Genomic DNA, 115343 nt, shown 5'->3' with positions numbered 1-115343 from the left:
GTCCATGAGAACGTTTGACCTGATCCGCGATGCTGTACTGCCGGATTTCCGTGACCGGGTGAGCGACTACCTGGTCCAGTACGAAACGATCCTGCTGGACAAAGAGCCGGCCGACCCGGAGCTGGTGCGCGCCACCGCCCATCAGTTGCGCGGTTATCTGCGCGGCTTGAACACCACGCGGGTATTGGGCATGGCCGATTGGGAGGAGCTGGATCGGCGGGTGGTGAACACGTGGTTATAGCGCCCGCCGCCGGTGTTCAGGTTTCGCCAGGAACCGAAGACGGCGTCGCGGCAACACTGTCCTGCGCTTTCTTCACCAGACGCTGCACCCACCCGGCCTCCTCGGCATCGACCACGCCGTAGCGGTTCGGCGGGAAAAAAAGCCAATGATGGGCGGCGTCAGCCAGGCGCTTGAGCTCATCGGCAGACAGCCAATACGCCGTGTCCAGCAACGGCAGCGGCGCGCCACTGAATCGTCGCCCCAGGCACAGCTGGGTGCCGGGCGCAAAAGCGATCGCTACTTGCTGGCAAGGGTGCATCTGCCGGTCAGGCGCCGGTTTTGTGCCGACCCTTGCATAGCTGAAGTTGCCCGGGTACTGCTCCTTGAGAACCAGCCAGTGACCGGCCTCGGTCCGGGCCACGACCCATTGCACGACACCGCTGTCGTGCACGCATTCGAGCTTGCCGTGGGTCCATTGCATCAGCGTGTTGCAGTCGGGATCATAGTCGTTGGACCACAGGCTGATGCCAGAAACCAGCGTGTGGTGCTCAAGCTCGACCACGCCTCGATCCGGCATGGTCTGCCAGTAGCGCCGCGTGGGATCGCGGCTGTCGCGCCAAAAGTTGTGCAATACCCAGGCAGCCATGAACAGTCCTGCTGCGAGCGCAAGCCAGCCATGCCAGTCACCGATGGCCCGGTCGATATCCAGTTCAGGCGCCAGCAGTGACTGATAGAGCCACAGCCCGAGCAACACCCCCAACCCCGCCACAAACGGCCCCAGGCACAGCGGCGCCATCAACACCTCGATCCAGCTGAAGCGATGCCCAGAGGCATGCACACGCGACCACGCCTGCTCCTGGGCAAGCATCGGCGCCTGCTCCCGTGGGCCAAGCGCCGGATCGGGGGTCTGGAAGCGTTTGTACAGGGTGTAAGGGTTATCCGCCATGGACCAGGTCGCGCTCCGGGAAATCATTGCCAGCCAACTGACGGGCCGATCCTCATGGCGAAGGCGCTTGCTCTCGCCGGGTGTACAGCCGCGAACCCTATCACGTCGCGGGATCTGGCGGATGGCTTTCAGGGTGGCTTCACAACCCGGCGCGAGCAAGCGCCCTCGCCACGGCGAGACGCAGGATCAACAGTGAGGCGATCCAAGTCGCCGGACACCTGTCTCTCCCGTCACCTCATCCAATGCCTTGTCGACGGCCGCCAGCGCACCCTCCATGTAGCCGCCCTGCTCGCCACCGGCCTCGCTGCCGATCCAGCGCAGAGCCTCGCTCCACGGTGCGTCGGGGGCACATTGCAGCTCGTGTCGACCGTGCCAGCCCGGCGAAACCTGATCGTCCGGCGTGGCGGTGAATGGATCGGCTGCCCAATCATGGAAGAAGTCCTCGAGCGGGTCGGCCGCCTCTTCGCCAAACAGGCGTACCAGTTGCTCTCGGCATAGCGCTTTCAATGCCGACGCGCCCACACCGTTACGCCGCGCTGCGTCCATGCCCAAAAAACCGAACAGCGCAGCGCCCTGGTCGGTGCCGGCATCGTGGATTTCAGCCAGCGGCCCCACCCCGCTGAATGCATCACCGGACAGCCCTTGCTCCCGCCAAAACGGTTTTGGCGTAGCGCGCAACGTACTTGGCGTGGGAAGCCATCCAGGTCGGGACATTGGCCATCTGCTGCATTTCCTGCCCGGACAGGGCGGGCACCATGCGCAGGTTTTTTCCCAGGCGAGGCGGCAGCGCCAGCCAGAGATGGGTGTAATCGGCGGTATGGATACGCTTGTCGGAGAATGACAGGTGCACGCGTTCATCAACCCTTGCTACACCCGTCACCACAGCCGCCAGATGGACGCGTGTCTTGGGCAATGAAGCGGCAAGCGCCTGCACCAGGCGAGCCGTTCCGCCCTGGATGCGCATGGACACGTTGCCTGAGCGGTAGCCTTCGCGGCGGACTCGCTCGGTGGCCCAGCGCTCTATCAATGCATCGCCTTGCTCGTATTGCTGGAACACGGGCAATCCCAGCTCGGCCACCAGAGCGTGCATGCGCGGCTGGCAGTCCGGCCAGAACCAGGTCGGACCGAGGTCGAAGCCGCCAGTGGCGGTCGAGAGAATTCTTCCGCCCAGCCGATCGCGGGCTTCGAACAGCTCGAATTCCAGGCCAAGGCCATGCAGACGGTAGGCGGCGTAGACACCCGCCAGACCGGCGCCAACGATGGCAATCTTTTGTGTCGTCATGGGTGATCCTCGGAATGCGATGAAGGGCGCCATTGGCGCCCATCGCCGCTTCAGTGTTTCTCGAACGCCGACACCGCGTCGAACACCCGTGCGGTGTAGGTCAGTGCCGCGCCGGCGTTGAGCGAGATGGCAACGCCCAAGGCCTCGGCAATTTCTTCACGGGTTGCCCCATGCTTGAGTGCTGCTTGCACGTGAGAGGCGATGCAACCGTCGCAGCGGGTAGTGATCGCCACCGACAGCGCGATCAACTCATGGATCTTCGGGTCCAGGTGTCGGGCCGGTGCACTGCCCAGTGCGCTCATGCTCCGCATGGTTTCCGGGGCAAGCCTGGCAAACTCACCGACGTTGTTCATCAACCCGGCGAAATACTCGTTCCAGTTCATCATTCCTAACGACTCCTGTTTCAGTTGCGGCCGGCAGTCACGCCGCCATCGACCGGCAGCACGGTGCCGGTAATCCACGAAGCTTCCTGCGAGGCGAGGAACAGGATCGCCTCGGCCACATCGGCTGGCTGGCCATTACGGCCCAGCGGATGGAAAGCATTGAAGGTCGGCAGTGCCGCCTTGACCTGATCAGCGTCCATGAAGGTGCCGTAGACCGGCGTCTCGACCACTGCGGGGGCCACGGTATTGATGCGGATGTTGGCGCTCGCCAGTTCCAGGGCCAGGTTGCGAGTCAGCGCGTGGACACCCGCGTTAGCGGCGGAATAGGCCGCCGACGGGGTAGCCCCGATGGCCTGGATGGCCCACAGCGAGCCGGTCTGGACAATCGCCCCGCCACCGCGCTTGAGCATGGCCCTGGCGGCCGCCTGGGCCATGAAAAATTTGCCCTTGAGGATGATGTCCAGGAAGGCGTCGTACTCGTGGGGTTCCACTTCAAGGAAGGGCTTGGGGCTGAAGATGCCGGCGTTGTTGATCAGAATATCCACCCCGCCGAACTCATTCACCGCGAGATCCACCAGCGCCTGGCCCGTGGCCGGCTGGGCGATATCGCCCGCGAGGGTGCGCACATTCTGGCCGGTCGCATCGATGTCCCGGGCAACCCGGGCGAGCTTGGCGGCGTCACGACCACCGATCACCACACGGGCACCGGCGTCGACCAGACGCTGGGCGACCTCCTTGCCAATGCCCGAACCACCACCGGTCACAATCGCGACCTTGTTAGAAAAACTTTTCATGCCTGGATTTCCTCATTGACTGGACGCAAGGGATAAAAATATCGAAGACCTTGGATCAATCCCCGTTTCTGCTATATTTCAGGGATCTATCTGAGGACTTGGTGTGCATTCTTCGCCAAAGCCCGCAACGTCACAACGCAGAAGATTTTGTTTTCCGGAATAGAAAAACTATCAATGACCAGCCCCGCTTACCTTAACGCGCTCCGTGCATTCGAGACCGCAGCGCGACACCAGAGTTTCTCGGCCGCCGCGGCCGAGCTCAATGTCACTCCCGCAGCCGTTGGGCAACAGGTGCGTAATCTCGAGTCGTGGCTGGGCATCGCCCTGTTCATGCGTTCGAGCAGCGGCTCGGCGCGCCTGATGCTCACTGACGCCGCTCGCGCGGCCCTGCCGGATATCAGGGAAGGGTTCGATCGTTTGTCCATAGGCCTTGCGCGGTTGAAGGACGCCAGCGTGCATGCCGGGCTGACCGTCACCGTAAGCCCGGCCTTCGCCTCGAAATGGCTACTGCCGCGGATCGAGCGCTTTCAACACGCCTACCCGACGCTGGACGTGCTGCTGGATACGAACGCCCGGTCCGTGGATTTCCAGGTCGAGCAGATTGACGTGGGGGTTCGCTACGGCGCGGGGAAATGGCCGGGGCTCACCGCCGTGCACTTGATGGACGAAGTGATCTTCCCGGTCTGCTCGCCGGATTTCCCGTTGCTTGAGGGTGGCCGTCTTGCAGCCGATGCCTTGGCGCAGTGCACGCTGATCCACGACCTGTCCATGGCCAACGACCATGACTATCCCACCTGGCGCATGTGGCTGGACGCTTCCGGTTTCAACCAGATCAAGTCCGACCACGGCCTGCGGATCAACAATTCGGCTTCGGTACTGCAAGCGGCCATCGACGGCCAGGGCCTGGCACTCGCTCGCAGCGTCATGGTGCGCGACGACCTGGCGGCGGGTCGGCTGATCCGGCCGTTTGCGGACAAGGGCCTCGACTGCCCGCTGACCCAGGCTTACTACGTGGTGTACCGTCCCGAATGCAGTGAACTGCCCAAGGTCCAGGCCTTCAGGGACTGGCTGCTCGCCGAGGCCGGGCGCGCGGCCTCAGAGGCCTAGATCAGGCGAAGCGTCCTTGAGCCAGACCCGGGCACCTTGCGCGCCCGCCCTGGCTTCGAGAGGCTCGCCCGGCGGCAAGCGCATCCAGCCCAGGGGCTGCAAAGTGAAGTCCTCGCCCTGCAGTTCGCCTTCCAGCACCAGGAGTTCCAAGCCCCGCGGGTTGGCGTGCACATGAAGGCTGTCTGCCGGATAGCGTTGCACGCAAACACGTTCGTACTCGCTCTCGAACAGCAGTTGATCGTCGCGTGCATCAAGCAGCACAACAAGTGGCTGCCGGTCCTGGCGATGAAACTGGCGCAAGCGCACGAAGATCATGCAGCCAGCGCTTGCTCCGGGAGCATGCCGGCTACCTGGAGGGTTGCGCACGTACGTGCCCGCCGGGTATCGACCATGCTCATCCTCGAAGACGCCCTCCAGCACCAGGAACTCTTCCCCGCCGCAATGGGTGTGCGCACTGAATGCACTGCCGGGTGCATACCGCACCAAGGAGGTGGCCCTTGCCTGTTCACCACCGACCCGATACAGCGGCCGCCGGTACACCCCTGCCAGTGGACTGCGGACCCATGGCTGCGTGGCACCCTGCACGATGGACCTGAGAGAGTGGTCTGCGTTGATCAACGGCTTCATCACAATTGCGCCCGCCCCCCGTCGACGACCATCTCGGCACCCAGCATGTAGCTGGACGCATCACTGGCCAGGAACAGCACTGCCGCGGCAATCTCCTCGGCCCGCCCCATGCGACCGATGGGCGCTTGCGCACCGACACGCTCGGCATAGGCGCGATACGCTTCGACGCTTTGATTGGGCTGATGATGAATGGGGGTCTCAATGGCGCCAGGGCTGACGGCGTTGACGCGGATGCGTCGTTCCAGCAACTCGGCCGAAAGCGTGCGCGCGAAGCTGCGCACGGCAGCCTTGGAGGCAGACAACAACGCCCGGCCTGGCGCACCGACCTGGTTCAGCCAGGACGTAGACAGGATGATCGCCCCCCCGGACGCATGATCGGCTCAACGGCCTGCACCGAGAAAAAGACCCCTTTCACATTGATGTCCATGAGTTCGTCGTAGCGCTCCTCGGTGGTGCTCGACAACGGTGTGCCAAAGGCCACCCCGGCATTGGCGAAAAAGATGTCCAGGCCGCCGAACGCTTGCTCGACGGTCGCTGCCATCTGCCGCAGTTGCTCGCGTGATCGCACATCCGCCACCACCGTGATGACGCCGGGACCCAGCGCTCTGCGCGCCTGTTCCAATTTCTCCGCATCGCGGCCGGTGATCGCCACGCGCGCGCCCTGCTCCAGCAACTTCTGCGCCGTTGCCAGGCCGATGCCTGAATTGCCGCCCGTGATCAGGGCTGTTTTTCCGGTGAGCATAGGACACTCCTGCAGCGAGCCGGGTGGTCGGGAACGTGGAGTGCATCGGCTCGCAAGTTCGCAGGATGGAACAAAGCCGGGCCATGGGACGACTGATTAAATCTATGCATGCGCCGTAGAAAATCTTTGTTGCGAGCATTCCACTACAAGGAAAAACATGTGGCCATCAGCGACCAAAGAGCCGGCCATCAAAGCCATCTCGGCGGCAATGCGAAAGTTTTTCTATCAAACGGAGCCTTCTGCCGATGACAACGATCACCCCCATCGGCCGACGCGAACGTCGTTTTCCCGGCTGGGTCTTCCAAGCGATGGTGTGCCTGGTGGCCTTTGCGGCCAATTCCATTTTTTGCCGGCAAGCGCTGATGCAGGATCAAATCGACCCTGCGTCATTCACCGCGATCCGCCTGCTCAGCGGTGCTGTGTTCCTGCTGTGCCTGATTCGGTCGCGCCAGCCTCGGCCTGCCATGGGCGGCAGTTGGCGGGCCGGTCTGGCGCTGTTTCTCTATGCTTACTTATTCTCCATTGCCTACGTCCGACTCGGTGCGGGCGTAGGCGCCTTGATCCTGTTCGGAGCCGTGCAGGTGACGATGTTCGCCTGCGCCTGGAAACAGGGCGAGCCGGTTCAGAAAAAAGCGCTGATCGGCATGTCCTTGGCCTTCTGCGGCCTGCTGGTCCTTTTACTACCGGGCGCCGACACCCCACCCATGGGCAGCGCCCTGCTCATGGCGGTCTCGGGAATGGCCTGGGGAGCCTACTCACTGCTCGGCAAAGGCTGCGCCAACCCACTCGCAGACACCGCCGGCAACTTTGCCAGAACCCTGGCAATGCTGTGTGTGCTCGGCCCGATCATGCTCCTTGGCAGCCACCCGCGCCTGAGCGTGCCCGGCGTGCTTTATGCGCTGGCTTCCGGCATCCTGGCCTCTGGCTGCGGCTACGCGCTCTGGTATGGCACGGTCAAGAAAATCAGCGCACAACACGCCGCAACGCTGCAGCTCGGCGTGCCCATCCTCGCCTCGCTGGGCGGCGTATGGCTGCTGGATGAACCCATGTCGATCCGCTTGTTGACGGTCTCCATCGTTGTGTTGGGCGGCATTGCACTATCACTTAGGGCGCGAATCGCGTGAAGACCCAATCATGGTTCTGGACCCGGGCCTGGTGGCAGGCGAAGCAGGTCTGGTGCTGTGCCTCATCGGCGGGCTTGCCGTTGATAAAGCGACCGAATCCCCAGCCGCCGGTCGACGCGTATCTCTGCGAGTCCTTGACCATCACCTGGACGGTAGTGGCCGCACCGGGGATCGAGGCCGGCTCGAACTCCGGCGACTGGACGTGCTTCCAGGCCAGCTTCACCAGCACCGTGCCGTCGGGGAACGGCAGGGTTGAATCCTGATAGGCCTTCATCGCCAGACCATTGCCCACCACGGCTCGAAGTTCGTTCAGCGGCGTGGCTTCCTGGGCCGGGGCGATCAGGGCCCATTGGCGATAGCCCTCGGGAAGTTTCACCCCATAGATCGGCGAAACCTCGCCGCCCCCGTCATCGCCCAGGACCAGGCCAGCCGTGCCCCATGTCGCGGCGGCCACGGCGGCGGACATCGCCAGATGCTTGAGTTTCATCGTTGCTCTCCTGTGTGCCGAACGGTTACTTCGTCGCGGCACGTAACGGCCGGAACGCTTCGCGCAACTCTTCGCTGAACAATTGCGGCTGCTCCCAGGCAGCGAAGTGCCCCCCCTTGCCGACCTCGCTGAAGTAGGACAGCGATGGATAGGCACGCTGGGCCCAGGTCTTCGGCGCGCGGTAGATCTCCTGCGGGAACACGCTGATCGCCACCGGGACCTTGATGTCCGTGGTTTTCTGCGCGGCGGCGCTGAAGTTATTGTTGTTGTTCTCCCAATAGAAACGGGAGGACGAGGCACCGGAGTCGGTCAGCCAGTACAAGCTGATGTCGTCGAGCATTTCATCGCGGCTGAGTACGCGCTCAGGCTGGCCGTCGCTGTCGGTCCAGGCCGCGAATTTCTCGTACATCCAGGCCGCCGTACCGGTGGGCGAATCGGCCAGCAGGTAACCGATAGTCTGCGGCCGGGTTACCATCATTGCGCCGTAGGCGGCATTGCGGCCGAAGAACGTGCTCAGCGAGCGGTAGGCCGTGCGTTCCGGTTCGGTGAGCCCGGCCGGGGCCGGATCGCCGCTGTTGATCGGTTTCACCAGCTCCGGCGGCACGGTCGCTGGCATGTTCAAGTGGATCCCCAGCAGTCCGGGTGGCGCCAGGCGCCCCAGGGCATCGGAGATCACAGAACCGTGATCGCCGCCCTGGGACACGTAATGGCTGTAGCCCAACCGCTTCATCAACACGTCCCAGGCTTTCGCCACTCGGTCGGGGCCCCAGCCCAGTTCGGTCGGCTTGCCGGAAAAACCATGGCCGGGAATCGAAGGGATCACCACGTCGAAGGCATCCTCGGCGCGACCACCGTAGGCAGTCGGGTCGGTCAACGGGCCGATCGTCTTGAGGAATTCGAATTGCGAACCCGGCCAGCCGTGGGTGAGGATCAGCGGCATCGCGTTGGGGTGGCGCGAACGCACGTGGATGAACTGAATGTCGACACCATCGATGGTGGTGACGAACTCCGGCAAGGCGTTGAGTCGGGCCTCTGCCTTGCGCCAGTCGTAGCCGTCGCCCCAATACTTGACCAACGCCTGCACCTGGGCCAGCTGCACACCCTGGGAGGTGTCGCTGACGGTTTCCTTGTCCGGCCAGCGCGTGGCGGCGATGCGCTGGCGCAGCTCGGCCAACTTGGCGTCATCGACGTGAATGCGGTACGGGCGAATGGCTTGCGACCCGGCCTGCGCGGCGCTGGCGGTGGGGTCCTGTGCGGCCGAGGCCTCGGCGCTGGCGGCGAGCACGGCAAGACCGAGCGCACTGGCCGCGCTGGCTGAAACCAGGTAACGCTGCCAGGTAAAAACGAGCGGGGCTGCAAGCATGGTGAATCTCCTTTTGATGCCCAGAGGGACGGCAACGGCCGTCCCGACGCAGGCCATTTAAGGCCCCATGGGTATCGCGGATGTGTCACCAACGGACGCTAAAGCAACAGTCCGTATCGCAGTGGGGGCTGGATACACAGGGATACAGAGGTGGCGAGAAGGCGGCGCTACAGTCACTCCACCGCTTGTGCCTGCTGATACTCCCGAGGCGTACAGCCGAACTCACGCCGGAACACGGTGTGCAGGTACTGCGCCGATTTGAAGCCGCAACGCTGGGCGATGTCGGCAATCGGCGAGTCGGAGTTGCCGAGCCCGCTGGCGGCAGCGGCCAGCTTGAAGCGCAGGATCTCGTCGTGAACGCTGCACCCGCGCACCTTGCGAAAGTGCGACTCCAGGGATGAACGCGACACACCGACATACGCCGCCACCTGGGCGGTCTTGATGCCCTGGCAGGCGTATTGGCGGATGAACAGCAGCGCCTGCATGACGTAGGGATTGCCCAGCGGCTGGTGCAGGCTGGAAACCTGCACATTGATCGCATCCGGCGGAACCAGGATCTGCGTGCCCGTGGACGGCATGCCGTGGAGCATCTGGTGCAGCAGGCGCGCCGCGGTCCGGCCCATGGTTTCGGTGCCCTGGATCACCGAACTCAGTGGCACCCGCGTCAGGCTGCGGGTCAGCGGATCGTTGTCGATGCCGATCAACGCCACCTGCTCCGGGACGGCGATCCCGGCGGTCAGGCAGGCTTGCAACAGTTGGCGGGCGCGGGCATCGCTGACGGCAATGATGCCGATGGGTTTGGGCAGGCTTTGCAGCCAGGCGATCTGCTGTTCGACGGCGCTGTCCCAGAGCGGCGCGCTGGTGCCCATGCCGCGGTAGATCTCGGCGGGCAGGCCGTCGCGCTGCACCAGGCGGCGAAAGGCTTTTTCCCGCTCCTGGGCCCAACGATTGGCCTGTGCCTCGGGCAGGCTGAAACAGGCGAAGCGCGTCAGGCCGGCCTCGATCAAGTGCTCATAGGCCAGCGTCATCAACGCGTCGTTGTCGGTGGCGACGTAAGGGATGCCCTTCGGGTAGGCCCGCGCATCCTGGTAGGAACCGCCCACTGCCACCACGGGCAGCTTGATCCCCGCCAGCGCCTCGCCGATCAGCGGGTCGTCGAAATCGGCAATGATGCCGTCGCCCTGCCAGCGCTCGATGCCCTTGAGGCGACAGAGGAAATCCTCTTCGAGGAACAGGTCCCACGAAGCGCGGGTGCTGCTCAGGTAATTGCCGATGCCGCTGATGATCCCACGGTCGTAGATCTTGCTGCCGTTGAACAACAGGGCGATGCGGTGAACGGGCGGGACAGTTTTCATTGTTTGAACCCTTGGCCGATGGACACAGACCAGTCTCTGTCTGAAAAGCCTTGATACTCGTTCATGCTGCGTTGAAAACCGGCTCGGAATGCTCATTTACTCCAGTAAAGTCGAGCGCGACCCCGACCGTTCCTCGCCGGTTTTCGCCTTGCCTGACCTTCGTCTCAAGACTTTTCAAACAGAGACTAGGCTTGCTCGCGCTCAAGCTCAATACAAAATCGAACGGCCCGTTGGTGATTTTCATAATCAGCAGCCTCAGGTCCGGCGCTAGTATCGAGACACCGCCAAGAATAAAAAGGACACAGCCATGCCGTACTTCCCCGGTGTCGACAAGATTCGCTTCGAGGGTGCCGCCAGCGGCGCACCCCTCGCCTTCCGCCACTACGACGCCGACAAGCTCATCCTCGGCAAGCCCATGCGCGAACACCTGCGCATGGCGGTCTGCTACTGGCATTCGTTCGTCTGGCCGGGGTCCGACGTGTTCGGTGCCGGCACGTTCAAGCGCCCCTGGCAGCACGCCGGCGACCCCATGGAACTGGCCATCGGCAAGGCTGAAGCGGCCTTCGAGTTCTTCAGCAAACTGGGCATCGATTACTACTGCTTCCACGACACCGATGTCGCCCCCGAGGGCAGCTCGCTGCGCGAGTATCGCAACCATTTCGCGCAGATGGTCGATCACCTGGAACGCCATCAGGAACAGACCGGCATCCGATTGCTGTGGGGCACCGCCAACTGCTTCAGCAACCCGCGCTTTGCCGCCGGCGCGGCAAGCAACCCGGACCCGGAAGTCTTCGCCTGCGCCGCCGCCCAGGTGTTCAGTGCCATGAACGCGACCCTGCGGCTCAAAGGCGCCAACTACGTGTTGTGGGGTGGCCGCGAGGGCTACGAAACCCTGCTCAATACCGACCTCAAGCGCGAGCGCGAGCAACTGGGCCGGTTCATGCGCATGGTGGTCGAGCACAAGCACAAGATCGGCTTCAAGGGCGACCTGCTCATCGAACCCAAGCCCCAGGAGCCGACCAAGCACCAATACGATTACGACACCGCCACAGTGTTCGGCTTCCTCCAGCAGTTCGGCCTGGAGCGCGAGATCAAGGTCAACATCGAGGCCAACCACGCGACCCTGGCCGGGCACAGCTTCCACCACGAGATCGCCACCGCGACGTCGCTGGGGATCTTCGGCAGCATCGACGCCAACCGGGGCGATCCGCAAAACGGCTGGGACACCGACCAGTTCCCCAACAGCGTCGAGGAAATGACCCTGGCCACTTATGAAATCCTCAAGGCCGGAGGGTTCACCCACGGTGGATTCAACTTCGACTCCAAGGTTCGTCGCCAGAGCGTCGACGATGTCGATCTGTTCCACGGCCATGTCGCCGCCATGGATGTCCTGGCCCTGGCCCTGGAGCGCGCGGCCGCCATGGTCCAGGACGATCAGTTGCAACGGTTCAAGGACCAACGCTACGCCGGCTGGCAGCAGCCGTTCGGCCAGGCAGTGCTGGCGGGCGACTACAGCCTCGCGGCGCTGGCTGAACATGCCTTCGACAACGCGTTGAACCCCCAAGCGGTCAGTGGCCGACAGGAGATGCTCGAGAACGTGGTCAACCGGTTCATCTACCCCTGACCCAGGACTGCACCGGGAGCCTGCGAGCCTGTGACATTCGCGCGACAAATCTGTGCCCACACCGCCGTGCAACGCTCTACAGTCTTACCGGCATCCCGCTCATCGTCAGGACGTGTCTTTCAAACAACAATAAAAGGACGCACTACCATGAAAACATTCAAACGCACGTTGCTCGCCGGCGCCCTCGCCCTGCTCTCGCTCCCGGTCATGGCCGACGCCGCGCACCCGAAAATCGGCTTCTCCATCGATGACCTGCGCCTGGAACGTTGGTCGCGGGACCGCGACTACTTCGTCGCGGCAGCGGAAAAACTCGAGGCCAAGGTCTTCGTCCAGTCGGCCGACGCCAACGAGCAGAAGCAGATCTCGCAGATCGAGAACCTCATCTCCCGGGGCGTCGACGTGATTGTCATCGTGCCATTCAACGCTACCGTGCTGACCAACGCCGTCGCCGAAGCCAAGAAGGCCGGAATCAAGGTGGTGTCCTACGACCGGCTGATCCTCAACGCCGACATCGACGCCTACATTTCCTTCGATAACGAAAAGGTCGGCGAAATGCAGGCCAGCGGCGTGTTGCAAGCGGCGCCCAAGGGTAATTACTTCCTGCTCGGCGGCGCCCCGACGGACAACAACGCCAAGGTGCTGCGCGAAGGCCAGATGAAAGTGCTGCAACCGGCCATCGACAAGGGCGACATCAAGATCGTCGGCCAGCAATGGGTGAAGGAGTGGAACCCCACCGAAGCCCTGAGCATCGTCGAGAACGCCCTGACCCGCAACAGCAACAAGATCGACGCCATCGTCGCCTCCAACGACGCCACTGCAGGCGGTGCGATCCAGGCCCTCGCGGCCCAGAAAATGGCCGGCAAGGTGCCGATCTCGGGCCAGGACGCCGACCTGGCGGCGGTCAAGCGGGTGATCGACGGCACCCAGACCATGACCGTCTACAAGCCACTCAAGCTGATCGCCACCGAAGCCGCCAAGCTCTCGGTGCAACTGGCACGCAACGAGAAACCCACCTACAGCTCGCAGTACGACAACGGCAGCAAGAAGGTCGACACCATCCTGCTCACCCCGACCCCGCTGACCAAGGACAACATCGACCTGCTGGAAAAGGACGGCTTCTACACCAAGGCGCAGATCGCCGGGCAATGAGTTGAGCACCACCTTGTAGAGACCTGTGGGAGCGGGCTTGCCCGCGAAAGCGATATATGACGCACCGTCATTATCAACTGCTCGACCGCCTTCGCGAGCAAGCCCGCTCCCACAAGGTCTGGCATGAGGGTGAGTGTGGCCCTCGGCGGCGCCCGCTTATGCGTAAGTCCTTCTCCACGAGTCCTTGCCATGTCCGATTACCTGCTGCAAATGAACGGCATCGTCAAGACCTTTGACGGTGTCAAGGCCCTGAACGGCATCGATATCAAGGTCCGGCCCGGTGAGTGCGTCGGCCTGTGCGGCGAGAACGGCGCGGGCAAATCCACGCTGATGAAAGTCCTGTCGGCGGTCTACCCCCATGGCACCTGGGAGGGCGAAATCCTCTGGGACGGCCAGCCGCTCAAGGCGCAATCGATCAGCGACACCGAAGCCGCCGGGATCGTCATCATCCACCAGGAGCTGACCCTGGTCCCCGACCTGTCGGTGGCCGAAAACATCTTCATGGGCCACGAGCTGACCCTGCCCGGCGGGCGCATGAATTACCCGGCCATGATCCATCGCGCCGAAGCCCTGATGCGTGAGCTCAAGGTGCCGGACATGAACGTCTCGCTGCCGGTGTCCCAGTACGGCGGCGGCTACCAGCAACTGGTGGAAATCGCCAAGGCCCTGAACAAGCAGGCGCGCCTGCTGATCCTCGACGAGCCCTCCTCGGCCCTGACCCGCTCGGAAATCGAGGTGCTGCTGGACATCATCCGCGACCTCAAGGCCAAGGGCGTCGCCTGCGTGTACATCTCCCACAAGCTCGACGAAGTGGCCGCCGTGTGCGACACGATTTCGGTGATCCGCGACGGCAAGCACATCGCCACGACCGCCATGGCCGACATGGACATCCCGAAGATCATCACCCAGATGGTCGGGCGAGAAATGAGCAACCTCTACCCCACCGAACCCCATGAGGTGGGCGAGGTGATCTTCGAGGCGCGCCACATCACCTGCTACGACATCGACAACCCCAGGCGCAAACGGGTCGACGACATCTCGTTCGTGCTCAAGCGTGGGGAAATCCTCGGCATCGCCGGGCTGGTCGGCGCCGGCCGCACGGAGCTGGTGTCGGCGCTGTTCGGCGCCTACCCCGGCCGCCACGAAGGCGAAGTCTGGCTCGACGGCCAGCCGATCGATACGCGCACCCCGCTCAAGGCGATCCGCGCCGGCCTGTGCATGGTCCCCGAAGACCGCAAGCGCCAGGGCATCATCCCGGACCTGGGCGTGGGCCAGAACATCACCCTGGCCGTGCTGGACACTTATTCACGCCTGACCCGCATCGATGCAGAGGCCGAGCTGGGCAGCATCGACAAGGAAATCGCGCGCATGCACCTCAAGACCGCGAGCCCGTTCCTGCCGATCACCAGCCTGTCGGGCGGCAACCAGCAAAAAGCCGTGCTGGCGAAAATGCTCCTGGCCCAGCCCCGGGTGTTGATCCTCGATGAACCGACCCGCGGCGTGGACGTCGGCGCCAAGTATGAGATCTACAAGCTGATGGGCGCGCTGGCAGCCGACGGCGTGTCGATCATCATGGTCTCCTCGGAACTGGCCGAGGTGCTGGGGGTGTCCGACCGGGTGCTGGTGATCGGCGAAGGCCAGTTGCGCGGCGACTTCATCAACCACGAACTGACCCAGGAACAGGTGCTCGCCGCCGCGCTCAGCCACCCCGATGGCCATCACAATAATGATCGGAAGTCCGCGTAGATGAATCAGGTCAAACAACTGTTCTCCCGCTACAAAATGCTCGCGCTGGTGATCGCCGTGGCGATGATCTGGCTGTTCTTCAGCTGGCAGACCGAGGGCGGCTTCCTGACCCCGCGCAACCTTTCCAACCTGCTGCGGCAAATGTCCATCACCGGGATCCTGGCCTGCGGCATGGTGCTGGTGATCATCAGCGGCGAGATCGACCTGTCGGTGGGGTCCTTGCTGGGGCTGCTGGGTGGGCTCGCGGCGATCCTTGATGTGGTCTATCACATCCCGCTGCTGGCGAACCTGAGCCTGGTCGCCCTGTGTGGCCTGGTGATCGGCCTGGGCAACGGCTACATGACCGCCTACCTGCGCATCCCCTCGTTCATCGTCGGCCTGGGCGGCATGCTTGCCTTTCGCGGGATCCTGCTGGGGGTCACCGGCGGGACCACCATCGCCCCGGTGTCGCCGGAGCTGGTCTACGTCGGCCAGGGCTATCTGCCGCACGCCGTGGGCACCGGGCTGGGCGTGGTGCTGTTCGCCCTGACCCTGTTCCTGACCTGGAAACAGCGGCGCAATCGAGCTTTGCATGGCCTGGCGGCGCACTCGTTGGTACGCGACGTGCTGCGGGTGGTGCTGATCGGCGCGGTGCTGGCCGGCTTCGTCTACACCCTCAACAGCTACGACGGCATCCCGGTTCCGGTGCTGCTTTTGCTGGTGCTGCTCGGCGTGTTCAGCTACGTCACCAGCCAGACCGTGTTTGGCCGGCGGGTGTATTCGGTGGGCAGCAACATGGAAGCCACGCGCCTGTCGGGTATCAACGTGCAAGCGGTGAAACTGTGGATCTTCGGCATCATGGGGGTGATGTGCGCCCTGGCCGGCGTGGTCAACACCGCGCGCCTGGCAGCGGGTTCGCCCTCGGCCGGCAACATGGGCGAGCTCGATGCCATCGCCGCCTGCTTCATCGGTGGCACTTCGATGCGCGGCGGCTCCGGCACGGTCTACGGCGCCCTCCTCGGCGCGCTGGTCATCACCAGCCTGGACAACGGCATGTCGATGCTCGACGTCGACAGTTACTGGCAGATGATCGTCAAGGGCAGCATCCTGGTGCTGGCGGTGTGGGTCGACGTGAGCACCCGCACCGGACGACGCTGAGCCGGGACTGGCGATGGCCCCGACGCCGTCGCCACCACGTGGCACGGCACAGGCCAAGGGCATTTTTTGGTCTATAGTTTCCAGCGAACCCGTTGATACACCTTTTCGCATGGACGCAATCGGGAGCTTCGGCCATCCGTCTCTTCCCCGGCGGATGTCCGCTAACCTGGAATGCCGGTACAACGCACGGAGCACATCATGTCGATCCAACGGACGAGTGGACTGAGGCAGGCTCGTGGTGTCGCCACCGATGCATCGCCCCGCCCCCCAGCCCGGCTCTTTCGACATGGCCTCGACCGCATAAGGGAAGCTTACGTCCTGCTGCCGCTGCTGGCGCTGCTCCTGCTGATCGCCCTCTGGTCCGCCACCCTCTATCTCATCCAGGTCGAACAAACCCGCGCCCAGCGCAACGCCGCGACATTGAGCCTGGAGATCAGCGCCACCTATGAGGCCCAGATGCTGCGCGCGGTGCGTGAAATCGATCAGACCCTCAAGCTCGTCAAGTACGCCTACGAGGCGCAAGGCGAGCACAACCCACTCACCGGGCTCAGGGAGCGAGCGCTGTTGCCGCCGGCCCTGTTGTTCGACGTGAGCGTGGTCGACGCCGACGCCCAACTGGTCGCCAGCACCCGCGCCAACGACACCAGCCATGGCAATGACCCGCAAGAACTGCGCACGCTACGGCACAACGACACGCTGCTGGTCAGCCGTCCCTGGAAAGACCCGCGCACCGGAGAATGGCGATTGCGCTTCAGCCGGCGCCTCGATGGACCGCAGGGCACGCTCTCGGGGATGGCCCGCGTCGAGGTGGACGCGGCCTACTTCGTCAGCAGCTATGACCCCTCGAAACTTGGCGTCCAAGGGGTACTCGGGCTGCTGGGCACCGACGGGGTGTTCCGGGTCCGGCGCACCGGCGATACCCTGCTGGCGGGCGATACGGTCGACTACGCAGCCCTGGTGCCAGACACCGAGGACACCCAGGCGTTGCTGCTGGTCAACCATTGGGACGGCGTGCGCCGCTACACCAGTGCCCGCCAGCTCTACGACGTTCCCCTGGCGGTGATCGTCGGGCTGTCCGAAGAGGAACAACTGCTTGCCGTGACCCGCCAGGCCCAGGTCTATTTGCATCGAGCCACCGCAGCCAGCCTGCTGCTGATCTGCCTGGCGGGTCTGCTCAGCCGGATGAGCTGGCAATTGGCGCAAAGCCGTCTGCAGGCTGCCGAAGCCAAGGTCGCCTACGCCGAACGCGTCGAATACCTGGCCTACCACGACGGCCTCACCGCGCTGCCGAACCGCAGCCTGTTCAGCAAACTGCTGGTGCAGAACATTCGCGAAGCCAGCCGTTATCGACGCCAGATGGCCGTACTGTTCCTCGACCTCGACCGCTTCAAACTGATCAACGACACCCTCGGCCACGATGCCGGCGACCAGTTGCTGCAAGAAGTCGCCCACCGTCTCAAGACCTGTCTGCGCGAAAGCGACATCGTCGCCCGCCTGGGCGGCGACGAATTCGTGATTCTGCTGCCGCAGCTGTCGGATGAACAGTACGTAGGGGCCACCGCCCAGAAAATCCTCGGGGCGATTGCCAGGCCCTTCAACCTGCAAGGGCAAGAGTTTCGCGTGACCGCCAGCATTGGCATCAGCCTGTACGACCGCGACGGCCAGGACGAACAGACCCTGAAGAAAAACGCCGACATCGCCATGTACCAGGCCAAGCAGCAGGGCAAGAACACCTTCCAGTTCTACTCCGAGCGCTTGAACGCCGAATCACTGGAGCGGCAAACCCTCGAACTGGGCTTGCGCCATGCCTTGGAACGGGATGAGTTCAGGCTTCACTACCAGGCCAAGCGCGACATCCGCAGCGGGCAGATCACCGGCATGGAAGCGCTGTTGCGCTGGGAACACCCCGACCTTGGCCTGGTGGCGCCCATGCAGTTCATTCCGGTGGCCGAAGAGACGGGCCTGATCGTGTCCATCGGCCAATGGGTGCTGCGGACGGCTTGCCTGCAAAACGTCGCCTGGCAACAACAGGGACTGGCGCGGTTGTGCGTGGCCGTGAACCTGACGGCCCGGCAGTTCTTCGACGACGCGCTGCTGAGCGACCTTGCCACTGTCCTGGCCGAGACCGGCATGGACGCCAACCTGCTGGAACTGGAGATCGCCGAGAGCCTGCTGATGCAGGACGTCAAGGCTGCCCTCCAGGTCCTGACCGGGCTCAAGCAACTGAACGTGCGCATCGCCATCGACGATTTCGGCGTCGGCTACTCATCGCTCTCGGCCCTGCAGCAGTTCCCGCTCGACGCCATCAAGATCGACCGCTCGTTCATTCGGGACGTGGCCCGGGTGTCGGAGGACCGGGCCTTGACCGAGGCCATCATCACCATGGGCCGCAGCCTCAGCCTGACGGTGGTGGCCCAGGGCGTGGAAACCAAGGAGCAAGCCGACTTCCTGCGGGACAACGCTTGCGATGAATTCCAGGGGTTCTACTTCAACAAGCCGATGCCCGCCGACCAGTTCCAGGCCTTGCTGCAAGCGCAAGCGCCTCACCCCTAGTCCTCACGGCGGATCCGCCGGCAGCACCCGGACACTGTCGTCCACGTCTCGCGCATCGATGTAGCCGACACTGTCGGGGTGGCCGGCCAGGTACTTCTTCACCTCCGCGCTGCTGCCAAGGGTTTCCGGCGGTTGGCCCCGGCCGGTAAAAATGATCTTCGACCAGTGCGCCTTGAGCTGGGCGGCGGACTTGCCGGTGAAGCGGGTGTAAAACTCGTCGCGAATCGCCGAGCCCTCGGGCAAATCAATGGGAACGGCCTGCCCGCCATCGGGAAAACGATTGGTCTTGCCCAGGAAGATATTCGCCACCTGGCTGCCCGCCAGCGTCTTCACCGGGCTGGCACTGGCAACGACCACCACCACCTCGGCCATCGCCAGCGTGCTGCCAGCGGACAATACGACGCCTGCCATCGCACACCCCGTGTGCTTGAGAAAGCGCATGATCGGGCCCATCAGAACACGAAATCCACGGCGACGCTGAGCAGGCTGAACGAGCCACCGGGCTCGAAGTCCGGCTGGAAATTGGTCAACGGTCCAGTGGCGGTGCTGCCAAGGCGCGTGTGGTCGTACTGCAGCTTGGCGTCCATGTTCTTGGTGAAATCCCAGCGCACGCCCAGGGACAGGGTCTGCTGGCGGCTGCCTGAGCCGAGGATGCCGTTGAGCGCGCCGTTGAGCTCACCCGCCGGCCCCACGAGCTCAGGCGGCAGGTTCGAGGTGTCCAGCCCCTCAGTGGACGTTTCGCTCAGGGTCTTGGAACGTGCATAGGTGACATAGGGTGTGAACGCATTGATCCTGTAGCCGCTGCTGACGTACCAGGCGCTCATCTCGCCAAACGCCGCGTGGCTTTTGAAATGCCCCCATTCGCCCATGACGAACCAGTCGCCTGGATCGTAGATGGCGCCCACGCCGACGAAGTTGAAATGCTTGCCTTTGGTGTCATAGCGGTCGGCAATGTCGTCGCCCTGCGCGCCGAACTGCCGGAAATCATCGAACAGCGGGTTGAAGGGCTCGTAGGTCAAATGCGTCTGCTGGAAGGTGATGCGCGTGGTCAAGGCGCCGTATTCGGTCAGGTTGGAAACGCCCCACGATTCCCGGGCGCGGGTTTCACCCGTGCCGTGGGGCATCTTCACCGTGCTCTGGCCCACGTTGCCCTGCACCGTGTTGGCAACATCGCCCACGTGCAGCCGGTAGCTGAGGTCCATGCCGTCGGTGCTGGTCACAGGGATCATGCTGTACACCTCGCCCGGCGGCCGTACCCAGGGAAGCGTGTAGCCGACCTTGCGAGTGTCGGAAAACAGGAAGGCCGGCTGCACCGTGCGACCGATGCGCAGGCTGAAATCCGGCGTGACCTGGTACTTGAAGTTCGCCCACTCCAGGGAGGGCCGGTAACTGTTGTCGTAACGTTGCTCCGAAATGACCTGCACCACCGCAGAAAGCTGCGGGTTGAAACGGGCGGTCAGCTGGGCCCCGATCAGGCTGTCGACATCGGCGCTCCAGTCGCGGGTGTGCCCGGCACCATTGGGCTTGTAGATGCTGGAGGTGTAGTCGGCGTTTTTCTCGTTGGAGTGAACCATCCCCACCGTGCCGAAGCTGCTCACTGAAAACGTCGGGCCCTGGGCGTCGGCGGCGTGCGCGGTGCAGGCGCACAGGGCCATCACGGCCAACGCCAGGGGGTTGAGTCGTGGCGTCATGGGTCAGTGCAGCCCTATGGCAAGGGAGATTTCAGCCAGGCTCGCTGGCGCCCTGGAACGTGTAACGACATTGATTGCGCAATTGCCCGGGGAGACTGCCACCATGCGTTCTAATCCTTGTAACGTTGGCTCAGTAGGCATTCGGTGATGCCACGAACGACATTGTAGTCGACAAACCGCCACCCGCCCGGCTCATGCCCGGCCGGTCGGGCCCGAAGGCCGGGTGGGCAGTTCCAGGGTGAAGGTGGCGCCCTGCCCCGGCCCGGCACTCTGGACCTTCAATGCCCCGCCCATCTCCATGGCGGCCAGCACGCAACTGTGCAGGCCGAAACCGTGGCCATCCTTGCGGGTGGTGAAGCCGTGGGCAAAGATGCGCGTCAGGTTGTCCTCGGCGATCCCCTCGCCATTGTCGATCACCCGGATGATCAAGGTCTGTTCCGTGTTCAGCTCGCCCTGCAAGGTGATCACCGGGGGCCGATCCGCCATGTCGACCATCGCGTTGCCGGCGTTCTTGATCAGGTTGACCAGGATCATCAGCACCCGGTGCTTGTCCAACTCAACCGCCGGCAAGCCTGTGAACGCCTTCTGCACCGTGACGTGGCGGGTCGTGAGCACGCCGGCGTTCATGCGTAACGCATCCTCGATCAGTTGCTGGACCTGCACGGTCTCGCGCAGGCTGGAAGCGCCTGAATACGATTGTTGGGCCGCCACGACTTCCTTGATGTGATCGATGCTCTTGGTCAACTGCTCAAGCTCTTCGGCCATGCTCTTCTGCTCGACCGCCAAGGCCTCCACCACCTGGTTCAGGTAGCCGGGCAGCAACCTGCCTTTCTCGTCCTGCGAGATGAAGTGGCCGAGGTCCTCGGTGTGCTGGTTCATCAACTGCATCGCCTTGCCCAGGCCCAAGGCTTTACTGGTGCGCAGTTTTTGCGTCAGCACCTCGGCGCAAACGTTGACGCTGTTGAGGACGTTGCCCACGTTGTGCAGCACGTTGGTGGCGATCTCGGCCATGCCGGCCTGGCGGGCGACGGCCACCAACTGAGTCTGGGCTTCAGCGGTGCGCAGGCGACTCTGTGCCAGCTGCCAGCTCATGCGGCTCAGCAACACCACCAGGAACATCAACACCAGACTGCCGGCCGCGGCCCGCCACACATAGGTTTGGGCTTGCTGGGTGACGGCCGCCAGCTGCTCCTGTTCGGACAACCCGACGATCACCGCCAGCGGCAGGTCATAGAGCTGCCGAGCGCTGGTGTAGCGGCGTACGCCGTCCCAATCGTTGGTCAGCAGCAGCGCCTGGGTGTCCTCGGTGTCCGGCACCAGCGCCGCGTAATCCACCGTGTCACCGGCCTGCACCGTCTCCCCGGTGCGCCGCACCCGGAACACGCCGTCGGTGCCCAGCAACCCGAAGACGCCCTGCTCGCCGAGCTTCGAGGCATCGTAGCTGCTGACGAAATAGTTCGCGTCAACCTCGACCCTGGCGACCCCCGCGAACCCGCCATCGGCCGAACTGAGGCGCCGGCTGAAGCGCAACCGCCATTCGCCGTTGAGCGGGTTTCTCCAGGGGCGGCTGATCAACAGCGTGTCGTCGCGCCGCAACGTGCGCAGGTCGTCCGCGTCGTCGACCACTTCCGTTTCGTTGGCCCGGGTGCTGGCCACCAACCTGGCATCGGCGTCGATCACGCTCACGTCAAACAACAGCGACGGCGGCAACAATGCCCGCTCCTTCAGCCTGGGCAGCGGGTTGCGCTGGCCTTCGGCCTCGTAGGTGTACTTGACGAGCTTGAGGGTCTGGTCGATTTCATGGACCGCCCGCAGCATCTGGGCTTCATAGGTCGCGCTGACTTCCAGGCTGACTGCCGCCGCGTTATGCCGCGCCCGGGTCAGTTCGCTGGTGATGAGGTACAGCGTCGTCAGCCAGATGGCCAACAACAGGAAAACCGCCAGCAGCGGAAACAGGACATACGCCTCCTTGGCATGACCGAGCCCACGCCGCAAGACGCGGCCCATGGCCTGGGAAACCGTCTCCGCGGACCTGGCGATACCGGAGGCCAACCTCAGTCCATCTGGCCGTTGAAACGACATGATGCGCTCCCTGCGTTGAACCGGCGTGTTCCTTGCGGCGTTCGGGCAAAACGATTGACTGGAGAAACTATAGATCACAAAACCGGTGCGGGCGTCGGGTGCTCAACAGCGAATGAGCGAACGAAACGCGCCCGAAAATCTCGCTGAAACCCACCTTGCCCGCTCCCACAGGGGATTGGGGGTGTACGCAGCCTTCGCATACACCACCGAGACCTGTGGGAGCGGGCTTGCCCGCGAAGACGGCGGCACATTCAGCATCTTCATGACAGACACTCCGCTTTCGCGGGCAAGCCCGCTCCCACCCAGGATTGAGGGTGTACGCAGCCTTTGCATGCACCAGCAAGACCTGTGGGAGCGGGCTTGCCCGCGAAGACGGCGGCACATTCAGCATCTTCATGGCAGGCACTCCGCTTTCGCGGGCAAGCCCGCTCCCACCCAGGATTGAGGGTGTACGCAGCCTTTGCATGCACCAGCAAGACCTGTGGGAGCGGGCTTGCCCGCGAAGACGGCGGCACATTCAGCATCTTCATGACAGACACTCCGCTTTCGCGGGCAAGCCCGCTCCCACCCAGGATTGGGGGTGTACGCAGCCTTTGCATACACCAGCAAGACCTGTGGGAGCGGGCTTGCCCGCGAAGATGGTGGCTCATTCAGCATCTTCATGGCAGACACTCCGCTTTCGCGGGCAAGCCCGCTCCCACCCAGGATTGAGGGTGTACGCAGCCTTTGCATGCACCAGCAAGACCTGTGGGAGCGGGCTTGCCCGCGAAGGCGGTGGCACTGTCAACGGGCCTCCAGAAAACACCCCAATGCGCCAGCCTCTGCCAGTACCCGCTGTCCGCCTTTTCCTACTGCTCCCGCCAGATAAATACCCAGCAACTCATAGGAAATTGCCAATAACCCAACCAGATCAGAAAAGTACCCTAGTCGCGTTCCGCTGCGTTTCGCTAACGTCAAAAAAACGAAGTTTGACTCTATAAGGCCATCACCTATCGTTCCTCCCCGAGACCACACCCAGGGACCGGGTGGCCCGGACGCCCTTTGAGGGTGAGGTCGTCAATGCTGTTCGATCAAGGAGCGATAAACATGTCTGGAGCAACCCAAACCATTGATGTGCTCGTCAACGTTGATGCCGATTACCTGCTCGCCCACCCCGGCGACGTAGGCGGCGCAATTGCCATGCTGGTAACCCGCAGTGCCGTCGACAGCCATGCCAACATCACCAGCGGCGAAGGCGAAGGCGGTAACGAGTTGTGGTTCGATGTAAATCCCGGTGACATCATTCGCTGGCGAGCCACCACGCTGTCGCGCAATTTCGACCGCATCGCGTTGATCAAGGACGTCGAGATCGGCAACCCGCACCAGGGCGGTGATTACAAGGGCACGATTTCGAAACCGACACCCTTCAATATCCCCGGCATCCCCGTGCCTTATCTGGACAACGGTGCCCCTGGTGGTATCTCCAAGACCGATGTGACCTATACCTTCTGGCAGTCCACTGCATTGAGCCCGGGAAAGCTCTGGTACCAAATCTACTTCGTGCTGCTGGACCGCAACCTGAACCAGATTGGCCCGACCAACACGTGGGACCCCTACGTCACCGTCAATAACCAATAACCGAAAGGCAAAAAGCCCCGTGGGAGCACAGTCAGCTGTGCGCCCACGGGGCTTTGTGGACTGACGGGGCTGGCTTTCTAGGCCGCTTTTTCAAACTCCAGCAATGCCGCCAATACCAACGGGTGCAGGACCGCCTCGGGATGTTTCGTTTGCCAGGCCGTCAAGTCGCGACACATGGCTGGCGTCCAGAAGCTCTTGATGTGTTGGTACACGCCACGCACCGCCACCGCAGGGTCCGGTTCACTGGCGAAGTACTGACCAATCTGGTTGGCCATCTTGATCAAGCTGTCAGAACTCATCGGCGCACCTCGGCTTTCTCGGCATGACGGCGTTCCCTCAGCAGGCGGCCTTGTTCATCACTGAACGCCTGGTAGCGTTTCTGCCATTCCGAAGGCTGGCTGACCCGCACGATCTCCACCGCCGTCACTTTGTATTCCGGGCAGTTGGTGGCCCAGTCGGAGTTGTCGGTGGTGATCACGTTAGCGCCCGACTCCGGGAAATGGAACGTGGTGTAAACCACGCCCGGCGCCACGCGCTCGGTCACCTTCGCCCGCAGCACGGTCTGCCCGGCACGGCTGCCGATGCCGACCCAATCGCCATCGACGATGCCACGGTTCTCGGCGTCGGTCGGGTGGATTTCGAGGCGGTCCTCCTCGTGCCAGGCGACGTTGTCGGTGCGCCGGGTCTGGGCACCGACGTTGTACTGGCTGAGGATACGGCCGGTGGTCAGCAGCAGTGGATAACGGTTGTTGACCTTTTCCTCGGTGGGCACATACCCGGTGAGCATGAATCGACCCTTGCCGCGCACGAATTGCTCGATATGCATGGTCGGCGTCCCGTCCGGCGCGGCATCGTTGCACGGCCATTGCAGGCTGCCGTGACGATCCAGCTCGGCGTAGCTGACGCGGGTGAAAGTCGGTGTCAGGCGGGCGATCTCATCCATGATCTGCGAAGGATGGCTGTAGTCCATCTTGTAGCCCAAGGCATTGGCCAGGGCGATCGTGGCCTCCCAGTCAGCCTTGCCGGCCAGCGGGTCCATGACCTTGCGCACCCGGGAGATGCGTCGCTCGGCGTTGGTGAAGGTACCGTCCTTCTCGAGGAACGAACTGCCCGGCAGGAACACGTGGGCGAACTTGGCCGTTTCGTTGAGGAAGATATCCTGGACGATCACGCATTCCAGGGCACTCAGCGCCGCGGTCACGTGCTGGGTGTTGGGGTCGCTCTGGGCAATGTCCTCGCCCTGGCAGTAAAGCGCCTTGAAGGTGCCATCCAACGCGGCCTCGAACATGTTCGGGATGCGCAGGCCCGGATCGGGTTGCAGGGTCACGTTCCAGGCCTGCTCGAACTCGGCGCGGACCGTTTCGTTGGAAATGTGCCGATAGCCCGGCAACTCGTGGGGGAACGAGCCCATGTCGCAGGAACCCTGGACGTTGTTCTGCCCACGCAGCGGGTTCACCCCGACGCCCTCGCGGCCGATGTTGCCGGTGGCCATGGCCAGGTTGGCGATGCCCATCACCGAGGTGCTGCCCTGGCTGTGCTCGGTCACGCCGAGGCCATAGTAGATGGCAGCGTTGCCACCGGTGGCGTAGAGCCGTGCGGCGGCGCGGATCTGTTCGGCCGGGACGCCGCAGACCGCTTCCAAGACCTCGGGCGCGTTCTCTGGCAGGCTGACGAAATCGCTCCAGCGGGCAAAATCGGCCGCCTCGCAGCGCTGTGCGACAAACGGCTGGTCAACCAGACCTTCAGTGACGATCACATGGGCCAGCGCGTTGAGCATGGCCACGTTGGTCCCTGGACGCAGTTGCAGGTGCAGCTCGGCACGGGCGTGGGGCGAATCCACCAGGTCGATGCGACGTGGGTCGATGACGATCAGCCGAGCGCCCTGGCGCAGACGACGCTTGAGCTGGGAACCGAAGACCGGGTGCGCATCGGTGGGGTTGGCGCCCATCACCAGGATGACGTCAGCCTTCATCACCGAGTCGAAATTCTGCGTGCCGGCCGATTCGCCCAGGGTTTGCTTGAGGCCATAACCGGTGGGCGAATGGCAAACACGGGCGCAGGTGTCGACGTTGTTGTTGCCGAATGCGGTACGCACCAGCTTCTGCACCAGGTAGGTTTCTTCGTTGGTGCAACGGCTGGAGGTGATGCCACCGATGGAGTCACGCCCGTACTTGAGCTGGATACGGCGCAATTCGCTGGCGGCATACGTCACCGCCTCGTCCCAGCTGACTTCCTGCCACGGGTCGTTGATGTGCTTGCGGATCATCGGCTTGGTGATGCGGTCCGGGTGAGTCGCGTAGCCCCAGGCGAAACGGCCCTTGACGCAGGAGTGGCCGTGGTTGGCCTGGCCGTTCTTGTCCGGGACCATGCGCACCAGTTGCTCGCCTTTCATCTCGGCACGGAAGGAACAGCCTACGCCACAATAGGCGCAGGTGGTGATGACGCTGCGCTCCGGCTGGCCGATCTCCACCACGCTCTTGTCGATCAGGGTGGCTGTCGGGCAGGCCTGCACGCACGCACCGCACGACACGCATTCGGAATCGAGGAAATTCTCACCGCCGGCCGCTTCGACCCGGGAGTCGAAACCACGCCCGCTGATCGTCAGCGCGAAAGTGCCCTGGATCTCTTCGCAAGCCCGAACGCAGCGGCTGCACACGATGCATTTGCTCGGGTCGTAGTCGAAATAGGGGTTGGAAACATCCTTGGCATCGCTCAGATGGTTGGCGCCCTCGTAGCCATAGCGCACTTCGCGCAGGCCCACCTGCCCCGCCACCGTCTGCAACTCGCAATTGCCATTGGCCGGACATGTCAGGCAGTCCAGCGGGTGGTCGGAGATGTACAGTTCCATGACGTTGCGGCGCAACGTGGCGAGCTTGGACGTCTGGGTGCTGACCACCATGCCCTCGGTCACCGGCGTGGTACAGGACGCCGGATAGCCGCGCATGCCCTCGATCTCCACCAGGCACATGCGGCAGGAGCCAAAGGCTTCCAGGCTGTCGGTGGCACAGAGTTTGGGAATGGTGGTGCCGAGCAAGGCCGCCGCGCGCATCACCGACGTACCGGAAGGTACGCTGATTTCACGTCCGTCGATGGTCAGGCTGACCTGCACCTCGCTTTCGCGCGCCGGGGTACCCAGGTCGATATCGCTGCTGGGATCGAAGATGTTGATCATTGGTCGGCCTCCGTGGTCGCCAGACCGAAGTCGGCGGGGAAGTACTTGAGGGCGCTGGCCACGGGGTAGGACGTCATCCCGCCAAGGGCGCAGAGCGAGCCGTATTGCAGGGTGTCGCAGAGGTCTTGCAGCAACAGCACCTGTTCCTGGCGAACAGCGGTATCGGTACTGGCGATCAAGCGATCGACCACCTCCACCCCACGGGTGGAGCCGATCCGGCAAGGCGTGCATTTACCGCAGGACTCTTCGGCACAGAATTGCAGGGCGAACCGGGCCATCTGGGCCATGTCGAGGCTGTCGTCAGCCACCACCACGCCGCCGTGGCCAAGCATCGCGCCCATGGCGGCGAAGGCTTCGTAGTCCAGCGGGGTATCGAATTGCGAAGGTGGCACCCAAGCCCCCAGTGGTCCGCCCACCTGGGCGGCTTTCAACGGTCGACCGCTGGCAGTCCCGCCACCGTAGCCTTCCACCAATTCCCGCAGGGTCAGGCCGAACGCGCGCTCGACCAAACCACCCTGGCGGACGTTGCCGGCCAGTTGGAACGGCATCGTGCCCAGGGAACGGCCCATGCCAAAATCGCGATAGAACTGCGCACCCTTCTCCAGGATCACCGGTATCGAAGCCAGGGTCACCACGTTGTGGACCAGCGTCGGCAGGCCGAAGAGGCCTTGCAGCGCGGGCAACGGCGGTTTCGCTCGCACTTCGCCGCGCTTGCCTTCGAGCGACTGCAGCAGCGACGTTTCTTCACCGCAGATGTAGGCCCCTGCCCCCACCCGGACTTCCAGTTCGAAGGTGCGACCGCTGCCGGCCACGTCCTTGCCCAGGTAGCCAGCGGCGCGAGCGATGCCCAGGGCGTCGTTCAGCGTACTGACCGCGTCCGGGTATTCCGAACGCACATAGATGTAGCCCAGGGTGGCGCCGACAGAGATGCCGGCAATGATCATGCCTTCGATCAGCAGGAACGGATCGCCCTCCATCAACATGCGGTCGGCAAACGTTCCGGAGTCGCCTTCGTCGGCGTTGCACACCACGTATTTCTGCGGCCCCACGGCCTCGCGCACGGTGCGCCACTTGATGCCCGCCGGGAACGCCGCCCCGCCCCGACCGCGCAAGCCGGAATCGAGGACACTGGCGACCACGTCCCCGCCATCCATCTGGACGGCGCGGGCCAGCCCGAGGAAGCCGCCCTGGGCACGGTAATCGTCCAGGGACAAGGGCTGGGTGATGCCGGCACGGGCGAACAGCAGGCGCTGCTGGCTCTTGAGATAAGGTATGTCTTCCACCGGCCCCAGGGCCAGCGGGTGGCTGCTCGGGTCGCCGGCCAGCGCATCCAGCAGGCTCGGCACGTCCTGCGGCGTGACCGGGCCGAAGCCCAGCCGGACGCCATCGCGTTCCAGCTCCACCAGCGGTTCCAGCCAATAGAGGCCACGGGAACTGGTACGTCGCAACGCCAGCGGCTGTTGTCGGCGCTCGGCCTCCGCCGCCAGCGCTGTGGCCACCTTGTCCGCGCCCACGGCACGGGCTACCGAGTCACGAGCAATGCAGAGCGTCAGCATGCGCCATCCTCCAGGCAACCATTGACCAGTTGGCGCAGGCGTTCCGGGGTCAGGCGTGCATGCAGCTCACCGTCCAGTTCCAGGGCCGGCGAACAGACGCAGGCGCCCAGACAATAGACCGGCCGCAGGCTGATGCGGCCATCGGCACTGGTGCCGTGGTCGTCCAGGGACAGGTGTTCGCGCAATTGCGCGGCCAGGCCCTCGGCGCCCATGCTCTTGCAGGACTCCGCGCGGCACAGGCGCAAGGTATGGCGGGCCGGTGGCGTGGTACGAAAATCGTGGTAGAAGCTGATCACCCCACGCACTTCAGCCTGGCTGAGGTTGAGGGCATGGGCGATTTCGGGGACGGCGATGTCGGGCACATACCCGCAGCCTTCCTGGATGGCGTGCAGGATGGGCAGCAAGGCACCGGGGGTGTCCTTTTCAAGCGCCAACACACTCTGAATCAAAGGCAGGTGAAGCGTCTCATCAGGCATAAACGTACCTCGGCATCTCGAACGACACTGCCGCCTGGCGGCAGCTGTCCGGAGTCTTGGCTGCGGCGTCCGGCCCACGTCACGGTAGCGTGGCAAATCCGGTCGCCATTCTCGCTCACCGGCCAAGTGTCTTTGGCGCACTCGGTCCGGGGCATCATCACAGCTTGCCATTCCCGCCGCTGGGCGGTAGCACACAGGCGACTAAACGTGTTCTGAAAGCGACTTGGGTTGGGAAGTCGTCCTGTGCCTACAGGAAAGTCAGATAACCCTTTCAGTGTAGGCGAACCCCAGCGAAGGGTTGGACTGACGGGCTGACGGTCGTCCGCTGGGATGGCAGGGAAAACAGGCGCGCCGGAGCATCCCAACATCAGGTTACAAATAAGCGACAAGCGTCGTAGCGATATTCAACCACCACAACACCATGCCATCCCCGTCTGGATCGAGGTGACAACACAGGCTTGGCTGCAACAATATCGCCAGCAACCGCCAGACAGGACGCCCGCCATGCCCAGCATTCATTTCAACCGAATCGTCAACCTCAGCCACCCGATCCACCCCGACATCGCGCTGTGGCCCAATGACCCACCGGTGGTGTTCAAGACCGAGGCTTCGCTGGAAAAGGACGGTTACCACCTGCGCAGTTTCAGCATGGGCGAGCACAGCGCCACCCACATGAATGCGCCGAACAGTTTCGACGCCGGCGCCATGGGCATCGACGGCTACACCGCCGAATCCCTGGTACGGCCCGCCGTGGTGGTGGACCTGGCGAGCCGTGTGGGGGATGAATCCGACTACATCATCGGCATTCAGGACATCGAGCGCTGGGAGCAGGCACATGGCCGGATCCCGGAGGGTTGCGTGGTGCTGTTCCACACCGGTTGGCAGTCGCGCTGGGCGGATCCGCAACGCTTCATCCAGGTTGATGCGCACGGCCCGCACTTCCCGGGCGTCGGCGCCGCCACCAGCCGATTCCTACTGGAGCAACGCGCCATCGCCGGCATCGGCATCGACACCCATGGGGTGGACCCAGGCCAGGAAACCACGTTCACCAGCAACCGAGGGGTGCTGCAACGCGGCGGCATCATCCTCGAATGCCTCGCCCAGCTCGACCAGCTACCGGCCACCGGCTGCACGCTGGTGATTGGCGTGCTGCGCCTGGAGGCCGGGTCTGGCTCGCCGGCCAGTGTGTTGGCGTTTGCGCCCTAGGGGATGGTGAACGTTCGGTACTCAGCCCAATCTGACACCTGCCCACCCGATGTCTGCCTTGCTGTCATCCTGTAAGATCCCGGCGCCAACCCGGCCCCTTCAATGATCCAGTCTCCGCGCCCATCGGCGATTGGTTTGCCAAAACAGTAGCCCGCCCCCTCAAGGCACACATCCACCATCGCGCCCGCAGCGCTTTTTCCCGAAATGGTAAAGGGTGGAGTTACGTGACTGGTCTGCGTCGGGCTCAAAATCAGTGGGGGCGCTGGGTACACCGGTATCGCTCCGCTCCCAGTGCCCACACCATTATTACAGCCATTTTGGATTGAAACCTCATGTGACACATCGGGCCTATAGGGTTCCAGATTCCACGGTGTTTTACTTCGAGCAATCGCCAAGTGACACACCAACTGACGACGCATGCCTCCCCCATCGTGATATTTCCACTGCCAATCGTTACCGAATTTTTGAACCAACTCGGCGTACTCCGCATTGGTCTGGTTGGACTGTATCGCCCGGCCACATTCGGTGGGTATCACAGACAAACTCCATTCGTTTCTTTGCGTTCCCGGATCGTAACGCTCTGACCAGGCCGCTGACTCAATGTATTGTGCACACGCGCCGCCCGCTCCTTGATCAGCACCATAAGCGACCTGGACAACTAACAATAATAAAAGCACATTAACTTTCATCGCCGCGCCCCTGCTTATCCGCTGAGTGCTCTTCTTTTTTCATCGACATCCGGCAGAACAAATTTCCAATTTTTTAAACTAATCAGGGGACCTTTATCGTTCGGTTATTTGCCCACGCCGACACCTGACCATTCGCTGTCTGTCTTGCCGTAAACCTATAGTCCCCAGGGCTTAATTGCGCGCCGTCGATAAACCAATAACCATTTGCGTCAGCGACCACGGGAGCGCCAAAACAATACCCACCGCCCTCCAAACATACGTCGACGGTTGCGCCAGGTGCACTTTTACCGGAAATTCTGAAGGGTGGCGTTACGGTAGCTCCCTCCATCGGGCTCACTATCCAGGGCTGCTCCGAATAGGACGGTGTTGTCCCGTCTCCTGCCATCACTTCCTGATCATTAGGAGCGAAATTGAAAAGCACGTCCTGATCCGCCGTCATGGGTAAACGGACGCTTATGATAGGAACAACGATGCCTCCGCTATCGCTATAGAATTCTTTTTGATTGGTTCGCGCATCCGCCAGGCCGGCAGGATCCGAATAAAAGAAGGCTTGGATGGGTAGCGTGCGAGCGCTGCCCTGGGGCCAGGTAGTGATCTGTAATTCGTTCCACTCATAAAAGCCATTGACTTTCTGCTTGGCTTTGACTGACTCATAGAAAAAAACTGCGCCGTTAGCCGTACCGCTCGCGACATCGAAGCCACACTGTTCCAAGTGGGGATTGCCGCTCACCGATTGGTTCCAGTGATTGGCCCACTGATCTGAATTGGTGATGCCTTGCGATTGGCAGGGTCGACTGACTTCGTAGTATTTGTTTCCCTCTAACGTTATTCGTCCGCACAAGGAATCGCGATGCCAATCCCACGAATCCATCGGGAATGAGCAAACAACGCCAAGCGAAAGCTTATTGGCCGGTGCCAGAAACTTGGGATAAAGAACATAGCCGTTATTGAACCCCCAGGCAAACGTCTGAAACTTGGCATCCGCTCTCAAATAGGAAAACGCCACCCCTCCTCTTTGTTGCGAAGCAGGACTGGGATCCCAAACCCTGTAGTTATTAGACTTTTTGGTCACCCTCAAGACAACGCCACTGCAGAGAAATGCCGGGCGATTATTTGTGCCACAATTCTCAGCCGCATTAGCGTATTGATTACGAATGGCAGCCAATGTCGCCTGCCCCTCGACCCAGGAGTTGCCCGTATTACCCGCAACCCATTGCGCATTCACCTGATAACAAACAGCGAGCAAGCCAAGTCCGGAAAAACAAAGTATCGTTTTCATAAGCGGGCCTCGTTAATGACTCAACGGTGAAGTGCTCACCACCTTGCAAACCAAGCGCCTCATAAACGGTACGAAATTCAATGACTCAACCCCTGCTTATCAGCCCCGACATCAGGCAACAGCTCCATCTAAGCCATATAACGCGATCAGTCTTGAACAGTCATGACACGCCCTGCACTTTGGTAAGCAGCCTATGACAAGCCCAGTAGCCACTCTACTGTCAGATATGACAGCGCTGACGAGCGGAACGATGGTTAGTCGCCATGCTGGCCAGGCAGATCGATTTCGACGCACGGGACCGCTGCCGTCATCTGCGTTTCAAGGCGTTGCTGCTGCCGTGAGAGACGCAACCTTTCCTACGGCAGCCAACTCTATTTGAGCACCTCCTACACGCTACACGCCGGCCGCCTCAAAACTTGAAGAGCGCCTGGGGCGCCTGGACCATCAACGCCTGCATCAACGACGCCGAACATTCCAACCCACGCAACTGTGCGATGACCGTCTCGAAGCCGACGTGTTCTTCATGCTGCGTGTGCGGCCAGTCACTGCCCCACACCAGTCGTTGGGGACCGAAACGCTGCTCAAGGACAGCCAATGCCGCCTGGGCGAACTCGAGGTTCTGGCGATCCGTTCCAGCCAATCGATAAATACCGGACACCTTCATCCACACCTGCCCGCTCGCACCCAGCGCCATCAGCTCGGCGAAGCCCGGTTGACCAAGGCCCTGGCGCGCATCCGGACGGCCGAAATGATCGACCACCAGCCGGATGCCGAGGGGCAACAATTGGCGAATCAATTCCGGCAGGTCTTCGACATGGCGGTGCAACTCGACATGCCAGTCCAGCTCGGCGATGTGAGCGAAAAAGGCCTTCCAGGCAGCCTCGCGAAAATCCGGCAAGGCCTGGCCCATCAGGTTCAGGCGCACGCCGACCACGCCTGCCCGGGCCATGTCTTGCAACTCGGCGCGGCTCACGCCCCGCTCCAGCACCACCACCCCGCGCAATTGCTCCGGCGCCTGGCGCAACGCGGCCAGCAGGTAGCGGTTGTCGGTGCCGAGAAAGCTCGGCTGCACCAGGACGCCATGGCTCAGGCCATGAGCGTGCAGGTGGTCGAGGTACTGCGCCAGCGTCGCATCATAGTCGGGTGTGTAGCGCCGCGCGGCGACCAGCGCCAGCTCGCGGCTGAACACATGCGCGTGGGAGTCGATGCCGGTGATCGGCGAACGCGTATCAGGCATGGGCGCTCTCGCTGGGGGTAACGGGATGTTCTGGTTGCTTCGACGCTTCCAGGCTACGGCCACGGGTCTCCGGCAGGCACAGCGCCGCGATCACCGCTACGCCATAGGCGATGCCGGCGTCGATGCCAATGGCCGATCCCAGCGACATCGAATCACTCATGTGCCCGACCAGGAACGGGAACACCGCCGACAGCACGCGGCCGAAGTTGTAGCAGAAGCCGACGCCGGCGCCCCGCACATCCGCCGGGTACAACTCGTTGAACAGCGCCCCGAGGCTCGCCGGGATGCCGGCCGCGAAGAAGCCCAGGGGGAAACCCAGGAACAGCATCTGGGTGTTGGTCAGCGGCAAGAATACGTAGCACTGCACGGTGACCACGCAGCACAGCGCGAACAACACGATGTTCTTGCGGCGGCCGATGCGATCGATCAACAGGCCGCTGACCACGCAACCGCACCAGAAGGCGAAGATGATCACCGCCAGGTAGCCGCCGGAGTTGAGTACCGACAGGTTGCGCTCGGTCTTGAGGAAGGTCGGCAACCAGGTCATCACCGCGTGATAGCCGCCGTGGGCACCCAAGCCCAGCAGGCCGCCAAACAATGTCACGCGGATCAGTTCAGGCCGGAAGATGCCGCCCAGGGACTTGAAGAAGTTCTGCGGAATGGCCTTTTCCTTTTGCAGGCGCTGGAAGCTGTCGGGTTCCTCGACGTTGCGCCGCACCCAGATGATCAGGAACGACGGCAGCAGGCCAACGATGAACATCACTCGCCAGGCCATGTCCTGGGGCACGAACGAGTAGATCAGCGTGAAGACCCCGACGGCTAGGCCCCAACCCACTGCCCAGGCACTCTGTACCGTGCCCATGACCTTGCCGCGATACTTGGGGTTGATGGTCTCGGCCATCAGCACCGCACCGGCGGCCCATTCGCCACCAATGCCGAAACCTTGCAGCGCCTTGACCACCAGCAGTTGATGGAAGCCGGTCACAAACGCCGACAGGAAGGTGAAGAAAGAAAACCACAGGATCATCCATTGCAGCGTACGCACCCGGCCGTAGCGGTCCGACAGCGTGCCGCCGACCCAGCCGCCGAGCGCCGAGGTGACCAGGGTCACGCCGCTGATCAGCCCCGCATCCCCCTTGGACAAGGCAAACGCGGCGATCAGCGCCGGTATCGCCAGGCCAAACATTTGCACTTCCAGCGCGTCGAGCGACCAGCCGCCGAAGCAGGCCCAGAACGTTTTGCGCTCCCGCGCAGTGACTTGGCGATACCAACTGAACATGTTTTTTATCCTTATAGTCGAATCAAAGGCAGCCGAGAGCGAACCGCGCCGCTGCAGGGCCAGTGATGGCAAAAAAACGGAACCGGCGCCGAGGTTCGCCGCCGGGGCTGTATCAACCCGTCATGGGTCAGCGAATATCCACGCTGTAGCGGAAATGCTCGGCATGCCCGCGCGAGCGCCGCCATTCCAGCGGCGTGCCGGCGTAGTCACGCGCCAGCCGCTCGATCACCACCACCGGGCTGTTGACCGGCACTTGCAGCAATCGCGCGTGCACGTCGTTCACCGACTCGGCGGTGAGGGTTTCCTGGGCGTAGGCAACCACCTGGCCGCAGGTTTCTTCGTAGATGGGGTACAGCAACGGGCCCTTCTGACTCAGGTCGATTTCGAGCAGCGATTGGAACCGGTCGCGCGGCAACCAGATTTCTTCGGCGAGCACCGGCTCGATATCGAGCAGACGCAGGCGGACGATGCGAATCACCGGGGCATCGGCGGGCAGCCCCAGCGCCTGGGCCACCGCCGACGGCGCGGCCACCGGCTCGATGGACAGGATGCGGCTCTCGGGAATCCGACGTTCGCCCGAGGCGCTCTGGAAACGGAAGAAACGAAACAAGGAAGATTGAAACTGTGGCCGGCGAATGAAGGTGCCTCGTCCTTGCTGGCGCTCCAGGATGCCCTCGCTGACCAGGGCATCGATGGCTTTGCGCACGGTGCCGGTGGACAGTTGATACTCCGCCGAGAGCGCGGCCTCCGTGGGGATCGCCTCCCCGGGCGCCAGCGGTTGTTGGCAATCTGCTCGGCCAACTGGTCGCGCAGGCGTTGATAGAGCGGCAGGCGCACATCACTGGAAAGAGGGTTCATTGACCTTATTCACCTTGTTATCTAGTCATATATATGAATATTGCGGCGAGTATTTCCCTTGCCCGTCCGGCTGTCAAGCCAGGCTTGACGGTGAGACGGACGAATGGCGAGCCAATCCGTGCATAACGACAAGCCCGCTCAATAGACCCGCCGAACGCCACGTAGTACAGTGCGTGAAAACCGATAAATATCCATCTTGAGGAGACTGAAGTGACCCGATTCCAACGTGACGCGACCGGCCTCGCCCGGTCAGTTGGGGTGAGCACCCCATGATCGAAATCACCGAAGTCTCCATTGCCCAACTGCGCGCTGCGCTTGAATCCGGCCAGACGACGGCGGTCGAGTTGGTGCAGGCCTACCTGGCCAGGATCGATGCTTATGATGGTCCGCACACGTCCACGGCCCTCAACGCCGTGGTGGTGCGCAACCCCGAGGCCCTCAAGGAAGCGCAGGCGTCCGATGCGCGCCGGGCCAGCGGCCAGACCCTTGGCCCGCTCGATGGCATCCCTTATACGGCCAAGGACAGTTACCTGGTCAAGGGGCTCACGGCAGCGTCCGGCAGCCCGGCCTTCAAGGACCTGGTTGCCTATCGCGATGCGTTCACCATCGAACGGCTGCGCGCCGCCGGTGCCATCTGCCTGGGCAAGACCAACATGCCCCCCATGGCGAATGGCGGCATGCAGCGTGGCGTGTATGGTCGGGCAGAAAGCCCCTACAACGGCGACTACCTCACCGCGCCTTTTGCCTCGGGCTCCTCCAACGGCGCCGGCACGGCCACTGCGGCCAGCTTCGCGGCCTTCGGCCTGGCGGAGGAAACCTGGTCCAGCGGCCGCGGCCCGGCGTCGAACAACGGCCTGTGCGCCTACACGCCCTCGCGTGGGGTGATCTCGGTTCGCGGCAACTGGCCGCTGACGCCGACCATGGACGTGGTCGTGCCCTTCGCCCGCACGATGGCCGACTTGCTGGAAGTGCTGGACGTGGTGGTGGCAAGCGATCCGGATACCCGTGGCGACCTGTGGCGCCTGCAACCCTGGGTGCCGATTCCGAGTGTCGAGGCGGTTCGCCCCGCCTCTTACCCAAGCCTGGCCAGCCAACCGGGCGCACTCGCCGGCAAGCGTTTCGGCGTACCGCGCATGTACATCAATGCCGATCCCGAAGCGGGTACGGCGGATGCACCGGGTATTGGCGGCCCGACGGGCCAGCGCATCCACACCCGCGCCTCGGTGATCGAGCTCTGGGAAGCGGCGCGCAAGGCCATCCAGGCCCATGGCGGCGAAGTGATCGAGGTGGATTTCCCATTGGTGTCCAACTGCGAGGGCGATCGCCCCGGCGCACCGACCGTGTTCACCCGGGGCCTGGTGTCCAAGGCGTTCCTGCACCATGAGCTGTGGGACTTGTCGGCCTGGGCCTTCGATGATTTCCTGCGGGCCAACGGGGATCCGACACTCAACCGTCTGGCCGACGTCGACGGGCCGAAGATCTTCCCTCACGATCCGGGCACCTTGCCCAACCGCGAGGATGATCTTGCCGCCGGGATGGACGAGTACGTGAAAATGGCCGAGCGCGGCATCACCCCCTGGGACCAGATCCCGACCCTGCCCGACGGCCTGCGCGGCCTCGAAGAAACGCGCCGGATCGACCTCGAAGACTGGATGGACCGGCTGGGCCTGGACGCGGTGATCTTCCCCACCGTTGCCGACGTTGGGCCGGCGGATGCGGATATCAATCCGGTATCTGCCGACATCGCCTGGAGCAACGGCGTCTGGGTTGCCAACGGCAACCTCGCCATCCGCCACCTGGGTGTGCCCACCGTCACCGTGCCGATGGGCGTCATGGCGGACATCGGCATGCCGGTCGGGCTGACGTTTGCCGGTCGAGCCTATGACGATTCGAAGCTGCTGCAACTGGCTTCGGCGTTTGAATCGATCGAGTCCAAACGCCTGATTCCGCCGCGCACACCGCCGTTGTCGACAAACGCCTGAGGCTGTGGGAGCTTGCTCGCGATCGCATTTGCACAGCCGACATCTCGGCAAGCTGATGGGTCGCTTTCGCGAGCAAGCTCGCTCCCACAAGGATCTGCGGTTGTTCATTGCATTTGCGCACGCACCAAATCCTGTGGGAGCGAGCTTGCTCGCGAAGGCGTCGGCACGGCCAACCTCGATTCAATCCTCAGCCGTCTCCTAATTAACAACGTTTAACTCGCCCCTCCCCGCCTCGCCACGAAGAATGACTCCCGCCGTTCGGCCCGGCCTTCCCACCGGAATCAGCCAAGCCGAGGCAAGTCATTTTTCACGCGGGGCATCACCCATGTTGCTTGCATCAAAAAATATCACCGGGCTCAAGCCGGTCTGGCTCCTGGCCTGGTTGGCCGGCGGGGCTGCGCCGGTGATGGCGGCGGGGTCGGGGCAAGAATCGACCGGCGTTCTCGACGGCGCCAAGCTGGACGTGCTCAGCCGCAACTTCTACCTCAATAACGACTATCGCTCCGCCAGCCCCTCAGGCAAAAGCTACAAGGCGGAATGGGCCCAGGGATTCATCACGTCTTTCGAGTCTGGATTTACCGCCGGCACGGTCGGCGTGGGCCTCGATGCCCACGGTTTCCTGGGTCTGAAGCTGGACGGCGGCAAGGGGTATTCCGGCACGGGATTGCTGCCGCTGGATGATGACGGCCGTAGCGAGGACCAGTATTCCAGCGCCGGCGGCGCGCTGAAGTTCAAAACCTCACGCACCACCCTGGCAGTGGGTGAAATGACCGTGGAAACCCCGGTATTCGACACCGCAGACAAACGCCTGCAACCGGAATACGCCACAGGCACGCTACTCACCAGCCACGAGCTCGACGGCATCGACCTGCAAGCGGGCCATTTCAACGCATTCAAGAACCAGGACGCCTCCACCGGCAGGGGCGACTTTTCCGGTTACGGCGCCACGACCCGTCACAGCACCATCGACTTCATCGGCGCCGACCTGCTGGCCGGACAGCCCCTGGGCGGCGCCCTCTATGCGTCCGAGCTGAGCGATACCTGGCGCCAGTACTACGCCAACCTGCACACCACCTTCGGCGCGCTGTTTGTCGACGGCAACCTGTACCACACCCGCGATGAAGGCCGGGCTGCCGCCGGCGAGATCGACACCACGGCCTATAGCCTGTCCGGTCGGTATCGACTCAACGCCCAGGCCTTCACCCTGGCCTATCAGAAGATCAATGGCGACACGCCCTTCGATTTCGTCGGCGGCGATTCGATCTACCTGGCCAACTCGATCAAGTACGCCGACTTCAACGGCCCGGGGGAACGCTCCTGGCAAGCACGGTACGACCTCGATCTCGGCGCCCTGGGCATTCCCGGCCTGAGCTTCATGGCCCGCTATGTAACCGGAAGCGGGATAGACGGCAGCCACGCGCCGCAAGGCGGTGCCTACAACCCGTTCGATGCGGACAGCGGCACCTACCGTCCACAACAAGGCGATGGCGGACGCCACTGGGAGCGCGACCTGGACCTGCACTACACCGTGCAATCAGGCCCGGCGAAAGACCTGTCACTGCAACTGTCCCATGTCACCCACCGGGCCAACAGCGCCCAGGCCGGGGATGACATCGACAGGCTGTATGTCGTCATCCAGTACCCGCTCAAGCTGGGGCCGTTTTGAACCACCGCGCCGGGTTCACAGCCGGAAATGCTGCTGCAGGGCCCGGCCGAGCAGGTCAACCGCTTCGTCGGCGTATGAGGCCTGAGACCTGACGAACACCACCTCATGGTCGGCAATGGCAGGCAGGTCGTCGAGGATTCGCATGCTCGGCGTCACCCGCGCGCGGTCTATCAGGCTGATCGCCAGGCCCGCTTCCACACACGCCTTGACGGCCTGGTTGGAGGGGCTTTCGAGGACGATGCGCGTCTTGCGGCCGCGTTGCCTGAGGGACTCGATCATCGCCTGGCGATAAGGGCATTGCGCCGCATGCACGGCCAGCGGCAACGGCTCCATCGAGGCGATCGCCGTCTGGGCCGGACCCACCCAGACCGGCGTGGTGGACACCAGCACCTGCGCCTGGGCATCCGGCTCGCCCTTCGGCTGGGTCACGACCGCGGCTTGAAGCTTGTCGCGCTGCACCAGGTCGCGCAGTGCATAGCTGGGCGCGGTCTTGAGCTCCAGCACTACATTGGGCCAGGCCGAGGCGAAGGTCGGGAGGATGTCGCGAATCACATGGTCGGCGTATTCGTCCGGCACCCCCAGGGTAATGCGGCCCGCCAGTCGCGTCCCCTGCAGGTCGGCCAGCACTCGGTCATGGGTGCGCAGCAGCTCCGTCGTCGCCAGCAGCAGCCGCTTGCCCAGCGTCGTCAGGGAAACGGCCTGATTGTCACGATTGAATAAACGGCCACCGGCAACCGCCTCCAGCCGTTGGATGTGCACGCTCACCGCTGCCGGGCTCTTGTGAAGCAGTTGCGCCGCTGCGTTGAACTTGCCGATCCGCGCCACCGCATGGAACGTGCGGACCAGGTCGATATCGAGTGTGGCTGTCATGGTTCAACCCTTTTGAACAACTGATGCACGATATTTTGATTTATTAGATTACGCCGGTTTCGTAGCCTGGGGCCATGAACTTGCCAAAATCGATGACCTGCCCTTCTCTCTCACGGCCCGACTGGTGCCAGGCCATTCCGTTGCCCCTACTGGAGGCGGCGTTGCTGCTGACCTGGAGTTCCGGCTTCATCGGCGCACGGTTCTCCCTCGACTACGCACCGGCGTTGCTGGTGGTGTTCTGGCGCTGCGTGGTGGTCACTGTCATTCTGTTTCCGTTCGTCATCAGTCAGTTGCGGCGCGCCTCCCCCGGCGTGCTTCTGAAAAATGCCGGCATCGGCCTCCTGGCCATGGCCGGCTACCTGGCCGGTATCGTCCAAGGCATTGCCCTGGGTGTACCCGCAGGCCTGGCCGCCCTGGTGGCCGATCTGTTGCCCATCGGCATGGCCCTGCTGGCGGCCGGCGTGTTGGGGCAACGACTGGCCTGGCCAGTCTGGGCAGGCCTGGTCATCGGGCTGCTAGGCGTGTCCGTGGTCACCCACGGCGCGCTGGCGTGGGGCAACGCGCCGTGGTGGGCCTATAGCCTGCCGCTGCTGGGCATGTTGTCGCTGGCCGTCGCCACCCTGTGGCAGAAGCGCCTTCCCGCGTCCGATTCACTGGGCCTGCTGCCTAACCTGTGGCTGCAATGTTGCGTCTCAGGCGTGGCCTTCGCCGGCCTTGCGGGCGCCCAGGGCAGCCTGGCCCCGATTCCCAGCGCAGGGTTTGCCATGAGCGTGCTGTGGACCGCCGGGTTGTCCACCCTGGGCGGCTATGGGTTGTATTGGCTGTGCCTGCGCCGCGCGACCGCCACTCGGGTCGCCAGCGTGCTTTACCTCAGCCCACCCATCACCCTGCTGTGGGCCTGGGCCATGTTCGGCGAGCCGCTTTCCTGGCAAATGGTGTCTGGCCTGGCTGTGTCCGCCTTGGGACTCTGGCTGGTGGTGCGCACGGAAGCGCGGCAGGCCCGGCGCCGATAGCGACCGCTCTCAGGCGCCCGAAGTTGTCACCGCAGGGTAATGCAGTGTCGTGCCGCAGACCTTCGCGGCTGGGTTCAAGACGGCTTTGTTTGCCTTGTCCTTGTCCAGGATATGGATGACTTCAACTCCGCGCAGCAGCAGATAATCCGCGATGATCCGCCGATGGCAGCGCCACCAGACAGCCTCCGCGCACATGATGACGCAACGTTGGTGCTGGCTCAGGTCCAGGAGGCGAACCAGCCCGCGCTCGAACTCGTCCGAGAGCGCGTAATCGGCATAGTTGTGGAAGCTGCGATTGTCCCAGAACCCATTGACCTCATCGGCAACGCTCCTGGACTTCTTGCGCAAGCCACCCAACTGCTCGATCTGCTCGTGACCCAGGCCCACTTCGGCCAGCCGTTGGGCAAAGGTATCCAGGTTGTATTGCGGGTTGGTGCGTGAGCGTGGAACCGTCCTGACGTCGACCACGGTCTCGATTGCAAACCCTTTGACGATGTCCACGAACTGGTCGAAGGTCCGGGTGGAATGACCGATCGTGTAGATGCTTGAATGCTCCATCAGTGAAAACCCGACGCTGATCCTGGTATTCGCATTAGGTCCGCCGTTCCGGCAAAGGTTTCTTGATCGTTTCACCGTGGCGAGGGCGCCGGCGCTCGCTGGACTGCGTGGCCTTCGCCACGGTGAAGGTGGGGCCAGTGATCACGCCGGGGCTTTGAGCGTGTCGTAGGCTTCCAGCGTGCGCAGCGAATAGATGTACGCAGCGCCGGCGTTCAACGAGATCGCCGTGGCCAGGGCTGCGCTGACCTCTTCGCGGTTTGCGCCGGCCTTGATCGCCGCGTCGGTGTGGGCGGCGATACATCCGTCGCAACGGGTGGTGACGGCGACCGCGATGGCGATCAGCTCGCGGGTCTTGGCATCGAGTACGTTGTTTTCACTGGCGGCCTCCCCCAAGGCCATGTAGGCCTTGACCATTTTCGGGTTGCTGCGGCCCAGCGCGCCGAAGGCTTTTTGAAGGGTGGGCAATAATTCGGACCAGTTATGGAACATGGCATTAACTCCTGAGTGGGTTGGGTGTACTGTTTCAACGCCTTCAGTTTTCCATCCCTGCGCCGGTCGGGTTTGTCCAATGCTCTCAGCGTTTTTCGCGAAAATCTCAAATGCATGCCATCGATAAACTCATCAGCCTGGCCAACGTACGCGGCAGCCTGGACCTGCGCTGCCAGTTCGACGGTGACTGGGCCCTGGATCACGCGCAGCAAGCGTTGGGCAAGGCGCCCTATCACATCGTGCTGGCCGGTGAATGTCGGGTGGAGTTTCCGGATGGGCAGCGCTTGCCCATGCGCGCCGGCGATATCCTGCTGCTGCCGCGCGGTGCCCGGCACGTCATGCACAGCCCCGGTAAAACCGTGGCGCCGGTCACGCCCACTCAAGTGATGGGCGGCACCTTGCCGATTCATCGCATCGGCGGTGCCAGCGTTGAGCTGGACATGCTCTGCGGCGACTTCCACTTCAACCGCGCCTCGCTGCTGTTCGCCGCCTTGCCCGACTACCTGGTGATTCCCAGCGGCGCACTGCCCGCCGGCGGCCCGCTGCCGGCGCTGGTCGAAGTGATGCGAGGGGAAGCGGACGGCAACCAGGTCGGCGCGGGGTTTCTGCTCGACGCCCTGTCCCAGGCGCTGTTCACCCTGATCCTTCGAGCACACCTGGCCAGCCAGGGGCAGGACAGCGGCTCGTTGGCCTTGCTGGGCGACAAGCGTCTGGGCCGGGCCTGGCAGGCGATGCTGGATGATCTCGCGCACCCGTGGACCATCGAAAGCCTGGCGCAGATCGCGAACATGTCCCGGGCGAACTTCATGCGCGCGTTCGTCAGAGTCGCCGGCGTCTCGCCCTGGGTGCTGCTGACGCACATGCGCATGGAGCAGGCGTTCAATCTCCTGCACCAGTCACACCTGGGGTTGAGTGACATCGCGTTACAGGTCGGCTACCAATCCCAGGCCGCGTTCAGCAAGAAATTCAAGGAGCTCCATGGCCAAGCCCCCGGCAAAGTGCGACGCGGGCTCTAGCTGAGCGGGCGCCGGTTCAGATCTCCAGCACCAGGGGTTCACTGCCTTGGGCCGGCACCGCGCAACAGATCAGCACTTCGCCTTCGCCAACCGGTTCGGCCGGCGGAGTCAGGTAGTGCACCTGGCCCTGGCTCAGGCGAGTCTTGCAGGTGCCACAGGAACCGCCACGGCAGCTGAATTCCGGCTCCAGTCCTCGCGCCTCGGCCAGTTCGAGCAAGGTCCCGCTGCCCGGTTCCCAACGCCCTTCCTTGGCCGAACCGGCGAACAGGATCTTCACCGGCTCGGTCGCCGCCGGCACTTGCTGCGCCGCCGGGAGACGGACCTCGACGTCCCGCACCAGGGTGGACGGGCCGAAGGTTTCGGCATGGATGCGATCGTCCGGAATGCGCAGGCCGCGCAGGCCATCGTACAGCGCCTGGGTAAAGCTGCCTGGCCCGCACAGGTAGTAGTCGTAGTCATTCAACGGCAGCCACTTCTTGAGCAGCTCGATATCGATCCGACCCGGCAGGTCGTAGGCTTCGTTCGCGCCCGCCTCCACAGGCGGCTGGCTGACCATGCGCAGCACTTGCACCTTGTCGCCGGCACGCGCCACCAGTGCATCGATCTCATCACGAAACGCCAGTTCAGCCACCGTCCGCGCGCTTTGCACCAACCAGACCGGGCGCAGGCGGTTGATGCGCAGCCCTTGGTAAACCACTTCGCGCAACATCGACAACAGCGGCGTGATGCCAACGCCGGCCGCCAGCAACACCATGGGGCGCCGTTCGGTCGGTTGCACAGTGAAATGCCCCTGGGGGGCGCGCGCCTCGATCGTGTGCAGTGGCAGGACCTGATCATGCAGGTGGGACGACACCGAGCCATCGCGCTTGACGCTGATGCGCAGAAAATCATCCGACGGCGCACTGGACACGCTGTAGGTTCGAATCGACGGGGCTTTGTGCCCAGGCAACGAGACCCGCACCGGCAGATGTTGCCCGGCTTCGAACCGCGGCATACCGACCCCGTCGCTCGCTTGCAGGTAGAACGAGCGAATGCCGGGGCTCTCCTCCACCACCCGCGTGACCTGCAGCGAACGCCAGTGAGTCCGCAAGGCCTCGGCCTGCAAACGCTCGGTGGCATGCTCCCAACTGCCGGTCATCCGCGAATTGGGCGATTCCCCTTCGGCTTTATCTTTCCAGCGCAATGGGAGTGCGGCCGGCCGGTGGACGATGCGCTGGGGCGTAAAGCGCAACAAGCGCTCGGCGCCCTGGAACGCGGCGATCTCGGGATCGTCCAGCACCACCTGCGCCGTGCCGCTCATCTGCAGCAGGTCGCCCGTCTGGACATCGACGAACACCAGCCCGGCCCGAGGGTTGAGCAGGATATTGCCCAAGGTATTGAAGAACAGGTTTCCGGAAAAGTCAGGCACCGTCAGTGTCCCGTCCTCATCCATGCGCACGAACCCCGGTTTACCGCCGCGGTGGGAGGCATCGACCTGCCGCTCGCCATCGCGCACCACGTAGGAGGCGATGTAGAACGAATCGGCGGTCGTCACCAGGCGCCGCACCAGGGGGTCCGCCACGGTCAACTCGCGGGGTGCGCCGGCCTGCTCCTCGACAAAGGCATACTCGCGCAGGTTGATGTAACGCGGGCAGTTGCCATAGGCCTGGCGCACCGAAATTTCGAGCCCCTGCTCAAGCTGGCGCCGCACGACCCCATTCATGCGGTTACGCCGCCGGGTGTGCAATTCGATGCCCAGCATGCCGATGGCGTCCCCTTCGCCCAGGCCTTCCTGGGCCGGGTCATCGGCTTGCGGTTGGACATTGATGTGCAGGGTTTGCGGATCGGGCGAGTTCATGAAACCGGGCCGCCCCGCACGCAGGGTCGCCCAGACATCGCCCTGGCGATCCACCGCTCCGAGCACCACGAACGGCAACTGGGCGTAGAACTCACGATGCTGATCCGGCATCCAGGTCCGCGCCAACTGACGCTGGCCAACACCGGCCATCATGTCCACCGCGCCCACCGAGCGCTGCAAAGTCAGCTCTCCTTCGTGCCAGGGCGAGGGTTGTACGGTCGTGGCTTCGTCCATCATCAGCTCCTCGCGCCCGCAGCGTAAAGCCGCGCCATGGCGCCTTGGTCAGGGATACTCCGCCACACCTGTGGCCAGGCGTGCAGGTCAGTGGCGTCATCTTCTGCCCAAAGCGCCGGTACAGGAATACGCACACGCTGCAATCCACTCTTTCACACAGTGCAAGGGTGATGGGGCCGTGCCGGTCCACGGCGTCATACCCTGAGGCTGGCGAAATGCTTGGTCAGCTCCATCAAGGTCGCCCGCAGCTCCGGGGGGCGCACGGGCTTGGCCAGGATCGAGATGTTCATGTGATGCAACGCATGGCGGATCCGTTCGATGTCGTGGCCGGTCATGATCATCGCCGGGACCTCCCAGCCACGTTGCTCGCGGATCGCCGCGATGCACTCGGAACCCGAGACCTTCGTCCCGAGGTCGAAGTCGGCAATGATGATGTCGCAGTCGCTGGTCACGCCCACCCCGTCGCTGTGGGTCTCGACTTCGCAACCCCACTTTTCCAGCAGCGCCGAGGTCGCCATCAGCACGTTGGCGTCATCCTCCACCAGGCACACCCGCAAGCCCTGCAAGCGGCTCTGCGTGGGCGGCGTACGCGCAAGCGCCGCCCGGGGCGCGACCTTTTCCAGGCCTTCGATGGCGGCGCAGGTTCCCCTGCCGACCCTGGAATCGAGCCGGATCTGCAGGTTGATCAGATGGCTGATGCGCTTGACGATCGACAACCCCAGGCCCAGCCCCTCGACGTCCTTGTCGCGGACGTGACGCACCCGGTAGAACTCCTTGAACACTTCGGGCAGATGTTCGGCGGCAATGCCGCGCCCCTTGTCGTAGATGACGATGGCCAGGCCATTGCCCCTGGGCCGCACGCCAATCAGCACCGGTTTGCCGGGGGCGTACTTCAGTGTATTGGAAATCAGGTTCTGCACCATGGTCGCCAACAGGCCGGCATTGACGTTGACCCACTGGTGGCAGGGCCGCAGGCGCAACTCGACACCGGCCCAGCGCGCCGCCTCGGTGTTCTGCTTGACCACGTCCTGCAGCAGCGCGCCCAGGTGCACGGGCTCCGATTGCGGCTCCAGTTGCCCGTTGTCGAGGGTGTAGATGTCCAGGATCGAGCGAAACAGTTGCGACACGATGTGCAATGAGCGGTCGATGTTATCGACCAGCCGCAGTTCTTCCTGGCCCAGCCGGGCGTCGCGCAGGCATGCGGTGAACAGCCCGATGGAGTGGATCGGCTGGCGCAGGTCATGGCTGGCCTGGGCCAGGAAGCGCGACTTTTCCTGGTTGGCGGCAATCGCTTCTTCCGAGGCGATGCGGGTACGGGTCAACAGGATGTGCGCATAGGCCGGCACGACGACAGTGGTGACGATCAGCATCAGGAACATGTAAGGCTGACCCCGCCAGAACGGCGTGAGCAGGAAGATCATGACCAGCGTCGCCAAGGCAATCAGCGTCGCGGCAGCCAGGTAACGTGACCCGAAGCGCATGCCATTACCCAACGTGACCCAGAGCAACGCGGCATAGACCGGCAATGCGGCCTCCCCGCCCACTATCATGGCGAAGGCGACGCTCGCGTAGTCAAGCGCCATGGCAAAGATACGACGCAGGAAAAAATGCCCGGGCCAGCGTTTGATCGCCATGCGCAGCGGCGCCGCGACACTGAAGAAAAACACCATGTACCACATGATCGGGACATAAGTGCCGAATTCCGAATAGGAAAGACACGCGACCACGATGATATAGATTGAAGCGCAGGCCCCGACTGTCAATCTCAATGTCGCCTGGTCCAGCTCGCTATTCTTTTCTGTCATGGTCACAGGATTATTCCAACATGAAAGGTTGTTTCAAACTTGAAACCCAAGGGGGCCGTTTAGGTTACGATGCGCTGACTTGAAGGTCAGGAGGATCTGGAGCATGACGTGCAGAGTAATTGTGGCCGATGACCATCCTTTGTTTCGCGAGGGCATGCTGCGGACCATCGAGCGATTGATACCGACGGCCACCATCGAACAGGCCGGCAATCTGGACGAAGTATTGGCCCTGGCGCGCGCCGGGCTGGAAGTGGACACCCTGATACTCGACCTGCGCTTTCCCGGTATCACGTCGCTGCAAGTCATCGGCCAATTGCGCAGTGAATTCAAGCGCACCTCGATCATTGTGGTTTCAATGGTGGATGACGTGGATGTCATTACCCAGGTCATGTCGCTGGGGGCTGACGGTTTCATCGGCAAGAACATCGACCCCGCCGGCATCGCCGACGCCATCATGGCCATCCGCGAAGGCGAAGTGGTGGTGAAATACCAGGCTGAAAACTCGGTGCTGGACGATGCACTGGCCCAACTGACCGCACGCCAGCGGGAAGTGCTTGGCTTGATCGCGGCCGGCAAGACCAACAAGGAAATCGCCCGAGACCTGGGCATCTCGCCCTTCACTGTACGCATCCATGTCTCCAGCCTGCTCAAATCCTTGGGCGTGCCTACCCGTGCGGCGGCAGCGGCACAATTCTCCAGTTTCCCCGTCAACGGCGGATGGCCAGTCAACTCACAGAGTTGAACCCGACACCGGTAGACCGACGGTGGGATTTATCCTCCCTGCCAGCGCGCCATGCCATAGAACACTTGTACTATAGCCGCGTCCTACCCTCCCCTCCTAAGCTGTGAACGCCCCTGAAAGGTGGCTGGAACAGCCAAGCCTGCAACCACCAACACTCCCGACTGCGCGCCGAAACACCAGGGTGCATGGATCGTATCGAACAGAGACATCCAATGGCCTGTTCGAACTCCGGGCATCGCCTCAACCGAGGGCGCTCCAATAGCCGGCCTCGCTCACTCCTTCCAGGTACCGCCACTCACGGTACACCCCTTGCGGGTGCTCTCCAGCAGCTCAGCCGTGCGCTTGTAGTAATAGAAATCCACCCCCTGTCCGTTGACGTTCAGGCAGGTGGCCTGGGGGTTTGGCGGGCAGGTTTGCGAATAGGTGATCCGGCCCGCCTCTCCGCCCAGGGCGACCGGCATGTTGGCATAGGCTTCACAGCTTGAACGGAACTTGGCCACCGGCTGCTCATCACTGGCCTGCACGCAGTCCTTGGCCTCGATATGCTGGCCCATGACCGTCATCTCACCTTCCATCGTGCAGGCCTGGCTACCGGCATGGGCCACTGAAACACACAGCAGCGTGGCACTGATCACACTGCAAAAACGAACGATTCCGTTCATGTACTCTCCCGAGATCCTGGATGGTCACAAGCGCCAAAGTATCCAGGCTCGGGGGTTCATTCTGAATAGCACAGATGGGCTAGTGGCCTGTGTGGCTCAACCCACCCAGCCGATGGCCGTCTTGGGAATGACCTCGGACTCGTCGAGCTTGGAGGCGAACATGCTCACCGCCTCAAGCGCATCGGTGGTGCCGGCCCGGATCTGGACGATGACCGAGCCGGCCTGGTCCGCCAGCGTAACCCCGCGCAAGGCCCCCTCGTGGGTCTCGTTCATGCTGGTCACCGCGTCACGGGTTTCGGACAGTATCTTGCCGATCATCTCGGCGATCTCCGACGTCGAGCGGCTGGTACGCCCGGCCAGTTGCCGGACTTCGTCGGCCACTACCGCGAACCCCCGCCCCTGGTCACCGGCCCGTGCAGCCTCGATGGCGGCATTGAGGGCCAGCAGGTTGGTCTGGTCGGCAATGCCGCGGATGGTGTTGACGATCGCCGTGATTTCTTCCGAACGCGCGCCCAATTGACCGACCAGGCGCGCGGAAGCGCCGATGTTGTCGGCGATCTCGCGCATTTCCTTGGCTGTCTGATGGATGACCTGGGCCCCCTGCTCCGCGACGCGCTCGGTCTCGGCAGAGATGTGATAGGCACGGGAGGCGCCGCGCGAGTCCTCTTCGAACTTCTCCACCCGCTCGCTGATATTGCTGGCGAACTTGACGATCTTGCTCAACTTGCCTTCGGCGTCATACACCGGGTTATAGCTGGCTTCCAGCCAGACCACCTTGCCGTGCTTGCCCAGGCGCTTGAACTGGCCGCTGAAGAATTCACCGGCGTTCAGGCGTCGCCAGAAATCACTGTATTCGGCGCTGTTGACCAGGTCCGAGTCGCAAAACATCCGATGGTGCTTACCTTTCAGCTCGCCCAGTGAGTAATTCATGACGTGCAAAAAGTTGTCGTTGGCGGTCAGGATATTGCCGCCCAGGTCGAACTCGATCACCGCCATGGCTCGGTCGAGCGCGGCCAGCCGGCCACGGGTTTCCGCCTCGCTCGCGACCTTGGCCGTGACATCGAGTGCATACTTGACCACTTTGACGACGCGGCCCTGTTCGTCGACGACCGGGTTGTAGCTGGCTTCCAGCCAGATGTTCTGGCCCTGCCCACCGCGACGTTGGAACGTACCGGAAACAAACTGACCAGAGCGCAGCTGGTTCCAGAATTCGCGGTACTCGGCACTACCGGCCAGCGCCGGGGTACAGAAATCGCGGTGCGAGAGCCCTGCCAGTTGGTCGGCACGGTAGCCCATCGTCTTCAGGAAATTCTCGTTCGCACGAAGGACTTTGCCATCGGGACTGAACTCGATCACGGCCATCGACCGTTCAAGCGCGCCGACTAATCCCTTGTATGTTGCCAGTTCGGCCGTCCTGGCCGACAGTTCACTTTTCAGTGCTGTGTTAAACATGGCATACCCTCTGCGAACCCGAAAATTTTATTGGACTTCAAAAGGGCTATCGACTCGCGGATCAGGGGCTTTATACACCGCAACACAATTATGTTTTGACGTCAGAAAAACACTGGCCGTGTCACCCGCCCAAATCACTGAATGCAGGTCTGTCGGGGCCTCTGACCTGCTCCAGCAGCCAGGTCCTGAACGCCTGCACCGTTTGGGTCCCGGCCGTTTCATGGGGGCTCACGAGATAGAAACCGAAATCGGATTTTAACTTCAGGTCAAAGGGCACTACCAAGCGCCCGGCCTTGAGGTCGTCCTTGACGTACGTCGAGCGCCCGATGCACACCCCCAAGCCATCCACCGCAGCTTGCACCGCCATCATCGCCAGGTCGAATGTCAGGCGTGAGCCCTCGGCAAGCCGCGCCGGCTGGGCGGCGGCCTCCAGCCAGGCGTTCCAGTCGCCCTGGGTCTGCCCACTGACCTGCAACAAGGTATGGCTGGCCAGATCGCCCGGGTTGCGCAAGGCGCCGGAGCCCTCCAGCAACCGCGGGCTGCACACCGGGAAGATCTCGTCGCACATCAGCCAGTCGGCCCGCAGTCCCTGCCAGTCACCGGCCCCGTAGCGGATAGCAGCATCAATGCCCGTTTTGCGAAAGTCCACCAACTCGGTGGACGCAGTGATACGCACATCGATGCCGGGAAACGCCTGCTGGAACGACGCCAATCGCGGCAACAGCCACTTGGAAGCAAATGAAACCAGGGTGCTGATCGTCAGCACGCTGTGATTGCGCGTCTCCAGCAGGGCCTCGGTGCAATGGCGCAGCTCGTGGAACGCCGAACGAATGCCGGGAAAGTAAGCCTGGCCCTCACGGCTCAGGGCCAGCCCGTCCTTGAGCCGCAGGAACAAACGCACGCCCAACTCCTCTTCGAGCCGCCGGATCTGATGGCTGACGGCGGTCTGTGTCACATTCAGCTCTTCGGCAGCCTTGGTAAAGCTCATGTGCCTGGCGGCCGATTCGAACGCCTTCAGGCCATTGAGGGAGGGAATTCTGCTGATCATGGGGCGACACGATGCTCATGAGGTTTTGTCATACGCTAGCACCGCAAATGTCCTTTGAACATGTTGCCGTTGCCAGGGATTCTAGGGACGCACGCCAAGGCAATCGCCCCAGCGAACCTCCACCGTCCCTTAGGAACACCATGAAACTGTACTTTGCCCCCATGACCTGTTCATTGTCCCCGCACATCGTCCTGCGGGAACTGGGCCTGCCATTCGAGTTGGTCCGGGTCGACAACCAGACCAAGCGCACCGCCGACGGGCTGGACTTCCTGAGCATCAATCCCAAGGGCTATGTCGCGGCCCTGGCGCTGGATGACGGCAACGTGTTGACCGAAGGACCGGCCATCGTCCAGTACCTGGCCGACCAAGTCCCGGGCAACTCCCTTGCGCCGGCCAATGGCACCTGGGAACGGGTGCGCTTGCAGGAGTGGCTGAATTTCATTGCCACCGAGATCCACAGCGGTTGCGCGCCACTGTTCAACGCCGGCATGGCCGCCTCGGCCAAGGTCATCTTCCGGGAAAAACTGTCCAGGCGTTTCGACTACCTGAACCGGGCTCTCGAACAACAGGCGTACCTGATGGGCCGCTTCGGCTTGGCCGACAGCTATCTGTTCAGCGTACTCAAATGGTTGCCACGGCTCGGCATCGAGATCAGCAACTGGCCGGCGCTGATGGCGTTCATGGAGCGTATCGAAGCACGCCCCTGCGTCCAGGCGGCCATGGCCGCCGAAGCAGCCTGACCTACGTCACATCGAAACGGCAGGTGGGCAGGCGCCCTATTTCCGGCCGCGCGTACAGGTAGCCTTGCATCAGCTCGATGCCCAGCCCCACCAGCGCAGCGCTTTCCCCTGGGGTCTCGACCCCTTCGGCAATGACCAGGATCCCCAGGCGCCTGGCCACCAGGAGAATCCCTTCGACAATGGCCTGTTTCACCGAATCCTGGTCGATACCACGGGTCAGCGCCATATCGATCTTCAGCACCTGCGGCTGGAACATCGCCAACAGGTTGAGACCCGAATAGCCGGAGCCGAAATCATCGATCGCGGTGGTGAACCCCTGGCGCTCGTATTCGGTGAAGATCGACTTGAGGTGGTCAGGGTCGTCGACTTTCTCGCCCTCGGTGACTTCGAACATCAACCGATCCAATGGAAAATTGGCCAGGCGCGCCGCCTCCAGCGTAGCCCGGATGCAGGTCTCGGCCCGGTAAACGGCGTTGGGCAGGAAGTTGATGCTCAGCAGGCATCGAGGGAGGTCCAGAAGGCCCAACCGGGTAGCCTCTTCGATCGCCTTTACGCGACATGCCTGGTCGAACCGGTAGCGGTTGCCGTCATTCACCTGCCCCAGGATGTCGCTCGCCGATTCACCGTTGATCCCTCTGACCAGTGCTTCATAGGCAAACGCAGCGCCGGTTCGCAGATTGAAGATCGGCTGGAACGCCATGGTGAAATCGAACCCGAGCGCCTCATGGTCGCGGCACTCGGCACAGCCAAGGGACTTGAAGGTTTGACGGGGGAGTGTTCGGTCATGATCGATATTCCGTTGCGTTGACGGTACGTCCCTGCCGGTGCAAAGACTCTAGTCAGCCCTCCCTGAATCGGCAAAGGCCTGGCTTTCTGGAGCGCCGTCGATCACCGGCGTCGGTTTGCAACCAAACACCTAGCCGGGTTTTACGGCCACAGGCATTGCCATTCGCGTGCACAGATACAGCAGACCTCCCACACCGACCAGGGCGCCGCCGCGCAACCAGGTTTCCAGGCTTTGCTGGCTGAGCAAGACCAGGCACGAGACGATCGCAAGGAGGGGCACCCAAGTGGGCACCCGAAAATGCGCTTGCGCCACCGGATCGCGGCGCAGCACCAACACCGCCAGGTTGGTGCTGAGGAAAACAAAAAGCAGCAAGAGCACGACGGTCTCGGCCAATGTGGCGAGAGAGCCTGTCAGCGTCAACGCGATGGAGACCAGGGTGGTGGCGATGATCGCGACCCACGGTGTGCGCCTTTTGCGCAGGACTCGCGCCAAGCCCCCCGGCAGTAAGCCCTGGCAGGCCATCCCATAGGCCAGTCGGCTGGCCATGATCATGGTCAGCAGCGCGCCATTGGCCACGGCGACCAGGGCGATGAAGGCAAAGACCCGCGGCGAAACGCTCAACCCCGAGGCGCGGACGACTTCCAGCAAAGGCGCCGAAGTAGCGACCAATTCTTCCATGGGCAGCACCGAGGCAGCCGCGACGCCCACGGCCATGTAAACCACGCCGGCGGTGAGCAACGCGGCAAACAAAGCGCGCGGATAGACCTTACGCACGTCGCGTATTTCTTCGGCGAGATTGGCCGAGGTTTCGAATCCGACGAACGAATAGAACGCCAGTAATGCCGCGCTCAACACCGCCAGCCATGGGCTGACGCCCGGTTTGAATTGCAGCGCACTGTGCAGATGGGCATCGCCGGAACGGAAAAACCAGGCCGCGGCGACGATGACCAGTATCAGGCCCGACAGCTCGATGAGGGTCATGACCAGGTTTGCCCCCAGGGACTCCTTGATTCCCCGGGCATTCAACAAGGCGATCATCACCAGGAACACCAGGGCAGCGATGTGGGGCGGGACGTGAGTGAAGGTCGCCAGGTAATCGCCCGCGAACGCCAACGAAAGGCCGGCTGCACTGGTCACCGCCGCGGCCAGCATGCAAAAGCCGACCAGAAAGGAAAGAAACGGCGAGCGGAACGCCTTTTCGGCGAACACCGACGCCGCGCCGGCCTGCGGGTACTTCGTAACCAGCTCCGCATACGAGCCGGCAGTAAGCATGGCGAAGAACAGCGCCACCAATAAAGGCACCCAGATCGCTCCCCCCACCTGTCCAGCGATGGTCCCGGCCAGCGCGTAGACACCGGCACCCAGCACATCGCCAAGGATGAAGAGAAACAACAAAGGTCCGGTCACGGCTCGCCGCAATGGGGTTCTGGAGGGTTTGGAGGTCACATTCACTCTCGGCTCTGGCGATCGTTCGAAGCCTGCTGGCATGCGCCAGGCGGCTGCATCGTGGTGCTTAAGCAATGGAAATATCGGCCAGGGGAAAGTTCAGAAATGTTCCGGGGATGGCGCTTGAAGCCGGCTGAAGCCTTTTTTTCGCGAGCAAGCCCGCTCCCGCACAGGGAATCTGTGACGGACACACATCTTGTGCCCACCCCATAACACTGTGGTAGCGGGCTTGCCCGCGAAGAGGCCAACCTCCCAATCACCGGCACCGACAGCGCACTTACACGAACACTTCACCGTTAACCTTGCGCCTGCTCCCCCAGAACCCTCGCATACACTGGCCGGTCAACGTTGCCGCCCGACAGAATCACCCCCACACGTTTCCCCGCCATCGCGTCACGCTCCTGCATGAGCGCCGCCAACGCCGCGGCGCCGGCACCTTCGGCGAGGTTGTGTGTGTCGGTGTAGTAGACCCGCATGGCCTCGGCAATTTCACGATCGTCGACCGCCACGATCCGTGCCGCCGCGGCCCCATAGAGGGCGAACGCCTCGGGTATGGGCTTGCGCACGGCGAGGCCGTCGGCGAAGGTGTTCGCCGAAGGGGTCTCGCACAGGGTCCCGGTCTCGAACGACTGCTTCGCCGCCGCAGCCTCAGTGGACACCACACCGACCACTTCGGTGTTCAAGCCCAAGGCATCACGGGCGGCGATGACGGCGCAGATCCCCGACCCGCAGCCGATCGGCACGTAGACCGTGTCCAGGTCCGGCACCGCCTTGAACAACTCCCACCCATAGGTCGCCACGCCCTTGACCAGCTCGGCGTGAAACGGTGGCACCAGAAACAAGCCCTGCCGCTGCGCCAAGCGTGCGGCCTCCTCGCGGGCCTCATCGAAATCGCGACCGAACTCCACCACCTCGCCACCGAAGCCGCGCATGGCTTGGTTCTTCTCCAGCGAATTGCCCTGTGGCACGACGATCAACGCCCGCAAGCCCAACGCTGTTGCCGCCAATGCCAGGCTCTGACCATGATTGCCACGGGTCGCCGTGACCACGCCCTTCACCTCGGGGTGCTCGCGCCTGAGCCAGTGCATGAACGTCAGACCACCGCGGACCTTGAATGCCCCGGTGGGCGTGTGGTTCTCGTGCTTGACCCACACCGTGCAACCCAGCCGTTCAGCCAGCAAGGGCCAAGCGTACTGGGCCGTGGCCGGCATGGTTGGGTATATGTTGCGCGCCGCTTGTTCGATATCGTCGAGCGTCAGTTTGTGCATAGGGTCGCCTCCAGGTTTTGCCCAGTCTAGTCATGGGCGCCACCGGCGGGCTTCCAGAAAACTGACCTGACTTTCAGCCCTTTTCTTCACTACTATGTCGCTCATGCACCGCCGCAATCGCCTGCCGCCGCCCCAACCCGAACCGATCAGGCGTATCGAGGCAGGCCCCTGGGCGATTGAATTGCTGCCGGGCTGCGCCTACGCGACCCGCTATGTCGCAACCCAAGCCTCGATCGGCTTCGCCTTCGACAGTCAGTGCGGCCTGCACGCCATCGGCAGCGACCGGGTGCATCCGTTCGAGGCCATGCCCAACGGCCTGGCCTTCGTCCCAGTGGGGTGTGATGTGTTCTCCGAATCGCCCCAGGGCGGTGAATACCTGCGCATCCAGCGCACCGACGGCGTTGCGCTGGAGGGTGAGCGGGCCTTCAACAATCGCATCGACCCGCCGGCCATTGCCCTCGCCCACCGCATGCGCAACGCGCTGTTGCAGGCATCGGCGCAGGACGACTGGGAATCCTGGGCGTTGGGGCTGGCTGAACGGGTGACGGGCCACGAACGGTTGCCGGCGCCCCCTCCCGGCTCGATCACCGGCCGACGCATGCGCCTGCTCGACGAGTTCATTGACGCAGGGCTCGCCGGCCCACTCGGCGTACCGGCGATGGCAGCGCTGCTGGGGTTGTCCGAAGGCTATTTCATCCGGGCATTCAAGCTCGCGACGGGAAAAAGCCCCCACAGCTACCTGATCGACCGACGCCTGGCCAAGGCCCGGACCTTGATGTGCGACACAAGCGCTAGGCTGACCGAGATCGCCCTCGCCTGCGGCTTCAATTCCCAGGCGCACATGACGACGCTCTTCAGGCAGCGCCTGGGCGTCAGCCCGGCACAGCTACGCGGGCACTCCAGAAGTTGACGAGGCAACCCAGGCCCCGGGTGTGCGACCCGCCCAGGGCAACGCTCGTTCCAACTGCGCTGCCAGGCGCAGCAACGGGGCCTCACGACCGAACCCCGCGCTAAACTGCAAGCCGATCGGCAGGCCGCTGTGCCGATCGACCGCCAGCGGCATGGACATCGAGGGCGAACCGGTCACATTCGCCAAGGCGGTAAAGGGCGAATGGCTGAAGACTCGATCCATCCAGCCCCGCCCGTCCAGCAGCGCCTGGCCTTCGTTGTAGTGACCTATCAACGGGGGCAGCGCTGGTAGGGTCGGGTTCAGCAGGATGTCGTACTGGCTAAAGAAGTGCCCCATGCGACGGGTCACGAGGTTGCGCAGGTGCATGGCCTCGATCAGATCCAGGGCGGTGAGTTGGCTGCCCAGCCGGTGCAACGCCAGCGTGGATGGCTCCAGTGTGCTGGCATCGACCGGACGCCCGGTGGCCGCCGCGAGGGCGTTGACCCAGGCGGCGGTATTGGCGGACCAGAAGCGCGCGTTCAGTTCCACGAACCCTTCCCAACCCAGGCCGATGTCGAGATCGACTTCCTCGACACGGTGCCCCATGCCCTCCAGTTGCACCGCCACCTCCCGCGTGGCCTGGGCGACCGGCTCGACGCAACGGGTTCCGTTGAGTGGGTGCAGCAACAAGCCGATGCGCAGCGCCCCCGGTTCGCGCGTCGTTTGTGAAAGCCAGGAATGCGCTGGCCGAGCGATCTCGAACGGATCCCCCACGGCCGCCCCTTCCATGGCATCCAGCAAGGCGGCGCTGTCGCGCACGGTTCGACTGACAACACCATGGACGGCAAGCCCGGCCCATACCTCGTCCACTGCCGGGCCCATGGAGATTCGGCCTCGGCTGGGCTTGAGTCCGAACAACCCGGTGGCGGCGGCCGGAACGCGAATCGAGCCACCGCCATCGGTGGCATGGGCAGCGGGCACCATGCCGGCGGCAACGGCAGCGGCCGAACCCCCACTGGAGCCTCCGGCGCTGCGGCTCAAATCCCAAGGGTTGCGGGTTGGGCCCGAATACGCGGCTTCGGTGGTGGTGCTGGCCGCCAACTCCGGCGTGCTGGTGCGGCCCAGGGTCACCAGGCCGGCCTGGCGCAGGCGAATCATCAGGTTGGAGTCTTCAGCGGCGACGCATCCGGCGGCCAGGCGACTGCCCAACTCGTTCAGGCGACCTTGGGCGGTCAGGCCCAAGTCCTTTACCAAGAACGGCACGCCCTTGAACGGGCCTGCGGTGGCCAGGGGTTCATCCTTCCACACCTCGACCACCGCGTTGATCCTGGGGTTGAGCTGTTCGATGGCGCCCAATGCCGCCTCTCTTACCTCGGTCTGGGTGACTTGGCCGTTGGCAATCAGATCGGCCAGGCCAAGGGCGTCATATCCTGCATATTCAGAGGGTTTCATCACATTCTTCCTGGTAAAGACGCTATGATTTGTACTTACCAGTATCGAGCGATACTGTTCGGTATAGTTAGATACCAAACAGTATCGCTGTCAAGCGGAGAACGCCATGCGCCCCGAACGAGTTCCACAACTAGCGCCCCGGGAACGGATCCTGGATGCCGCCGAAGCTCTGTTCTTCACCGAAGGGATCAGTCGGGTAACGGTGGATGCCATCGCGGCCAAGGCCAAATCGACCAAGATGACGGTCTACCGGCATTTCGAGTCGAAAGACGCGCTGGTGCTGGCGTGGATTCGCTTGCTCGTCGACCAGTACGCCGAGGTCTTCGAAGGGTTGGCGGCGCGGCACGCCGACGATCCCAAGGCGCAGATCCTCGGTTTCGCCGAATTCATCGCGCAGGATCTGTCCACGGCGTCTTACCGGGGCTGCCCCTTCACCCACTCGCTGGCGGAGCTCCCGGACCCGCAAAACCCTGCCCGCCAGCTCATCGAGGCGCACAAGAAGCGCCAGTTCCAGCGCCTGGTCGCCCTGTGTGAAGAAGCCGGTCTAGCTGAACCGAATGAAACGGCCATGGCGCTCACCTACCTGATGGAGGGCGCGCAAGTTGTCTCGCAGAACAAAAGTGTCGAGCAGGTCGGTGAAAACCTGATCCGGATGATCCGGAAGATACTCGGCGAATGAGCGCCTAGAGCGGTTCGGCTGTTTGAATCAGCGAATTCAACACCAACTTGATTTCCGCTGCCGGATCTTTATGCCCTTGCAATATCAAACCTTCCGACAAGGCAGTGAAGGTCTTTGCAAGCGTGGCATTTTCCATCGGCGGTTTCTTGCCCGCATGATTGAAGATGATGGTAATCAGCTTGCCCAAGGCAATGCTGTTTTCTTCATGCAGGTCATTGTAGAGCGGTGAAAACTCGGCATCGCGCAGTGCAATCAATTGCAACTCGACGTCAAGGATCGCGCAATTGGCGTTATCTTTCAGGGTGTCGATGTAGGCATTCAGGCCCTGCGTCAACTGCTCGGACGAATAGCCGGCCGCCAGGGTCGAGCCCAACCGATCGATTTCCACCCGCTTGAACCGCTGCGCCAATTGCAACAACAGGTCGGCCTTACTTGAAAAGTTGGAGAAAAATGCCCCTTTCGAATAACCAGCCTCCTCGGAAATGGTGTTCACGCTGGCCGCGTGAAAGCCTTTCTTGATCATCAGATCAATGGCCGTATCGAATAATCTGTCTCTGGTTACTTGCTGGCTTTCCTCTCGACCTAGTCTCTTTTTAATCACGCCCTCGGCTCCTTTAGCCAACGAAAATATCTATTTGTAACTGAATGCAAGCATTGGCTCCTGCCGGCAAAAAAACCCGTGACGGCCATCATATCTTATACACGCTCGTATTAATCACCCGCATCTAAACTTTTAAGCAGGTGCCATGTAATCGCCATGTATTGGGGCAGCCGAAGACGAATGCAAGATGAGTCGCCGGCAGCGACTTACTGTGCCATTAGAACAGCGTCGCCTGGCCTCGACGCCCATTGGAGAATGCCCCGCGATCACGTGCGGCCACCGATGGAACCTTGGGTAAAGCCCGGTTTTTCTCAGCCCCGCGGGCGCTTTTGCGGTGGACCACAAAAGCTTCACATAAATACCGCTTGATTTTCAGATACCGAATGGTTTTTACTTGCGCCGTTGGTGAAGCCCAACGCCTGGTTCGCGCATCGCGTCAGCGACAGCGATCCCGATGCAACGCCAGGGTCACCCCAAAGGAGCTGGATCTTAATGGAATATGCCTTCGTTACAGGCGCTACGGGCCTGCTTGGGAACAACGTCGTCCATGCGCTGCTACAGCGCAAAATCAAGGTGAAAGCGCTGGTTCGCTCCCTTGAAAAGGGCCGCAAGCAGTTCGGCGACCTGCCCGTTGAACTGGTGGAAGGCGACATGCTCGATGTCGACGCTTTCAGCCATGCCCTGCAAGGTTGCGACGCCCTGTTCCATACGGCCGCCTATTTCCGCGACAGCTACAAAGGCGGAAAGCACTGGCAAAAACTCTACGACACCAACGTCACCGGCACCGAACGTCTGCTGCAAGTCGCTTATGCCGCCGGCATCCGTCGTGCCGTGCACACCTCTTCCATTGCCGTGCTCAAGGGCAACCGGGATCAAGTCATCGACGAAACCATGTCTCGCAGTGAGCAGGAAGCGGACGATTACTACTTGAGCAAGATATTGTCCGAGCAGAAGGTCCAAGCGTTTCTAGTGCAGCACCCCGACATGTTCATCGCCATGGTATTGCCGGGCTGGATGTTTGGTCCCGGTGATATTGGCCCGACCTCCTCGGGACAGTTCCTGCTCGATTTTGTAGGACAAAAACTCCCTGGTGTTCTTCCTGGAAGTTTTTCCGTGGTCGACGCCCGTGACGTGGCTGAGCACCAGATCGCAGCCATCACCCGCGGTCGTTCCGGCGAACGTTATCTGGCCGCCGGTAACCACATGGACATGAAAAGTATTTTCCAGGCGCTCGCCAGTGTCAGTGGAATCAAGGCACCGGAACGCAAAGTGCCTTTGCTCATGTTGCGCATCATCGCCCTGGTCTACGAAGGTTATTACCGTCTTACCAAGAAACCGGTGTTGATCAGCACTTCCACGGTCAAACTCATGGAACAAGAGCAAGGCCGCACACACTTCAGCCATCAAAAGAGTTCAAGGGAGCTGGACTGCAAGTTCCGCCCTGTCAGTGAAACCCTGACCGATACGCTGAACTGGTATCGAAACAATAACTACCTAGATGCTTGATTGACATAAAACAACTATAGCCTGCCTCTGTAGCACTTTTCAGACACGCCATACATCCAAGGATTGAAAGAGGTTGGTATATGAAAAGCCTTTCCAGTAAAGAAGGTTTTCTGCATCGTTTTGTCGGTTTTTCGGAATCTTTCCCCGATCAGATAGCCATCAAGTATCTGGACGCGGAAGAACAGACCGTCACTTACCGTCAATTGCGAAACATGGCACAGGGCTGTAACGGTGTGCTTAAAGCGCTCGATGTTGTCCACGGCGATAAAGTTGCGTTAGTGCTGCCCAATAGCGTGGCGTTCATCGCTTATTACCTGGCGATCATCGGCCGCGGCGCGGTGCCAGTCATCCTCAACCACAAGCTGACGCCGTTCGAGATGTCCAACGTCATCGGCCTGGCCGGGCCCACGCTGGTGGTCACGACTGCCGCGCTGGCGGCGCAGCACAGCGAGCTGTTCCACCCGGACTCCGGCATCCGCCATACCTTGGTGCTGGAGGTGGGGGACGAGCCGGCGGCGGCGCTGCCAGCCCATGCGACTGCCGTCGCTCAGGTGCCGCACGAGGCCGAACCCCTGATGTTGCCCGAGGACAACCCGGTGGTCTCGGTGCAGTTCACTTATCGGGGGCTGGGCAAGCCTCTGGCCGTGGCCCACCGCTATCTCGACCTGACGCAATCGAGCGACGGGCTGCACGAGCAGTTCCATCTGCAAGGCGTCGGGTCGGTCCATCTGGTGACGCTGCCGCTCTACGCCATCTTCGGGTTGTCCGTGATGATGGTGTTTCCGTTGAGCATCGGCGCCACCCTGCTGATGACCAACACGCTGCTTAACCGCGACCTGGCTGAAGTCCTGTCCGAACATCAGGTCAGCTTCGCCTGCCTGGTGCCCGACGTCATCCGCTACTTCAACACGCGCCTGGCCAAGCGCAAGGGCGCGCTGTTGCCGATGCACCCGAAATTGATGGTCTATTCCGGCGGCAGCCACCTGCCGGCCGACGAAGCCGAGAAGCTGGGCAAGTTGCTCGGCTGCAACGCAGTGCTGCAAGGCTATGGCTTGACCGAAAGCATGCCGGTGATCGTCCAGAGCTCGATTGGCCAGGTCCACCGCGGTGCCATGGGACGCGCGATCAGCGGTGTGGACCTGCGAGTCGTCGACGCCGAGGGCCGTGACGTTGCCCGCGGACGCATCGGGGAACTGCTGATCCGCGGTTCGATGGTGATCGACGGTTACCTGGATGCCGATGACGCCAACGCCCGGTTCTGGCGTGATGGCTGGTTCCACACCGGAGACCTGGTGTGGCAGGACGAAGACAGCCATGTGTTCTTCTATTGCCAGCGCCTGCGGATCTCGAAGATCAAGGCGCAAATGGTCGACCTGACGGAAATCGAATCCATCGCCCTGAAACACCCTGGCGTAACGCGCGCCAAGGCCTACATCGTCCCGGACAACAAGGAAGTGAACGTCTTGCATCTGTGCGTGGAAGGCAGTGCCGACCTGACCCAGAACGCGATCGCCACCCTGCTTTCGCGCTACCTGTCGGGCTTCAAGCTGCCCAGGACCATCGAAATCATCGCGCTCAAGGAAGTGGCTCATGCAAGCTGATAACACCCAACCGGTACTGGCCGTCTTCGATTTCGACGGCACGTTGACCGACCGGCACACGTTCTGGCGCTACATGCGCTACATCGCCGGCACCCGGTCGTTCTGGCTCAGGATCATTCCCCTGTTGCCGAAAATGCTCAGCGTGGTCGTCGGGATCACCCCATTGATGCAAGCCCGGCTGGCCTTCATCGCCTGTTATCTGGGCGGCCTGTCCGTGGACGATGAGCGCGAGCACGCCAAGTACTTCATCACCGAACTGTTGCCACTGTGGCTGCGGCCCGAGGCCCTGCGCCGGTTGCAATGGCATCAGTCCATGGGCCACGTCACCGCGCTGGTCAGTAACTCGCCCGAGAATTACCTGATCCCCTGGGGCCAGGCGGTGGGTTTCGACTACGTCTGCGGCACTCGCCTGGCCACAGCGAAAAACAAACTGACGGGCGGCATTTGCGGCACCAATTGCGTTGAGAGAGAGAAAGTCACACGGCTCAAGGGCTGCTTGAGCAACCTCGATGACTTCTACATTTATGCCTACGGCGACTCATCTGGCGACGATGCCCTGCTCGGCATCGCTCACTCTCCCTTCTACAGAAATTGGTACTGACCGATGAACACTCTGAGCACGTTGGCCCCCACGTATTTCAAGCGCCCTGGCAGCGCCCCCACCGTCATGATCGTAGGCGCCGGCCCGATTGGCCTGTCCCTGGCGATCATGCTGAAAAAGTGGGGGGTTGGCTTTCGCATCATCGAAAAGAACGCCGGCCCTTCCACCGCGACCAAGGCCATGGCGATCCATTCGCGCACCCTGGAAATCTTCCGCGACCTGGGCATCGCCGATCAAGCCGTCAGGGATGGGTTCACCATCAACCAGTTTTCGGTGCAGTCGAACGCCAAGCGGGTGTTGAACTACAACTTCTCCTACCTGGATGCGACGTACCCGTTGCTGCTGAGCCTGCCGCAGCCGCAGACCGAGAAGCTGCTGCTGGAGCGGCTCAATGAACTGGGCGCGCAGGTCGAGTGGAACACCGAGCTGGTGGACCTGCAAAACCAGCCCGACGCCGTGAACATGACCCTGCGGCACGCCGACGGCCACGAAGAAACGCTGACCACCCGCTGGGTGGCCGCCTGCGACGGTGCACGCAGCAACATCCGCAAACGCCTGGACATGACGTTCGAAGGTTCGTCCTACGACCGCTTCTTCATGCTGGCCGACGCCGACATCGAGTGGTCCGGCAGCAAGGACGAAGGCGCCTTCTTCCTCGGCGCGCAGGACGGCTACGTGGCGGTCGCGCCGATCAGTGCCCAGTCTCGCTATCGCCTGTTCATCGAGATGCCCTACAACCTGCCGCCGGAAGGCGAGCGCCCTTCCCTGAGCCTGGAAAACTTCCAGCGGTTGTGCGAAGGACGCGGGCAGAAGATGACGCTGTCCAACATCTCGTCGACCACTATCGCCTCGTTCCAGCATCGCCGCGTGCAGACCATGCAGCAGGGTTCGGTATTCCTGGTGGGCGACTCCGCGCACATCGGCAGCCCGATCGGCGGGCAATGGATGAACCTGGGGGTTTCCGAGGCCTATAACCTGGCGTGGAAAATGGCCTACGTCGACCAGGGGCTGGCGGAGCCCACCCTGCTCGACAGCTACAACGACGAGCGCTACCCGGTCGCCCTCGAAGTCGAGAACACCGCCCACCGCCTGACCGGCCTGATCACCGTCCGCCAACGCGCGCTGGTCTGGCTGCGGGACAATGTCCTGCCGCTGTTGAGCAACCGCAAGAAGGTCCAGCGCAAGCTGCCGTCGATGATTTCCGGTCACCAATACCACTACGCTAAAAGCGATTACATCCAGGAGTCGCTGACGAAGAAACAGCGCAAGAACTGGTACCGCAAAGGCCAGAAGCCCGAGTTCCAGAGCGCGGCGCCGCGCGCGGGGCAATTGGCGCCGGATGTCGAGCTGTGGCAACTGCAAGGGCTGCCGGCAAAACGCTTGATCGACCTGTTCCACGGCACTTTCACGCTGCTGGTGTTCACCGGGGCCGATCAGTTTTCACCGCTGCTGCCGGGCTATTACACCCTGGCCCAGACCGTGGAAAAAGACTACCCGGGCATCAAGGCCTATTGCGTGATCGACGCCCTCAGCAGCGCCGGATTGCCCGCCTGGCATTCGACGTTGCTCGACCCTGACTGGCGGCTGCACAAGCGCTACCACGCCAGCGAGGGCACGCTGATGCTGATTCGTCCTGATGGCTACATTGCCTTCCAGGGCGCCGACGCCATGACCCTGGTGGCGTATCTGAACCTGAGGTCCGGGTTACTCAAGGGTGCCACAAGAACAACACCGTCCGAGGTTGACGCAGTAGAACTCCAACTTTAAGTCGCCCTGTCGACTACTGCCCGTTTGATGGGTGGATTCACCCAAGGCCCGGCCCTGGGCCATGACTTTTTGATTTTTCTTATTGATAGAAACGTCTACCGACTTCGGTTAGGAGAACCTCATGCGCTTGCAACTTAACGATGTTGTGCAGGAATTCATCGTGTCCAATGGAAAAATAGCCCACAGCTATTTTTCCCTTTCGGAAAAGATCATCGATTCATTGTGCGAATCCAATGTCGCCAAGGAATCGATCCTGATGCGCCTGCTGGAGCAGGCCGAGTCCGTCACCGCGCATTACTTCAGCGCACACAAGCAAGTCATCGAAGGGGTCTATGCCCAAGGCATCGACGCCCCGGTGAACAAGCCGGTTGCGGTGCTCGAAACGGTCCACGCCACGGCGCCGATCCTGGCCGCGGCACCCGTCGTCGAAGCACCTGCGGCACTCGACTACGCCCAATGGCTGCGCGCCGAGATTGCCTCGGCCACCGGCTTCAAGCAGGAGCAGATCGACTTCGATCAAAGTTTCGAGAGCCTGGGCATCGACTCCCTGGGGCTGGTGGACATCTTCGAATCCCTCGCCCAGCACTTCCCGGAAAAGCAGGCGCAAACCTCGCAGTTGTTCGATGCGCCCACCCCGACGGCCCTGCTGGCTCGCCTTGAAGCCGACCCACAAGCGCCCGCGGTGGATGTGCAAGCCTGGGTACTGGCGCAACTGGCGACCATCACCGGTTTTTCGGCCGAGCAGATCGACATGAACCAAAGCTACGAAGGCCTGGGCCTCGACTCGCTGGTGCAACTGGACTTCCTCGAATCCGTGGTCGCCACGTGGCCACAGCTCAAGGCCAACAGCTCCGAGTTGGCCAACGCCAAGTACCCGCAGGCGACCATCGCCCTGATCGATGCCGCCCTTGCCGGCCCAGGGCCCGAGGCCTGTGAACCCGCCCCGGCGGCGGTCACGGCCGAGACGCCGGCGCCGGCCCACAACCTGCTGCTCGACACACTGTCGCCGCTGGTCGCGGACACCGCGCAGTCGATCGATGTCCAGACACCTTTCGCCCAATTGGGCCTCAATGGCTTCAGCCGCGAAACGCTCTGCCAATCCATGGCCCAACACTGCTCGGCCAGTGAGTTTGCCGGCGAAGCGCTGATGTCCCGTCGCACGCCCCAGGACGCCCTGTCACTGCTGGCAAGGCTGGGCTGAAACACGCTGCGCAATACAGGAATGGAATCCGGGTGATCGAGCCGATCACCCAGCATTTTGGCGATCAGGAGACAAGGTATGAGTGGCGCAGTGACCACAGCAGGCGATTTCTGCTTCAGTGCGATGGCCGGTGAATTTCCCGGGGCGTCGTCCATCGACGCGCTCTGGCACCTGCTGTCCCAGGGGCAGATAGCGCCCATCGAATCGATGCCGGCCCGTTGGGAACTGGACAAGGCGTCGATCTATTCGGCAAAACCGGGGGAACGCAATCGCGTCTACCTGGACAGCGCCTTTTGCCTGACCGATGCCCCCGAAACCCCTTCGCGACATGAAGGGCGACAAGTCGCTATCGGTCAGAAAGTCCTCCAGACACTGCTCGGCCAACTCGCCGCTCAAGGTTCGACCCTGGCCCGCGAGCGCACGGCCCTGGTGGTGGCGACGTCCTGGAGCGACGAGAGCTTCTTCGTCAGCGGCATGGCCGCCAAAGCCGCTGCAGAGCAAGGCTATACGCCGGGCGAACAGGTGGCGGAACTCGCCGCGGCGGTTGGCCTGGGCGGCCCGGCGCTGTCAGTCGACACCGCTTGCAGTTCGTTTCCCTACGCCATCGACATGGCCCAGGCGCTGGTCAACAGTGGACAGGCCGACAACGCCATCGTCATGGCACTCAACACGGTATTGCCGCCGGCATTGTTCCTCGGCTTCTCTCAACTGACGGCCTTCTCTGCCCGCGCCCAAATGGAAGCCTTCGGCCAGGATGCCGACGGCATCGTGCCGGGCGAGTGCGCGGTAGCCTTTCTGGTCGAGCCCGTCGCCCAGGCCTTGCTTGCCCAGCGCCAACCGTTGGGGGTCCTGCGGGCCCTGGGATTGTCCGCCGACGGCGCCGAAGGCTCAGTGTTCGCGCCCGGAAAACAGGCGCAGTTCACCGCTTACCAGCGCGCCTACGCGGACCTCGACCCGAGCGACGTCGACTACATCGAAACCCACGGCACCGGCACCCCGCTGGGTGATGCCACCGAGCTGGCTTCGCTGAACAGTTTCTTCGCAGGCCACCGCCCCGACGACCGGAAAATCACCATCGGCTCGATCAAGTCGGTCATTGGCCACCCGCTGGCGGCCGCCGGGGGTCCTTCGCTGGCCAAGGCCTTGATGATCCTGCGCCACAAAGGCATTCCTCCCCAACCTGGCTACCGCCCCAGTGCCAAGGTCGACGAGACGTGCCTGCGGCTTGCCACCGGGCAGGTGCAGCCGCTGGCGGAGCGCTCCTCGGCGATCCGCGTCGGCATTTCCAGCTTCGGCTTTGGCGGGGCCAACGCTCACCTGGTGGTGGATGAGTACGTGCCCGGCCACGCGCTCGCCGCCCCTCGGGTTGCTCCCGGCGTGCTGATGCTGGACCTTGCGATTGTCGAAGCCGAAGCCGCGCTGGGCAGCCACAGTTCCTTGCACGCCTTCCAGCAACAGTTCGACCAGCCGGCGGCCCCTTCGGTGGTGTTCCCCTACGGGCGTTTCGTGGATTACACCGTGACGCCCGAGCAACCGTTGCTGCAGGGGAAATTCCTTGCCCGAGACCAGCTCATCGACATCGACGGTTTCGGCATGGGCCCCAAGCCATTGGCCCATGTCGATCCGTTCAAGTTGTTGATCACCGACCGCGTCAATCACCTGCTGCGCCGCCTGCCAGGTGTCGCCGGCTCGCCCGACACGGCGATGGTCATGTGCTGCAACATGGGCGGCGAGCGTTTCAGCAACGCGTACAGCAGCGCCCATCATTTCTACGGCCATGCCGAAAGGACGCCACCGGGTGTCGAGGTCACGGACGTGGCAACCATGCTGCCGAACATGCTGTCCGGGTACCCGGCGCAGATCTTTGACTTCAGGGGTTTCCATCAGACCCTGGTGGGCACCACGGGCCTGTTCTGGCAAACCCTGCTGGCTTCCCCGCAATGGTTCAACGACGGCATCACCACGCTGCTGCTCGGGGCCGGACGCTTTATCAGCGGCGAGATCGAGGTCGAACGGGCCCAGCGCTCCCCGGTCTTGCAAGGTGAAGGGCTGGGTGTATTTGCCCTGCGCCGTCATCAGGCAGGCGCCCGCGAAAAACCCTTGCTGGTGATTCGCGCGGCCGTGCTGGCCCACGCTGCCCGTTCGCTGGACGAAGCCTGCCGCCTGGCCGGCAAGCCGCGCGATCAATACCCCCATGTCGAGGTCTGCGAACTGCAACCTGATCCAGCGCCTGCACAGGATTCGCTGCGGGACATGACCGGTTTCCTGGCTGAAGCCACGGGCATCGAAACCCTGTTGGCGGTGATGTTGCGCAAGGCGAGCCACACCGTGATCGAGGTGCGCGACGCCGGCAAGACAGTGATGTGGTTGTTCACCGAAAAACTTCGCGAATGGCACCAGGGCGCAGACGCCACGACCGCCCCCATCAAATTGCCGTTCATGCTGCGGTTCGCCCATTCAGCGTCCCACGAACTGCAGCAACTCATCCCACCCGTGCGGCCGGTCAACCTGGTGCGCGAGCCGCAGCACGACGGTGTCGATGTGTTGCAGCTCAGCGACATGCTCACCAGCACGCTGCTGACCGGGCTACGGGTCCGGGTCCGCGCCATGGAAGGCCTCTTCGCCCTGCACCGGGGGGCTGACGCCCAGCGTCCGGCGCTGCGGCCGCGTCGCGAGGAAAATATCGTGATCGCCGACGTCCGGCGAGGTCCGCATGCCTTGCAGGCGCAGCTGGTGGTCAACGAGGCCCACCCTTACTTCTTCGATCACCCGCTGGACCACGTCCCCGGCATCCTGTTGATCGAAGGCGTGCTGCAATTGCTCGAACTCGCCACGCCGCCGGGTGGCCGCGCCGCCTACATCAAACGCCTGAGCATCAAGTTCCAGCAGTACGTGCAAAAAGAAACGCCGATTCAATTGCACCTGGAACAGGGCCAGGATGCGCAGGCGTTCACCGCCAAAGTCATGCAGGGCGGCCAGTTGATGTGCACCTGCGTGCTCGAAATGGCCCACAGCTCGGCGTTCGAGACCTCGCCGGCCGTGGCGTTCACCGCCGCGCCCTGCCGCGACAAGGCGCTGCTGCACAAGGCTCGCGCAGAAAACGTCATCGTCAGTGAGATGAGCGGGATCGCCCAGGGCTTGAGCGTGGACACGGTGGAACTGCCGGACCGGCACTTCTTCCATGAGGGCGATCCGCACCACCATTCGATGGTGTATTTCCTCGAAGTGGCCCGCCAATGCTACATGCAGATTGCCCACAGTCACCTGCATATCCCGCTCAAGACCCCCATGAACCTGCTGGCCTTGAGCTTCACCCTGGAGCGGCCCATTGCGCGCAACAGTCCGCTGTCGCTGGCGCCACAACCCGGGTTCGATGCGCAGTTGCGGTCGTTCAAGACCAACCGCATCTACATCGGCCTGTTCAACCGTGGCGAAAAAATCGGTCAGGCCAGCATCACCGCCCAGGTGCTGAGCCAGTCCGCGCCCGCCGCCTGAGAACGTTGAATGACCGCTTCCCTGAACCTCATCGAGCCCCCAACCAAGGTGACGCCGTGAACGATGTAAACGTGCAAATCGTAGTCAAATCGCCGCCTTCCGAGATCTGGAAGATCTGGAGCGATTTCTCCCAAGCGCCGCTGTGGGACACCGACGTTCGCCACTGCGAACTCGAGGGTCCATTCCAGGCCGGGACGCACGGCAAATGTGTTCTCAAGAACGGGTTGAACATGCCCCTGAAACTGGAGGCTGTGAGCCTGCACGAGAGCTACCGCAACACCGCGAAGCTGCTGTGGATCGACCTTGAGTTCGATCATCGGATGCGCAGGCTTTGCGCCGAAGAGACCCATGTCATCCATAGCGCGAGGATCTCCGGTCCATTGAGCTTTCTCTACCGGGGGCTGCTACGCAAAGCACTGACGGCGGCGATGACCAAGGCGCTGGACAACCTCTGCTCCCTGGCTGAACAGCGGACGAACGCCTCCCAAAGCCCGGCCGAGAAAACCGCAGCGCACCTGCACCTCGTATGAGTACGCCGGGGCCGTGCGCCGGTCCCCGGACACGCTTCGTTGACTTTTCAATCACAGAACACTTCGGATCGAGCATGAACCTAAAGCAAACCACTCACTCTTTCGTCATGGGCATCATCGGCCTGGGCCTGATCGCCCCCGCGTCCAGTTTCGCTGATACGCTTGGCCCTTATGTCAGTGCCATGGGTGGCCTGAACTGGGTCGCCGACCAGGACCTCAACCAGAACGACCTCGATTTCGTCGAGATGCAATACAACCAACCGCTGCATTCCGGCTACGCCACCGGGTTGGCGCTGGGCTGGGGCTTGCCGATCGGGCTGCGACCCGAACTGGAACTGAGCTACCGCAAGAACACCCTGACCCAGTTCAATCACCGGGTCTATGAAGGCGGCGGCAGCATCGACGGCGAAGGGAAAGAGGAAGCCAGCAGCCTGATGGCCAACCTCTGGTACGACGTCTCGAACCTGCCAGCGCCGTTGAACCGGGTCACGCCTTACGTCGGCGGCGGCCTGGGCTATGCGGTGTTGACCATCAGCGGCCTGGAAGCCGGCGGCGTCCAGTTCGGCAACAGCCACCGCGACACGGTCCCGGCCTACCAACTCGGTGCCGGGGTCGGTTTCGAACTCGCCGAGCACTGGTCCATGTCCCTGGACTACCGCTACTTCAAGACGCGTGAAGCCCATTTCGGCGACATCCAGAACCTGCCCCAGGGTGATGTGAAAACCGAGTACAAGGCCCAGTCCCTGATGCTCGGCCTGCGTTACTGGTTGTAAGCCGACACCGAACACCAAAGTCCCCTTGGTGGGCGTGAGCCTGCTCGCGAAGGCGTTGGTTCAGCTGGCTGGTTTGCTGGCTGATCGACCGCTTTCGCGAGCAGGTTTACTCCCACCGTTTTTTGGGCCAGGTATCGAAATTGCGGGCGGCTCCACAGCCTTCTGACCGCTGGTCGGATAATACCGACCCAATAAACCACACAAACATCATGGGCTAGTATCAATCCAGGTCGGCTGGAGATTGCCCATGTCATTGGCTGAAGATCGCAAACCCGAACGCCGCAAGGAAACTCGGCTGTTCCTGTTCCTTGTTGTCTGTCTTTTTCCGTTGTTATCGGTCGCCATCGTCGGCGGCTACGGGTTTCTCGTCTGGTTTTTCCAGATGCTCTACGGCCCGCCCGGTCCGCCTAACTGACGGATGACTTTTGCTCAACGCGCTGGAGCCCGTTCATGGACGAAGCCCTGCACATTGCCAGTCTTGTCGTACTCGCCCGGCCCTCGTTGTTCGAAGCGGTCAAGGCGAACCTGTGCTTGCTCGAAGGCCTGGAAATTCATCAGCAAAGTGCTGCCGGAAAACTGGTGGTGGTGCTGGAGGCCGTGGATGAAGACCAGATTCTGCAGCGCATTCAACAAATCAACAGCCTGCCAGGCGTTCTCAATGCCGCGCTGATCTATCACGAGCTCCTCGAACCCGAAGGTGACCCCGAATGAGCCTGACCCGCCGAGCGTTCGTCAAGTCCCAGGCCGCCGCCATTGCCGCCGCCGCTGCCGGTCTTCCGATCATGACGTCGGCCAGCAACCTGGTGACCGAAGCCGACATGGTCACCCTGGACTGGAACAAGGCACCCTGCCGGTTCTGCGGCACCGGTTGCAGCGTCATGGTCGCGACCCGGGACAACCGGGTGGTCGCCACCCACGGCGACATCAAGGCCGAGGTCAATCGCGGGCTGAACTGTGTGAAGGGCTATTTCCTGTCGAAAATCATGTATGGCTCCGACCGCCTGACCCAGCCGCTGCTGCGCATGAAGAACGGCCAGTACGACAAACAAGGCGAATTCCAACCGATCAGTTGGGAGAAGGCCTTCGACATCATGGCGTTGAAATTCAAGCAGGCCCTGAAAGACAAAGGTCCCGGCTCGGTCGGCATGTTCGGTTCCGGGCAATGGACGGTATGGGAAGGCTACGCCGCCAACAAGCTGATGAAGGCAGGCTTGCGCTCCAACAACATCGACCCCAACGCTCGTCACTGCATGGCCTCGGCGGTGATGGGCTTCATGCGTACGTTTGGCGCGGACGAGCCGATGGGGTGCTACGACGACATCGAAGCCACCGACGCCTTCGTGCTCTGGGGCTCGAACATGGCCGAGATGCACCCGATACTCTGGAGTCGGGTCACCGACCGGCGCCTCAGCCAGCCGACCGTGAAAGTCGCGGTGCTGTCCACCTTCGAGCACCGCAGCTTCGAACTCGCCGATATTCCCATGGTGTTCAAGCCGCAAACCGACCTGATGATCCTCAACTACATCGCCAATCACATCATCGAAAGCGGCGCCGTCAATCAGGATTTCATCAGCAAGCACACCCGCTTCGCCAAGGGCGCGGATGACATCGGCTACGGCCTGCGCCCCGACGATCCAAGGGAGCAGAAAGCCGCCAACGCCACCAAGGCCAACACCTGGACGGACATCTCCTTCGAGCAGTACGCCGCCTTCGTCAAGCCCTACACGCTGGAGCGCACCGCCAGGGAAACCGGGGTTCCCGCCGAGCGCCTGAAAAGCCTTGCCGAGCTGTATGCCGACCCCAAGCGCAAGGTCGTATCGTTCTGGACCATGGGCTTCAACCAGCACACGCGCGGGGTGTGGGCCAACAACCTGATCTACAACATCCATTTGCTCACCGGCAAGATCAGCGAACCGGGCAACAGTCCCTTCTCGCTGACGGGCCAGCCATCGGCCTGCGGTACGGCACGGGAGGTGGGTACATTCTCCCATCGCTTGCCTGCCGACCTGGTGGTGACCAACCCCAAGCACCGCGCCACCGCCGAAAGAATCTGGAAGCTGCCCGCCGGCACCCTCCAGGAAAAGCCCGGTTTCCACGCGGTGGAACAAAGCCGCATGCTCAAGGACAGTGTGCTCAATGTCTGCTGGACCCAGGCCAGCAACAACATGCAGGCCGGGCCGAACATCATGCAGGAAGTGCTGCCGGGATGGCGCAACCCGGACAATTTCATGATCGTTTCCGACGTCTACCCGACCGTTTCCGCCCAGGCCGCCGACCTGATCCTGCCCAGCGCCATGTGGGTGGAAAAGGAAGGTGCCTTCGGCAACGCCGAACGGCGCACCCAGTTCTGGCACCAGTTGGTAAGCGCGCCGGGCGATGCCCGCTCGGACCTGTGGCAACTGATGGAATTTTCCAAGCGCTTCACCACCGATGAAACCTGGCCCGCCGAACTACTGGCCCAGGCCCCCGAACTCAAGGGCAAGACCCTCTTCGAAGTGCTGTTCAGGAATGGCCAGGTCGACCAGTTTCCCGTCGAACAGATGGAGGCCGGCTACAAGAACGATGAAGCCAAGGCCTTTGGTTTCTACCCGCAGAAAGGGCTGTTCGAGGAGTACGCCCAGTTCGGTCGCGGCCACGGGCATGACCTGGCGACCTTCGACCGCTACCACAGCGAACGTGGGCTGCGCTGGCCGGTGGTCGAGGGCAAGGAAACCCGCTGGCGCTACCGCGAAGGGCTCGACCCTTATGTGGAGAAAGGCAGTGGGGTGCAGTTCTACGGCTACCCGGACAAGAAAGCGATCATCTTCGCCCTGCCCTACGAGCCGCCCGCCGAAGCCCCGGACGCCGACTACCCGTTCTGGCTGTCCACCGGCCGCGTCCTTGAACATTGGCACACCGGCAGCATGACCCAGCGTGTCGAAGAGCTGCACAAGGCCGTGCCGGATGCATTGGTCTACATGCACCCCGACGACGCCAAGGCTCTGAAGGCGCGTCGCGGCAGCGAAGTGAAGCTGGTCAGCCGTCGCGGCGAGATCCGCGCCCGCATCGAAACCCGCGGTCGCAACAAACCGCCCCAGGGGTTGGTCTTCGTGCCGTTTTTCGATGCCAACAAGCTGATCAACAAAGTCACGCTCGATGCCACCGACCCGATCTCCAAGCAGACCGACTATAAAAAATGCGCGATACGCATCGAGTTGATCAGCGTGGCCTGAGGAGAACCGTCATGCTTTTTCGCACCCTGCCGTTGCTCCTGCTCGCGATCATGGGGATCGCGATCGCCGCCGACGTCGATTACCCCTTGGACGCACCCGCGATGGACGGCCGCCGTCCCGGTGGCACCCTCTCCCAAAGCCTGCCGGCGCCTCCCATCGCCGAGGAAGAAAACAAAGACCTCAAGCGCGAACGCAATTACCCCGACCAACCGCCGACCATCCCCCACACCATTCGCGGTTACCAGATCGACAAGAACGGCAACAAATGCCTGACCTGCCACAGCCGTGCCAACAGCGCACGGACCCAGGCAACCATGATCAGCATCACCCACTACATGGACCGCGACGGCCAGGCCCTGGCGGCCGTTTCACCGCGCCGGTACTTCTGCAACCAGTGCCACGTGCCGCAGACCGATGCCAAGCCGCTGGTGGGCAACACGTTCGAGACCATCGACAAGATCCTGCAAGACGACGCCAACGCGGCCACCCGCAAGCCCTGAGGAGGCAACATGAAAGCACTGTTCGCCCTGCTCAAGGATTACTGGGGTGTCCTGCGTCGCCCCAGCCTGTACTACAGCCTGGGTTTCCTGACGCTGGGAGGGTTTGTCGCCGGGATCATCTTCTGGGGCGGTTTCAACACCGCGCTGGAGGCCACCAACACCGAGACGTTCTGCGTCTCCTGCCATGAAATGCGCGACAACGTCTTCGTCGAACTCAAGGACACGATCCACTACACCAATCGCTCAGGCGTACGCGCCAGTTGCCCGGATTGCCACGTTCCCCACGAATGGACGCACAAGATCGCACGCAAGATGCAGGCGTCCAAAGAGGTCTGGGGCAAGCTCTTCGGCACCATCGACACCCGCGACAAATTCCTCGCCATGCGCCGCGAGCTGGCCGAACACGAATGGGACAGGCTCAAGGCCAACGATTCACGTGAGTGCCGCAACTGCCACAACTTCGAATTCATGGATTTCACCCGCCAGGGCAAGCGAGCCGCCGCCATGCACTCGACGTCACTGGCCAATGGCGAAGCCACCTGCATCGACTGCCACAAAGGCATCGCCCACAAACTGCCGGACATGAGCGGCGTGAAAGGCTGGTAGCGGCCCTCAAAGGTCTACAACCGACCACCCAGTACCCTAGATCAAGGAATTCTGCGACGATAAGCGAAATAAAACGCCAAGGACCCTGGCTTTGCGACTCAATCCATGGCGACAAACGATGCATTTCCTTCCTTTCAACAGCCTCCGGGCGCGCTTCGCCATCGCAGTGGCCTCGGTTGTGCTGGTCCTCAGTTGCCTGTTCGGGGCCGCTATCGGCGAGTCCTCCATCTCCAGGCTCAAGGAGCACAACGGGCTGCAGTTGAGCGAGTACGCCTACTCGATGATCGATCGCCTGGACCGCGACATGAGCAGTCGCTCCAAGTCGCTCACGGTCCTGAGCCAGCTGCAAGCCCTGCGCGACCCGGCGAACACCGGCGAGGCCCGGTCGCTGCTCAACCACCTCAGCGACCAGTTTCCCAGCTACTCGTGGATCGGCCTGACCGACGCGCACGGCACGGTGGTGGCCTCCACCGACAAACTGCTGGAAGGCGCGGACATTTCGGCGCGCCCGGTCTTCCTCCAAGGCAAGGACACAACCTTCATCGGCGACGTCCACGACGCGGTCATGCTGGCCAAGCTGCTGCCCAACCCTTCTGGCGAAGCGATGAAGTTCGTCGACATCAGCATGCCGGTCCGTGACAACGCCGGCCAGTTCATGGGCGTGCTGGCGACCCACCTGTCCTGGAAGTGGGCCGCCGAGGTTGGCCGATCCCTGTTCGAGCCGTTGCAGAAGCGCTTACCTGGCCTGGAGTTCCTGGTGGTCAGCAAGGACGGCACCGTGCTGCTGGGTCCCAAGGCGATGATCGGCAAGCCCCTGGGCATCCAGCTCGACGACGGCAGCGGACAAAACTGGTCGGTGGCGCGCTGGCAGGACGGCAACCTCTACCTGGCCGGTTTCGCCCAGAGCACCGGCGTTGACGACTACCGTGGCCTGGGCTGGACGGTCATTACCCGACAGCCGGCCGACGCAGCCTTTGCCGAAGCGCATCAGTTGCGCGATGAGATCCTGATCTGGGGCATCGTGCTTTCGGTGGTATTCGCGTTGGTTGGCTGGTTCGTGGCAGGCATCATCACCGGGCCGGTGAACCAGATCGCCGATGCGGCCGCGCGCCTGTCCCAAGGCGCTGACGTGCGCATCCCGCTGCTCAAGGGCAGCCGTGAGGTCGAGACGTTGAGCCTCGCGATCCGCCACCTCGTCGACAGCCTGACCCGAAAAAGAAGCCAACTGGCCGTGGCCGAAGGCATGGCCTACCGCGATACCGTCACCGGCTTGCCCAACCGGGCGGCGCTGGACAAATACGTCGAGGCAGTGGCCAGCGAAAGCGGCGAGCGGCCTGATTTCGGCGTGCTATGCCTGGACCTCGACGGGTTCAAGCCCGTCAACGATCGCTTCGGCCATGCCATGGGCGACGCGCTGCTGCAGGAAGTCGGCAATCGCCTCCTCACAACGGTGCGCGACGGCGACATCGCCGTGCGCCATGGCGGCGATGAGTTCGTCCTCCTGCTGCGCCTGCGCTCGGGAGAAACCCTGACCAACATCCAGGGCGCCGCCCAGCGCATCGTTGCCAAACTGGCCGAACCGATGCTGCTGGCCGGAGAAACGCTCCAGATCGGCTGCAGCATCGGCGGCGCCCTATGGACCGGCGGCGCGTTCAGCGAAGCCCTGGCCCAGGCTGATGAAGCCCTTTATCGGGCCAAGCGTGCGGGCAAGTCCCAGGCGAAGTTTCATGAGGCGTTGGAGCTGCGCTGACGGGCCTCGAGGCTGAGCGGCTGTAACCAAGGCCTGCACGGCCGAGCAATGCCTGGTGGCGAGGGAGCTGGCTCCCGCTGGGACGCGAAGCGGCCCCTGTTGGACACGATTGATATCGCGAGGTGTCAGAGTAGATAGGAGGGCCGCTTCGCAGCCCAGCGGGAGCAAGCTCCCTCGCCACGGTTTGTGTGTTCTTCAGGGATCCGCTTAACTGACCGGGATTAACTTGCCTGCGGGGGGCATCCCATGACTGAATCACTGGAACGTTTCGTCCAGGCCCAAACCTCCACCTTTGAAACCGCCATGGCTGAGCTTGAGCGCGGGCGCAAGCAAAGCCACTGGATATGGTTCATCTTTCCCCAACTGCGCGGCCTGGGTCGCAGTGAAAACGCCGCCTACTATGGGCTGCGGGACATTGAAGAAGCGCGCGATTACCTGCAGCACCCCCTGCTGGGACCGCGTCTGGAACGGGCGACTCGCACCGTGCTGGACTCGTCAGTGCCGGTCCAGCGACTGCTGGGGGAGCTCGATGCCATGAAGTTCGCGTCGTGCATGACGCTGTTCCGCGCCGCTGCCGAAGCGGGCTCCGTGTATGCGCGGGCGCTGGACAGCACGGTGAGTGTCGATGTGCGAACACTGGAGATGCTGCACAAGCAAGAAAAAAACGGCGTCTAACGGCTGGGCATCGAAAGCACAAACCGACACCCAACCTCGGCCTTTTCGTCCTCAGGCCAACTGAAACCCATGGGCCAGCGGATCCTTGTCGTCGACGAAGATCGTGTTGTGGCCAATGATCTGTGCCCAGCCACTGATGCTCGGCCGGATGCCGGCGAAGGCGCCGACAGCGACGGCGGCTTCGACCTTCCCTTCGAATACCGTGCCGATCAGGCTTTCGTTGCGGAACGTGTCGCCGACCTTCAAGCGGCCCTTGCCGAACAGCTGAGCCATCCTGGCCGAAGTGCCGGTGCCGCCGGGCGAGCGGTCGATGGCTTTATCGCCGTAGAACACCGCGCAGCGACCATCGGCTGTGGCGTTGTGCGGCGCATCGCACCAGATGATGTGGTGGACGCCGCGGATCCGGCTGTTCTCGGGGTGGACGGGGTCGCAGATGTCCGCCAGGGCATCGCGAAGTTTCTGGCTCAGGCCGACGATATCCGCGGCATTCAACCCGTCGAAGCCTGCCCAGTTCGCCTGGGGTTCGACCACCGCGTAGAAGTTGCCGCCATAGGCGATGTCCACCGTGAGCACGCCGACACCGGGGACCTCGACCGATACATCAGCGCTGTGCAGGTAACTGGCGACGTTGAACAACCGAATCGCATCGACCGTCTCGCCCTCCAGCGTATACGCCACATCGACCCGGCCCGCCGGCGTTTCGATGGCCAGGGTGCCCGGTACGCGAGGAACGATCAGACCCTCTTCGATGACCACCGTCGACAGCCCAATGGTGCCGGCACCGCACATCGGCAGGCAGCCGCTGACTTCGATGAACAGCGCGCCGAAGTCGCAATCGTCCCGCACTGAGGGATAGATGATCACGCCGGACATGATGTCGTGGCCCCGGGGCTCGAACATCAACGCCGTGCGCACCCAATCGTGGTCGCGGACAAATATCTCCCGGCGCTCGGCCATGGAAACGGCGGGCAACAGCGGCCCGCCTCCGGCCACCACGCGCACGGGGTTGCCGCAGGCGTGGGAATCGATACAGAAAAAACTGCGTCTCATGCAGGCTCCTCCTAAACCAGTTTGGCCGGCGCGTGACGCTGCAACGCCCCACGTGACAGTCGGTCCATCAGCAAGGCGACCGCGACGATGGCCAGGCCAGCCCGCAGCCCCAGGCCCATCTCCATCCGGGACAGGCCCCGGGTCACTTCGGCCCCCAGGCCACCGGCCCCCACCAACCCCGCCAGGACCACCATGGCCAGGGACATGAGGATGCATTGGTTCAGGCCAACCAACAGGGTTGGCGCCGCCGTGGGCAGTTCGATCTTGAACAGGATGTCCCGAGGCGAAGCCCCCGATGCCTGGCCCAGTTCGAGCAGGTCCTTGGGCAGTTGCTTGAAGGCCAGGGTGGTGAGCCTGAGCATCGGCGGGATGCCGTAGACAATCGTCGCGATGATCGCCGGTACACGCCCGAGGCTGAACAGCATCACCGCCGGGATCAGGTACACCCAGGGCGGCACGGTCTGCATGATGTTCAGGATCGGCAGGAAAGCGTCCTCGACTTTCTTCACCCGAGCGGCCAGGACGCCCAACGGGAACGCCACCGACACCGAGATCAGCACCGCCACCGAGACCAGCGCGATGGTTTGCATGGACGCCACCCACAGGCCGGAAAACAGGCAGAACGCCAACATCAACGCGGCAAACAGCGCCACCCGCCGATTGGCGAAAAAGAACGCTGCGGCCACGACGATGCCGATGAGCACATAGGGGTGCGGTGCCAGCAGCGCATGCTCGACAAAGCCCAGTACCGCTTCGACGACCTGGCTGATGGCGACAAACAGACCGTGCAGGTTGGCGTTCAGCCAATCCACGCCGGGCGCAAGGAATTGGCCCGGTGAAAAACGCATGTCCGACATACTCATTGGCTGTCTCCCACTCGCGTACGGGCGGCGGCCTGCGCGAGACGATCGAGAATCATGGTGAGGATCACGATGGCGATGGCGGCGTTGATGGATTTGGCGATGTCCAACGTGCGCACCGCGCCGTAGATGGCTTCGCCCAACCCGCCCGAACCGACGATGCCGGCGATGACCACCATGCCGAACGCCATCATCAGGCTCTGGTTGACCCCGGCCATGATGCTGGGCATGGCGAACGGCAAGCGGATCTTGAAGAACATCTGCAGGCCGGTGACGCCGCTGGCATTGCCCAGTTCGATGAACTCGTTGGGCGTCATGCGGATGCCCAGCGAGGTCAACCGCATGGCCGGCGGCACCGCGACGATGAACGTCGCCAGCAGCGCCGTGGCCGGCCCGTAGCCGAGCAGCGCAATCGCCGGCAACAGGTAGATGTACGGCGGCATGGTCTGCACCAGGTCAAGGCAAGGGTCCACCACGCGATCGAACGCCGGGGTCAGGCCGGCGACAACCCCAAGGGGGATGGCCACCAGCAAGGCCAGCACCGTCGCGGTGAGCACCAGGGCCAGGGTGCTGACCGTTTCCGGCCACAGGCCGATCAAGGCGCAGAACATCAGCGCCAGGCCTGCCAGCAGCGCAAAACGCGCACCGATCATTCGCCAGCCGACCAGGGCCACGATCAGCGCGACAACCCAGGACGGCGGGTACGCGATGCACCACAGCACACCTTTGTAGACACTGGTCAGTGCCCCGTTGGCAGCGTCGAAAAGAAACTCGCCATGCTCCGACAACCACTCCAGGGTGGCGTCGATGGCCGCGTCGAACTGGCCGGAGAAATCAGGTGTACTCATGTCGCCGCCTCCAGCGCATCGACGGCCGACGGTGCAATGAACTCGCTAGCAGTACCCTGCACGCCACGCAGCAAGTCACGGGGTGTAATGACGCCAACCACCACGCCGTTATCGACCACCGCCAGGGCATCGCGCTCGGACTTCATGGTCAGGCCGATCAACTCATCGATGTCCGCGTCCGGCGTGGTCTTGGCCAGCTTGGCGATATCACAACCGGGATTGGCCGCCTTGAACGGCTCCACCGGCGTCATCACCGAATGCGCCTTGACCAGGTGCAGCCGGGAAATGCCGGCGACAAACTCGGCCACGTAGTCATCGGCCGGGTTCAAGACAATCTCTTCGGCCGTGCCGACCTGGATGATCACACCGTCCTTCATGATCGCGATGCGGTCGCCGATGCGTATCGCCTCGTCCAGGTCGTGGGTGATGAAGACCGCCGACTTGCCCAGGTCCTTGGTCAGTTGGCGGAACTCGTCCTGCAACTGGCGGCGAATCAGCGGGTCGAGCGCGCTGAACGGCTCGTCCATGAGGATCACTTCCGGGTCGGCGGTGATCGCCCGGGCCAGGCCGACCCGCTGCTGCATCCCGCCGGACAGTTCGGTCGGATAGCGCGAAGCCCACTCACTCAACCCCACCTTCGCCAGCGCCCGCTCGGCCACCTTGTAGCGCTCGGCCTTGCCGACGCCCTGGACCTCCAGGCCAAAGGCGGTGTTTTCCAGCACGGTGCGGTTCGGCAACAGGGCCACGCTCTGGAAGACCATGCCGATGTGCCGCGCCCTCACCTCGCGCAACGCCTTGGGTGACAACGCAGACAGGTCCTTGCCCTTGACCAGGACCTTGCCCGCGCTGGGGGTGATGAGTTTGTTGAGCAGCCTGATCAGCGTGGATTTACCACTGCCAGACAACCCCATGATGCAGAAGATCTCTCCACGCCGAACCTGGAGACTGACATCCGAGACGCCGACTACGCAGCTGTATTCTTGCAGTATCTGGGTCTTGGTGAGTCCGCGCTGGGCGACCGCATCGATCGCCGCGGGCGCGCTCTTACCGAAGATTTTCCAGACCGACTGGCAATCCACCAGCACTTCGTGAGTGTCTATTTTGGCCGTTGTCATTTCGTAACCCATCGAGCCGGTTCGTACCGGCTTCTCTCATTAATCAAAGGGCGGCAGTGGCAAGCACGCAAGGCGTATCAGTTCTTGATGTTTCCCCAGCGCTTCAACAGATCGCTGTGGCTGTCGGTCCAACCCTTCACGGCCTGCTCCATGGTCTTGCCGTCCTTGACCTCGGCGTTCATCGAGGTGATGTCGGCAATCGGCACATAGACACTGGCCATCAGTTCACGCGCACGAGGGTTGGCTTCGGCAAAGCCTTTGTGGCCAATCCAGTAGTAGCCTTGCAGCGGTGGGAAGATCGCTTTTGGATCCTTGAGGAATTTCAGGTCGAATTTCTTGGTCATCCAGGACGGATCCCAGACGGTCACTGCAACCCATTCCTTGCGGTCGACAGCCGACTTCAGTGCGGCGGTCATGGCCGAGGTGCTGCCCTCGATCAACTTGAGCTTGAGGTCGTAGGCCTTGACCACGTTGGTGGCGTCGCTCATCAGGCCCGAACCGGGTTCGATGCCGATGATCTTGCCGCCGAACTTGTCCGCGTTGGCGTTCAACTGGTCGATCGAATCGATGTCGACGTAGCTCGGTACGGCCAGCCCCTGGTACAGGCCGAAGGACACCGGCGACAGTTTTTCGAGCTTGTTCTTGTTCTTGTTCCAGTAGTCGGAGGCTGCATAGTCGGTCTGGGACGCCAGCACCTGGACGTCACCCTTGGTCAACGCCGCGTAGGCAATGCCCCACTCGGAAAACTCGACGACTTTCACGGTGTAGCCGGAGTCTTCGAGCACCTTCTTGGTGATACCGGTGATGGGCGTCAGGTCCTCCCAGTTCATCGTCCCCATGGTGATGGTCTTTTCTTCAGCGTGAGCTTGCAGACTCATCATGCCGGCGATGGCGACGGCGCAGACTGTCTTCCAGATCTTGTTCATGGCGTTTCCCCGTTCTACGTTTATGGAACTGGCTCCGGCTTTTGAAAGCCGCTTCTTTTTTTACAACTGCTTCAACCTTCTTTTCCCGCTTTGAATGCCTGCCAACGAATGACCGAGCGCACCCCCCATTGCGTCAACAACCTGGGCGGCAGCCTGCTCGGCCCCGGGGCATGACTGAAACTCTCAAGGAACTTCGAGTCGGTGCCCGTGGCCAACTCAGCGGCCATGACCCCGGCCAGGGTGCTCTTGACGGTGCCCAGGCCGTTCTCACAGCAAGCGCTGTAGAGGTTCGGTTCAATTTCGCCAAACGCCGGTGCGCTGTTGCGACTCAGGCAGAGCCGCCCCGCCCAACTGAATTCGAACGGCGTGTCCTTCAATTCAGGGAAGCGCAGGTCCAGCGAGTGCCGCTGCTCTTGCGCAACGGCCGCGACCCGCTTGGGGGTTACCTGGATGCTAGGGTCGTAGGTGAATTTGGTCCGGATGACGATTCGCGACAAACCGTCCGAGGTTATCTTGCGCAGCGTGGCGCCCATGGGATCGGCCGGCAGCAACGCCCACCGGTCCCTGCCGGGCAGCGTCTTGTCGAACTGCTCATCCCGGTAGCCGGCCGTCATCGACGCGTAGGTGAACACGTGCAACAGGCGGCCCTTGAAGTGGCCGAAATCCTCGATATGGCCGTTGACCGCCAGAATCACCTTGGGCGCAGTGACGGTACCGCGATGCGAGCGAGCGACCCAGTCGCCGCCGGTCCTGGACAACTCGATGACTGGCGAGCGCTCCAGCAGCGTCACCTTGTCCGCCAGCCCGGCCGCCAGGTCGCGGATGTATTGCGCCGGCTGGATCATGACCGCGCCGGGGGTGTACAACCCGCCGTGGTAGTAAGTCGAACCAGTGATTTCGCGCATCTGCGCGGCATCGAACAACTCATACCGCTCGCCAATACCATGCAGCGACTTGGCGTAGTTGTCATTGAGCTTGAGCCCGCGCTCGGTGGCCGCCGCGTTGATCTTGCCGGAAGGATCGAACGTGTGCGCACTCATGCCGTATTCATGCGCGGCCTGGGAGGCAAAATCGATCGCAAACCGATTTTGCGCAATCTCCAGGGCGGTGGCCGACTCACCAGCCACGGAGTACTCGCCCGACGACAGGTTATGCGGCACGTCGATCATGAAGCCTGAGTTCCGGCCGGCGGGCCCCTTCGCCACTTCGTGCGCATCCAGCACCACGATGCGCTCGCCCGGGCGCAGCTGCGACAGCCTGCGTGCGGCGGAAAGGCCGGCAAAACCGGCGCCGATGATCACCCAATCGGCGGTCACCTGCCCATCAAGCATGCGCACGGGCGTCGAGCGCGTCGAAATGGCCTCCCAACCCGAGACGCCGGTGTCTACCGGTAGACGCTTGATGGTATGGGCGCTCATTTTACGGTCTCGTCAACCGACCGATCGGACACATCGATCCAGATGGTCTTGATCTCGGTGTACTGGTCATGGGCGAAGACCGATTTGTCCCGACCACCGAACCCCGACTCCTTGTACCCGCCGAACGGCGTCGAGGCGTCACCTTCACCGAAGCAATTGACGGTGACGATGCCGGCGCGAATCTCCCGTGACAGCTTGATCGCCTTGCGCAGGCTGCCGGTGTACACCGACGCCGCCAGGCCGTAGGCCGTGTCGTTGGCCAGGGCGATGGCTTCGCAGATCGACGTGAACGAGGTCACGGACAACACCGGGCCGAAAATTTCTTCCTGGAACAAGCGGCTGTCACGGTCGACGCCGTCGATCACGGTCGGCTGCACGAAGGCGCCATCCTGGGTGTCGCCGCCGTACACGACGGCGAGCTTGTCGCCGTTCGCGTAGTCGAGGTACGACTTCACTTTCTCGAAATGATCAGTGCTGACCAAGGCCCCCACGCGGTTGTGCGGGTCGAGGGGATCGCCCATCTTCCACTCATTGAGGTAGGCGCCCATGCGTTGGAGCAGTTCATCCTTGACCGATGCGTGCACCAGCAGGCGCGACGTTGCCGAGCAGTTCTCGCCCATGTTCCAGAAGGCGCCGTTGACCACTTGTTCGGCCACCAGGTCCAGGTCCTCGGCGTCATCCATCACCACGGCGGGGTTCTTGCCGCCGCATTCCAGCACCACGCGCTTGAGGTTGGAGTCGGCGGCGTAATGCAGGAAGCGGCGGCCGGTGGCGGTGGAACCGGTGAAACTGACCATATCGACGTCTTTGTGCAGGCCGATGGGTTCGCCAACGTCCTTGCCGGTGCCCGTCACGATGTTCAGCACACCGGCTGGAACGCCCGCTTCAAACGCCAACTCGGCGACGCGCAACGTGGTGAGTGTGGTCTGCTCGGCCGGCTTGACAATCACCGAGCAGCCGGCGGCCAGCGCCGGGCCGATTTTCCAGGCGAGCATCAGCAGCGGGAAGTTCCAGGGCAGCACACACCCCACCACCCCGATCGGCTCGCGCACGACCATGGTCAGGGCATCATTGCCCACCGGGGCGGTATGGTCGTAAAGCTTGTCGATGACTTCAGCGTGCCAGCGCAGGGTGTGAATCGTGTCCGGCACATCCACGCATTGGCACTCGCGCACAGGCTTGCCGCTGTCGAGGCTTTCCAGCACCGCCAATTCGTGACGGTTGTCCTCCAGCAACTTGGCGAACTTCAACAGCACGGCCTTGCGTTCGCCCGGCGCCAACAGCCTCCAGCGCCCGTCCTCGAACGCTTCCCGGGCCTTGCTCACCGCGTAGTCGACATCCTCGACGGTGCAGGCGGCGATGTCCGCGAGAAATGCGCCGGTGGCGGGGTTATGGGTGGCAAATGTCTTGCCGCCAATCGCCGGTTTGAAAGCCCCGTCGATAAACGCATTGGACGCAAATGAAATGGATTTGGCGATAGCGGCATATTCAGCCGCAGTAAGCAGATCACGCATGGTTGGCTCCCGAGGTAATGTGTGCGACGGTGCGTTTCACGTTGGCGATAACGGTTTGCAGACTTCGTTTATCACCCGCATTCAACGGACGCAGTGGCGCACGCACATCACCTACTTTCAATCCATTCAATTCGCAGCCGAACTTGATTGACTGCACGAACTTTCCACCGTCCAGTGCATTCATCAGCGGCATCATTGCCGACATGATCTGGCGGCCTTTATCAAAGTTCTTTTCCAACACACAGGCTTCATACAACGCGACATGTTCCCTGGGCAGGAAGTTGGAACCGGCACACACCCAACTGCGCGCACCCCAGGCAAAGAACTCCAGGGCCTGATCGTCCCAGCCACACGACAACGCGATATGCGGAAACTCCCGCGCCAACAAGTGAACCCGGCCCATGTCACCGGAACTTTCCTTGATGGCGACGACATTCTTCGACTTACCCACGCGAGCGAGATAATCCTCGTTCATTTGCACGCACATGCGGCCTGGGTAGTTGTAAAGCATGATCGGCAGGTTTGCCGCACGGTCGATGGTCAACGCGTGGATCGCGTTCTCCTGGTCGGTCGGCAGCGCATAGGGCGGCGTGGTGACCAGGATCGCGTCAGCCTTGATGGCCTTGGCATCCTTGGCGAACAACACCGCGTCTTCGGTACGGATGGCGCCGGTGCCGATGATCAGTTGAACCCGCGAGCCGATGACATCCTTGGCCCGGGCGGCCAGTTCCAGACGCTCTTCAGCGGTCTGCGCATAATATTCGCCGGTCGAGCCGCCAATAATAATGCCGTGTACTTTCGCCTCGACCAGCGACTCCAGAACGTCATCGAACACATTCCAGTCGATATCGCCATCGGGCGTATGCGGCGTCACCGCCGGTGTATAAATACCTTCGAATCTCAAGACGGTTTCTCCGATTTCAAATGGCCGGAAGTATCAACAAGCGCCTCGAGCCAAGTCCGGCGGCGCACGATATAAATTCCCCGTGTGAACGGGACCGATTAATGAAAATAAAAACCTAAACTGACCAGCGCACATCTTTCAGTTATCTGCGAAAGCCCTTCTTCGCCCTGCACTCGCTCATACAGACACGGCACGAATACAACGCGAAAAAGCATCCACTGAAACAATGTCTAATCGTTTGGCAGGCACCAAACGACGTACCACGATCTTATTTTTAGAAACTTACCTGACAAAACAACGCCCCTTAGTTACAGCTGTTCGAGGGCCCGCTTGTTCAACATACCGTCTTCATAAATGCTTACGGCTTGGGTGAAGAGTACGTGTCAAAATCATTTCTCAACAAGAAACATTTATTCCGAGCAATGCATAACCTAGTGTTATCAATCAGTCGGTTTTAGGGGGTTGAGCTTGGAAAAAAGGGGGCAAAATGCGGGTTTGGGTGTGCCCTGACCCCACACGAGATTTTGGGGTGTATGCCGCCTTTGCATGCACCAGCAAGACCTGTGGGAGCGGGCTTGCTCGCGAAGACGGCGGCACATCCAACATTTTCATGACAGACACACCGCTTTCGCGGGCAAGCCCGCTCCCACAAGGGATTTGGGGTGTACGAAGCCTTTGCATGCACCAGCAAGCCCGCTCCCACAGGGGATTGAGATATGGCCGCGAGCGCCACGCCACAGGGAGGACTCAAGCCAACTGCGCAAGCATCCAATCGCGCAGCCGACAACACGCCTCATCATTCTGCCGATCCTGGCGAAAGGTCAGATAATGCAAACTCTCCCTGAGCACCACCTCCTCACTCACCGGACGAATCAACGTGCCGTCCTCCACCAACTTCTCCACCAGATGATTCCACCCCAGCGCCACCCCCTGGTGTGTCAGCACCATGGTGATGATGAGGTTGTAGTCATTGGCATTGAGCACATGAGGGCTGTCGAACGGGCGGTCGTTGATGTCGATGTCGTTGAAGGCCAGCCAGACACCCCAGTCCACGTGCTCCGCGACCTGAGAGCGCCCATAGGGGCTCAGGTTCAGCAGGACGCCGTCGCGCAACCCCTCCAGGCTTGAAAGCTCGGGGTGCGCGGCCTTGTACTGGGGCGTGCAGACCGGATAGATCACGTCATGGAACAGTGGGTAGCACTGGTAGCCATCCTGGATCTTGGCCATCTTGGTAATGAAGATGTCCGGGCGAATGCCGGGCTCCATGGACAGGAAGTTCTGCGTGGTGATCAGGTTCAGGTCGATGTCCGGGTTCTGGCTGAAAAACGTCGGCAGCCTCGCCGACAGCCATAGCGCGGAAAACGCCGGGGAACAGCACAGTGTCAGGACGCGTTTGCCGGCATTGTGGGTACGAATGCGCTCGGCCGCCTGGGAGATATTGACGAACGACATCTGCGCCGCGTCGAAGAAAATCACCCCGGCTTCCGTCAGCTCGACCGCCCGCCCCACCCTTTTGAACAGATCGACCTCAAGGTAGGCCTCAAGCTCGCGGATCTGTCGGCTGATGGCCGCCTGGGTGACGCACAATGCCTCCGCCGCCCGAGTGAAGCTTTGGTATTTGGCGGCCGCCACGAATGACTTGACGGCCTTGAGCGACGGCATTTTCAGCAACGTCAGATCGGGATCGATGTGCTTGACCATACGTGAGCGCTGAATGTCCTGTGGGCGGCTGGCGGGAAAACGAATGCTGGCGCCGGGCTCATTCCCCCGGCGCCTGAGAGAGTATCCGAGTTTGGCGGCCAGGGGCCAGAATGACCGCGGCCCCGCGCCGACCCTGCAAAACGAAAAATGCCCCGCATCTTGCGACACGGGGCATTTTTTCTGGAACGCGAAACGCTACCTACCGGTTACCCAAGCCGTTCAGGCCTGTTGGTTCCAGGGACGGTCTCCCTGCTCATCCTTGATGCGCGTCGGCAGGCCCATCACGTCCAACGCTTCGAGGAACACCTCGGCCGGCAACTCCTCGACGTTGACCATGCGCTGCACGTCCCACTGGCCACGGGCGACCAGCAGCGCGGCAGCCACGGGTGGCACGCCGGCGGTGTAGGAAATGCCCTGGCTGTCGGTTTCCGCGAAGGCGTCTTCGTGGTCGGCCACGTTATAGATGAACACTTCGCGCGGTTGTCCGTCCTTGACGCCCTTGACCAGGTCGCCGATGCAGGTCTTGCCGGTGTAGCCAGGCGCCAGTGAACTCGGGTCAGGCAGCACGGCCTTGACCACTTTCAGCGGCACCACTTCCAGGCCCTCGGCGGTCTTGACCGGTTGCTCGGAGAGCAGGCCCAGGTTACGCAGTACCGTGAACACGTTGATGTAGTGTTCGCCGAAGCTCATCCAGAAGCGCACGTTGGGCACGTCGAGGTTCTTCGACAGCGAGTGCACTTCGTCGTGGCCGGTCAGGTACAGGTTCTGCGAGCCTACGACCGGCAGGTCGTCGGTGCGCTTGACCTCGAACATGGTGTTGCTGGTCCACTGGCTGTCCTGCCAGCTCCACACCTGTCCGGTGAACTCACGGAAATTGATTTCCGGATCGAAATTGGTGGCGAAATATTTGCCGTGGGAGCCGGCATTGACGTCGAGGATGTCGATCGAATCAATGCGGTCGAAATACTGTTGTTGCGCCAGGGCCGCATAGGCATTGACCACACCCGGGTCGAAGCCGACGCCGAGAATGGCGGTGATGTTCTTCTCTTGGCACTCTTGCAGATGCTTCCACTCGTAGTTGCCATACCAGGGCGGCGTCTCGCAGACCTTGCCCGGTTCTTCGTGGATGGCGGTGTCCAGATAGGCCACGCCGGTATCGATGCAGGCACGCAGCACCGACATGTTGAGAAAAGCGGAGCCGACGTTGATCACGATCTGCGACTCGGTTTCGCGAATCAGCGCCTTGGTCGCTTCGACGTCCAGGGCGTTCAGTGCAAAGGCCTTGATGTCGGCGGGTTGCTTGAGGCTACCCTTGGCCTTGACGCTGTCGATGATGGCCTGGCATTTGGAGATGTTGCGCGACGCGATAGCAATACGACCGAGTTCGTCGTTGTGCTGCGCGCACTTGTGGGCCACCACCTTGGCGACACCTCCTGCACCAATGATAAGTACGTTCTTCTTCAATTTCTTCAAGTCTCCTTCTGTCCGCTCAAGAGAGGCTGGACAGGTAGTCGTCGTAAACAAATTCGCGAACCAGCTCGACACTACCGTCGAGTTGTTTCACTACGATGGACGGCATTTTCAGGCCGTTGAACCAGTTCTTCTTGACCATGGTGTAGCCCGCTGCGTCGATGAACGACAGCCGATCGCCGATGGACAGCGGACGATCGAATTGATACTCGCCGAAGATGTCTCCGGCCAGGCAGGACTTGCCGCACACCATGTAGGTGTGTTCGCCCTCGCTCGGTGCCAGCTTGGCGTTCAGGCGATAGATCAGCAGGTCGAGCATGTGCGCCTCGATGGAGCTGTCCACCACGGCCAGGTGCTTGCCGTTGTAGAGTGTGTCGAGCACGGTGACTTCCAAAGAAGCGCTCTGGGTGATCGCCGCTTCGCCCGGCTCCAGGTAGACCTGCACGCCATACTTCTGCGAGAAGGCTTTGAGCCGCGCGCAGAAGGCGTCAAGGGCATAGCCCTCGCCGGTGAAATGGATGCCGCCGCCGAGGCTGACCCACTCGACCTTATGCAGCAGATGACCGAAGCGTTCCTCGATAGTGCCGAGCATCTGGTCGAATAGACCGAAATCGCCGTTCTCGCAGTTGTTGTGGAACATGAAGCCGGAGATCTGCTCGATGACCTGCTCGATCTTCTCCGGATCCCATTCGCCCAGGCGGCTGAACGGTCGCGCCGGGTCGGCCAGCAGGTAGTCCGAGCTGCTCACTTGCGGATTGACCCGCAGGCCACGGACCTTGCCGGCCGAGGCTTGGGTGTAGCGCTGCAACTGGCCGATGGAGTTGAAGATGATCTTGTCGCAGTTGGCGAGCATCTCTTCGATTTCGTCGTCGGCCCAGGCAACGCTGTAGGCGTGGGTCTCGCCCGCGAACTTCTGGCGGCCGAGCTTGAGCTCGTAGAGCGACGACGACGTGGTGCCGTCCATGTACTGCTGCATCAGGTCGAACACCGACCAGGTGGCGAAGCACTTGAGTGCCAGCAAGGCCTTGGCCCCGGACTGCTCGCGCACGTAGGCGATCTTCTGCATGTTCGCCAGCAGCTTTTGTTTGTCGATGAGGTAGTACGGCGTCTTGATCATTTTCGCGGCCTCCGGCAAGGCGAGCCAAAAAAGGATGCGCATTGTGCCTTCACTGAATGCATATCGAAAGAGCGAAAAGCCCCGTTCGCGCAATCACTCGGGCCCAGGCCGTCGCTGGCGACAGCCCAGTGCATTCGCGGTTGGATGGAACAACGGTGGCGAGCGCTCTGGATAGAGCCGCTGCCAGTATGGGAAGACGGGCGTGACAGCGCCGGATCAGCGCTTGTGGATCAGGTCATGGAGAACGCCAAAGCGCAAACCCGGTTCGGAAGCGATCATCTGGGTGATCCCGAAAGCCTTGAAGGCCGCCAGCATGATCGCCAGGCCGCCGGGCAAGCTGCCCAGGCGATGGGCTTGCAGGCCGGCCAGGCGTAGTTGTTCGACATGCCGGACTTCCAGCAGGCGCAACGACAGGCGCAACAACCCGGTGTAAGTGATGCCGCCTTGTCCCAGGTCGTTCAGGCCATTGGCCTTGAGCACCTTGGCCAGCATCCGCGCCGTGCCGGACGAACCGATCGCCAGTTGCCAACCCTGGGCACGAAAACCCATCGCGACTTTTTCAAAGGCCAGGCTGGCCACGCGCTCGGCCTCCAGCAACGCCGGGGCCGTGATGTGTCCGTCACGGAAATAGCGCGTGCCAAAGGTACCGCTGCCTATGGCAAGGCTCTCGGTCAACAGTGGCTGGTCGCCCCGCCCCAGGATCAGCTCGGATGAGCCGCCGCCGATGTCCACCACCAGCCGCGTGTCCTCGACACCCGGCACCGTATGAGCGACCCCGGCGTAGACGAGACGGGCTTCTTCCTGCCCCGACAGCACGTCGATCCGAAAGCCCAGGTGGCGCTGGGCGCTATCTAGGAACAGTTGAGCGTTAGCCGCTTCGCGCACCGCGCTGGTCGCCACCGCCCGCACCCGGCCGGCTTCAAAACCTCGCAGTTTCTTGCCAAACCGTGCCAGCGCCTGCCATCCCCGATCCAGTGCCAACTCATCCAGCGCCCCGGCCTGCAAGCCTTCGGCCAGGCGGACCGGTTCACGCAGGGTCTTCACTTCCTGGATCACCAGGCGCCGGTTGCGCTTGACCGTCTGGCCAATCATCAAGCGAAACGCGTTGGAACCCAGGTCAATGGCCGCAAACAGGGGGGCGTCGCCTTTCATCGCGGTGTTCCTTGCACATTCATCTGCCAACGGGTCGGATCACCCGGTGCGGGTTTGCCAAAAAGCTTGCCACAGGGTCGATGACACCTGGATGACAGCGCGGCGTGTTCTTCGATCTCCAGTGGAACGTGCGGGCATCGAGCGTAGATAAACGGTTTAGCCCATGGCGATCGCGTGAAGCGCAGATGACCGTCACGCACATGTAACAAATTGCGACTAGCGTCGAATTCGCCTCTCCACGACGCGAGTTCCCCCCCATGCTTAGCCAGGACATCTTGATCCAGCGCATCCACCGCGAGCTGCTCGATCACACCGACGAAGAGCTGGAACTGGAGTTATCCGAAGACGGGCATGACATGGACACCTTCTTCGACGAGCACACGCCGCCGGGCAGCGAAAAGGACAGTCGCCGGCGTTACTTCAGCGAGCTGTTTCGCTTGCAAGGCGAACTGGTGAAGCTGCAGAGCTGGGTGGTCAAGACCGGGCACAAGGTGGTGATCCTGTTCGAAGGCCGCGATGCCGCCGGCAAGGGTGGCGTCATCAAGCGCATCACCCAGCGACTCAACCCACGGGTCTGCCGGGTCGCCGCCCTGCCCGCGCCCAACGACCGTGAACGGACGCAATGGTACTTCCAGCGCTACGTCTCCCATCTGCCGGCAGCAGGCGAAATCGTGCTGTTCGACCGCAGTTGGTACAACCGCGCCGGGGTCGAGCAGGTCATGGGGTTCTGCACCGCCGACCAGTACGAAGAGTTCTTTCGGACCGTGCCGGAATTCGAGCGGATGCTCGCCCGCTCGGGCATCCAGCTGATCAAGTACTGGTTCTCGATTTCCGACCAGGAACAGCACCTGCGTTTTCTCAGTCGCCTCCACGACCCGCTCAAGCAATGGAAGCTCAGCCCCATGGACCTGGAGTCCCGCCGGCGCTGGGAAGCCTATACCAAGGCCAAGGAAATCATGCTCGAACGCACCCACATCGCCGAGGCCCCGTGGTGGGTGGTGCAAGCCGACGACAAGAAAAAGGCCCGACTCAATTGCATTCATCACCTGCTGGGGCAGATGCCCTACGAAGAGGTGGAAGTGCCGGCAATCGAGTTGCCACAACGGGTGCGACAGGAAGATTACACCCGCAGCCCGACGCCACCGGAGCTCATCGTGCCGCAGGTCTATTGATCCGGACCTGATCGGGCACCCGACCTCGAGCCTTCCCTCAACAGCTTATTATTAGAAGCGGATTTCATCATGACGAACCCGACCCTGGCCATGGACTCACCGAGTTCAGTCGCCCACAGCTCAAGACCGCAACTCAACCGCAAGCCGAGCGTGATCACCCTGGTGGTGTTTTTCGCCGTGCTGGGCAGCGGGCTGCTGTTCACCGCCTACAGCCTGATGCACGACATGAACGAACTGGGCACGGTGGTGACCACCTGGACGCCATTTCTGCTGTTGGGCGTAGCCCTGCTGATCGCCCTGGGCTTCGAGTTCGTCAACGGCTTCCATGACACCGCCAATGCCGTCGCCACGGTCATCTACACCAACTCCATGGCACCGAATTTCGCCGTGGCCTGGTCGGGCTTCTTCAACTTCCTCGGGGTGCTGCTGTCCAGCGGCGCGGTGGCCTTCGGCATCATTGCGCTGCTGCCGGTGGAACTGATCCTGCAGGTCGGCTCTTCCGCCGGTTTCGCCATGATCTTCGCCCTGTTGATCGCCGCCATCCTGTGGAACCTGGGCACTTGGTGGCTGGGCTTGCCGGCCTCCTCGTCCCACACCCTGATTGGCTCGATCATTGGTGTCGGGGTCGCCAACGCGCTGATGCATGGCCGCGACGGCACCAGCGGCGTGGACTGGGCCCAGGCCACCAAGATCGGCTACGCGTTGCTGCTGTCGCCACTGGTGGGTTTCGGCTGCGCCGCGTTGCTGCTCCTGGCGCTGCGCGCCTTCGTCAAGAATCGCGCGCTGTACAAGGCACCCGAAGGCAACACGCCGCCGCCGTGGTGGATTCGCGGCATGCTGATCCTGACCTGCACTGGCGTGTCCTTCGCCCACGGTTCCAACGACGGGCAGAAAGGCATGGGCCTGATCATGTTGATCCTGGTCGGCACCCTGCCCATGGCTTACGCGCTGAACCGCGCCATGCCCGCCGACCAGGCGCTGCAATTCGCCGCCGTGGCCGAAGTCACTCAACAGGCCCTGGTGAAGAACTCGCCGCTGCCGGCACCGGCAGATCCACGCGCGATCCTGACCACCTACGTCGGCACCAAGGAGGCGACGCCGGAACTGGTTCCGGCCCTCGCTGCCCTGACCGGCAGTATCGGCGCCGAGGTCAAGGGCTACGGCTCGCTGGCCAGGGTGCCAGCCGAGGCCGTGGGCAACGTGCGCAACGACATGTACCTGACCAGCGAAACCATCCGTCTGATGGACAAGAACAAGGTCGGCCACTTCGACGCCGACACCAGCGCCAAGCTGCAACTGTTCAAGCAGCAGATCGACAATTCCACACGCTTCATCCCGCTGTGGGTGAAGATCGCCGTGGCCATCGCCCTCGGCCTGGGCACCATGGTCGGCTGGAAACGCATTGTGGTGACGGTGGGTGAAAAAATCGGCAAGAGCCACCTGACCTACGCCCAGGGCGCCTCGGCCGAAACCGTCGCGATGCTGACCATCGGCGCCGCCGACATGTTCGGCCTGCCGGTGTCCACCACCCACGTCCTGTCGTCGGGCGTGGCCGGGACCATGGTGGCCAACGGGGCCGGCTTGCAAATGCGCACGATCCGCAACCTGGTAATGGCCTGGGTCCTGACGCTGCCTGCCGCGATCCTGTTGTCCGGGAGCCTGTACTGGTTGTTCACCCGGCTGTTCTGATGCCTTTAGCGCCAAGGCCCCACGGATGGGACCTTGGGCGACGATCTGCGCAGCAGCAGGATGGGTCACGCCATACGAGTCATAACGACCAACGTGAAGGTTGTTTTGACCCTGGCCAGCGCGAGTCAAATTGACACGATCAGTTTCAACTCATTGAGTTATATAGTGTTACCGATTGGCACGGTTTCTGATCAGGTCACTCGCCCCTTTTGGCGAACCTAGGAAGAAGCCCCATGCACAATGAATTCAAGCCCAACCTCAGCGTAGTCACCGGTGCCAGTTCGGGCATCGGCCTGGCCGTCACCCGGCGCCTGCTGGAAAGCGGTTCGAAGGTGGTGGCGATGTCGCGCCAGATCGGCGGCCTCGGCGAACTGGTCGAGCGCTTCGGCGACATGCTGTCCTGGTTGCCTGGCGACGTCACGCAGGTCGCGGACCAGGCCAGGCTGGCGCAACGGGTCGGCACCCTGGGCCAGGTGGATTGCCTGGTGCCCAACGCCGGCATCGCACAACTGGCCGATGGCCTGGACCTGGCGGCCTTCGACCGTCAATGGGCAGTCAATGGCGCGGGCGCGCTCAACACCTTGAGCAGCCTGCGCGAGCATCTGGCCCCTGAGGCATCGGTGGTCTTCATCGGGACCTTCCTGGAACAGGCCACCTTTGCCGGGTTGGCCGCGTACATTGCCTCCAAGGCCGCATTGCGCGCGCAGATGCGCACCCTGGCGGTAGAACTGGCGCCCCACGGCGTGCGCCTCAACATGGTCTCACCGGGGCCAACCGCCACGCCGATCTGGGGCACCCTGGGCCTTGATGAACAGGCCTTGGGCTCCGTGGCCAACACGGTCAACCAGCGGTTATTGACGGGCCAGTTTCTTGAGCCGCAAGCCGTGGCCGACGTCATTCTCTTCCAGTTGAGCCGGGGTGCACGCGGCGTGTATGGCCAGGACTGGATCGTGGACAACGGCTACACCTTGCGTTGATCGTCCGGTGCGCGGTTCGCAACTGCCGCGCACCTACCCCCTTTTTTGAATCCTTGCCCTTGCGGGTCACCGTCCGTCATCGAGGTGCTGTTCGAGCATCGCCCAAGCCTCGGCGGTGAAGCAGTAGGTCTTGTCTGCCTGGAACAGGATGAGTCCCTCTTCGCAAAGTCGCCTGAGCACTTCGCGCACACTGACGAACGACAGGTCGGCAGACGTTTTCGCCAAATAAGCATGCACGCCGCGCACGCCCATCGTGCGGCCGTCCTGGGCGGCCGCCAGCAACGCGTTGATCACCTTGAAGCGGATCAGGCTGGTGCGCAGCCCATAGCAACGCAGCAGGTCGCGAATCGGTTCGTTGGCGCACCGGTCGGGATCGTGGGCCTGCGGCTCTGCCGCCGGGCGCAATGGCGCGCGCGCATTGGAGGGCGTCATGCCTGGATTGCCTTGCATATGAAAAGTCCTTTTCAGAGGGTGATCGAACGGGGGTGGCCCGGTACGGCGGCCACCCGTTGTTGTGCGTCTAGGCTATGTACGAAATAGCCTGAAACTTGGTTATGCGGCGTTAAAAACCGGCTCGGAATGCTCATTGACAACCAGTCAACTGCGCTTCCTCGCCGGTTTTTGCCTTGCCTAACCTGCGTTTCAAACTATTTCGTACACAGTCTAGAAATCGACCGTGGCCGACAACTGCAACGTGCGTGGCGAACCGGCGGAAAACGCACCATACGAGGCGACGCCCGACCAGTACTCGCGATCGAACACGTTTTGCACCGTGGCCCGGAACGTCGTCGGCCGGCCTTCGATTTTGGTGGCGTAGCGGGCTCCTGCATCGAAGCGGGTCCAGGCATCCAGCGACTGGGTGTTGGCCTGGTTGACGTACTGCTTGTCGGTATAGATCGCCCCGCCGGTGAGGGTAAAGCCTTGCACCCATGGGGTGTCCCATTCGGCCCAGAGGTTGGCCTGGACGTCCGGCACGCCCACGGGTTTGTTGCCCCGGTTGGCGGCGGTGGCCGACTCCGTCAACTCGCCATCGAGCAGCGTCACGCCGCCCATCAGCCGGGTGCCGGGGGCAACTTCGCCGAACATGCTCAGCTCGACACCGCGGTTGCGTTGCTCGGCCTGCACCGAGAACACGCCATCCGCGCCCAGCTCGCCACCCGGCTTCTCGATCTGGAACAACGCCAGGGTGGTCATGAAGGTGCCATGCTCATACTTGACGCCGAGCTCGTGCTGCTTGGACTCGTAGGGGGCGAACGTCATGCCGCTGTTGCTTGCCCCACTTGGCGCGGTATCGCCTTTGCTCAGGCCCTCGACATAGTTGTAGTAGAAGGACACGTCGTCCCAGGGCTTGACCACCACGCCCACCATCGGGTTGGTCGCGCTGTCGTCATAGCGGGAGCTGACCGCGCCGTTGCTGTAATTGCGCGACTCCACGTTTTGCCGGCGCAGGCCCAGGGTCAGTTGCAACCGGTCGTCGAGCACCGACAGCGTGTCGGTCACGGCGACGCCGGACAGCTCCGATTCGGACACCCGTTGGACCTTGGGCGAACGCAGGTACTGTTTGGGGGCATCCACGGGGTGGTAGATGTTCGAGGTAATCGCCGTACCGTTGGTGATCCCCCGGGACAATTCATCCTGGTAGGTGGTCGCCATCACCGTGGTGGTGTGGGTGACGGGGCCGGTGGCGAACACGCCGCGCAAGCCGACGTCGGCGGTCGAACGATCGACGTTGAACTTATAGTGCCCCGGCACGTTGCTGGTATCCCCGGCACTGTTGAGGATCCTGGGCACCTGGTCGGACATCCGATCGACGTCCGAGCGGCCACCGCCGGCATGAGCGAACACAGTGAGCGAATCGTTCAGGTCATACTCGCCGCCCAGCAGGGCCGACTGTTCACGGGTGTCCGACCAGCCCCACTTCTGCGGCAGGTTGGTCCGGCCGTTGGGCGCGGACGGCACCTCCACGCCCGGTGCGATCGTGAAGGGCCGCGAGGCACCTTCGAAGCTTTCTTTCTGGCTGATGAAATCGAGGTTCAAGCGCAACCGCTCGCCCCGGTAATCGAGGGCAATGGCGCCGATGTTCAGCTCACGCTCCTGATCGTCCACGACAGTATCGCCGCCCCGCAGGCTGCCATTGAAGCGCACGCCAAACTGGTTCTCGGAACCGAAGCGGCGACTGAGATCAAGATGACCGCCGACCTGGGAATCGGATTCGTAGGTGGTGGTCAAGCGCGTCAGGTCTTCGTCCAGCGGGCGCTTGGGGACGATATTGATCACCCCGCCGATGCCACTGTTCGGTGAAATCCCGTACATCAGGGCGCCCGGCCCCTTGAGGACTTCAACCCGTTCGGCGTACTCGGTAAACACCCGATAGTTGGGTGCCACGCCGTAGACGCCGTCGTAGGCCAGCTCGCCGATGTTGCCCTCGCCGATCGGAAAGCCACGGATGAAGAACGAATCGACGATGCCGCCCGTCTGCCCTGTCGAGCGCACCGAGGGATCCCTCTGCAAGGCGTCGGCCACGGTCACGGTCTGCAGATCGGCCAACGTCTTGGCGGTGTAGCTGGTCACGTTGAAGGGGGTGTCCATCACGTCCTTGTTGCCCATCATGCCCAGGCGTGCCCCACGGGCAACCTGCCCGCTCGCGAGCGCCGGCGGCAGCGCGGTCGCGCCGTTGTAGGCACCGGTGATGTTGATCTCATCGAGGGTCAGGCCCTGGGCATCCGCCGGCGCCGAAGCGTCGGCGTTCGCGTCGGCACTGGCCGGCGACGTGGAGGTTGCAGCCCAGCTGTTGGCGCTCCCTGCGACCAGAACAATGCCCAGCGTGGCGCAACGAATCGCGAATGAAAGCGCGGATTCACCGCAAGGTCGACGTGCAACAGACATGACGTAAGGATCCTTTTCAGCAAGAGAAAATGGTAATCACTCCTATTGCCAGCCGACCTGCGGAAAAGTATCACCCCACGGGCGTTATTTTTTTCCGCACCCTGCCCGCCCCGGCGAGCCGCCTACCCATACAGGCGCTCCAGCGGGATCGCGATGACCGGCAGGGCCGGGTCGAACGCGTGCCGCGTAGTCTTGTACGGGAACAGTTCGCCGCGCTCGATGGTGGTGAAAATCCGCGCCACCTCGAACGCCTGACCGGTCTGCCAGTGGCGCACGCGCACCCGAGGATCGGCATAGTCGAGCTGGATGCACGGCACTCGCTTCAACCCCAACTGCAGCGCCGCGTTCAGCCGGTGGTTGCCGTCCATCACGATGCCTCGGGAGCGCTCGACAATGATCGGTTCCAGCCAATGGCCGGCCCGGACGATCGACTGCCGGACCGACTCCACGTTGGCCGGATCGACGTGCTCCGATTGCAGCACCTCGCACAACGGTCGGAGCGAAATCTGATAACCCTGTTCCATGGCATTTCCCCTGATTGATGGCCGGTTCAGCAGGCATCCGCCTTGGCGGGTTCCCCGTAGAGACTGGCCACGTCCAGCAGCCGTTGCGCATGCTCGATGAGGGGCAGATCCACCATCTCGCCGTCCACCTGCACGGCATGGCTGCCACTGGCCACGGCCTGCATCACCCGGTCCGCCCACGCCAACTGGTGGGCATCGGGCAGGAAGGCCTGCTGGACCGTACGCAACTGGCCGGGGTGGATGCAGAGCTTGGCGCCAAAGCCCAGGGACCTGGCGTAGTGCGCCTCGTGCTTGACCGCCGCCAGGTCGCTGATCGCCGGGGTCACGCCGTCGACCGGTGCCGGCAAGCCGGCGGTTCGCGACGCCAGCACGATGCGATTGCGGGCGAAGAGAAACGCCTCGGGCACCTGGCTGCAGTTGATGTCCAGGGAAAAATCCAGGGAGCCGAACGCCAGCCGCGAGAGCCCGGCGATGCCGGCGATCGACTCGACCTCATGCAAGCCCCTGGCGGTCTCGATGATGGCGACAACCTTGAGCCCGGGCCTCCACGCCAGCAAGCGCTCGACCACCTCGGACAACCCCTCGCCATACTGCGCCTTGGGCAGGAAGATTCCCGAGCAGCGCTGCGGGTAGCGCATGTCTTCGAGCCACTTGAGGTCCTGGCGGAAGAACTCACTGCCAACGCTGTTCAGGCGGATGTAGCGCTGGCAGGAAACGTTGGGCGAACTCTCCTGCCAGGCCCAGATCGCGGCGCGGGCCGCGGCTTTGCTGTCGGGATGAACCGCGTCCTCGAGGTCGAGGATGATCGCATCCGGAGCCGCCGCGACGGCCTTGGCGAAACGCTCGGGGCGGTTCCCCGGGACGAACAGGTAGCTGATGGGAAGCGTGGGGGTGGTACCGGGACGTTCAGTGGTCATAAAGCTCTCCTAGGCATGCAACTGTCGTGGTTCAAGCGAAATTTCATCGATTTCGGGCGGGGCCATCGCGGTCCTGCAACAGCCCCTTACAACGTCGGTTAATTCCTTGTTGATCAAGGTATTAAGGCGCTCTTCCAAGTACGGATGGGCACCTGCAAACGTGAGCAAACAAGCGTTTGCACACGTTCAGCCAACGAGTAAATATTCAAAATATTTGAAAACCTTACTTGATAATCGTTCGCGTTAGCAATATGGTTCTCGCCATCGAAGATATCTCTCACACAACAAAGGAAGTTTTCGTACTCCCCAAGGAAGTGCAGTGCAGTGATGTCATTTGAATGTCAGCTAATGACCCTGTTCGAGAATAAGCCGCAGACTCGATAACGGCCTCTTCACGCCCAGGTAAAACCTCATGGAATGGATTTCTATGCAATATCTTTGTGAAGTATTGATAAAACCTGACGTCACGATAGTGAGGCCGGGTTTCGTTTGGCACGCACCGCCAGGCGTTTAAATCGTTCATGCCTGAAAAACGGCAAGTTCATATTCTTCGATAACACCAAGTTATCGAAAACTTGATGGGTGTTGATTTATACGCCAGGGGTTAACTATGCCTAATGTAATGACGCCAACATTTAACAATGTAACTGAAGTGCATCAACCGACCCTGTTGGCGCCATTGCTCGACCCGCTGATCGCGCAGTTCATCCAGCACTGTCCAGGCAAACTTTCAGCACTGGTCGACCACTATGGATCGCCGCTGAACCTGGTATGGCCCCACGCATTCAAGCTCAACGCGGCGGCGCTGCAGGGTGTGCTGAAACACTACAACGTCGCCCACACGCTGTTTTACGGCGCCAAGGCCAACAAGTCACAGAGCCTGCTGGCGGCGGCAGCGGCGATGGGCATTGGTGTCGATGTTTCGAGCCTTCACGAGTTGCACGCCGCGTTACGGGCCGGCATTCCAGGACAGCATTTATGCGCAACGGGACCGGCGAAAACGACAGTATTTCATCAAGCCCTGGTGGAGGTCGGCGCCCTCATCTGTGTGGATTCACGGGAGGAAATCGCCCACCTGACAACGCTGCTGGCGTCCCGGACAGCGTCAAGAAAAGCCAGAATCCTGTTGCGTTACCGGCCAAAAAGCTGCCCGACGAGCCGCTTTGGCATGGGCGCCGACGATGTGCTCGGGTGCCTGCAACAGTTGGCGCAGGAACGACAGCATTTTCACTTCGAAGGTTTTCATTTCCACCTCGGCGGCTACGGCCATGAATCGCGCGTCCAGGCGTTTGGCGAAGTGGTGGCGTATGTCGACGCCGCCCGGGAAATGGGGCTGGCCCCCGTCATGATCGACATCGGTGGAGGCCTGCCCATCCGATATGTCGACCCGCAGCGCTATGACAGTTTCCTGCGCAACGACAATAACCCCAGCCATTATTACAACCACACAGTGCCCGAGGCTTTTTACCCCTACGGCAGTCAACTCACCGCCAGCCAATGGTTGGCATTGTTCCTGGAGTCCGATTGTTTACCCGGCCAAACGATTGCCCATTATCTGCAATCGCAAAACATGACCTTGGCCCTGGAACCCGGCCGAAGTTTGGTCGACCAGGCCGCCATTTCAGTGTTCCGGGTGACTCGCTGTAAAAAACTGGCCAATGACAAAACCGTTATTTTCGTCGAGGGCAGCAGTTTCAGTGCCTGTGAAACATGGTTTTCATCCGAATACCTGGTGGACCCGATCCTGATCAGTGCAAGCGCGCCACCGCACACCCCGACACACGCCTATATCGCCGGACATAGTTGCCTGGACGATGACGTCATTACTTATCGCCTGATCAACTTTGTAACCTCGCCCCAGGCCGGTGACTTATTGATCTACGCCAATACCGCCGGTTATCAGATGGACCTGCTGGAAAATGAATTCCATCGCCATCCCCTGCCCCGGCGTATTACCGCCACTTGTTGTACACAAGGCCACTACACATTTTTACCTGACTGCTAAAAAGGGAGTCTTACTCATGATACTTGGCAAAGTTTCAGAACTGATTGGCAATACGCCCATGTTGGGCATCGATGTGCCTGATACCAATGCACGGCTGCTGCTGAAGATCGAAAAGAACAACCCCGGTGGCAGCATAAAAGACCGCATGGCCAGGAACATGGTGCTGGCGGCCCTCAAGTCAGGACGCTTGAAGCCCGGTGGCGTGGTCGTGGAGTCGTCTTCCGGCAACACGGGCATCGGCCTGGCCATGGCGGCCGTGGAATTCGGCCTGCAGTTCATTGCCGTGGTCGATCATCACGCGGCACAAGACAAAATCGCGGTCATGAAAGCCTTGGGCGCCGATGTTCGATTCGTCGCCGGCAACTACCGCGAAGATGAAGTCGCCGTGGTCGAGCGCCAGCGGATGGCCGCCGAACTGGCGACGCAGATCCCCGGTGCCGTGTTCATGAACCAGTCGGACAACGCCGCCAACGCCGGTGGCTACAGCGACTTCGTGCGCGAAACCATTGCCCAGGCGCACGGCACGATCGGTGCCTATGTCGGCTGTGTCGGCACCGGTGGCTCGATGACCGGCATCGCCCGCGGCCTGAAAGTGCATGACCCCGAGACGGTGACCGTCGGGGTCGAGCCCGCCGGTTCCATTGTGTTCGGCCATCCCGGTTATCCGTACTACCAGTCCGGCACGGGTACCCCGGCCGGCGACACCGTCGGCCTGGTGCTCGACTACAGCTGCATCGACCTGGGCGTGCAGGTCACCGACAGCCAGGCCTTCGAAACCGCCCGCTACATCGCCCGCAACCTGGCGCTGCTGGTGGGCGGTTCGACCGGCGGTGCGATTTTCAAGGCCCTGGAGTTGATCCACGCCGGCGTGCTGACCGGCAACGTCGTGGTGCCGATCGCCGATGGCGGCGAAAAATACCTGCACACCGTCTTCAACGAACAATGGCTGCAAGAGCGTGGCTTGCTCGACCCGAACGTTGGCGCGCAGTTGGACACCTGGCTGGGCAAGACCCAATGGCTGGAGTCCAGCTCGGCGCCCCTGCAACTGAGCGTTGCGTAACCTTCACCCCACACAGGAACGCCTCTGAATGAATGTGCTGAAAGTCGCCATCTGTGGCGGTGGCAGGACCGGCCACCTGAACGCAGTCCTGTTCAAGCAACTGCCCGATGTCCAGGTCTCGCTGCTCACCCGCAATGCACAGGTCGTCGAGCAACACCTCCGTCGGGCGCCGATACAAGCGCTGATGCCGGACGGCTCGACGCTGAGCGCGCAACTGGACCGAGTGACCACGGACGCCAAGGCCGCGGTCGAGGACGCCGACATCGTGATCATCACGGTGCCGGCCCACGCCCGCCCGCAAACCCTGCAAAGCATCGCCGCGCACCTGAGCACGGACAAACCGGTGTACATCGGTGCCATCCCGGGCTTCTGCGGGTTCGATTGGCTGGCCGAAGCCGCGCTGGCGCAGCGACCCAACCTGGTGATCTGGGGCATGAAGGATGTCCCGCACACGGCGTTCGATCTCAAGCCCGGGCGGTCGATCCGCATGGGCGGTGGCAAAAGCCAGCTGTACGTCGCGACCCACGCCCGTGAATCGCAGGCCTCGCGCCAACAGCTCGGCGAACTGCTCAGCCGCTTGTACGGCCCATGCGTGACGTTGCTCGACAACTACCTGGAAATCACCCTGACGCCCGGCAATCCGATCATGCACAGCTCGGTGATCTACGGGCTGATCGGGCCCTACGGCCAGTGGCATCGCAAGATCTTCCCGCAGCCGCTGTGCTGGTGGACGGAGTGCCCGGAACTGGGGGCCTACTTCCTGGAGCGCATGGACGAGGAAAGCCAACGGCTCTGCGCCGTCATCAGCGAACGCCTGGGCGTGGACCTGTCTTCGGTCAAGTCCTTGAAACAGGAAATCGTCGACGCCTACGGCGAGCAGATCCGTGACCGCAGCAGCATGTTGTCGATCCTGCGCACCAACCAGGCCTACAACGACATCCTCGCGCCGATGGTGCCCGCCGATAACAACCGCGCCGGCTACGTGATCGAACGCCAGAGCCGCGCCTTCAATGAAGACGTCGCCTACGGCCTGGTGCTGCTGGTGGAAATGGCCAGGCGCTTCGAACTGAAGGTGCCCTACATCGAGGAAGTTCTGCAGTGGAGCGTGGCCTACATGCAGGGCTTGCGCGACTCGGCGCTGGACTACTTCCCCCGCCACTGGCCCCACGCGGCATGAGCCCAACCTCCTCTTTACTCATCGACGAGCAGACAGCCGATATGGATGACTTCAAGACACTGATCGCTTACTCCCGCAAAAACGCCATGCGCCGCCTGGTGCGTTGCCTGTTTGCCGAGAACATCCTGGATCGCCGCGCCCTGGTGTTTTGCGCCGACGGCACGCAGGCCACCTACCCGCTCAAGAACGCCCGGGGTCATCTGTTTTTTTCGCACATCACGCTGGCCCCGGCCGACACCCTGATCCACGACGGTGAGGTGGTGCTGGTCACCGACGAAGGTGTGCGCCAGGTGGTCGACAGCCACCAGGACCTGCTGGACGTGCTGCGGGACAGCTTCGATTTCGCGTCCACCGACGAAGGCGTGGCCGGGCTCAAGGCCGACATGGAGAACAGCCTGATGAACGATGCCCACGCCCGCCGGCATCGCCAGCAATGGAACGCCCGGCTGGCCGAGGCCTGCCAGGGTCGAGGCCTCGCCAGCCTGACCGACTATCTGCGCCAACACGCCAGCACCCAGGACGCGGCGATCCTGCTGGACCAATGGGGTTCACTGGAAGGCCACCCGTATTACCCCACGTGGAAATCCCGCCCGGGCCTCAGCGATGCAGAAGTCGAGCAGCTGTCGCCCGAGTTCAATGCCCAGGTGCCCCTGCGTATCGCGGCATTGCGCGCCGACATGGCCATCAGCGAGAGCATGCCCCACGTCACCGATTACCTGGGCTGGTTCGCGGCGAACTTCCCGGCGCACTGGGAGCAATGGAAAACCGCGCTCAACGACAGAGGCCTGGATGAAAAACAGTGGCTGCCGCTGCCGATCCACGCCTGGCATTTGCAGGCTTATGTGCTGAAGCATTTCGCCGCGGAAATTGAACAAGGCATCCTGATCACTGACGGCCCGGACATCCTCACCCTGCCCACCATGTCCTATCGGACCATGATGCCCGCGCAGCAAGAAGCCGCGCCGCTGATCAAACTGCCCATCGCGGTGTGGATGACCAGTGAGCTGCGCAGCCTGCAAGCCAAGTCGATCCACATGGGCCCGCGCATCAGCACGGTGATCACGCAGATCCTTGCCGCCGAAAACGGCTTTGGCCAGCGCCTGGAAATTTTCCCGGAGGAGATCGGCGTGCGCTACCGCAACGCGATCACCCAGGACGACGCCCCCGGTCGGCACCTGTCGGTGGTCTATCGCGCCAGCAGGCAGGCCTTCCAGCGCAACGACGACTGCCTGCCCATCACCGTCGCATCGCTGTTCACGCGCCTGCCTGGCAGTGCTCGCCCATTGTTCACCGACCTGATCGAACGCGACGGCTTGCGCGCCAGCGCCCGCAATGTGGAGGACTGGTTCCGCCAGTACGCCAGGGTGGTCACGCACCCGGTGGTGGCGATCTACCTGATGTACGGTATCGGGCTGGAGGCCCACCAGCAAAACACCATGGTGCTGTTTTCCCCCGATGGCAAAGCGCGTAGTCTGCTGATCCGCGATTTTGGCGACGGCCGTACCTACGCGCCGCTGCTGGAAGCGCGTGGCTATACCTTGCAGCCCCATGTCCAGCCCGGCATCTTGCCGACGGTGTTCGTGGAGGATATCGAGCCGGTGCGCATGTTCGTGCTGGACGCCGCGTTCCTGACCCACCTGCACGAAGTCGCGCTGTGGCTGAGCACGGAATATGCGCTGGACGACACCCGGCTGTGGACCGTGCTGCGGGAGGAAACCGAAAGTGCCTTCGAGGCCGTGCGCGACCGTGTCGCGGCGCCGCTGTGGGAAGTCGAACACCAGGCCTTCCTTGAAGACCCGTGGCCAACACGATCGCTGCTGCGCATGCATTTGCTGCAGTATTCCAACTATCGTTTGCAGCACACGCTGACCAACCCGCTTGCCAGCGCCTAACCACCGAGGCTGAGTCATGTCCCACGCAGGTGTCACCCAGGGTTTGAACGTAAGAATCCTGATTTATCTTCTGTTCGCGATCCAGCTCGTCTCCATGGGCGCGATGGAAATGAGCGGGCCGTTCTGGCCGGTCCACCTGCGTGGGCTGACGTCCTCGGAGTCGGTTTTCAGCTTCGCCAGCATCGCCGTGTACGTCGGGCCGATGCTGGGCATCATCCTGACCAGTGCCTTCTGGGGCCGTATCGGCGACCGCTATGGCCACAAGTTGATGATGATCCGCGCCCTTGCCGGGCTGTCCTTGACCCAACTGGGCCTGGCGCTGGCCGGGGACATCTGGATGATCCTGGTGCTGCGCTTCCTGCAAGGCGCCTTCGCCGGCTACATTGCCCCGGCGCAGGCCTACGGCGTCAGCATCGAAGCCCCTTCGCGCCGGGCGCGGCTGTTCGCGATCCTGCAGATATCGACCAACGTGGGGTCGTTGCTCGGCGCGGTGGTCGGCGGCCTGATCCTCGATTACGCCACGTTCTTCTGGATCAACATGATCGCGGCGGTACTGTGCGCAGTCTGCACGGTGGTGGCTGCCGTGACCCTGCCGGACGTGCCGCCGGTGAAAAAGCCAACCGCTCAGACCGCCAGTGCGGCCACCGGACGCGGCAGCAGCCCCTGGCAGGGATCGCCGCTGTTGTCGTTGCTGTGCGTGATGGGCATCCTGCTGCTGGCGCGGATGCTGCCGCAGACCTCATTTTCCCTGTACGTGAGCACGGTATTCGAGGTCAGCAACGCCGTCGTCGGCTTGTGTTACGGCCTGTTGGCCCTGGGTTTCATCCTGTCGGCCACGGCCTGGTCACGCTACTTCGAACACCGCTCCCAGCAGGACACCCTGCAACGCATCACCTACGTCGTGCTGGGTTGTATCGCGCTGACCGCCGTGGCGGGCGTCACGCGCAACGCCCTGGTGTTCGTGGTGGCCTATTTCATCTGGGGCGTGCTGCTCGGTGCCACCACACCGGTGCTGATGGCGCTGATTTCGAAAGCGGCCGACAGCAGCCAGCAAGGCCATGTGCTCGGGATCGCCCAGGGCAGCGCGCAGTTTGCATCGATCGCGGGGATCTGCGTGGGCGGCCTGCTCAGCCAGGTCTATGGTTTGCAGTACACCTACCTGTTCGTCTGCCTGGCGTATGCGCTGGCGCTGATCCCGGTCGTCGCGTTGCGCTACTGGCCCGCCAGCCTGCAAGCCAGCCCCGCGCCGCCGGGGGAATGATCAAGGAGTTTCGCTTTGGACATTGAACAACTGCGCGCCGACACGCCCGGTGCCGCGGAGCTGATCCACTTCAACAATGCCGGCGCAGCGCTGATGCCCCAGCCGGTGCTCGACGCCATCACCGGCCACTTGCAGCGTGAGGCCTGCCTGGGAGGCTACGAAGCCGCCGCAGAACAGGCGCAGGCACTGGAGAACGTCTATGGCGCCATTGGCCGTCTGATCAACGCCCGGGCCGATGAAATCGCCGTGATCGAAAACGCCACCCGCGCCTGGGACATGGCCTTCTACTCCTTGCCATTGAGGCCGGGCGACGTGGTGCTGACGTCCACCACCGAATACGCCGGCAACTACATTCCCTACCTGCAACTGCAACGCCAGCGCGGGATCGAGCTTCGGGTCCTGCCCAACGATGAGCACGGCCAGGTCTGCCTGTCGGCGCTCAAGACCCTTCTGGACGATGAACGCGTGGCGCTGGTGTCGCTTCCGGTGATCGCCACCAACGGCGGCCCGGTCCAACCCATCGAACAGATCGGCGCATTGACGCGGGCAGCCGGCAAGCTGTTCCTGCTGGACGCCTGCCAGGGCGTCGGGCAGATGCCCATCGACGTGAAGAAGATCGGCTGCCACATGCTCGCCGCCACCAGCCGCAAGTATCTGCGGGGCCCCCGGGGCATGGGCTTTCTGTACGTCGAACACGCGTTGTGCCAGACCCTTGAGCCGACGTTCCTCGACCTTCACGCCGCGTCGCTGCTGACACCCGAAACCTTCGCCATCCGCGACGACGCCAGACGCTTCGAAAACTGGGAATGCAACGTGGCGGCGAAGCTGGGCCTCGGTGCCGCCGTGGAGTACGCCCTCGCCCAGGGTATCGAACCGATGTGGCAACGCATCCAGCAACTGGCCAGCCACTTGCGCACACAATTGGCGACGGTCCCCGGGGTAACCGTCCAGGACCTGGGCGCGCTCAAGTCAGGCATCGTGACGTTCACCCATCACCAGAGCGACGCGACCCAGCTCCAGCAGTGGTTGGCGCAGCAAGCCAGACGCATCAACGTCAGCACCTCCCGGGCCGGCTCGACGTTGCTGGACATGCAGCAGCGCGGCCTGCCAGAAGTCAGTCGCGCGTCCGTCCACGCGTACAACACCCACGCTGAAATCGACGCCCTGGTACACGCCCTCAGGCGCCTGCCCGGCCGCTGAAAGGCGCAGATGGAATCACGCTTGCGTCGCAGGCGGGTTGTCAATTAGCATTGGGAATACTTCTCAATTGCAAAAAACTGCAGCCATGAGCCAATCCCTGCCCGCGAACAACGACAACCATCTGCGCGTGATCGAGGCGCTGTATGCCGGTCATCACGGCTGGCTGTACGCCACGCTGAAGAAAAAGCTCGGCAACGCCATGGATGCAGCGGACCTGGCCCAGGACACCTTTACCCGCATCCTCGCGTCCCAGGTCACCACCATCGAACAGCCACGGGCCTACCTGAGCTGCGTGGCCAAGGGCATCCTGATCAACTGGTACCAGCGCAAGGCCCTCGAACGCGCCTACCTGGAAGCCCTCGCGCACCTGCCCGTCCAGGACGTCCCATCGCCCGAGCTGCGCTGGATGGTGCTGGAGACCCTGCACGAAATCGACGCCATGCTCGACAGCCTGGCCCCGCTGGTCCGCCGGGCATTCCTGCTGTCGCAGATCGGCGGCCTGAAGTACGACGATATCGCCGAACAGTTGAACATCTCGCTCATCACCGTCAAGCGCTACATGAAGCACGCCTTCATCCAGTGCCTGATGCTGGTGGAATGAATGCTGACCCATCGCCATGAGCCGCCCCTGGACCCCAAGGTCCTCGAGGAGGCGGCCGAGTGGCTGATGCGCTTGAGCGAAAGCGAGCTCAGCGACACCGAGCGCGCCGAATGGGAGTGCTGGAAAGTCAGCAGCCCCGAGCGGGATCGGGCCTGGAACCGCGCGCAATTGCTGCAAAGCAAGCTCGGCGGGTTACCGGCGACGCTGGCGATGTCGACGCTGGACCGTCCCAGCCACCCCGACCGTCGCCGGGCGCTCGGCAAGCTGGCCTTGCTGCTGGCGGCAGTGCCTACCGGGTGGGGCACCTGGAAACTCGCGCAACAGCAGCAATGGTCCGCCGACTACCGCACCGCCGTCGGCGAGCGCCGCGAATTGAGCCTGGCGGACGGTTCCCGGATCACCCTCAATACCGACTCGGCCATCGACGTGCTGTTCGACACCCGGCAACGCCTTGTCAGGCTGCGCGAAGGGGAAATCCTGGTGCAGACCGCCCCGGACACCGCCGTCCTGGCCCGCCCGTTCCGGGTCGACACCGGCCAGGGTCGGATGCAGGCCCTGGGCACGCAGTTCATCGTCCGCGAGCTTCAGGCGCGCACTCACCTGGCGGTGCTCGACGGCGCCGTGCGGGTCGAGTTGGCGCAAAGCACCCAGCAGGCGCCGTTGATCGTCGCGGCCGGGCAGCGCACCGATTTTTCCAGCCATGACATTGGCCAATTGACCCCGACCGATCGCAACGCCAGCGCCTGGACCCAAGGCATGCTGGTGGTCGACAAGATGCGCCTGGCGGATTTCGTCAGCGAGCTGGCGCGCTATCGCCGCGGCTTCCTGCGCTGCGACCCGGCCATCGCCGGGCTACGCATTTCCGGCGCCTTCCCGGTCAGTGACACGCAACGCACGTTGAACATGCTGGTGCAAACCTACCCGATCCTGGTCAGCGGCCACCTGAGCGGCTACTGGGTGACCCTTTCCCCCGCCTGACCCGACGAAAAAAATCATCGCGAGGGTGATACTTTTTTTCGCCTCGGCTGGCAAAGAAAGGAATAACCATTTTTCCTCGTCCATAGGGTCATCCATCCATGCTTGTTGCGCGGCCCCGGCGTCCGGATCGTCTGACCAAGCCCGTCTTTCGCAGTGTGTTGCTCGGCCTGGTCCTGGGCGCGGACAGCGGGTCGCTGGCCTTGGCCGCCCCGCCGACTCGACTCGATACGGTCGCAGTCCGCGCCTACAACATCGCGCCCGGCCCGCTCGGCCCCGCCTTGTCGAGTTTTGCCGCGCAAGCCGGTCTGGCCCTGTCGTTCCAGCCGGCAATCACCGAAGGCTTGCTCAGCCCCGGGCTGTCCGGCACGTATACGACCCAGCAAGCCCTGGGCCGTCTGCTGGCCGACAGTGGCGTGGACATGATCAGGCGCGACGATGGCAGCTATACCCTGGTGCTGCGTCGAGTAGCGCTGCCGCCCATCAACATCGAGACCCTGGGCAAGCCCGTCGACAGCCTGCCGCCAACCTACCCCGGCGGCCAGGTCGCTCGCGGTGCGCGTCTCGGCCTGTTGGGCAACAAGGATGCGATGGACGCCCCCTTCAGCATCAGCAGCTACACCTCGACCCTGGTCAAGGACCAGCAGGCGGTCACCGTCGGCGATGTGCTCGAACGTGATTCTTCGGTGCGCTCCACCGGGCAGGCAGGCGGAATCGTCGACTCGTTCTTCATCCGTGGTTTTCCGGTAGGGGAAGGCAATCTCGGCGAACTGGCATTCGACGGTGTCTACGGCGTGGCGTCCAACTACCGGGTGTTCGCCGACTACGCCGAGCGCATCGAACTGGTCAAGGGTCCGGGCGCCCTGCTCTACGGCATGTCGCCCAACAGCGCCGTCGGTGGCGTGATCAACGTGGTGCCCAAGCGGCCGCTCGACGAGGACCTGACCCGCTTCACGAGCCGCTACGCGATGAACTCGCAACTGGGGGGCCACCTCGACGTCAGCCGCCGGTTCGGCGAGGAACGCCGGTTCGGCGTCAGGCTCAACGGCAGCCTCCAGCAAGGGGACACGGCCATCGACCAGCAATCCCGGGACCTGGGGATCGGCGCCCTCTCCCTGGACTACCAGGGAGAACGCCTGCGGACCACGCTGGACCTGATCGACCAGCAAGAGGAGCTCGACGCCGCGTCCCGACCCTTCCTGATCGCGCCGGGCGTGCAGATTCCGTCCGCCGCCAACGGACGCACCAGTGTCAGCCAGGACTGGGGCCGGTCCAAGACCCGGGACCGGTCCGCGCTGCTGAGCGGCGAGTATGACCTCAGCGATGCGTTGACGGTGTTCGCCCACGCCGGCGGCGGCCAATCGGCGGTCGAACGTCTGTCGGACCAGACCCCAACCCTCATCAATGCCGCTAGCGATACCTCCTCGATTCCCGGCTATTACAAATTCGAAGTCCAGCGCTACACCGTCGACATCGGCGCGCGACTGGGCTTCGATACCGGGCCGGTCAGCCACAGCACGGTGCTGCAAGCGAGCCGTTACCGCGATGAGCTGTCCCGGGGCATCAATTCCGGCGCGCCGCTGCTGTCGAACATCTACCACCCGATCGACCGGCCCAAGCCTTCGATTGCTGAGCCGAGCACGCCGAAGGTTTCCGCGAGCGAACTGTCCGGCATCGCCCTCGCCGATACTCTGTCCGTGCTCGACGGGCGCCTGCAAGTGACCGCCGGCCTGCGCCGACAAACCATCGAGTCGCACAACTACAACGCCACGGGAGCGGTCACCGCCGACTACGACCAAGGCAAGAACACGCCGCTGTTCGGCGTCGTCGCCAAGCCCTGGAAGCATGTCTCGCTCTACTACAACTACGTCGAAGGCTTGAGCAAGGGCGACATCGCGCCGTCCGCCGCCTCGAACGCAGGCGAGGTTTTTTCGCCCTACGTTTCCCGGCAGCAGGAAGTCGGGCTCAAGCTCGACTACGACAGCTTCATGGCCACGCTGGCGCTGTTCCAGATCAAGAAGCCCAGCGGAGAACTGGCCTCCGGGGTGTTCTCGGTCCAGGGCGAACAACGCAACCGGGGCGTCGAGCTGAACCTGGCCGGCGAGATCGCCCGGGGCACGCGCCTGCTGGCTGGCACGACCCTGCTGGATGGCCAACTGACCAAAAGCCGCGTCGCCGCCAACCGTGGCAACACACCGGTGGGTGTTCCGCGAGTCCAGGCCAACCTCTGGGCGGAGTGGGACATACCCGGCATCGAAGGCCTGACGCTGACCAGCGGCGCGATCTACACCAGTCGCCAGTACGTCGACCAGGCCAACACCCAGGCGCTGGATGCCTGGACCCGCTTCGACGTCGGTGCCCGCTACACCACGCGCATCGCGCAACGACCGACCACCCTTCGCGCCACCGTGCAGAACGTGTTCGACCGCGAGTACTGGTCGGGAGTCGCCTCCTACGGCGCGTTTTCCCAGGGGGCGCCGCGCACCCTGCTGCTGTCTGCCACCGTTGATTTCTGAAACGTCCGGTCCGTCGCAACGACAGGCGTCGTTGTCCGGCCTGGCTTCTGTAAAGGCATAAACCATGGTTACCGTTTTTCGCCGCACCCGAACGCTCGCCGCGTTGCTGTTCACAGGTCTGCTGGGCCTCTCGCTAGGCTCACTGGCACCGCGCGAAGCCCTGGCCGCCGACCCGGCGCCCGCCTTGAGCACCGTGACCGACCTGCTCGGGCGCAAGGTCAAGGTCCACCTTCCGGTCCGGCGGGTGATCCTGGGCGAAGGGCGGCAGTTGTACCTGGTCGCGGCGCTGGACACCCAGAACCCCCTCGAACGCATCGTCGGATGGCGCAAGGACCTGATCCAGTCCGACCCGGACACCTACGGCGCCTACCTGCGCAAGTTTCCCGCCATCGCCAGGATCCCGACCTTTGGCGGCTTCGAGGACGGCACCTTCGACATCGAGCAGGCCATCTCCCAACGCCCGGACGTGATCATCCTCAACATCGAAGCCCAACACGCCACCGAGGACGCCCGCTACATCGAGAAACTCGACGCGCTGGGCATTCCCGTGGTCTACGTCGACTTCCGCAATAACCCGATGCAGAACACCGAGCCCACCATGCGCCTGTTCGGCCAATTGTTTGGCAAGCAAGCGCAGGCCGAGGCGCTCATCGATTTTCGCAACCAACAGATCCGGCGCGTGACCGATGTGATTGAAGCCCGCCACCCTACCCGTCCCAATGTGTTCATCGAGCGCATCGGCGGCTACACCGATGACTGCTGCCTGAGCTTCGGCAACGAGAACTTCGGGCTGTTCGTCGAGCTGGCCGGTGGCAACAACATTGCCAAAGGCATCATCCCCACCACGTTCGGCCAGTTGAACGCCGAGCAGGTGATTGTCGCCAACCCCGATCAGGTGGTGGTCACCAGCGCCAACTGGGAAGCCTTCGCCCCTGGCGGCCATTGGGTCGGCGTCGGCCCCGGCGCGGACATGGCCCAGGCGCGGCGCAAACTGGCGTGGTATACCCAACGCCCGGCCTATGCGGGCATCAAGGCCCAGGACAACCAGGCGTTCCACGCCATCTGGCATCAGTTCTACAACAGCCCCTATCAGTTCGTGGCGATCCAGCAACTGGCCAAGTGGTTTCACCCGGACCTGTTTGCCGACCTTGACCCGGATGCCGCCTTCCGCGAGTTGCATGAGCGATTCCTGCCGGTGCCGTACGAACCGGGCTATTTCGTCAGCCTGCACGCCCCGCAGGCCCAGCCATGAGCTCAATGAACGAGACCCTGGAAGTCCAGCGGGAAACCTATCGACGCCTGGTGCTGCGCAAACGCTTGATCCTCGGCGCGCTGGTGGTGTTGCTGATGGGCAGCGTGCTGCTGGACCTGGCCCTCGGGCCGGCGCGCTACAGCCTCGAAGAAGTGCTCGGCGCCCTGCTGTCGCCGGACAGCGCGTCCCCGCAAGTTCGGGTGGTGATGTGGGACATCCGCCTGCCGGTGGCCTTGATGGCTGTCGCGGTTGGCGCGGCATTGTCCCTGGCTGGCGCACAGATGCAGACGATCCTCAACAACCCCCTCGCCAGTCCGTTCACCCTGGGCATTTCCGCGGCCGCCGGTTTCGGCGCCGCGTTGGGACTGGCGTTCGGCGTCGCGTTGTTTCCCCTGGCGGCGCAGTACATGGTGCCGCTGAACGCCTTCATCATGGCGATGCTATCGGCCCTGTTGATCCACTTTTTGAGCATGCGCCGCGGCGTCACCGCCGAAACCATCGTGCTGCTGGGCATTGCCCTGGTCTTCACCTTCAATGCCCTGCTGGCGCTGGTGCAGTTTTTCGCCACCGAGCAAGCGGTGGCGGCCGTGGTGTTCTGGACGATGGGCAGCCTGACCAAGGCCACCTGGCCAAAACTGGGGGTCATTTGCCTGGTGATTCTCGTCACCCTGCCGATCTTCGCCAGGCGCGCCTGGGCCCTGACGGCGTTGCGCCTGGGCGACGACAAGGCGGCAAGCTTCGGCGTCAATGTGCGCAGCCTGCGCTTTCAAACGCTGATCATGGTCAGCCTGCTCGCCTCGTTCCCCGTGGCCTTCGTCGGCACCATCGGCTTCATCGGGCTGGTCGGGCCGCACATCGCGCGGATGCTGATCGGTGAAGACCAACGGTTCTTCCTGCCGGCGTCCCTGCTCACCGGCGCATTGATCCTGTCCGCCAGCTCGGTGGTCAGCAAGACGCTGATTCCCGGCGCGATCTTTCCCATCGGCGTGGTCACGTCGTTGATCGGCGTGCCGTTCTTCATATCACTGATCCTGGGCGGGAAGAAAAACACATGGTGAAGCTCCAACTGGACAACCTGGGGGCCCGCTACGGCCAGCACACCGTCATCGAGGGCGTCACCACCGCGGCCTTTATCGGCGGCCAGGTCGTGGCGGTGGTCGGGCCGAACGCGGCGGGCAAATCCACCTTGTTCAAACGGATGGCCGGCCTGATCGACGGCCCCGGCCAGGTGGTGCTGCAGGATTCGGAAAAAGGACCGCAAGGCATCAGCTACATGCCCCAGGGCTTGAATGCCAGCGCTCGCTTGACGGTGTACGAGTCGGTGCTGCTGGCGCGTAAACAACTGACCCAAGGCTGGGTCGTCCACGACGATGAACTGCGACGGGTGGACGACATCCTCGCCGCGCTCGGCATCACCGGGTTGTCCTTTCGCAACCTCGGCGAGCTCAGCGGCGGACAGCAGCAATTGGTGTCGATTGCACAAACCCTGGTGCGCGAACCGGAAATCCTGCTGATGGATGAGCCGACCAGCGCCCTGGACATGCACCGGCAAGTCCAGGTCCTGAAGTTCATGCGCGCCCTGGCCCGCGAGCGCAAGGTCATCGTGTTCATTGCCATCCATGACCTCAACCAGGCACTGCGCTTTGCCGACCAGGTGCTGGTCATTGCCGACGGCACCACCCAGGGCAGCGGCCCGAGCCATGAGGTGATCACCGAGTCGATGCTGCGCCAGGTCTACAAGGTGCAGGCACGGATCGAGCAGTGCAGCCGTGGCGAGCGTCACATCCTCATCGACGACATCGTCTGATGGCCGGCGCGGCCAGGCGATGTTCATGCCTGGCCGCGCCCGTGACGTCGACTAGATCCTCTCCATCACCGCACCCTGTTCATCGGCGACACCCTGCAACAGCTCCACCACCCAGTCGATAAA

At 62.6% G+C, this 115343-nt stretch carries 99 protein-coding genes and 2 pseudogenes (1 of these 101 cut by a window edge); 48 read left to right on the top strand and 53 right to left on the bottom strand.

All coding sequences use genetic code 11. From position 1 onward, the window contains the following. Positions 1–4: 4 nt before the first annotated feature. Positions 5–241 (top strand): hypothetical protein, encoded by a 237-nt coding sequence (locus KI241_RS11400; protein WP_042732773.1) that lies wholly within the window; start codon positions 5–7, stop codon positions 239–241. A 16-nt stretch (positions 242–257) separates the two neighbouring features. On the opposite strand, the gene KI241_RS11395 is transcribed toward KI241_RS11400, so the two are convergent. The 5 genes from KI241_RS11395 to KI241_RS11375 form a co-directional block, all read right to left on the bottom strand. Beyond that, the gene (locus KI241_RS11395; protein ID WP_047735419.1) at positions 258–1166 is read right to left on the bottom strand and encodes a hypothetical protein; all 909 of its coding nucleotides are present in this window, start codon (positions 1164–1166) and stop codon (positions 258–260) included. A 186-nt stretch (positions 1167–1352) separates the two neighbouring features. Continuing rightward, on the bottom strand, positions 1353–1781 hold the full coding sequence (locus tag KI241_RS27980) for an FAD-dependent oxidoreductase (RefSeq protein ID WP_280529466.1): 429 nt from the start codon (positions 1779–1781) through the stop codon (positions 1353–1355). Positions 1782–1794: 13 nt separating this feature from the next. Beyond that, positions 1795–2448 carry an NAD(P)/FAD-dependent oxidoreductase gene (locus KI241_RS27975; RefSeq protein ID WP_212803711.1) on the bottom strand — a complete coding sequence of 218 codons (654 nt, stop codon included), beginning with the start codon at positions 2446–2448 and terminating at the stop codon, positions 1795–1797. Positions 2449–2498: 50 nt separating this feature from the next. Next, positions 2499–2834 (bottom strand): carboxymuconolactone decarboxylase family protein, encoded by a 336-nt coding sequence (locus KI241_RS11380; protein ID WP_212803710.1) that lies wholly within the window; start codon positions 2832–2834, stop codon positions 2499–2501. 17 nt (positions 2835–2851) lie between these two features. Further along, positions 2852–3625 carry an SDR family NAD(P)-dependent oxidoreductase gene (locus KI241_RS11375; RefSeq protein ID WP_212803709.1) on the bottom strand — a complete coding sequence of 258 codons (774 nt, stop codon included), beginning with the start codon at positions 3623–3625 and terminating at the stop codon, positions 2852–2854. A 174-nt stretch (positions 3626–3799) separates the two neighbouring features. Here KI241_RS11375 and gcvA point away from each other — a divergent pair, with 174 nt between their 5' ends. Beyond that, positions 3800–4732 (top strand): transcriptional regulator GcvA, encoded by a 933-nt coding sequence (gene gcvA, locus KI241_RS11370; RefSeq protein WP_212803708.1) that lies wholly within the window; start codon positions 3800–3802, stop codon positions 4730–4732. On the opposite strand, the gene KI241_RS11365 is transcribed toward gcvA, so the two are convergent. Beyond that, the gene (locus tag KI241_RS11365) at positions 4721–5359 is read right to left on the bottom strand and encodes a cupin domain-containing protein (protein ID WP_053007370.1); all 639 of its coding nucleotides are present in this window, start codon (positions 5357–5359) and stop codon (positions 4721–4723) included. The genes gcvA and KI241_RS11365 overlap by 12 nt on opposite strands. Continuing rightward, a pseudogene (locus KI241_RS11360) lies at positions 5359–6101 on the bottom strand (SDR family oxidoreductase). Before KI241_RS11360 ends, KI241_RS11365 begins: the two are co-directional and overlap by 1 nt. Positions 6102–6346: 245 nt before the next feature. Here KI241_RS11360 and KI241_RS11355 point away from each other — a divergent pair. Continuing rightward, entirely contained in the window at positions 6347–7225 is an 879-nt protein-coding gene (locus KI241_RS11355; protein ID WP_042730157.1) for a DMT family transporter, read from the top strand. Here the strand turns inward: KI241_RS11355 and KI241_RS11350 are convergent. The 4 genes from KI241_RS11350 to KI241_RS11335 form a co-directional block, all read right to left on the bottom strand. Further along, positions 7206–7712, bottom strand: a complete 507-nt coding sequence (locus KI241_RS11350; protein ID WP_047735427.1) for a cytochrome P460 family protein — start codon at positions 7710–7712, stop codon at positions 7206–7208. The genes KI241_RS11355 and KI241_RS11350 overlap by 20 nt on opposite strands. A gap of 25 nt (positions 7713–7737) precedes the next feature. Next, a complete protein-coding gene (locus KI241_RS11345; protein WP_212803707.1) occupies positions 7738–9075 on the bottom strand; it encodes an epoxide hydrolase family protein in 1338 nt (445 codons plus the stop codon). A gap of 173 nt (positions 9076–9248) precedes the next feature. After that, positions 9249–10430 carry a DNA-binding transcriptional regulator gene (locus KI241_RS11340; RefSeq protein ID WP_123578080.1) on the bottom strand — a complete coding sequence of 394 codons (1182 nt, stop codon included), beginning with the start codon at positions 10428–10430 and terminating at the stop codon, positions 9249–9251. A 61-nt stretch (positions 10431–10491) separates the two neighbouring features. Next, positions 10492–10674 (bottom strand): hypothetical protein, encoded by a 183-nt coding sequence (locus tag KI241_RS11335; RefSeq protein ID WP_212803706.1) that lies wholly within the window; start codon positions 10672–10674, stop codon positions 10492–10494. A 63-nt stretch (positions 10675–10737) separates the two neighbouring features. Between KI241_RS11335 and xylA the strand changes: the two genes are divergently transcribed. The 5 genes from xylA (at position 10738) to KI241_RS11310 (ending at position 18639) form a co-directional block, all read left to right on the top strand. After that, a complete protein-coding gene (xylA, locus tag KI241_RS11330; protein WP_042730153.1) occupies positions 10738–12054 on the top strand; it encodes a xylose isomerase in 1317 nt (438 codons plus the stop codon). A 147-nt stretch (positions 12055–12201) separates the two neighbouring features. Beyond that, the gene (xylF, locus tag KI241_RS11325; protein WP_042730152.1) at positions 12202–13203 is read left to right on the top strand and encodes a D-xylose ABC transporter substrate-binding protein; all 1002 of its coding nucleotides are present in this window, start codon (positions 12202–12204) and stop codon (positions 13201–13203) included. Positions 13204–13392: 189 nt separating this feature from the next. Beyond that, positions 13393–14949 (top strand): D-xylose ABC transporter ATP-binding protein, encoded by a 1557-nt coding sequence (xylG, locus tag KI241_RS11320; RefSeq protein WP_042730151.1) that lies wholly within the window; start codon positions 13393–13395, stop codon positions 14947–14949. Beyond that, positions 14950–16086 (top strand): sugar ABC transporter permease, encoded by a 1137-nt coding sequence (locus KI241_RS11315; RefSeq protein ID WP_042730150.1) that lies wholly within the window; start codon positions 14950–14952, stop codon positions 16084–16086. A 198-nt stretch (positions 16087–16284) separates the two neighbouring features. After that, entirely contained in the window at positions 16285–18639 is a 2355-nt protein-coding gene (locus tag KI241_RS11310; RefSeq protein ID WP_212803705.1) for an EAL domain-containing protein, read from the top strand. Positions 18640–18642: 3 nt separating this feature from the next. Here KI241_RS11310 and KI241_RS11305 read toward each other — a convergent pair whose 3' ends face one another. The 3 genes from KI241_RS11305 to KI241_RS11295 form a co-directional block, all read right to left on the bottom strand. After that, positions 18643–19050 carry a phosphate ABC transporter substrate-binding protein gene (locus KI241_RS11305; protein ID WP_237614155.1) on the bottom strand — a complete coding sequence of 136 codons (408 nt, stop codon included), beginning with the start codon at positions 19048–19050 and terminating at the stop codon, positions 18643–18645. Positions 19051–19091: 41 nt separating this feature from the next. Beyond that, positions 19092–20330, bottom strand: coding sequence for a porin (locus KI241_RS11300; protein ID WP_212803704.1), 1239 nt, complete (start codon positions 20328–20330; stop codon positions 19092–19094). Between the two features lie 192 nt (positions 20331–20522). Continuing rightward, a complete protein-coding gene (locus tag KI241_RS11295) occupies positions 20523–22412 on the bottom strand; it encodes an ATP-binding protein (protein ID WP_042732799.1) in 1890 nt (629 codons plus the stop codon). Between the two features lie 1086 nt (positions 22413–23498). Between KI241_RS11295 and KI241_RS11290 the strand changes: the two genes are divergently transcribed. After that, positions 23499–24029 (top strand): AidA/PixA family protein, encoded by a 531-nt coding sequence (locus KI241_RS11290; protein WP_042731835.1) that lies wholly within the window; start codon positions 23499–23501, stop codon positions 24027–24029. A 77-nt stretch (positions 24030–24106) separates the two neighbouring features. Here the strand turns inward: KI241_RS11290 and KI241_RS11285 are convergent, their stop codons facing one another. From KI241_RS11285 to KI241_RS11270, 4 genes are read right to left on the bottom strand one after another with little or no spacing between them, the layout of a single operon-like run. Then, positions 24107–24328 carry a formate dehydrogenase subunit delta gene (locus KI241_RS11285; RefSeq protein ID WP_212803703.1) on the bottom strand — a complete coding sequence of 74 codons (222 nt, stop codon included), beginning with the start codon at positions 24326–24328 and terminating at the stop codon, positions 24107–24109. Beyond that, positions 24325–27201 carry a formate dehydrogenase subunit alpha gene (gene fdhF, locus KI241_RS11280; RefSeq protein ID WP_212803702.1) on the bottom strand — a complete coding sequence of 959 codons (2877 nt, stop codon included), beginning with the start codon at positions 27199–27201 and terminating at the stop codon, positions 24325–24327. The genes KI241_RS11285 and fdhF overlap by 4 nt, the downstream gene beginning before the upstream one ends. Continuing rightward, positions 27198–28757: a formate dehydrogenase beta subunit gene (locus tag KI241_RS11275; protein WP_123578072.1), complete on the bottom strand. Its 1560-nt coding sequence runs from the start codon at positions 28755–28757 to the stop codon at positions 27198–27200. Before KI241_RS11275 ends, fdhF begins: the two co-directional genes overlap by 4 nt. Further along, positions 28751–29233: a formate dehydrogenase subunit gamma gene (locus KI241_RS11270; RefSeq protein WP_212803701.1), complete on the bottom strand. Its 483-nt coding sequence runs from the start codon at positions 29231–29233 to the stop codon at positions 28751–28753. Before KI241_RS11270 ends, KI241_RS11275 begins: the two co-directional genes overlap by 7 nt. A gap of 504 nt (positions 29234–29737) precedes the next feature. Between KI241_RS11270 and KI241_RS11265 the strand changes: the two genes are divergently transcribed. Continuing rightward, complete coding sequence (locus tag KI241_RS11265) at positions 29738–30439, top strand: cyclase family protein (RefSeq protein ID WP_042730904.1); 702 nt, start codon at positions 29738–29740, stop codon at positions 30437–30439. On the opposite strand, the gene KI241_RS11260 is transcribed toward KI241_RS11265, so the two are convergent. From KI241_RS11260 to KI241_RS11240, 5 genes and pseudogenes are all read right to left on the bottom strand, one after another. Further along, positions 30436–31128 (bottom strand): DUF2599 domain-containing protein, encoded by a 693-nt coding sequence (locus KI241_RS11260; RefSeq protein WP_080922105.1) that lies wholly within the window; start codon positions 31126–31128, stop codon positions 30436–30438. The genes KI241_RS11265 and KI241_RS11260 overlap by 4 nt on opposite strands. An 82-nt stretch (positions 31129–31210) precedes the next feature. Beyond that, on the bottom strand, positions 31211–32407 hold the full coding sequence (locus KI241_RS11255) for a halovibrin HvnC (RefSeq protein WP_212803700.1): 1197 nt from the start codon (positions 32405–32407) through the stop codon (positions 31211–31213). Between the two features lie 409 nt (positions 32408–32816). Further along, the gene (locus KI241_RS11250) at positions 32817–33644 is read right to left on the bottom strand and encodes an amidohydrolase family protein (protein ID WP_212803699.1); all 828 of its coding nucleotides are present in this window, start codon (positions 33642–33644) and stop codon (positions 32817–32819) included. Further along, complete coding sequence (locus KI241_RS11245; protein WP_047735462.1) at positions 33637–34923, bottom strand: MFS transporter; 1287 nt, start codon at positions 34921–34923, stop codon at positions 33637–33639. The genes KI241_RS11250 and KI241_RS11245 overlap by 8 nt, the downstream gene beginning before the upstream one ends. 127 nt (positions 34924–35050) lie before the next feature. After that, positions 35051–35781: pseudogene (locus KI241_RS11240) on the bottom strand (GntR family transcriptional regulator). A 269-nt stretch (positions 35782–36050) separates the two neighbouring features. Here KI241_RS11240 and KI241_RS11235 point away from each other — a divergent pair. Both KI241_RS11235 and KI241_RS11230 read left to right on the top strand, forming a co-directional pair. Next, positions 36051–37763, top strand: coding sequence for an amidase (locus tag KI241_RS11235; protein WP_047735466.1), 1713 nt, complete (start codon positions 36051–36053; stop codon positions 37761–37763). A 325-nt stretch (positions 37764–38088) separates the two neighbouring features. Continuing rightward, positions 38089–39429, top strand: coding sequence for an OprD family porin (locus tag KI241_RS11230; RefSeq protein WP_212803698.1), 1341 nt, complete (start codon positions 38089–38091; stop codon positions 39427–39429). Between the two features lie 15 nt (positions 39430–39444). Here KI241_RS11230 and KI241_RS11225 read toward each other — a convergent pair whose 3' ends face one another. Next, entirely contained in the window at positions 39445–40299 is an 855-nt protein-coding gene (locus KI241_RS11225) for a LysR substrate-binding domain-containing protein (RefSeq protein ID WP_042730911.1), read from the bottom strand. 74 nt (positions 40300–40373) lie between these two features. Here KI241_RS11225 and KI241_RS11220 point away from each other — a divergent pair, with 74 nt between their 5' ends. Continuing rightward, entirely contained in the window at positions 40374–41312 is a 939-nt protein-coding gene (locus KI241_RS11220; RefSeq protein WP_123578068.1) for a DMT family transporter, read from the top strand. Between the two features lie 9 nt (positions 41313–41321). Here KI241_RS11220 and KI241_RS11215 read toward each other — a convergent pair whose 3' ends face one another. Both KI241_RS11215 and KI241_RS11210 read right to left on the bottom strand, forming a co-directional pair. Beyond that, on the bottom strand, positions 41322–41870 hold the full coding sequence (locus tag KI241_RS11215) for a DUF488 domain-containing protein (protein WP_042730697.1): 549 nt from the start codon (positions 41868–41870) through the stop codon (positions 41322–41324). Between the two features lie 141 nt (positions 41871–42011). Continuing rightward, positions 42012–42359 carry a carboxymuconolactone decarboxylase family protein gene (locus KI241_RS11210; protein ID WP_042730696.1) on the bottom strand — a complete coding sequence of 116 codons (348 nt, stop codon included), beginning with the start codon at positions 42357–42359 and terminating at the stop codon, positions 42012–42014. A 110-nt stretch (positions 42360–42469) separates the two neighbouring features. Between KI241_RS11210 and KI241_RS11205 the strand changes: the two genes are divergently transcribed. Next, the gene (locus KI241_RS11205) at positions 42470–43375 is read left to right on the top strand and encodes an AraC family transcriptional regulator (RefSeq protein ID WP_042730695.1); all 906 of its coding nucleotides are present in this window, start codon (positions 42470–42472) and stop codon (positions 43373–43375) included. Positions 43376–43391: 16 nt separating this feature from the next. On the opposite strand, the gene KI241_RS11200 is transcribed toward KI241_RS11205, so the two are convergent. Then, entirely contained in the window at positions 43392–45446 is a 2055-nt protein-coding gene (locus KI241_RS11200) for a pyridoxamine 5'-phosphate oxidase family protein (protein WP_212803697.1), read from the bottom strand. A gap of 194 nt (positions 45447–45640) precedes the next feature. Continuing rightward, positions 45641–47251 (bottom strand): hybrid sensor histidine kinase/response regulator, encoded by a 1611-nt coding sequence (locus tag KI241_RS11195; protein ID WP_042730700.1) that lies wholly within the window; start codon positions 47249–47251, stop codon positions 45641–45643. Between the two features lie 103 nt (positions 47252–47354). Between KI241_RS11195 and KI241_RS11190 the strand changes: the two genes are divergently transcribed. Next, on the top strand, positions 47355–47993 hold the full coding sequence (locus KI241_RS11190) for a response regulator transcription factor (protein WP_042730693.1): 639 nt from the start codon (positions 47355–47357) through the stop codon (positions 47991–47993). 272 nt (positions 47994–48265) lie between these two features. Here the strand turns inward: KI241_RS11190 and KI241_RS11185 are convergent, their stop codons facing one another. The 3 genes from KI241_RS11185 to KI241_RS11175 all read right to left on the bottom strand — a co-directional run bounded on the left by KI241_RS11185 (position 48266) and on the right by KI241_RS11175 (position 51155). Beyond that, positions 48266–48655, bottom strand: coding sequence for a hypothetical protein (locus KI241_RS11185; protein WP_123578065.1), 390 nt, complete (start codon positions 48653–48655; stop codon positions 48266–48268). Positions 48656–48751: 96 nt separating this feature from the next. Beyond that, positions 48752–50107 carry a PAS domain-containing methyl-accepting chemotaxis protein gene (locus tag KI241_RS11180; RefSeq protein WP_053144990.1) on the bottom strand — a complete coding sequence of 452 codons (1356 nt, stop codon included), beginning with the start codon at positions 50105–50107 and terminating at the stop codon, positions 48752–48754. 121 nt (positions 50108–50228) lie between these two features. Next, positions 50229–51155: a transcriptional regulator GcvA gene (locus tag KI241_RS11175; RefSeq protein ID WP_212803696.1), complete on the bottom strand. Its 927-nt coding sequence runs from the start codon at positions 51153–51155 to the stop codon at positions 50229–50231. Positions 51156–51295: 140 nt separating this feature from the next. Between KI241_RS11175 and gstA the strand changes: the two genes are divergently transcribed. After that, on the top strand, positions 51296–51895 hold the full coding sequence (gene gstA / locus KI241_RS11170) for a glutathione transferase GstA (RefSeq protein ID WP_042730689.1): 600 nt from the start codon (positions 51296–51298) through the stop codon (positions 51893–51895). Position 51896: 1 nt separating this feature from the next. Here gstA and KI241_RS11165 read toward each other — a convergent pair whose 3' ends face one another. From KI241_RS11165 to KI241_RS11155, 3 genes are all read right to left on the bottom strand, one after another. Continuing rightward, positions 51897–52688, bottom strand: coding sequence for an EAL domain-containing protein (locus tag KI241_RS11165; protein WP_348532645.1), 792 nt, complete (start codon positions 52686–52688; stop codon positions 51897–51899). A 123-nt stretch (positions 52689–52811) separates the two neighbouring features. Beyond that, complete coding sequence (locus tag KI241_RS11160; protein ID WP_042730699.1) at positions 52812–54128, bottom strand: APC family permease; 1317 nt, start codon at positions 54126–54128, stop codon at positions 52812–52814. 296 nt (positions 54129–54424) lie between these two features. Continuing rightward, on the bottom strand, positions 54425–55396 hold the full coding sequence (locus KI241_RS11155) for a threonine dehydratase (RefSeq protein ID WP_042730687.1): 972 nt from the start codon (positions 55394–55396) through the stop codon (positions 54425–54427). Positions 55397–55490: 94 nt separating this feature from the next. On the opposite strand from KI241_RS11155, the gene KI241_RS11150 reads away from it, so the two are divergent. Further along, entirely contained in the window at positions 55491–56306 is an 816-nt protein-coding gene (locus KI241_RS11150) for an AraC family transcriptional regulator (RefSeq protein ID WP_212803694.1), read from the top strand. Here KI241_RS11150 and KI241_RS11145 read toward each other — a convergent pair. Further along, complete coding sequence (locus KI241_RS11145) at positions 56283–57737, bottom strand: amidase (RefSeq protein ID WP_212803693.1); 1455 nt, start codon at positions 57735–57737, stop codon at positions 56283–56285. The two genes, KI241_RS11150 and KI241_RS11145, sit on opposite strands and share 24 nt — an antisense overlap. A gap of 106 nt (positions 57738–57843) precedes the next feature. Here KI241_RS11145 and KI241_RS11140 point away from each other — a divergent pair, with 106 nt between their 5' ends. Continuing rightward, positions 57844–58416 (top strand): TetR/AcrR family transcriptional regulator, encoded by a 573-nt coding sequence (locus KI241_RS11140; RefSeq protein WP_042732857.1) that lies wholly within the window; start codon positions 57844–57846, stop codon positions 58414–58416. A 4-nt stretch (positions 58417–58420) separates the two neighbouring features. Here KI241_RS11140 and KI241_RS11135 read toward each other — a convergent pair whose 3' ends face one another. Further along, complete coding sequence (locus KI241_RS11135) at positions 58421–59017, bottom strand: TetR/AcrR family transcriptional regulator (RefSeq protein WP_047735477.1); 597 nt, start codon at positions 59015–59017, stop codon at positions 58421–58423. A 492-nt stretch (positions 59018–59509) separates the two neighbouring features. On the opposite strand from KI241_RS11135, the gene KI241_RS11130 reads away from it, so the two are divergent. From KI241_RS11130 to KI241_RS11060, 15 genes are all read left to right on the top strand, one after another. Beyond that, the gene (locus tag KI241_RS11130) at positions 59510–60523 is read left to right on the top strand and encodes an SDR family oxidoreductase (RefSeq protein ID WP_042728635.1); all 1014 of its coding nucleotides are present in this window, start codon (positions 59510–59512) and stop codon (positions 60521–60523) included. A gap of 80 nt (positions 60524–60603) precedes the next feature. Continuing rightward, on the top strand, positions 60604–62124 hold the full coding sequence (locus KI241_RS11125) for a class I adenylate-forming enzyme family protein (protein WP_212803692.1): 1521 nt from the start codon (positions 60604–60606) through the stop codon (positions 62122–62124). Next, complete coding sequence (locus tag KI241_RS11120) at positions 62114–62725, top strand: HAD-IB family hydrolase (RefSeq protein WP_042728637.1); 612 nt, start codon at positions 62114–62116, stop codon at positions 62723–62725. Before KI241_RS11125 ends, KI241_RS11120 begins: the two co-directional genes overlap by 11 nt. Before the next feature lie 3 nt (positions 62726–62728). Beyond that, positions 62729–64492 carry an FAD-dependent monooxygenase gene (locus KI241_RS11115; RefSeq protein ID WP_047735483.1) on the top strand — a complete coding sequence of 588 codons (1764 nt, stop codon included), beginning with the start codon at positions 62729–62731 and terminating at the stop codon, positions 64490–64492. Positions 64493–64613: 121 nt separating this feature from the next. Further along, entirely contained in the window at positions 64614–65693 is a 1080-nt protein-coding gene (locus KI241_RS11110) for an acyl carrier protein (RefSeq protein WP_212803691.1), read from the top strand. Between the two features lie 78 nt (positions 65694–65771). Then, complete coding sequence (locus KI241_RS11105) at positions 65772–69188, top strand: beta-ketoacyl synthase N-terminal-like domain-containing protein (RefSeq protein WP_212803690.1); 3417 nt, start codon at positions 65772–65774, stop codon at positions 69186–69188. Between the two features lie 56 nt (positions 69189–69244). Beyond that, positions 69245–69718: an SRPBCC family protein gene (locus KI241_RS11100; protein WP_042728641.1), complete on the top strand. Its 474-nt coding sequence runs from the start codon at positions 69245–69247 to the stop codon at positions 69716–69718. A 74-nt stretch (positions 69719–69792) separates the two neighbouring features. Further along, positions 69793–70491 (top strand): outer membrane beta-barrel protein, encoded by a 699-nt coding sequence (locus KI241_RS11095; protein ID WP_042728642.1) that lies wholly within the window; start codon positions 69793–69795, stop codon positions 70489–70491. Between the two features lie 247 nt (positions 70492–70738). After that, complete coding sequence (gene napE, locus KI241_RS11090; protein ID WP_042728643.1) at positions 70739–70906, top strand: periplasmic nitrate reductase, NapE protein; 168 nt, start codon at positions 70739–70741, stop codon at positions 70904–70906. A 35-nt stretch (positions 70907–70941) separates the two neighbouring features. Next, the gene (locus KI241_RS11085; RefSeq protein ID WP_042728644.1) at positions 70942–71202 is read left to right on the top strand and encodes a chaperone NapD; all 261 of its coding nucleotides are present in this window, start codon (positions 70942–70944) and stop codon (positions 71200–71202) included. Beyond that, positions 71199–73703 (top strand): nitrate reductase catalytic subunit NapA, encoded by a 2505-nt coding sequence (napA, locus tag KI241_RS11080; protein WP_042728645.1) that lies wholly within the window; start codon positions 71199–71201, stop codon positions 73701–73703. The genes KI241_RS11085 and napA overlap by 4 nt, the downstream gene beginning before the upstream one ends. 11 nt (positions 73704–73714) lie before the next feature. Next, positions 73715–74203, top strand: coding sequence for a nitrate reductase cytochrome c-type subunit (locus tag KI241_RS11075; protein ID WP_042728646.1), 489 nt, complete (start codon positions 73715–73717; stop codon positions 74201–74203). A gap of 9 nt (positions 74204–74212) precedes the next feature. Beyond that, complete coding sequence (locus tag KI241_RS11070; protein ID WP_042728647.1) at positions 74213–74809, top strand: cytochrome c3 family protein; 597 nt, start codon at positions 74213–74215, stop codon at positions 74807–74809. 118 nt (positions 74810–74927) lie between these two features. After that, positions 74928–76559, top strand: coding sequence for a diguanylate cyclase (locus KI241_RS11065; protein ID WP_042728648.1), 1632 nt, complete (start codon positions 74928–74930; stop codon positions 76557–76559). A 246-nt stretch (positions 76560–76805) separates the two neighbouring features. Further along, positions 76806–77234 carry a DUF1810 domain-containing protein gene (locus tag KI241_RS11060; protein ID WP_212803689.1) on the top strand — a complete coding sequence of 143 codons (429 nt, stop codon included), beginning with the start codon at positions 76806–76808 and terminating at the stop codon, positions 77232–77234. Positions 77235–77285: 51 nt separating this feature from the next. Here KI241_RS11060 and KI241_RS11055 read toward each other — a convergent pair whose 3' ends face one another. The 12 genes from KI241_RS11055 to KI241_RS11000 form a co-directional block, all read right to left on the bottom strand. Continuing rightward, positions 77286–78284 carry a 4-hydroxyproline epimerase gene (locus KI241_RS11055; protein WP_212803688.1) on the bottom strand — a complete coding sequence of 333 codons (999 nt, stop codon included), beginning with the start codon at positions 78282–78284 and terminating at the stop codon, positions 77286–77288. Positions 78285–78295: 11 nt separating this feature from the next. Next, positions 78296–79147, bottom strand: a complete 852-nt coding sequence (locus KI241_RS11050; protein WP_042728651.1) for an ABC transporter permease subunit — start codon at positions 79145–79147, stop codon at positions 78296–78298. Beyond that, positions 79144–79992, bottom strand: a complete 849-nt coding sequence (locus KI241_RS11045) for an ABC transporter permease subunit (RefSeq protein ID WP_212803687.1) — start codon at positions 79990–79992, stop codon at positions 79144–79146. The genes KI241_RS11050 and KI241_RS11045 overlap by 4 nt, the downstream gene beginning before the upstream one ends. Then, on the bottom strand, positions 79989–81107 hold the full coding sequence (locus tag KI241_RS11040) for a glycine betaine/L-proline ABC transporter ATP-binding protein (RefSeq protein WP_212803686.1): 1119 nt from the start codon (positions 81105–81107) through the stop codon (positions 79989–79991). Before KI241_RS11040 ends, KI241_RS11045 begins: the two co-directional genes overlap by 4 nt. 77 nt (positions 81108–81184) lie before the next feature. Further along, positions 81185–82033 carry a glycine betaine ABC transporter substrate-binding protein gene (locus KI241_RS11035; protein WP_042728653.1) on the bottom strand — a complete coding sequence of 283 codons (849 nt, stop codon included), beginning with the start codon at positions 82031–82033 and terminating at the stop codon, positions 81185–81187. 71 nt (positions 82034–82104) lie between these two features. Next, positions 82105–83451: an FAD-binding oxidoreductase gene (locus KI241_RS11030; protein WP_047735495.1), complete on the bottom strand. Its 1347-nt coding sequence runs from the start codon at positions 83449–83451 to the stop codon at positions 82105–82107. Beyond that, complete coding sequence (locus tag KI241_RS11025) at positions 83448–84965, bottom strand: aldehyde dehydrogenase (protein ID WP_212803685.1); 1518 nt, start codon at positions 84963–84965, stop codon at positions 83448–83450. Before KI241_RS11025 ends, KI241_RS11030 begins: the two co-directional genes overlap by 4 nt. Continuing rightward, a complete protein-coding gene (locus KI241_RS11020; protein WP_042728656.1) occupies positions 84958–85869 on the bottom strand; it encodes a dihydrodipicolinate synthase family protein in 912 nt (303 codons plus the stop codon). The genes KI241_RS11025 and KI241_RS11020 overlap by 8 nt, the downstream gene beginning before the upstream one ends. Before the next feature lie 747 nt (positions 85870–86616). Continuing rightward, complete coding sequence (locus KI241_RS11015; protein WP_042728657.1) at positions 86617–87570, bottom strand: LysR family transcriptional regulator; 954 nt, start codon at positions 87568–87570, stop codon at positions 86617–86619. A 219-nt stretch (positions 87571–87789) separates the two neighbouring features. Further along, on the bottom strand, positions 87790–89034 hold the full coding sequence (locus KI241_RS11010; protein WP_212803871.1) for a saccharopine dehydrogenase family protein: 1245 nt from the start codon (positions 89032–89034) through the stop codon (positions 87790–87792). A 25-nt stretch (positions 89035–89059) separates the two neighbouring features. Beyond that, positions 89060–90157 carry a carboxynorspermidine decarboxylase gene (nspC, locus tag KI241_RS11005; protein WP_042728662.1) on the bottom strand — a complete coding sequence of 366 codons (1098 nt, stop codon included), beginning with the start codon at positions 90155–90157 and terminating at the stop codon, positions 89060–89062. 216 nt (positions 90158–90373) lie between these two features. Further along, positions 90374–91309: a phosphatase gene (locus KI241_RS11000; protein ID WP_047735498.1), complete on the bottom strand. Its 936-nt coding sequence runs from the start codon at positions 91307–91309 to the stop codon at positions 90374–90376. Positions 91310–91566: 257 nt separating this feature from the next. Between KI241_RS11000 and ppk2 the strand changes: the two genes are divergently transcribed. The 3 genes from ppk2 to KI241_RS10985 all read left to right on the top strand — a co-directional run bounded on the left by ppk2 (position 91567) and on the right by KI241_RS10985 (position 95147). Further along, positions 91567–92481: a polyphosphate kinase 2 gene (ppk2, locus tag KI241_RS10995; protein WP_042729724.1), complete on the top strand. Its 915-nt coding sequence runs from the start codon at positions 91567–91569 to the stop codon at positions 92479–92481. A gap of 69 nt (positions 92482–92550) precedes the next feature. After that, complete coding sequence (locus KI241_RS10990) at positions 92551–94170, top strand: inorganic phosphate transporter (RefSeq protein ID WP_212803684.1); 1620 nt, start codon at positions 92551–92553, stop codon at positions 94168–94170. A 233-nt stretch (positions 94171–94403) separates the two neighbouring features. Beyond that, positions 94404–95147, top strand: coding sequence for an SDR family oxidoreductase (locus tag KI241_RS10985; protein ID WP_212803683.1), 744 nt, complete (start codon positions 94404–94406; stop codon positions 95145–95147). Between the two features lie 66 nt (positions 95148–95213). Here the strand turns inward: KI241_RS10985 and KI241_RS10980 are convergent, their stop codons facing one another. From KI241_RS10980 to KI241_RS10965, 4 genes are all read right to left on the bottom strand, one after another. Beyond that, the gene (locus KI241_RS10980; protein ID WP_234408035.1) at positions 95214–95579 is read right to left on the bottom strand and encodes a fe2+ zn2+ uptake regulation protein; all 366 of its coding nucleotides are present in this window, start codon (positions 95577–95579) and stop codon (positions 95214–95216) included. A 231-nt stretch (positions 95580–95810) separates the two neighbouring features. Then, complete coding sequence (locus tag KI241_RS10975; RefSeq protein ID WP_047735502.1) at positions 95811–98033, bottom strand: TonB-dependent siderophore receptor; 2223 nt, start codon at positions 98031–98033, stop codon at positions 95811–95813. A 122-nt stretch (positions 98034–98155) separates the two neighbouring features. After that, on the bottom strand, positions 98156–98557 hold the full coding sequence (locus tag KI241_RS10970) for a ParB N-terminal domain-containing protein (protein ID WP_212803682.1): 402 nt from the start codon (positions 98555–98557) through the stop codon (positions 98156–98158). Positions 98558–98583: 26 nt separating this feature from the next. Next, positions 98584–99474 carry a CoA ester lyase gene (locus tag KI241_RS10965; RefSeq protein WP_042729718.1) on the bottom strand — a complete coding sequence of 297 codons (891 nt, stop codon included), beginning with the start codon at positions 99472–99474 and terminating at the stop codon, positions 98584–98586. 610 nt (positions 99475–100084) lie between these two features. Here KI241_RS10965 and KI241_RS10960 point away from each other — a divergent pair. From KI241_RS10960 to KI241_RS10905, 12 genes are all read left to right on the top strand, one after another. Then, complete coding sequence (locus KI241_RS10960; RefSeq protein WP_212803681.1) at positions 100085–101479, top strand: Y4yA family PLP-dependent enzyme; 1395 nt, start codon at positions 100085–100087, stop codon at positions 101477–101479. A gap of 16 nt (positions 101480–101495) precedes the next feature. After that, positions 101496–102539, top strand: a complete 1044-nt coding sequence (locus tag KI241_RS10955; protein ID WP_212803680.1) for a cysteine synthase family protein — start codon at positions 101496–101498, stop codon at positions 102537–102539. Positions 102540–102567: 28 nt separating this feature from the next. Then, complete coding sequence (locus KI241_RS10950) at positions 102568–103716, top strand: NAD/NADP-dependent octopine/nopaline dehydrogenase family protein (protein WP_212803679.1); 1149 nt, start codon at positions 102568–102570, stop codon at positions 103714–103716. Next, entirely contained in the window at positions 103713–105608 is a 1896-nt protein-coding gene (locus KI241_RS10945) for an IucA/IucC family protein (protein WP_244868273.1), read from the top strand. The genes KI241_RS10950 and KI241_RS10945 overlap by 4 nt, the downstream gene beginning before the upstream one ends. A 16-nt stretch (positions 105609–105624) precedes the next feature. Continuing rightward, positions 105625–106869, top strand: a complete 1245-nt coding sequence (locus KI241_RS10940; protein WP_212803678.1) for an MFS transporter — start codon at positions 105625–105627, stop codon at positions 106867–106869. A gap of 15 nt (positions 106870–106884) precedes the next feature. Continuing rightward, entirely contained in the window at positions 106885–108069 is a 1185-nt protein-coding gene (locus KI241_RS10935) for an aminotransferase class V-fold PLP-dependent enzyme (RefSeq protein WP_042729712.1), read from the top strand. An 85-nt stretch (positions 108070–108154) separates the two neighbouring features. Further along, positions 108155–108670, top strand: coding sequence for a sigma-70 family RNA polymerase sigma factor (locus KI241_RS10930; protein WP_047735507.1), 516 nt, complete (start codon positions 108155–108157; stop codon positions 108668–108670). Then, positions 108671–109648 (top strand): FecR family protein, encoded by a 978-nt coding sequence (locus KI241_RS10925; protein WP_042729710.1) that lies wholly within the window; start codon positions 108671–108673, stop codon positions 109646–109648. 98 nt (positions 109649–109746) lie between these two features. Next, positions 109747–112161: a TonB-dependent receptor gene (locus KI241_RS10920; RefSeq protein WP_212803677.1), complete on the top strand. Its 2415-nt coding sequence runs from the start codon at positions 109747–109749 to the stop codon at positions 112159–112161. A gap of 64 nt (positions 112162–112225) precedes the next feature. Then, on the top strand, positions 112226–113413 hold the full coding sequence (locus tag KI241_RS10915; protein WP_123578040.1) for an ABC transporter substrate-binding protein: 1188 nt from the start codon (positions 112226–112228) through the stop codon (positions 113411–113413). Then, positions 113410–114471: an iron ABC transporter permease gene (locus KI241_RS10910; RefSeq protein WP_042732499.1), complete on the top strand. Its 1062-nt coding sequence runs from the start codon at positions 113410–113412 to the stop codon at positions 114469–114471. Before KI241_RS10915 ends, KI241_RS10910 begins: the two co-directional genes overlap by 4 nt. Continuing rightward, complete coding sequence (locus KI241_RS10905; RefSeq protein WP_123578039.1) at positions 114465–115220, top strand: ABC transporter ATP-binding protein; 756 nt, start codon at positions 114465–114467, stop codon at positions 115218–115220. Before KI241_RS10910 ends, KI241_RS10905 begins: the two co-directional genes overlap by 7 nt. Before the next feature lie 51 nt (positions 115221–115271). On the opposite strand, the gene KI241_RS10900 is transcribed toward KI241_RS10905, so the two are convergent. Then, positions 115272–115343, bottom strand: the final stretch of a protein-coding gene (locus KI241_RS10900) for a LysR family transcriptional regulator (protein ID WP_123578038.1). 852 nt of this gene lie beyond the right edge of the window; the window shows 72 of its 924 coding nt (coding positions 853–924); its start codon lies beyond the right edge, outside the window; the stop codon is at positions 115272–115274.

It is taken from the genome of Pseudomonas sp. Cab53 (genome assembly GCF_018325965.1).
GTDB classification, from domain to species: Bacteria; Pseudomonadota; Gammaproteobacteria; order Pseudomonadales; family Pseudomonadaceae; genus Aquipseudomonas; species Aquipseudomonas chlororaphis_E.
Note: the sequence above shows the minus strand (reverse complement) of the source record. Positions and strands in the feature narration are given on the sequence as shown.

Bases quoted from the DNA above. Each gene is read 5' to 3' on its own strand.
- KI241_RS11400 (WP_042732773.1), top strand. From the start codon at position 5: ATGAGAACGTTTGACCTGATCCGCGATGCTGTACTGCCGGATTTCCGT.
- KI241_RS11395 (WP_047735419.1), bottom strand. From the start codon at position 1,166: ATGGCGGATAACCCTTACACCCTGTACAAACGCTTCCAGACCCCCGAT.
- KI241_RS27975 (WP_212803711.1), bottom strand. From the start codon at position 2,448: ATGACGACACAAAAGATTGCCATCGTTGGCGCCGGTCTGGCGGGTGTC.
- KI241_RS11380 (WP_212803710.1), bottom strand. From the start codon at position 2,834: ATGATGAACTGGAACGAGTATTTCGCCGGGTTGATGAACAACGTCGGT.
- KI241_RS11375 (WP_212803709.1), bottom strand. From the start codon at position 3,625: ATGAAAAGTTTTTCTAACAAGGTCGCGATTGTGACCGGTGGTGGTTCG.
- gcvA (WP_212803708.1), top strand. From the start codon at position 3,800: ATGACCAGCCCCGCTTACCTTAACGCGCTCCGTGCATTCGAGACCGCA.
- KI241_RS11365 (WP_053007370.1), bottom strand. From the start codon at position 5,359: ATGAAGCCGTTGATCAACGCAGACCACTCTCTCAGGTCCATCGTGCAG.
- KI241_RS11355 (WP_042730157.1), top strand. From the start codon at position 6,347: ATGACAACGATCACCCCCATCGGCCGACGCGAACGTCGTTTTCCCGGC.
- KI241_RS11350 (WP_047735427.1), bottom strand. From the start codon at position 7,712: ATGAAACTCAAGCATCTGGCGATGTCCGCCGCCGTGGCCGCCGCGACA.
- KI241_RS11345 (WP_212803707.1), bottom strand. From the start codon at position 9,075: ATGCTTGCAGCCCCGCTCGTTTTTACCTGGCAGCGTTACCTGGTTTCA.
- KI241_RS11340 (WP_123578080.1), bottom strand. From the start codon at position 10,430: ATGAAAACTGTCCCGCCCGTTCACCGCATCGCCCTGTTGTTCAACGGC.
- KI241_RS11335 (WP_212803706.1), bottom strand. From the start codon at position 10,674: ATGAAAATCACCAACGGGCCGTTCGATTTTGTATTGAGCTTGAGCGCG.
- xylA (WP_042730153.1), top strand. From the start codon at position 10,738: ATGCCGTACTTCCCCGGTGTCGACAAGATTCGCTTCGAGGGTGCCGCC.
- xylF (WP_042730152.1), top strand. From the start codon at position 12,202: ATGAAAACATTCAAACGCACGTTGCTCGCCGGCGCCCTCGCCCTGCTC.
- xylG (WP_042730151.1), top strand. From the start codon at position 13,393: ATGTCCGATTACCTGCTGCAAATGAACGGCATCGTCAAGACCTTTGAC.
- KI241_RS11315 (WP_042730150.1), top strand. From the start codon at position 14,950: ATGAATCAGGTCAAACAACTGTTCTCCCGCTACAAAATGCTCGCGCTG.
- KI241_RS11310 (WP_212803705.1), top strand. From the start codon at position 16,285: ATGTCGATCCAACGGACGAGTGGACTGAGGCAGGCTCGTGGTGTCGCC.
- KI241_RS11305 (WP_237614155.1), bottom strand. From the start codon at position 19,050: ATGGCAGGCGTCGTATTGTCCGCTGGCAGCACGCTGGCGATGGCCGAG.
- KI241_RS11300 (WP_212803704.1), bottom strand. From the start codon at position 20,330: ATGACGCCACGACTCAACCCCCTGGCGTTGGCCGTGATGGCCCTGTGC.
- KI241_RS11295 (WP_042732799.1), bottom strand. From the start codon at position 22,412: ATGTCGTTTCAACGGCCAGATGGACTGAGGTTGGCCTCCGGTATCGCC.
- KI241_RS11290 (WP_042731835.1), top strand. From the start codon at position 23,499: ATGTCTGGAGCAACCCAAACCATTGATGTGCTCGTCAACGTTGATGCC.
- KI241_RS11285 (WP_212803703.1), bottom strand. From the start codon at position 24,328: ATGAGTTCTGACAGCTTGATCAAGATGGCCAACCAGATTGGTCAGTAC.
- fdhF (WP_212803702.1), bottom strand. From the start codon at position 27,201: ATGATCAACATCTTCGATCCCAGCAGCGATATCGACCTGGGTACCCCG.
- KI241_RS11275 (WP_123578072.1), bottom strand. From the start codon at position 28,757: ATGCTGACGCTCTGCATTGCTCGTGACTCGGTAGCCCGTGCCGTGGGC.
- KI241_RS11270 (WP_212803701.1), bottom strand. From the start codon at position 29,233: ATGCCTGATGAGACGCTTCACCTGCCTTTGATTCAGAGTGTGTTGGCG.
- KI241_RS11265 (WP_042730904.1), top strand. From the start codon at position 29,738: ATGCCCAGCATTCATTTCAACCGAATCGTCAACCTCAGCCACCCGATC.
- KI241_RS11260 (WP_080922105.1), bottom strand. From the start codon at position 31,128: ATGAAAGTTAATGTGCTTTTATTATTGTTAGTTGTCCAGGTCGCTTAT.
- KI241_RS11255 (WP_212803700.1), bottom strand. From the start codon at position 32,407: ATGAAAACGATACTTTGTTTTTCCGGACTTGGCTTGCTCGCTGTTTGT.
- KI241_RS11250 (WP_212803699.1), bottom strand. From the start codon at position 33,644: ATGCCTGATACGCGTTCGCCGATCACCGGCATCGACTCCCACGCGCAT.
- KI241_RS11245 (WP_047735462.1), bottom strand. From the start codon at position 34,923: ATGTTCAGTTGGTATCGCCAAGTCACTGCGCGGGAGCGCAAAACGTTC.
- KI241_RS11235 (WP_047735466.1), top strand. From the start codon at position 36,051: ATGATCGAAATCACCGAAGTCTCCATTGCCCAACTGCGCGCTGCGCTT.
- KI241_RS11230 (WP_212803698.1), top strand. From the start codon at position 38,089: ATGTTGCTTGCATCAAAAAATATCACCGGGCTCAAGCCGGTCTGGCTC.
- KI241_RS11225 (WP_042730911.1), bottom strand. From the start codon at position 40,299: ATGACAGCCACACTCGATATCGACCTGGTCCGCACGTTCCATGCGGTG.
- KI241_RS11220 (WP_123578068.1), top strand. From the start codon at position 40,374: ATGAACTTGCCAAAATCGATGACCTGCCCTTCTCTCTCACGGCCCGAC.
- KI241_RS11215 (WP_042730697.1), bottom strand. From the start codon at position 41,870: ATGGAGCATTCAAGCATCTACACGATCGGTCATTCCACCCGGACCTTC.
- KI241_RS11210 (WP_042730696.1), bottom strand. From the start codon at position 42,359: ATGTTCCATAACTGGTCCGAATTATTGCCCACCCTTCAAAAAGCCTTC.
- KI241_RS11205 (WP_042730695.1), top strand. From the start codon at position 42,470: ATGCATGCCATCGATAAACTCATCAGCCTGGCCAACGTACGCGGCAGC.
- KI241_RS11200 (WP_212803697.1), bottom strand. From the start codon at position 45,446: ATGGACGAAGCCACGACCGTACAACCCTCGCCCTGGCACGAAGGAGAG.
- KI241_RS11195 (WP_042730700.1), bottom strand. From the start codon at position 47,251: ATGACAGAAAAGAATAGCGAGCTGGACCAGGCGACATTGAGATTGACA.
- KI241_RS11190 (WP_042730693.1), top strand. From the start codon at position 47,355: ATGACGTGCAGAGTAATTGTGGCCGATGACCATCCTTTGTTTCGCGAG.
- KI241_RS11185 (WP_123578065.1), bottom strand. From the start codon at position 48,655: ATGAACGGAATCGTTCGTTTTTGCAGTGTGATCAGTGCCACGCTGCTG.
- KI241_RS11180 (WP_053144990.1), bottom strand. From the start codon at position 50,107: ATGTTTAACACAGCACTGAAAAGTGAACTGTCGGCCAGGACGGCCGAA.
- KI241_RS11175 (WP_212803696.1), bottom strand. From the start codon at position 51,155: ATGATCAGCAGAATTCCCTCCCTCAATGGCCTGAAGGCGTTCGAATCG.
- gstA (WP_042730689.1), top strand. From the start codon at position 51,296: ATGAAACTGTACTTTGCCCCCATGACCTGTTCATTGTCCCCGCACATC.
- KI241_RS11155 (WP_042730687.1), bottom strand. From the start codon at position 55,396: ATGCACAAACTGACGCTCGACGATATCGAACAAGCGGCGCGCAACATA.
- KI241_RS11150 (WP_212803694.1), top strand. From the start codon at position 55,491: ATGTCGCTCATGCACCGCCGCAATCGCCTGCCGCCGCCCCAACCCGAA.
- KI241_RS11145 (WP_212803693.1), bottom strand. From the start codon at position 57,737: ATGAAACCCTCTGAATATGCAGGATATGACGCCCTTGGCCTGGCCGAT.
- KI241_RS11140 (WP_042732857.1), top strand. From the start codon at position 57,844: ATGCGCCCCGAACGAGTTCCACAACTAGCGCCCCGGGAACGGATCCTG.
- KI241_RS11130 (WP_042728635.1), top strand. From the start codon at position 59,510: ATGGAATATGCCTTCGTTACAGGCGCTACGGGCCTGCTTGGGAACAAC.
- KI241_RS11125 (WP_212803692.1), top strand. From the start codon at position 60,604: ATGAAAAGCCTTTCCAGTAAAGAAGGTTTTCTGCATCGTTTTGTCGGT.
- KI241_RS11120 (WP_042728637.1), top strand. From the start codon at position 62,114: ATGCAAGCTGATAACACCCAACCGGTACTGGCCGTCTTCGATTTCGAC.
- KI241_RS11115 (WP_047735483.1), top strand. From the start codon at position 62,729: ATGAACACTCTGAGCACGTTGGCCCCCACGTATTTCAAGCGCCCTGGC.
- KI241_RS11110 (WP_212803691.1), top strand. From the start codon at position 64,614: ATGCGCTTGCAACTTAACGATGTTGTGCAGGAATTCATCGTGTCCAAT.
- KI241_RS11105 (WP_212803690.1), top strand. From the start codon at position 65,772: ATGAGTGGCGCAGTGACCACAGCAGGCGATTTCTGCTTCAGTGCGATG.
- KI241_RS11095 (WP_042728642.1), top strand. From the start codon at position 69,793: ATGAACCTAAAGCAAACCACTCACTCTTTCGTCATGGGCATCATCGGC.
- napE (WP_042728643.1), top strand. From the start codon at position 70,739: ATGTCATTGGCTGAAGATCGCAAACCCGAACGCCGCAAGGAAACTCGG.
- KI241_RS11085 (WP_042728644.1), top strand. From the start codon at position 70,942: ATGGACGAAGCCCTGCACATTGCCAGTCTTGTCGTACTCGCCCGGCCC.
- napA (WP_042728645.1), top strand. From the start codon at position 71,199: ATGAGCCTGACCCGCCGAGCGTTCGTCAAGTCCCAGGCCGCCGCCATT.
- KI241_RS11075 (WP_042728646.1), top strand. From the start codon at position 73,715: ATGCTTTTTCGCACCCTGCCGTTGCTCCTGCTCGCGATCATGGGGATC.
- KI241_RS11070 (WP_042728647.1), top strand. From the start codon at position 74,213: ATGAAAGCACTGTTCGCCCTGCTCAAGGATTACTGGGGTGTCCTGCGT.
- KI241_RS11065 (WP_042728648.1), top strand. From the start codon at position 74,928: ATGCATTTCCTTCCTTTCAACAGCCTCCGGGCGCGCTTCGCCATCGCA.
- KI241_RS11060 (WP_212803689.1), top strand. From the start codon at position 76,806: ATGACTGAATCACTGGAACGTTTCGTCCAGGCCCAAACCTCCACCTTT.
- KI241_RS11055 (WP_212803688.1), bottom strand. From the start codon at position 78,284: ATGAGACGCAGTTTTTTCTGTATCGATTCCCACGCCTGCGGCAACCCC.
- KI241_RS11050 (WP_042728651.1), bottom strand. From the start codon at position 79,147: ATGAGTATGTCGGACATGCGTTTTTCACCGGGCCAATTCCTTGCGCCC.
- KI241_RS11045 (WP_212803687.1), bottom strand. From the start codon at position 79,992: ATGAGTACACCTGATTTCTCCGGCCAGTTCGACGCGGCCATCGACGCC.
- KI241_RS11040 (WP_212803686.1), bottom strand. From the start codon at position 81,107: ATGACAACGGCCAAAATAGACACTCACGAAGTGCTGGTGGATTGCCAG.
- KI241_RS11035 (WP_042728653.1), bottom strand. From the start codon at position 82,033: ATGAACAAGATCTGGAAGACAGTCTGCGCCGTCGCCATCGCCGGCATG.
- KI241_RS11030 (WP_047735495.1), bottom strand. From the start codon at position 83,451: ATGAGCGCCCATACCATCAAGCGTCTACCGGTAGACACCGGCGTCTCG.
- KI241_RS11025 (WP_212803685.1), bottom strand. From the start codon at position 84,965: ATGCGTGATCTGCTTACTGCGGCTGAATATGCCGCTATCGCCAAATCC.
- KI241_RS11015 (WP_042728657.1), bottom strand. From the start codon at position 87,570: ATGGTCAAGCACATCGATCCCGATCTGACGTTGCTGAAAATGCCGTCG.
- nspC (WP_042728662.1), bottom strand. From the start codon at position 90,157: ATGATCAAGACGCCGTACTACCTCATCGACAAACAAAAGCTGCTGGCG.
- KI241_RS11000 (WP_047735498.1), bottom strand. From the start codon at position 91,309: ATGAAAGGCGACGCCCCCCTGTTTGCGGCCATTGACCTGGGTTCCAAC.
- ppk2 (WP_042729724.1), top strand. From the start codon at position 91,567: ATGCTTAGCCAGGACATCTTGATCCAGCGCATCCACCGCGAGCTGCTC.
- KI241_RS10990 (WP_212803684.1), top strand. From the start codon at position 92,551: ATGACGAACCCGACCCTGGCCATGGACTCACCGAGTTCAGTCGCCCAC.
- KI241_RS10985 (WP_212803683.1), top strand. From the start codon at position 94,404: ATGCACAATGAATTCAAGCCCAACCTCAGCGTAGTCACCGGTGCCAGT.
- KI241_RS10980 (WP_234408035.1), bottom strand. From the start codon at position 95,579: ATGACGCCCTCCAATGCGCGCGCGCCATTGCGCCCGGCGGCAGAGCCG.
- KI241_RS10975 (WP_047735502.1), bottom strand. From the start codon at position 98,033: ATGTCTGTTGCACGTCGACCTTGCGGTGAATCCGCGCTTTCATTCGCG.
- KI241_RS10970 (WP_212803682.1), bottom strand. From the start codon at position 98,557: ATGGAACAGGGTTATCAGATTTCGCTCCGACCGTTGTGCGAGGTGCTG.
- KI241_RS10965 (WP_042729718.1), bottom strand. From the start codon at position 99,474: ATGACCACTGAACGTCCCGGTACCACCCCCACGCTTCCCATCAGCTAC.
- KI241_RS10960 (WP_212803681.1), top strand. From the start codon at position 100,085: ATGCCTAATGTAATGACGCCAACATTTAACAATGTAACTGAAGTGCAT.
- KI241_RS10955 (WP_212803680.1), top strand. From the start codon at position 101,496: ATGATACTTGGCAAAGTTTCAGAACTGATTGGCAATACGCCCATGTTG.
- KI241_RS10950 (WP_212803679.1), top strand. From the start codon at position 102,568: ATGAATGTGCTGAAAGTCGCCATCTGTGGCGGTGGCAGGACCGGCCAC.
- KI241_RS10945 (WP_244868273.1), top strand. From the start codon at position 103,713: ATGAGCCCAACCTCCTCTTTACTCATCGACGAGCAGACAGCCGATATG.
- KI241_RS10940 (WP_212803678.1), top strand. From the start codon at position 105,625: ATGTCCCACGCAGGTGTCACCCAGGGTTTGAACGTAAGAATCCTGATT.
- KI241_RS10930 (WP_047735507.1), top strand. From the start codon at position 108,155: ATGAGCCAATCCCTGCCCGCGAACAACGACAACCATCTGCGCGTGATC.
- KI241_RS10925 (WP_042729710.1), top strand. From the start codon at position 108,671: ATGCTGACCCATCGCCATGAGCCGCCCCTGGACCCCAAGGTCCTCGAG.
- KI241_RS10920 (WP_212803677.1), top strand. From the start codon at position 109,747: ATGCTTGTTGCGCGGCCCCGGCGTCCGGATCGTCTGACCAAGCCCGTC.
- KI241_RS10915 (WP_123578040.1), top strand. From the start codon at position 112,226: ATGGTTACCGTTTTTCGCCGCACCCGAACGCTCGCCGCGTTGCTGTTC.
- KI241_RS10910 (WP_042732499.1), top strand. From the start codon at position 113,410: ATGAGCTCAATGAACGAGACCCTGGAAGTCCAGCGGGAAACCTATCGA.
- KI241_RS10905 (WP_123578039.1), top strand. From the start codon at position 114,465: ATGGTGAAGCTCCAACTGGACAACCTGGGGGCCCGCTACGGCCAGCAC.